Origin of the sequence: Marinomonas profundi, from assembly GCF_020694005.1 — a bacterium.
GTDB classification, from domain to species: Bacteria; Pseudomonadota; Gammaproteobacteria; order Pseudomonadales; family Marinomonadaceae; genus Marinomonas; species Marinomonas profundi.
Map to the genome: position 1 here is coordinate 1038087 of NZ_CP073013.1, position 115343 is coordinate 1153429.

At 46.3% G+C, this 115343-nt stretch carries 106 protein-coding genes and 9 tRNA genes (2 of these 115 cut by a window edge); 26 read left to right on the top strand and 89 right to left on the bottom strand.

Features of this window, described 5'->3' with window-relative positions; translation table 11 throughout:
* From J8N69_RS04795 to J8N69_RS04815, 5 genes are all read right to left on the bottom strand, one after another.
* Positions 1 to 1208, bottom strand: the 5' portion of a protein-coding gene (locus tag J8N69_RS04795) for an HlyD family efflux transporter periplasmic adaptor subunit (protein ID WP_227803980.1). Its footprint begins 67 nt before the window's first position; only the first 1208 of its 1275 coding nucleotides appear in the window; its start codon is at positions 1206 to 1208; its stop codon lies beyond the left edge, outside the window.
* Positions 1198 to 3423 (bottom strand): peptidase domain-containing ABC transporter, encoded by a 2226-nt coding sequence (locus tag J8N69_RS04800; RefSeq protein ID WP_227803981.1) that lies wholly within the window; start codon positions 3421 to 3423, stop codon positions 1198 to 1200. Before J8N69_RS04800 ends, J8N69_RS04795 begins: the two co-directional genes overlap by 11 nt.
* Positions 3424 to 3462: 39 nt before the next feature.
* Positions 3463 to 4767, bottom strand: coding sequence for a TolC family protein (locus J8N69_RS04805; protein WP_168825604.1), 1305 nt, complete (start codon positions 4765 to 4767; stop codon positions 3463 to 3465).
* Positions 4764 to 6899 (bottom strand): sulfotransferase family protein, encoded by a 2136-nt coding sequence (locus J8N69_RS04810; protein WP_168825602.1) that lies wholly within the window; start codon positions 6897 to 6899, stop codon positions 4764 to 4766. The genes J8N69_RS04805 and J8N69_RS04810 overlap by 4 nt, the downstream gene beginning before the upstream one ends.
* 78 nt (positions 6900 to 6977) lie before the next feature.
* Positions 6978 to 15923, bottom strand: coding sequence for a hypothetical protein (locus tag J8N69_RS04815; RefSeq protein WP_168825600.1), 8946 nt, complete (start codon positions 15921 to 15923; stop codon positions 6978 to 6980).
* Between the two features lie 227 nt (positions 15924 to 16150).
* Between J8N69_RS04815 and J8N69_RS04820 the strand changes: the two genes are divergently transcribed.
* Positions 16151 to 17272: a helix-turn-helix transcriptional regulator gene (locus J8N69_RS04820; protein WP_168825598.1), complete on the top strand. Its 1122-nt coding sequence runs from the start codon at positions 16151 to 16153 to the stop codon at positions 17270 to 17272.
* A 33-nt stretch (positions 17273 to 17305) separates the two neighbouring features.
* Here J8N69_RS04820 and lgt read toward each other — a convergent pair whose 3' ends face one another.
* The 3 genes from lgt to J8N69_RS04835 form a co-directional block, all read right to left on the bottom strand.
* The gene (lgt, locus tag J8N69_RS04825; protein ID WP_168825596.1) at positions 17306 to 18196 is read right to left on the bottom strand and encodes a prolipoprotein diacylglyceryl transferase; all 891 of its coding nucleotides are present in this window, start codon (positions 18194 to 18196) and stop codon (positions 17306 to 17308) included.
* Positions 18197 to 18369: 173 nt separating this feature from the next.
* On the bottom strand, positions 18370 to 20658 hold the full coding sequence (gene ptsP, locus J8N69_RS04830; RefSeq protein WP_168825594.1) for a phosphoenolpyruvate--protein phosphotransferase: 2289 nt from the start codon (positions 20656 to 20658) through the stop codon (positions 18370 to 18372).
* A 46-nt stretch (positions 20659 to 20704) separates the two neighbouring features.
* Positions 20705 to 21193: an RNA pyrophosphohydrolase gene (locus J8N69_RS04835; RefSeq protein ID WP_168825593.1), complete on the bottom strand. Its 489-nt coding sequence runs from the start codon at positions 21191 to 21193 to the stop codon at positions 20705 to 20707.
* Positions 21194 to 21327: 134 nt separating this feature from the next.
* Between J8N69_RS04835 and J8N69_RS04840 the strand changes: the two genes are divergently transcribed.
* Positions 21328 to 21984: a histidinol-phosphatase gene (locus J8N69_RS04840; protein WP_168825591.1), complete on the top strand. Its 657-nt coding sequence runs from the start codon at positions 21328 to 21330 to the stop codon at positions 21982 to 21984.
* 96 nt (positions 21985 to 22080) lie between these two features.
* Here J8N69_RS04840 and J8N69_RS04845 read toward each other — a convergent pair whose 3' ends face one another.
* From J8N69_RS04845 to recJ, 9 genes are all read right to left on the bottom strand, one after another.
* Positions 22081 to 23277, bottom strand: coding sequence for a class I SAM-dependent rRNA methyltransferase (locus J8N69_RS04845; protein WP_168825589.1), 1197 nt, complete (start codon positions 23275 to 23277; stop codon positions 22081 to 22083).
* A 90-nt stretch (positions 23278 to 23367) separates the two neighbouring features.
* Complete coding sequence (locus tag J8N69_RS04850; protein ID WP_211085049.1) at positions 23368 to 24438, bottom strand: ABC transporter ATP-binding protein; 1071 nt, start codon at positions 24436 to 24438, stop codon at positions 23368 to 23370.
* A 24-nt stretch (positions 24439 to 24462) separates the two neighbouring features.
* Complete coding sequence (locus J8N69_RS04855; protein ID WP_168825587.1) at positions 24463 to 26142, bottom strand: ABC transporter permease; 1680 nt, start codon at positions 26140 to 26142, stop codon at positions 24463 to 24465.
* A gap of 139 nt (positions 26143 to 26281) precedes the next feature.
* A complete protein-coding gene (locus J8N69_RS04860) occupies positions 26282 to 27109 on the bottom strand; it encodes an HDOD domain-containing protein (protein ID WP_168825584.1) in 828 nt (275 codons plus the stop codon).
* A gap of 171 nt (positions 27110 to 27280) precedes the next feature.
* Positions 27281 to 28486, bottom strand: a complete 1206-nt coding sequence (locus J8N69_RS04865) for a UbiH/UbiF/VisC/COQ6 family ubiquinone biosynthesis hydroxylase (RefSeq protein ID WP_168825582.1) — start codon at positions 28484 to 28486, stop codon at positions 27281 to 27283.
* Between the two features lie 213 nt (positions 28487 to 28699).
* Positions 28700 to 30007, bottom strand: coding sequence for an aminopeptidase P N-terminal domain-containing protein (locus J8N69_RS04870; protein ID WP_168825580.1), 1308 nt, complete (start codon positions 30005 to 30007; stop codon positions 28700 to 28702).
* Between the two features lie 64 nt (positions 30008 to 30071).
* Positions 30072 to 30662 (bottom strand): UPF0149 family protein, encoded by a 591-nt coding sequence (locus tag J8N69_RS04875; protein WP_168825578.1) that lies wholly within the window; start codon positions 30660 to 30662, stop codon positions 30072 to 30074.
* 91 nt (positions 30663 to 30753) lie between these two features.
* Positions 30754 to 31596, bottom strand: a complete 843-nt coding sequence (gene folD, locus J8N69_RS04880; protein ID WP_168825576.1) for a bifunctional methylenetetrahydrofolate dehydrogenase/methenyltetrahydrofolate cyclohydrolase FolD — start codon at positions 31594 to 31596, stop codon at positions 30754 to 30756.
* Between the two features lie 166 nt (positions 31597 to 31762).
* A complete protein-coding gene (gene recJ / locus J8N69_RS04885) occupies positions 31763 to 33487 on the bottom strand; it encodes a single-stranded-DNA-specific exonuclease RecJ (RefSeq protein ID WP_168825574.1) in 1725 nt (574 codons plus the stop codon).
* 343 nt (positions 33488 to 33830) lie between these two features.
* Here recJ and J8N69_RS04890 point away from each other — a divergent pair, with 343 nt between their 5' ends.
* Complete coding sequence (locus J8N69_RS04890; RefSeq protein ID WP_168825572.1) at positions 33831 to 35066, top strand: sugar MFS transporter; 1236 nt, start codon at positions 33831 to 33833, stop codon at positions 35064 to 35066.
* 95 nt (positions 35067 to 35161) lie between these two features.
* Here J8N69_RS04890 and J8N69_RS04895 read toward each other — a convergent pair whose 3' ends face one another.
* The 10 genes from J8N69_RS04895 to ffh form a co-directional block, all read right to left on the bottom strand.
* The gene (locus J8N69_RS04895) at positions 35162 to 36265 is read right to left on the bottom strand and encodes a GGDEF domain-containing protein (protein ID WP_168825570.1); all 1104 of its coding nucleotides are present in this window, start codon (positions 36263 to 36265) and stop codon (positions 35162 to 35164) included.
* A gap of 159 nt (positions 36266 to 36424) precedes the next feature.
* Positions 36425 to 37144, bottom strand: a complete 720-nt coding sequence (locus J8N69_RS04900) for a 16S rRNA (uracil(1498)-N(3))-methyltransferase (protein WP_168825568.1) — start codon at positions 37142 to 37144, stop codon at positions 36425 to 36427.
* Positions 37145 to 37266: 122 nt separating this feature from the next.
* The gene (thrC, locus tag J8N69_RS04905; protein WP_168825566.1) at positions 37267 to 38652 is read right to left on the bottom strand and encodes a threonine synthase; all 1386 of its coding nucleotides are present in this window, start codon (positions 38650 to 38652) and stop codon (positions 37267 to 37269) included.
* A 13-nt stretch (positions 38653 to 38665) separates the two neighbouring features.
* Positions 38666 to 39967 (bottom strand): homoserine dehydrogenase, encoded by a 1302-nt coding sequence (locus J8N69_RS04910; RefSeq protein WP_168825564.1) that lies wholly within the window; start codon positions 39965 to 39967, stop codon positions 38666 to 38668.
* 164 nt (positions 39968 to 40131) lie between these two features.
* Positions 40132 to 40851: a thioredoxin fold domain-containing protein gene (locus J8N69_RS04915; RefSeq protein WP_168825562.1), complete on the bottom strand. Its 720-nt coding sequence runs from the start codon at positions 40849 to 40851 to the stop codon at positions 40132 to 40134.
* A 105-nt stretch (positions 40852 to 40956) separates the two neighbouring features.
* A complete protein-coding gene (gene rplS, locus J8N69_RS04920; RefSeq protein ID WP_012071433.1) occupies positions 40957 to 41319 on the bottom strand; it encodes a 50S ribosomal protein L19 in 363 nt (120 codons plus the stop codon).
* A 69-nt stretch (positions 41320 to 41388) separates the two neighbouring features.
* Positions 41389 to 42141: a tRNA (guanosine(37)-N1)-methyltransferase TrmD gene (gene trmD / locus J8N69_RS04925; protein ID WP_168825560.1), complete on the bottom strand. Its 753-nt coding sequence runs from the start codon at positions 42139 to 42141 to the stop codon at positions 41389 to 41391.
* 22 nt (positions 42142 to 42163) lie between these two features.
* On the bottom strand, positions 42164 to 42709 hold the full coding sequence (rimM, locus tag J8N69_RS04930) for a ribosome maturation factor RimM (RefSeq protein ID WP_168825558.1): 546 nt from the start codon (positions 42707 to 42709) through the stop codon (positions 42164 to 42166).
* Between the two features lie 15 nt (positions 42710 to 42724).
* Complete coding sequence (gene rpsP / locus J8N69_RS04935) at positions 42725 to 42973, bottom strand: 30S ribosomal protein S16 (RefSeq protein ID WP_168825557.1); 249 nt, start codon at positions 42971 to 42973, stop codon at positions 42725 to 42727.
* Positions 42974 to 43167: 194 nt separating this feature from the next.
* A complete protein-coding gene (ffh, locus tag J8N69_RS04940; RefSeq protein WP_168825555.1) occupies positions 43168 to 44532 on the bottom strand; it encodes a signal recognition particle protein in 1365 nt (454 codons plus the stop codon).
* A 129-nt stretch (positions 44533 to 44661) separates the two neighbouring features.
* Between ffh and J8N69_RS04945 the strand changes: the two genes are divergently transcribed.
* From J8N69_RS04945 to J8N69_RS04955, 3 genes are all read left to right on the top strand, one after another.
* The gene (locus J8N69_RS04945; RefSeq protein WP_168825553.1) at positions 44662 to 45429 is read left to right on the top strand and encodes a cytochrome C assembly family protein; all 768 of its coding nucleotides are present in this window, start codon (positions 44662 to 44664) and stop codon (positions 45427 to 45429) included.
* An 82-nt stretch (positions 45430 to 45511) separates the two neighbouring features.
* A complete protein-coding gene (locus J8N69_RS04950) occupies positions 45512 to 46768 on the top strand; it encodes an HlyC/CorC family transporter (RefSeq protein ID WP_168825551.1) in 1257 nt (418 codons plus the stop codon).
* 10 nt (positions 46769 to 46778) lie between these two features.
* A complete protein-coding gene (locus J8N69_RS04955) occupies positions 46779 to 47324 on the top strand; it encodes an NUDIX hydrolase (RefSeq protein ID WP_168825549.1) in 546 nt (181 codons plus the stop codon).
* A gap of 17 nt (positions 47325 to 47341) precedes the next feature.
* Here the strand turns inward: J8N69_RS04955 and J8N69_RS04960 are convergent, their stop codons facing one another.
* The 9 genes from J8N69_RS04960 to dinB form a co-directional block, all read right to left on the bottom strand.
* Positions 47342 to 48202 carry a DUF72 domain-containing protein gene (locus tag J8N69_RS04960; protein ID WP_168825547.1) on the bottom strand — a complete coding sequence of 287 codons (861 nt, stop codon included), beginning with the start codon at positions 48200 to 48202 and terminating at the stop codon, positions 47342 to 47344.
* Entirely contained in the window at positions 48199 to 48711 is a 513-nt protein-coding gene (gene greB, locus J8N69_RS04965; RefSeq protein ID WP_168825544.1) for a transcription elongation factor GreB, read from the bottom strand. The genes J8N69_RS04960 and greB overlap by 4 nt, the downstream gene beginning before the upstream one ends.
* Positions 48712 to 48849: 138 nt before the next feature.
* Positions 48850 to 49680 carry a mechanosensitive ion channel family protein gene (locus J8N69_RS04970; protein WP_168825543.1) on the bottom strand — a complete coding sequence of 277 codons (831 nt, stop codon included), beginning with the start codon at positions 49678 to 49680 and terminating at the stop codon, positions 48850 to 48852.
* Positions 49681 to 49717: 37 nt separating this feature from the next.
* Positions 49718 to 50089 (bottom strand): hypothetical protein, encoded by a 372-nt coding sequence (locus J8N69_RS04975; protein ID WP_168825541.1) that lies wholly within the window; start codon positions 50087 to 50089, stop codon positions 49718 to 49720.
* A complete protein-coding gene (locus J8N69_RS04980; protein WP_168825539.1) occupies positions 50089 to 50547 on the bottom strand; it encodes a DUF2489 domain-containing protein in 459 nt (152 codons plus the stop codon). Before J8N69_RS04980 ends, J8N69_RS04975 begins: the two co-directional genes overlap by 1 nt.
* A 31-nt stretch (positions 50548 to 50578) precedes the next feature.
* Entirely contained in the window at positions 50579 to 51391 is an 813-nt protein-coding gene (locus J8N69_RS04985; RefSeq protein WP_168825537.1) for an inositol monophosphatase family protein, read from the bottom strand.
* Positions 51392 to 51429: 38 nt separating this feature from the next.
* Positions 51430 to 52098: an alpha/beta hydrolase gene (locus tag J8N69_RS04990; RefSeq protein ID WP_168825535.1), complete on the bottom strand. Its 669-nt coding sequence runs from the start codon at positions 52096 to 52098 to the stop codon at positions 51430 to 51432.
* Positions 52099 to 52225: 127 nt separating this feature from the next.
* Positions 52226 to 53206, bottom strand: coding sequence for a hypothetical protein (locus J8N69_RS04995; RefSeq protein ID WP_168825533.1), 981 nt, complete (start codon positions 53204 to 53206; stop codon positions 52226 to 52228).
* Between the two features lie 80 nt (positions 53207 to 53286).
* Complete coding sequence (gene dinB / locus J8N69_RS05000) at positions 53287 to 54351, bottom strand: DNA polymerase IV (RefSeq protein ID WP_168825642.1); 1065 nt, start codon at positions 54349 to 54351, stop codon at positions 53287 to 53289.
* 376 nt (positions 54352 to 54727) lie between these two features.
* On the opposite strand from dinB, the gene J8N69_RS05005 reads away from it, so the two are divergent.
* From J8N69_RS05005 to J8N69_RS05030, 6 genes are all read left to right on the top strand, one after another.
* Positions 54728 to 55357, top strand: coding sequence for an LPP20 family lipoprotein (locus J8N69_RS05005; RefSeq protein ID WP_168825531.1), 630 nt, complete (start codon positions 54728 to 54730; stop codon positions 55355 to 55357).
* Positions 55358 to 55439: 82 nt separating this feature from the next.
* The gene (locus J8N69_RS05010) at positions 55440 to 56636 is read left to right on the top strand and encodes a flagellar assembly protein FlgT (protein WP_168825529.1); all 1197 of its coding nucleotides are present in this window, start codon (positions 55440 to 55442) and stop codon (positions 56634 to 56636) included.
* Positions 56637 to 56696: 60 nt separating this feature from the next.
* A complete protein-coding gene (locus J8N69_RS05015) occupies positions 56697 to 56927 on the top strand; it encodes a cell division protein ZapB (protein WP_168825527.1) in 231 nt (76 codons plus the stop codon).
* Positions 56924 to 57391, top strand: coding sequence for a hypothetical protein (locus tag J8N69_RS05020; protein WP_168825525.1), 468 nt, complete (start codon positions 56924 to 56926; stop codon positions 57389 to 57391). Before J8N69_RS05015 ends, J8N69_RS05020 begins: the two co-directional genes overlap by 4 nt.
* Before the next feature lie 205 nt (positions 57392 to 57596).
* The gene (locus J8N69_RS05025) at positions 57597 to 58577 is read left to right on the top strand and encodes a ProQ/FINO family protein (RefSeq protein ID WP_168825523.1); all 981 of its coding nucleotides are present in this window, start codon (positions 57597 to 57599) and stop codon (positions 58575 to 58577) included.
* Positions 58578 to 58628: 51 nt separating this feature from the next.
* Positions 58629 to 58712, top strand: a tRNA-Tyr gene (locus J8N69_RS05030).
* Between the two features lie 207 nt (positions 58713 to 58919).
* Here J8N69_RS05030 and J8N69_RS05035 read toward each other — a convergent pair.
* Positions 58920 to 61082: a Tex family protein gene (locus tag J8N69_RS05035; protein ID WP_168825521.1), complete on the bottom strand. Its 2163-nt coding sequence runs from the start codon at positions 61080 to 61082 to the stop codon at positions 58920 to 58922.
* Between the two features lie 360 nt (positions 61083 to 61442).
* Here J8N69_RS05035 and J8N69_RS05040 point away from each other — a divergent pair, with 360 nt between their 5' ends.
* Complete coding sequence (locus J8N69_RS05040) at positions 61443 to 61841, top strand: H-NS histone family protein (RefSeq protein ID WP_168825519.1); 399 nt, start codon at positions 61443 to 61445, stop codon at positions 61839 to 61841.
* Positions 61842 to 61997: 156 nt separating this feature from the next.
* Here J8N69_RS05040 and trmB read toward each other — a convergent pair whose 3' ends face one another.
* The 5 genes from trmB to J8N69_RS05065 all read right to left on the bottom strand — a co-directional run bounded on the left by trmB (position 61998) and on the right by J8N69_RS05065 (position 65407).
* Positions 61998 to 62711 (bottom strand): tRNA (guanosine(46)-N7)-methyltransferase TrmB, encoded by a 714-nt coding sequence (gene trmB / locus J8N69_RS05045; RefSeq protein ID WP_168825518.1) that lies wholly within the window; start codon positions 62709 to 62711, stop codon positions 61998 to 62000.
* A 171-nt stretch (positions 62712 to 62882) separates the two neighbouring features.
* Positions 62883 to 63368 (bottom strand): DUF423 domain-containing protein, encoded by a 486-nt coding sequence (locus J8N69_RS05050; RefSeq protein WP_227803982.1) that lies wholly within the window; start codon positions 63366 to 63368, stop codon positions 62883 to 62885.
* A 3-nt stretch (positions 63369 to 63371) separates the two neighbouring features.
* Positions 63372 to 64355, bottom strand: coding sequence for a WD40 repeat domain-containing protein (locus tag J8N69_RS05055; protein ID WP_168825516.1), 984 nt, complete (start codon positions 64353 to 64355; stop codon positions 63372 to 63374).
* On the bottom strand, positions 64327 to 64797 hold the full coding sequence (gene rsd, locus J8N69_RS05060) for a sigma D regulator (RefSeq protein WP_168825514.1): 471 nt from the start codon (positions 64795 to 64797) through the stop codon (positions 64327 to 64329). Before rsd ends, J8N69_RS05055 begins: the two co-directional genes overlap by 29 nt.
* Positions 64798 to 64900: 103 nt before the next feature.
* Positions 64901 to 65407: a disulfide bond formation protein B gene (locus J8N69_RS05065; protein WP_168825512.1), complete on the bottom strand. Its 507-nt coding sequence runs from the start codon at positions 65405 to 65407 to the stop codon at positions 64901 to 64903.
* Between the two features lie 279 nt (positions 65408 to 65686).
* Here J8N69_RS05065 and J8N69_RS05070 point away from each other — a divergent pair, with 279 nt between their 5' ends.
* Entirely contained in the window at positions 65687 to 66112 is a 426-nt protein-coding gene (locus J8N69_RS05070; RefSeq protein WP_168825510.1) for a flagellar basal body-associated FliL family protein, read from the top strand.
* Positions 66113 to 66200: 88 nt separating this feature from the next.
* Here J8N69_RS05070 and J8N69_RS05075 read toward each other — a convergent pair whose 3' ends face one another.
* The 7 genes from J8N69_RS05075 to cbiB form a co-directional block, all read right to left on the bottom strand.
* On the bottom strand, positions 66201 to 66485 hold the full coding sequence (locus J8N69_RS05075; protein WP_168825508.1) for an oxidative damage protection protein: 285 nt from the start codon (positions 66483 to 66485) through the stop codon (positions 66201 to 66203).
* A 128-nt stretch (positions 66486 to 66613) separates the two neighbouring features.
* On the bottom strand, positions 66614 to 66946 hold the full coding sequence (locus tag J8N69_RS05080) for a DUF1904 family protein (protein WP_168825506.1): 333 nt from the start codon (positions 66944 to 66946) through the stop codon (positions 66614 to 66616).
* A gap of 49 nt (positions 66947 to 66995) precedes the next feature.
* Positions 66996 to 67403, bottom strand: coding sequence for a DUF2914 domain-containing protein (locus J8N69_RS05085; protein ID WP_168825504.1), 408 nt, complete (start codon positions 67401 to 67403; stop codon positions 66996 to 66998).
* Positions 67404 to 67698: 295 nt separating this feature from the next.
* A complete protein-coding gene (gene gpt, locus J8N69_RS05090; protein ID WP_168825501.1) occupies positions 67699 to 68196 on the bottom strand; it encodes a xanthine phosphoribosyltransferase in 498 nt (165 codons plus the stop codon).
* A 93-nt stretch (positions 68197 to 68289) separates the two neighbouring features.
* On the bottom strand, positions 68290 to 68802 hold the full coding sequence (gene cobU, locus J8N69_RS05095) for a bifunctional adenosylcobinamide kinase/adenosylcobinamide-phosphate guanylyltransferase (RefSeq protein ID WP_168825499.1): 513 nt from the start codon (positions 68800 to 68802) through the stop codon (positions 68290 to 68292).
* The gene (locus J8N69_RS05100) at positions 68799 to 69905 is read right to left on the bottom strand and encodes an aminotransferase class I/II-fold pyridoxal phosphate-dependent enzyme (RefSeq protein WP_168825497.1); all 1107 of its coding nucleotides are present in this window, start codon (positions 69903 to 69905) and stop codon (positions 68799 to 68801) included. Before J8N69_RS05100 ends, cobU begins: the two co-directional genes overlap by 4 nt.
* Positions 69890 to 70870, bottom strand: a complete 981-nt coding sequence (cbiB, locus tag J8N69_RS05105) for an adenosylcobinamide-phosphate synthase CbiB (protein WP_168825495.1) — start codon at positions 70868 to 70870, stop codon at positions 69890 to 69892. The genes J8N69_RS05100 and cbiB overlap by 16 nt, the downstream gene beginning before the upstream one ends.
* An 80-nt stretch (positions 70871 to 70950) precedes the next feature.
* On the opposite strand from cbiB, the gene J8N69_RS05110 reads away from it, so the two are divergent.
* On the top strand, positions 70951 to 72465 hold the full coding sequence (locus J8N69_RS05110; protein WP_168825493.1) for a cobyric acid synthase: 1515 nt from the start codon (positions 70951 to 70953) through the stop codon (positions 72463 to 72465).
* Positions 72466 to 72604: 139 nt separating this feature from the next.
* Here J8N69_RS05110 and J8N69_RS05115 read toward each other — a convergent pair whose 3' ends face one another.
* From J8N69_RS05115 to J8N69_RS05130, 4 genes are all read right to left on the bottom strand, one after another.
* Positions 72605 to 73975 (bottom strand): MATE family efflux transporter, encoded by a 1371-nt coding sequence (locus tag J8N69_RS05115; protein WP_227803983.1) that lies wholly within the window; start codon positions 73973 to 73975, stop codon positions 72605 to 72607.
* 72 nt (positions 73976 to 74047) lie between these two features.
* Positions 74048 to 75229, bottom strand: coding sequence for a chromate efflux transporter (gene chrA / locus J8N69_RS05120; protein WP_168825491.1), 1182 nt, complete (start codon positions 75227 to 75229; stop codon positions 74048 to 74050).
* 17 nt (positions 75230 to 75246) lie between these two features.
* Positions 75247 to 76296: an A/G-specific adenine glycosylase gene (mutY, locus tag J8N69_RS05125; RefSeq protein WP_168825489.1), complete on the bottom strand. Its 1050-nt coding sequence runs from the start codon at positions 76294 to 76296 to the stop codon at positions 75247 to 75249.
* Positions 76297 to 76308: 12 nt separating this feature from the next.
* Positions 76309 to 78624 carry an AsmA family protein gene (locus J8N69_RS05130; RefSeq protein ID WP_168825487.1) on the bottom strand — a complete coding sequence of 772 codons (2316 nt, stop codon included), beginning with the start codon at positions 78622 to 78624 and terminating at the stop codon, positions 76309 to 76311.
* A 296-nt stretch (positions 78625 to 78920) separates the two neighbouring features.
* Between J8N69_RS05130 and hisB the strand changes: the two genes are divergently transcribed.
* From hisB to hisF, 3 genes are read left to right on the top strand one after another with little or no spacing between them, the layout of a single operon-like run.
* Positions 78921 to 79514, top strand: coding sequence for an imidazoleglycerol-phosphate dehydratase HisB (hisB, locus tag J8N69_RS05135; RefSeq protein ID WP_168825485.1), 594 nt, complete (start codon positions 78921 to 78923; stop codon positions 79512 to 79514).
* Between the two features lie 42 nt (positions 79515 to 79556).
* The gene (gene hisH, locus J8N69_RS05140) at positions 79557 to 80219 is read left to right on the top strand and encodes an imidazole glycerol phosphate synthase subunit HisH (protein ID WP_168825636.1); all 663 of its coding nucleotides are present in this window, start codon (positions 79557 to 79559) and stop codon (positions 80217 to 80219) included.
* A 54-nt stretch (positions 80220 to 80273) separates the two neighbouring features.
* Positions 80274 to 81047, top strand: coding sequence for an imidazole glycerol phosphate synthase subunit HisF (gene hisF / locus J8N69_RS05145; RefSeq protein WP_168825483.1), 774 nt, complete (start codon positions 80274 to 80276; stop codon positions 81045 to 81047).
* A gap of 429 nt (positions 81048 to 81476) precedes the next feature.
* Here hisF and J8N69_RS05150 read toward each other — a convergent pair.
* The 9 genes from J8N69_RS05150 to J8N69_RS05190 form a co-directional block, all read right to left on the bottom strand.
* Positions 81477 to 81552, bottom strand: a tRNA-Lys gene (locus J8N69_RS05150).
* Between the two features lie 28 nt (positions 81553 to 81580).
* Positions 81581 to 81657: transfer RNA gene (locus J8N69_RS05155), tRNA-Pro, on the bottom strand.
* Between the two features lies 1 nt (position 81658).
* Positions 81659 to 81734, bottom strand: a tRNA-Asn gene (locus tag J8N69_RS05160).
* A gap of 33 nt (positions 81735 to 81767) precedes the next feature.
* A tRNA-Lys gene (locus J8N69_RS05165) sits at positions 81768 to 81843 on the bottom strand.
* 15 nt (positions 81844 to 81858) lie between these two features.
* A tRNA-His gene (locus tag J8N69_RS05170) sits at positions 81859 to 81934 on the bottom strand.
* A 26-nt stretch (positions 81935 to 81960) separates the two neighbouring features.
* Positions 81961 to 82037: transfer RNA gene (locus J8N69_RS05175), tRNA-Pro, on the bottom strand.
* Between the two features lies 1 nt (position 82038).
* Positions 82039 to 82114, bottom strand: a tRNA-Asn gene (locus J8N69_RS05180).
* Between the two features lie 41 nt (positions 82115 to 82155).
* Positions 82156 to 82246, bottom strand: a tRNA-Ser gene (locus tag J8N69_RS05185).
* Between the two features lie 63 nt (positions 82247 to 82309).
* Positions 82310 to 83374 (bottom strand): polysaccharide deacetylase family protein, encoded by a 1065-nt coding sequence (locus tag J8N69_RS05190; protein ID WP_168825481.1) that lies wholly within the window; start codon positions 83372 to 83374, stop codon positions 82310 to 82312.
* 259 nt (positions 83375 to 83633) lie between these two features.
* On the opposite strand from J8N69_RS05190, the gene J8N69_RS05195 reads away from it, so the two are divergent.
* The 4 genes from J8N69_RS05195 (at position 83634) to glsB (ending at position 88336) form a co-directional block, all read left to right on the top strand.
* Positions 83634 to 84845, top strand: coding sequence for a glycine C-acetyltransferase (locus J8N69_RS05195; RefSeq protein WP_168825479.1), 1212 nt, complete (start codon positions 83634 to 83636; stop codon positions 84843 to 84845).
* Positions 84842 to 85867 (top strand): L-threonine 3-dehydrogenase, encoded by a 1026-nt coding sequence (gene tdh / locus J8N69_RS05200; protein WP_168825478.1) that lies wholly within the window; start codon positions 84842 to 84844, stop codon positions 85865 to 85867. Before J8N69_RS05195 ends, tdh begins: the two co-directional genes overlap by 4 nt.
* A 519-nt stretch (positions 85868 to 86386) precedes the next feature.
* Entirely contained in the window at positions 86387 to 87202 is an 816-nt protein-coding gene (nudC, locus tag J8N69_RS05205; protein ID WP_168825476.1) for an NAD(+) diphosphatase, read from the top strand.
* A gap of 222 nt (positions 87203 to 87424) precedes the next feature.
* On the top strand, positions 87425 to 88336 hold the full coding sequence (glsB, locus tag J8N69_RS05210) for a glutaminase B (RefSeq protein WP_168825474.1): 912 nt from the start codon (positions 87425 to 87427) through the stop codon (positions 88334 to 88336).
* A 144-nt stretch (positions 88337 to 88480) separates the two neighbouring features.
* Here the strand turns inward: glsB and ppnN are convergent, their stop codons facing one another.
* Both ppnN and zapE read right to left on the bottom strand, forming a co-directional pair.
* Entirely contained in the window at positions 88481 to 89854 is a 1374-nt protein-coding gene (gene ppnN / locus J8N69_RS05215; RefSeq protein ID WP_168825472.1) for a nucleotide 5'-monophosphate nucleosidase PpnN, read from the bottom strand.
* A gap of 155 nt (positions 89855 to 90009) precedes the next feature.
* Positions 90010 to 91158 (bottom strand): cell division protein ZapE, encoded by a 1149-nt coding sequence (gene zapE / locus J8N69_RS05220; RefSeq protein ID WP_168825470.1) that lies wholly within the window; start codon positions 91156 to 91158, stop codon positions 90010 to 90012.
* Positions 91159 to 91370: 212 nt separating this feature from the next.
* On the opposite strand from zapE, the gene J8N69_RS05225 reads away from it, so the two are divergent.
* Positions 91371 to 92513: a helix-turn-helix domain-containing protein gene (locus tag J8N69_RS05225; protein ID WP_168825469.1), complete on the top strand. Its 1143-nt coding sequence runs from the start codon at positions 91371 to 91373 to the stop codon at positions 92511 to 92513.
* Entirely contained in the window at positions 92513 to 93064 is a 552-nt protein-coding gene (locus J8N69_RS05230; protein WP_168825467.1) for a type II toxin-antitoxin system VapC family toxin, read from the top strand. The genes J8N69_RS05225 and J8N69_RS05230 overlap by 1 nt, the downstream gene beginning before the upstream one ends.
* 170 nt (positions 93065 to 93234) lie before the next feature.
* On the opposite strand, the gene J8N69_RS05235 is transcribed toward J8N69_RS05230, so the two are convergent.
* Together J8N69_RS05235 and J8N69_RS05240 are read right to left on the bottom strand one after the other, a co-directional pair.
* Positions 93235 to 94455 carry an MFS transporter gene (locus J8N69_RS05235; protein ID WP_168825465.1) on the bottom strand — a complete coding sequence of 407 codons (1221 nt, stop codon included), beginning with the start codon at positions 94453 to 94455 and terminating at the stop codon, positions 93235 to 93237.
* A gap of 86 nt (positions 94456 to 94541) precedes the next feature.
* A complete protein-coding gene (locus tag J8N69_RS05240) occupies positions 94542 to 95207 on the bottom strand; it encodes a glutathione S-transferase (RefSeq protein ID WP_168825463.1) in 666 nt (221 codons plus the stop codon).
* Positions 95208 to 95409: 202 nt separating this feature from the next.
* Between J8N69_RS05240 and J8N69_RS05245 the strand changes: the two genes are divergently transcribed.
* Positions 95410 to 95985, top strand: coding sequence for an MSMEG_1061 family FMN-dependent PPOX-type flavoprotein (locus J8N69_RS05245; protein ID WP_168825461.1), 576 nt, complete (start codon positions 95410 to 95412; stop codon positions 95983 to 95985).
* Positions 95986 to 96312: 327 nt separating this feature from the next.
* On the opposite strand, the gene J8N69_RS05250 is transcribed toward J8N69_RS05245, so the two are convergent.
* The 15 genes from J8N69_RS05250 to J8N69_RS05320 all read right to left on the bottom strand — a co-directional run bounded on the left by J8N69_RS05250 (position 96313) and on the right by J8N69_RS05320 (position 105838).
* Positions 96313 to 96615, bottom strand: a complete 303-nt coding sequence (locus J8N69_RS05250) for a nucleotidyltransferase domain-containing protein (RefSeq protein WP_168825459.1) — start codon at positions 96613 to 96615, stop codon at positions 96313 to 96315.
* Positions 96612 to 97016: a nucleotidyltransferase substrate binding protein gene (locus J8N69_RS05255; RefSeq protein ID WP_168825457.1), complete on the bottom strand. Its 405-nt coding sequence runs from the start codon at positions 97014 to 97016 to the stop codon at positions 96612 to 96614. Before J8N69_RS05255 ends, J8N69_RS05250 begins: the two co-directional genes overlap by 4 nt.
* Positions 97017 to 97422: 406 nt before the next feature.
* Positions 97423 to 97815, bottom strand: coding sequence for a hypothetical protein (locus tag J8N69_RS05260; RefSeq protein WP_211085239.1), 393 nt, complete (start codon positions 97813 to 97815; stop codon positions 97423 to 97425).
* A 65-nt stretch (positions 97816 to 97880) separates the two neighbouring features.
* Positions 97881 to 98183, bottom strand: a complete 303-nt coding sequence (locus J8N69_RS05265; protein WP_168827657.1) for a nucleotidyltransferase domain-containing protein — start codon at positions 98181 to 98183, stop codon at positions 97881 to 97883.
* A gap of 225 nt (positions 98184 to 98408) precedes the next feature.
* Positions 98409 to 99437 carry a UDP-glucose 4-epimerase GalE gene (gene galE / locus J8N69_RS05270; protein ID WP_168827656.1) on the bottom strand — a complete coding sequence of 343 codons (1029 nt, stop codon included), beginning with the start codon at positions 99435 to 99437 and terminating at the stop codon, positions 98409 to 98411.
* Positions 99438 to 99457: 20 nt separating this feature from the next.
* Positions 99458 to 99973 (bottom strand): REP-associated tyrosine transposase, encoded by a 516-nt coding sequence (locus tag J8N69_RS05275; RefSeq protein WP_168827654.1) that lies wholly within the window; start codon positions 99971 to 99973, stop codon positions 99458 to 99460.
* Between the two features lie 251 nt (positions 99974 to 100224).
* Positions 100225 to 101394, bottom strand: a complete 1170-nt coding sequence (locus J8N69_RS05280; protein ID WP_168827652.1) for a type II toxin-antitoxin system HipA family toxin — start codon at positions 101392 to 101394, stop codon at positions 100225 to 100227.
* Complete coding sequence (locus J8N69_RS05285) at positions 101384 to 101635, bottom strand: helix-turn-helix domain-containing protein (protein WP_168827650.1); 252 nt, start codon at positions 101633 to 101635, stop codon at positions 101384 to 101386. The genes J8N69_RS05280 and J8N69_RS05285 overlap by 11 nt, the downstream gene beginning before the upstream one ends.
* 221 nt (positions 101636 to 101856) lie before the next feature.
* Positions 101857 to 102843 (bottom strand): IS110 family RNA-guided transposase, encoded by a 987-nt coding sequence (locus J8N69_RS05290; protein ID WP_168827684.1) that lies wholly within the window; start codon positions 102841 to 102843, stop codon positions 101857 to 101859.
* Positions 102844 to 103186: 343 nt separating this feature from the next.
* Positions 103187 to 103618, bottom strand: a complete 432-nt coding sequence (locus J8N69_RS05295) for a type II toxin-antitoxin system VapC family toxin (RefSeq protein WP_168827305.1) — start codon at positions 103616 to 103618, stop codon at positions 103187 to 103189.
* Complete coding sequence (locus J8N69_RS05300) at positions 103615 to 103854, bottom strand: type II toxin-antitoxin system Phd/YefM family antitoxin (protein ID WP_168827303.1); 240 nt, start codon at positions 103852 to 103854, stop codon at positions 103615 to 103617. Before J8N69_RS05300 ends, J8N69_RS05295 begins: the two co-directional genes overlap by 4 nt.
* A 369-nt stretch (positions 103855 to 104223) precedes the next feature.
* The gene (locus tag J8N69_RS05305; protein ID WP_168827301.1) at positions 104224 to 104508 is read right to left on the bottom strand and encodes a type II toxin-antitoxin system RelE/ParE family toxin; all 285 of its coding nucleotides are present in this window, start codon (positions 104506 to 104508) and stop codon (positions 104224 to 104226) included.
* Positions 104505 to 104786 (bottom strand): antitoxin of toxin-antitoxin stability system, encoded by a 282-nt coding sequence (locus J8N69_RS05310; protein ID WP_168827299.1) that lies wholly within the window; start codon positions 104784 to 104786, stop codon positions 104505 to 104507. The genes J8N69_RS05305 and J8N69_RS05310 overlap by 4 nt, the downstream gene beginning before the upstream one ends.
* A 279-nt stretch (positions 104787 to 105065) precedes the next feature.
* On the bottom strand, positions 105066 to 105554 hold the full coding sequence (locus tag J8N69_RS05315) for a hypothetical protein (protein ID WP_211085185.1): 489 nt from the start codon (positions 105552 to 105554) through the stop codon (positions 105066 to 105068).
* The gene (locus J8N69_RS05320; RefSeq protein ID WP_168827297.1) at positions 105539 to 105838 is read right to left on the bottom strand and encodes a nucleotidyltransferase domain-containing protein; all 300 of its coding nucleotides are present in this window, start codon (positions 105836 to 105838) and stop codon (positions 105539 to 105541) included. Before J8N69_RS05320 ends, J8N69_RS05315 begins: the two co-directional genes overlap by 16 nt.
* 597 nt (positions 105839 to 106435) lie before the next feature.
* Between J8N69_RS05320 and J8N69_RS05325 the strand changes: the two genes are divergently transcribed.
* Positions 106436 to 106687 carry an acyl carrier protein gene (locus J8N69_RS05325; protein WP_168827295.1) on the top strand — a complete coding sequence of 84 codons (252 nt, stop codon included), beginning with the start codon at positions 106436 to 106438 and terminating at the stop codon, positions 106685 to 106687.
* A gap of 2 nt (positions 106688 to 106689) precedes the next feature.
* Here the strand turns inward: J8N69_RS05325 and J8N69_RS05330 are convergent, their stop codons facing one another.
* The 8 genes from J8N69_RS05330 to J8N69_RS05365 all read right to left on the bottom strand — a co-directional run.
* Positions 106690 to 107739, bottom strand: coding sequence for a hypothetical protein (locus J8N69_RS05330; RefSeq protein ID WP_168827293.1), 1050 nt, complete (start codon positions 107737 to 107739; stop codon positions 106690 to 106692).
* A 5-nt stretch (positions 107740 to 107744) separates the two neighbouring features.
* Positions 107745 to 108785 (bottom strand): MBOAT family O-acyltransferase, encoded by a 1041-nt coding sequence (locus J8N69_RS05335; RefSeq protein WP_168827290.1) that lies wholly within the window; start codon positions 108783 to 108785, stop codon positions 107745 to 107747.
* A gap of 308 nt (positions 108786 to 109093) precedes the next feature.
* The gene (locus J8N69_RS05340; protein ID WP_168827288.1) at positions 109094 to 110854 is read right to left on the bottom strand and encodes a carbamoyltransferase family protein; all 1761 of its coding nucleotides are present in this window, start codon (positions 110852 to 110854) and stop codon (positions 109094 to 109096) included.
* A 19-nt stretch (positions 110855 to 110873) separates the two neighbouring features.
* On the bottom strand, positions 110874 to 111266 hold the full coding sequence (locus J8N69_RS05345) for a hypothetical protein (protein WP_168827286.1): 393 nt from the start codon (positions 111264 to 111266) through the stop codon (positions 110874 to 110876).
* Entirely contained in the window at positions 111259 to 112218 is a 960-nt protein-coding gene (locus J8N69_RS05350) for an SGNH/GDSL hydrolase family protein (RefSeq protein ID WP_168827284.1), read from the bottom strand. The genes J8N69_RS05345 and J8N69_RS05350 overlap by 8 nt, the downstream gene beginning before the upstream one ends.
* Positions 112219 to 112247: 29 nt before the next feature.
* Positions 112248 to 112403: a DUF5989 family protein gene (locus tag J8N69_RS17160; protein WP_227803985.1), complete on the bottom strand. Its 156-nt coding sequence runs from the start codon at positions 112401 to 112403 to the stop codon at positions 112248 to 112250.
* Positions 112404 to 112422: 19 nt separating this feature from the next.
* Positions 112423 to 114393 carry a polysaccharide biosynthesis protein gene (locus tag J8N69_RS05360; RefSeq protein WP_168827282.1) on the bottom strand — a complete coding sequence of 657 codons (1971 nt, stop codon included), beginning with the start codon at positions 114391 to 114393 and terminating at the stop codon, positions 112423 to 112425.
* Positions 114394 to 115127: 734 nt separating this feature from the next.
* On the bottom strand, positions 115128 to 115343 hold the 3' portion of the coding sequence (locus J8N69_RS05365) for a DegT/DnrJ/EryC1/StrS family aminotransferase (RefSeq protein WP_168827280.1). It continues 960 nt past the right edge of the window; only the last 216 of its 1176 coding nucleotides appear in the window; the start codon falls outside the window, past its right edge; the stop codon is at positions 115128 to 115130.

Genomic DNA, 115343 nt, shown 5'->3' on the forward strand with positions numbered 1-115343 from the left:
CGTTTATCCGTCTTAATCGATACTTGCGCGGTCATACCGGGTAGCATCTCCACTTCGCGTCCGATCGTCGTCACGATAGGCAGCTGCAAAGGCACCACGTGAACACGATAGTAAACCTCTTCGCCTTGAGAGGACTCTTCTTTGAGTGTATCGGCACTGACATACACAACTTTCGCTTCTACGCCGCCATAAATAGTGTAATCAAACGGATCTAAGCGAATATTGGCCGCCAAGCCCCGCTGCACTCTAGAAATATCTTCGGGACGAATTTTAGCCTCCACAATCAACTCATCGTCTATGGGGATGATTTGCATGATTTCTTCACCGGCTCTTAACACCCCACCAAGCGTTGTCACGCTGACGTTTTTAATAATGCCAGGCACTTTAGCAATAAAAACGCTGTCTTGAAGCTCTTGTTGTTTTCTGGCGAGAATCTGTTCACTTTGCCCCAGTTCATCTTCAACTTTTGCCAGCTCTGCACTGGCGTCTTCGAGAAATTGGTTTTTACGATTGATCAATTTTGCTTCGGCGGCATTTAATGCTTCTCTGGCCTTCAGCATTTCAGTGCTGCTGACATCGCCCGTTTTATGTAAATTCTTCACAATACCAAGCTCTTCGTTCGCCAAAGAAACCGAAACGGTTAACGTACGTAGCTCTTCTTTTATCCCAGTTCGACGTTGTTCAAACAATGCGGTTTCCACTTGCGCGGTGTCTTGATAGCGCCGTAATAAATCGTCAGAGAACACCAAATTATTGTCACCTAAAATCTCCGCTCTAAGGCGTATCGCCTTGGCTTTTAAGGCAAACACACGAGACTCTGTTTCTCCTACGGACGCTTTCAGTCTCGTTTGGTCCAGTTGACCAAGCCGCTGACCCGCTTCTACTCGATCCCCCTCGCGCACATTCAGCTCCGCAATCACGCCACCATCCACCGATTGAATAAGCTGCACTCGACTGCTCGCGATTACCTCGCCTTGAGCCTGAGCCACTTCATCAATATAAAACTGATCCGCCCACACCACAAAACCAACAAGTGCCACCAACAAAGGCCACACGACCAAGGCGCGCTTTTTTTTATGATAACCAAAGGCCGCATCCGCGGCATGAGCGTCTTTTAAATCGTCACTTTCCATCCCACTTGCTGGCACAACATGAGGCATCATGGGCTTAGATGGAACGGCATTAGGCGGCACAGAATTAGATGGCATTGAAACCTCGCTTGCTACGAGTGGATGTCGCTGTAGAAGAAGCCGTCGCCGAAGAAGCCGAGGCAGAAGAAGTCGCAGCAGCCGAACGAGTTGATGTTGATGTTGATGTTTTACTGCCCATCAGCGCAGGCAACACAGCAGCAGGCGTGCCATCTCGCACCACCTTACCTTGCTGCATCACCAAAACACGATTCGCAATGTGCGCGGCCAACATAGGTCGATGCGTCGACACCACCAAAATATCGGTCGGCTTAATGTACTTTTCTAATACTTCCCACACACGTTTTTCGCTGTCGCCATCTAATGACGCCGTCGGCTCATCCAACAACCAAATCGTCGGTTTGGCGGTGATAGTCCGCGATAACGCCACCAGTTGGCGCTGCCCACCCGACAAACCTTCGCCGCCCTCGGAGACCTCTAGCTCCATACCTTTCGGATTGCCTTGGGCAATTTTATCGACACCCAACGCTTTCACCACGTCCATCATTTCGGTATCACTCACCGTGCCAGATAAAGCCAAATTACTTTTCAGCGTTCCTTTGAAGAGATGCACATTTTGCGGCAGATAACTCACATGCGAGGTAACAAACTGAGGGTCAATTTCCCACAAATCCAACGAGCCTAACATCACTCGCCCTTCGCCGGGTCGATACAAACCCGCCAGCACTTTGAGCAAAGTGGATTTACCACAGCCAATCGGCCCCACTAAAAGCACTCGATCGCCCGCATTAAAAGACAACGACTCTATGTCCAAATGTTTAACAGGCGAATCGGTATAGGCGAAACGCACACTATCAATCGATACCGCATCAATCTGCTGTTCCCCCACCAACAAGTGCTGGTCCGGCTTACGCTCCAGCTCCAAGGACAATAGCTGATCCACCATATCCAACGACTGAGAAACCGATTGCCACTGCACCAAATACTGGACGCCCTGAGCAATCGGATTAATCACCCGTCCACCCAAAATGCTACACGCAATCATACCGCCCATGGTGAGATTTCCCGCTTCTACCTGAAACACCCCCACAACGACAGCCGCGACATAAGCAATGGTCGATAAGCTGCCAGTGGTGGCTGTACTTAGCTGGCTAATCGTCTTTTGGCGCAGCTGATAAGATGCCAACGACTGGGTAATTTGTTCCCATTCATTTGAAAAACGCCATCCAGCGTTATTAGCGCGGATAGACTCCGAACCACGAATTACATCAATCAACAGCCCTTGACGCTCGTTAGAACGCATAATTTGTTTCTTAATCAGACTTTTTAAACGAAACTGCGTCACCAAGCCTAATAAAATCGCAATGGGAAACAGCAAGGCGTACACCCAGCCGACCACCCCACCAATCATGCTAATAAAGCCAATAAACATAATGGCAAATGGCAGATCAATTAGACCAAACACAATCCCCGAGGTAAAAAATTGTCGAACCGATTCAAGTCCATTTACTTGGGCATTTAAGGTGCCTAGGCTATTTGGCTGATTATCTAAACGTAAGTGCAATAAATGATGAAAAACTTGCTTAGACAAGCGCATATCCACATCCGCCGCCAAACTGTCTAATACCTTGGCGCGCGTACGCTTTAAGAGCCAGTCCAGCAAGACGATCCCCATCATGCACACCACCAGCGTTGTCAAGGTAGAATAGGCAAGTGTTGGCACGACACGGTCGTATACTTGCAAGGCAAACAATGAAGTGGCAATAGCCAACACATTCACAATCACCGTTGCCACCATCACATTACCCAACCATGCTTTGTCTTGGAACAACGCACTTAGAATCAACTTTCTGGCGGTTGGAGCGTCGGTTTCAGTCTTTTGCCCTGTACTCATTCGCTTTAACCAAAGCACTGAAACATCAGACAAATCACCGCTCGACACCACTCGATCCGCTTGGCCCTCATCGCTTTGCAGCAAAATGTCATCGCCGTCGTTACTCGCCAACCACCATTGCCCATCAAAGCAAATTAAAGCCGGTAGCTGCCTACGGTCGAAGCGACGCCAAGCCACTGCCCCGCCTTTAATGCCCTTTATGTTAAAACGATTTAACAACCCTTTTAATTGATCTAACGGCGATAAGCCCTGCAGGTCGTGCGCCGTCAACGACGACTCAATATCACCTTTTGAGATACCCAGTCTTAATGCAGTAAATAAGCGATGTACTACCGCGCCACTCAGTGCAATGTGATCTTCGTTGGAATGATGACTGCTCACCAGCGTATCCTTTTGTACATGGGTTTAATCGCGGCTTTATTAGCGTCGAGTCGACTCAATATCGAGACCGCCAGTCAATGCCGCCAAACTTAATAAATTCACCAACAAACTGTTTTCAGCTTTGGCTTGCGCTATTTTCTGTTCGGTAATCTCTCGCTGTATGTTCAACACATCCAGCCACTCTTTACGGCCGCTTTTGTATTGTCTTTGATAAGACGCCAAGGTCGAACTCAACTGCTCAATAGAGGATTGATGAATGTCGATCAAAGACTGCTGTATTTTACGATTTAACAACAGGCTGTTTAAACGATTGGTTAATTCAAATTGCGTTACCTCAACGTCCCGCTGTGCTGCTCTGAGCTGAGAATGGGCGGATTGCTCTTGATATCGCGTAATCATGCCAAGCCCCTCCAGTCCGCCTTCCATCACTAAACTGAGCCGAGAATCGTCCGGATAGGTCGCATTGTCACTGTATTCATGAGAAAACTTTAAATACAAGGTCGGCATAAAGCTAGCGCGTTTTTGGTAAACATCTTGGATCGCCAAACTGACCAACTGCTCCTTGTATTGCACCTCAGCGCTTTGCTTTAGCACCTGTTGCTCTATCGTGTCATCGTCTGGCAAACCGTCATACATGGCAGGAAAAATAGGCGACACCGACGTCATTGGCAACTGTGCAAGCGTTTGTAACGACATGAGCGCATCACGTAAATCGCCCTGCATCTGAATCTGCTGAACTTTAGCCTGCGTTAAACGTGACGCCGCTAACTGGGTATCGGTTTGCGACGCTAAACGGCCCTCTTGACGCCGTTGTATTTGCTCTAAAAACGCTTGATGCTGCGCAATATTGTCTTCAATAATCAGCAACTGATCTTGCACACCAACGACATTCGCATAAGCAATGGCGGTGTCTTCTAACAATTCACGCGTCAATCGCAACTTGTCGATGGTCTCCGCGGATAGATCAATATCAGCATAATCAATGCCGGTATCAATACGACCAAACGCCCACAAAGGCTGCTTAACGATAAACGCCCCTTCTTGGTTGCCGTCTCTGTCTTCGCCATAAGATACATCTAAGCTAGGCAACTTCTCTGCCTTGGCACTTTTCAACAGAGAATCCTTCGATTCAATTTGTGCTTGCTTCCCCATTAACGCAGGATGGCGCTGCAACATCGACATCAGCGCCGTCGGCAAATCCACTTCGCCCCCTTTTTGACTCAAAGACACAGTGGACAATGACACGCTAGACAATGACAGGGTAGACAAAGCCGCCGAGGCAAAAGTCATTGAGGAAAGCATAACGCTTAGGGCCACCAAGAATACAATACTATAATGCCTCATAGGGTTTCCTTTTGAACCGATAAACGCTGGTACGCTTGCGCTAAATTACGCCCCCAGCGCCGTGACTTCCAAGGCGCCAACGCAATCGCCTTCTCAATCGCAGCAATACCCAACTCAAGCAAACCATTGACCAAATACAATTCACCAAGCAAATACTGCGCTGGGGCAAAATCAGGTAAATGATGCAAGAGTACCTTACATTGGTATTCCGCATCGCGATAGCTTTCAAGACGGCCTTGGGCATCACCACCAGCCGCATACAACCGATAGGCTTCAGACAGCATTCCCGCTTTCGGCAAGGTCACCATATCACTTGCCTCTGCGGCGGTTTGTTTGGCTATGGTTTGTTTGGCTATGGTTTGTTTGGTCATAGTTTGTTTGGTCATAGCAGCCTGATTAAACGCCACCAACAAAGCGGTTATGCTGTTCGCCTTCCCCCTACGCGAGGGCTTTTTTTGCTCGGACAGACGAGCACTAGAAACAGACCGAACAGACCGAACAGACCGAACAGACTCGTAATAGTCCGCCAAACAGGCGTCGTCAGTTTGCCCTATATCAACAAAATCGCCTACCGTTTGCAGGGTTTCAGCCGGTGTTTGAGTTAATTGATGAAACGACACCTGCAATATATCGTCGGGGAAAAGGCGTTGCCAATGTGACAACAAGGCTTTATAGCCTGCAAACTGAACACCAAGCCACTCCGCCTTATCCTGCGCGGACGCTACTCCTAGGTGATTAAGCCATTGCTCAACTTGCTTCGACGCGAGCCACTCGTGTGAATTACGGCTCATTGAAATAAATTTCGCTTGCGGGAACAACCACTTAATCAAACCGACATGATGAATATTGTCTGGGTTTTTATCTAAAATAAAGTGGTATTTAGATTGCTTAGCCTGATAAACAGACTGAATACCAAGCGCAAAATGGCGAATTTGCTCTGCCGTTAATACATCAAGATTATCCGGATACGCTCTTAACGTTCCTAAATCGCGCTGTTTTAAGTTAATGCCTTCAATCAACAGCGGGATCGCCGAAGACACGCCTAACGACCCGACCTGCCCCGTTGCCAGCAAGCCCTCTTCCAACAGAGAAACACCAGAAAAAGGCAAACCAAGTATAAAGACAGGACAAAAGCCGGATATTTCTGGCGGGCAATCAGAGTGGGATGACACAACATGGCGCGATCGAACAAAGGCATCACTGAATCTTGCCCGTACTCGAGCGCTCAATACCTTATTTACCACAGGGTGAAGTGAAACATTCTGGCCATTTTCGCGGCCCCATTGCGCCTGTTCTTGATAGAGTGATTCGCTGTTTGGATACTTTTTTAACGCTTGCAATAAAACCGCCTCAGCGACAGCCGCGCGATCATCATCCACAAGGTATTGCGCATAACAAACCACGCCATGTAAATAGCGTGGTGCATCTTCAAGCGTCTCTTTCAACCAAGATTCGGCAAATGCCAACGCGCCTTGCCTTACCCAGCACTCTAAACGAATCGAATCCAGCTGGTCGCGCAACCCCAACCGATACTCAGAAGAGAAACACTCAACACTCTGTCCATCAGACGCCATAATATGATCTTGTTCAGCGTACGTTAAATACTGCTGAACCGTTTCAATACTCGACGCAACAGACAACTCAGCCAACGTCGTATCCGAGCATCTTGCCAAGTGCATAATGCACAAATTGATCACCACCTCAAGCGGCCTTGATGGGCAGTCTAACGCACATAAAAATGCGCGTTCCGCACCCAGCTCATCCCCTTGGATCAATCGGCAATAGCCTTTTTTTGCCCACACAGTGCCCAACACAGCACCCAAGCAAAAAGACTGTTCAAGCAATGCATCAAACAGACTTTCAGCGTCTTCATACAAGGCCAAAGCAGAACACAAAGAGCCCAAATCCAAACGTTCAGATGGCGACAAGCACGCCAGATCAACCTCTTGATGAAACACATTAAGCAAAGACAAGGCTCTGTCTGACTCACCAGTGTTGGCATACGCCAGCATCAGCAAAATCATCACAGCAGAGTCATCGCCCAGCAACAGAGAATCGGCACAGGCCTGTTGCAGCGCCTGATATTCTCTCTGCTCAGCCATCTCACGAAGCAACTCTAATTTAGCGCCCATAGATACATCAAAGGAGAACCCAGCTTAACCCAATACACTCAGCCAAGCTCGATTCCCCTTTATTCTCCTTAAGCTAATTTACACGTCAGACGTTTCAGCACCAACTTGAACCATAATCTCTGGCGAAGAAGCCAAGCTTTCGCTCCACAAATCGACAATCTCAGCCGCAATAGTGAACTCACCCTCTATAGACAGTGTCGCCTCGCCACTATCAAACGCCCAGCTAATATCCGTGTCTGTCGAGAAGCCAGTAACAGCAGCATCGCTCACCAGAATAATCGTATCGTCATCGCCAAGGTTCTCCGCACCGCTCCACTGCTCACCCGTATTGAGCGTCAAGCTTGTGCCATCACCAATATCGATGTAAATATTATAGGTTTCGTTGACATCGAATACCTGACTACCAAGGTCCGTTGACTCGTCTGTGGTTAGGTCAAAGGTAACGGCCTGATTCACCGTAATGCCCACATCACTGACGTAGACATTACCCGCCGTATCCGCCATCAACACATAGTAATCGCCTGCTTCCAGCCCTTCTGCTGAAATAAACGCCTCTTCGCCCCCTGTCACCGCAACACTGTTCCATTGAGTAGAGTTATTACCGGCCTTCAGTTCGTCATAGAAAACATCTTCCCACTGATCGTAGTCTGAGAAGAAACTTTCTAACTCAGTACCAGTAAACAAACTACTGTTTACCAGATAAGCCATACCGTCTTCTTCACTGGCAACCGACACTTCGCCATTAGTATCAACAATAGTGTTATCCACAATGCTGCCATCCGCATTGAATTTTTGCACATAAATATCGGTCAGGGTGTTATCTTGGTGGTAGGTATCGCCCAACCAACTGACGGCAAATTCACCCTTGCCTAAGTCAATAATAGAAGGGCTCCGGTCGAAGGAATGTTCATTCACTTCAAGTAATGTAGATGCACCATTTGGTGTGCCATCTGCATTGTAGAGCTGAACACTGACGCCATAGCCGATTAAGTCTGTTTGGTTCCAAGCGATGACAAACGCGCCATCCCCACCAACAGTAGAAAGTACATATTGATCTTCAGATTCATGAACTCTACTGACCGAACCATCTGAGCTTATATGATCAACAAAGTATAAAGTATTGCTGTAGTAATCCGTCTCACTGTTGGATATATAATACTGACCTGATAACAGGTAACCACCGTCAACACCTAACCCTGTTAATGCCAAATCACTACTAAATACAGCGCCCAGATCACTGGTTAGCAAGGACGTAACGACACTGCCATTTATCGAACCGTCATTATTAAAGGCTTGCAGGTAAGTAACCGATTCTGTGTAGTCTTGGTTATTTTCGCTCCAAGTAACAACATAGCCACCATTACCTAATAATCCAATATTGACGTTGCTAAAATTCGACTGCAAAGCGCTTTGCGCAACCTCAATCGCACTGCCTTGTGATGATCCATCAGCATTAAACGCGTAAACAGCGATATAGTCATAACCGGACGTATCTGTAAAGGCTGCTCCTTTAGTGAGTGCAAGGTAAGAGCCCCCATCAAGCTCAATTACGTCTTCAATAATCGACGTTACCGACGCACTCTCTATTAGATTCCCGACCGAAGAATAGAGAGAAACCGAATTATCATAATAAATAACAAAGTTGCCATTTTCTCCAATTGACTTAACAGAAAGCGTATCAAACGTCTCTATACCGTCTAACAGAGCAATCAGATCTCCATTCAAACCCATCAGTTGCGCACTGCTAACAGTGACACCATCTACATACTCAAGAGTGGTCACAACAAAGTTACCATCATCGCCAACAGCAGAGATAGAAGCATCGTAATAGTTGCCAGCAAGAGATTGCATATCGCCTACCACGCCACTTTCATCCACAATTTGATAGTAGCCTGTATTGAACGAACCATCCTGACCTTGCGAGAAGACAATAAAAGCTCCGCTGTTACCCAAGGACAACACGGTTTCAATATTAGGAGCGTTATTTGCAATACCAGATAAGATAACCTGTGCATCCCCTATAGAATTACCTGCTGCATCAAGGCGCTGCGTTATAATGCTATAGTCTGTGCCAAAATCCGTGTAAGTACTTTCTACCCATACCACGGCGGATTGCCCCGTATTACCTAATACAACAGTGTTATAGGAGTCATGAATATTGCCTCCACTAGACTCTATGTCCACTTTACTGTAATTCGGTGCCACAACTAGGTTATAAGGCGATTCTTCATCGGTAATAATGACCTGTTCGTTCGATGCCACCAAGCTCAATTCACCAGCGGCATTTATTTCTCGTACTTGAATATCGCCAATGGCATATTCTGCGCCATAGTCTAAATCAATAAAGCGGCCAGCCGCGTCGGCCCAAGCCACCTGAGTAAATGGGCCGCCCTCCCCATTAATAGAGTATTCCCAACGAACCGTGTCTTCTGCTAATACAAAACCGATTTCAGGGTCATCAATCACCTCGTCTTCATCGTAAAGTCGATACATATCAGACTTATTGCCCTCTGCATCGTATTCATAGGCGACAAAATCACTGTAAGCAAAAGTGTCGCTAATCTCCACATAAGCGCCCGAGCCGTACTGCCATGTTTCCCCACCGTCCAATGAATATTCGTATGCGACCGCATCACCAGATAGCGTTACGTTCAACGAACCTTCATTAGTCACGCCATCACTGTCGGAGAAACCTGTGTCTTCAAACAGCTCAAAGCTTGGTGCCGCATAGGCCTCCGGTGTTACTACCTCTTGGTTATAGGTAAGCTCCGCTTCGTTGCCCGCAATATCCTCAACATAGACAACAATACTACCCGCTGAATAGGTGGTATTAGGCTCTAATGAAAAACTTTCACCAACGCCTTGAGTCCAATTGTTTTCACCTTCTCCTCCACCGACAAGGGAGTAATACCATTCATTTTGGTCATCATCCAAAGTAACAAAAACGGTGTTCCCAATAATATTAATTTGCGGTTCAGAAACCTCTGAGTCGATAACAACATAGCCGTCGTCGTTGGTCGCTATTTCACTGACATTTCCAGCTTCATCATATTGTCTAATCTGGATGTCGTAATAACCATAGGTGGTATTGTCGGCCAGATCGAAACTCGTACCGACACCGTCTGTCCAAGTGACGCCATGATCTAGTGAGTATTCCCAGCGTGCAGCGACATCGGCTAAAGTGACATTGACCTGTGTATCGTTGGTAACATCATCGTCGTTGTACGTGCCAGTGTCTTCGTTAAGGTTAACCTCTGGCTCGGCCAGCTGCGCCTCTGAAAAAGCAAGGCTGACCACATTGGCATGCGTGGTGATATTGCCAGCGATATCGCTAACATAAACAAGGTAATCACCTTCCGCTAACCCTTCAGTACTCAGCCAATGCTCTGTGTCTGCACCGACTGCAACTTGGCTCCATGTAGTTTCCTCTAATGCAAGAATATCCTGCAAAGTCGTGACGTCCGCATCAGAACGAACCAGATAAGCCATGCCTTCTTCAGCAACCGAGATAGGCAATTCATCACCTGGCTCAATTTCTATCGGATTAATAAGCACGCCATCCGCAGAGAAGGCTTGAACTTTATTAACCGTTTCATTGACCCACTGAAATTCATCGTCTTGATAGCTGATGTTTTCTATCCAAGAGACTAAGAAATCCCCTGAGTCATTTAGCACATCCACATTAAAGCCATTGGCCGTATCGCTAACACTCATTTGTTCTGTTTTTGCAGTGCCATCCGCGTTAAAAATTTGCACCCATGAATCCGCTTCCCAAGTATCTACATCCATACCTTCTTTAAACACCAACACCTCGCCAGCGGCATTCAACACATGAAGATCAAAGTAAGCCCAATCATCGTTTTCGTCATTAAGGGCAATTTCAGTCACTGAATTGCCATCAACAAAATACACGCCGCTCGCAATAGAGTCGCTGCCCTCGCTGGTCTCAAGGCTATAATCCGCTGTAATAAAGTACCCTTCGTCGGTTCCCCCGCTCACCACCTCTATGGATAGGTCATACTCTGTCGCGGCCCCAAATGTAAAGGGTAACGCTTGTGCCGTATTTTGAGCCGTGCCATCCGTAGTAAATGATTGAGTATAAATGAACGGAACACCCTCTCCATCTTCACCCAACCATGTCACAGCAAAATCATTGTCTGCGTTTAACATGGTAATATTGGCTTCTGAGTAAATATAATCAGAGTAATCACCCAGCGGAACTCGAGGGCTTAAACTACCATCAGCATTCACCAACTGTAAGCTCAAGCTCGCGGCACTTTCGTTTACCATAAACGCCGCAAACGCGCCGTCCGAACCGACCAGATCTACTGCATCAGCGTATTCACCGGCTGCTGGGTTAAGAACTATCTCAGAACCAATCGGTGCCCCATTCGCTGAATAAGTTTGCGCCTTCACTATGGTGGAAGCGGCATCGATATCGACTATTTCATTCCACACCACAAGGAAATTACCAGAATCACCAATAGGCCCTGCATAAGACATGAGACTGCCTTCAAAGGTTAACAGTTGGCCCGCGTCACCCGTTGTCGCGTCGAAAAGTTGCAAATAAGACTCAACCCCAACCCCACCGGACACATCTTCCGCCCATACCAAAGCATATTGATTGGAAGACTCAAGCGGCATCACCTCAGAATCCCACATCCATTCCCGCGTGGCCGAGCTTGCCTGTACGTCGCCAACCGGGCGGCCATTTTTGTCAAACAACTGGACGTTCAAGTTACCACGCGTATCTTCATTTTTATTGTCTGAATAACCATAGCCATACCAGGTAACAACAAACTCGCCGTTTCCACCAACCGAAAAAACCTCTTGGATATTGTAGCCACTCAAGTCGTCATCTAGCTCAAACACATAAGGCAAATTCACCTCTTCGCCAGAAACAACATCCAACATTTGTACACTTAGCAACGATTTCCCCATGTCTGAGTTATATACCCAAGCCATGGCAACCTTGCCATCGCTTGTGTCTGCGCCTACTCGATGCATTTCCACCTCGTAATAGCCGCTACCGTCACCGTCCATTGGCACTTCAAGAGCACTTTCGTTCGTCACATAAATGTCTTCCACCAACTGACCAGTAACGTCGGTTATGATGCTGTCGCTATTGCTGAAAACAGCACTTTCGTTATTAGAAGCATCAAATTGTTGAACTTGGATACTACCGGCGGCATACGTTGTGTCGCCTTCTAATACAAAACTTGTAATCGAAATGTCTTGGCTGTCTGACCATGTATTGCCACTATCCAAGCTATAGACCCAACTGGCCGCATTCACATCTAACGTGACATCCATGGTGAGGTTATTGGTGATATTATCGCTATCAGACAGACCTGCATCTTCTGCTAATTGCACTGTTGGGGCAGGCAGAGAATCAGAAACGAACGGCACTTCATTGCTAGCGGCTATGCTCACGTTACCAGCAAGGTCTGTTTGACGAACTTGAATTTGACCAATTACATAGGTCTGCAGCGCGCCCATTTCAAAGCTGGTGCCAGAACCTTCTGTCCACGTATCGCCGCTGTCTAACGAGTATTCCCAGCTGGCCGCGTCTTCGGACAAAGTTACATCAATGGTGGTATCACTGGTAACAAAGTCACTGTCTGAATCACCCGTGTCTTCATGAAGTGCAAAGCTTGGCGCAGCAAGTGGTGTTGTGTCGGTGACAATAATCATCGAATTGGAACCCACCGCACTCACATTACCGGCGGTATCGGTTTGACGTGCTTGGATACTGCCAATGGCGTAAGTTTGGTTTTCATTGAGTTCGAAGCTTGTACCAGAACCTACTGCCCAGTTAGCACCGTTATCAAGGCTGTATTCCCAGCTTTGAATGCTAATCTCGCCATTTAAATCGAAGTTCACTTCCACTTCATTGGTGATGCCATCTGAGTCATCAATGCCTGAATCTACATTCAATGATAGAGTTGGCGTCTGAGCAATAGTGTCTATTTCAATCGCGGCATAGTTACTGGAAACACTGGCATTACCCGCCACATCAAATTGCTGAACTTGGATGTCACCTACGCCATAGGAAGTATTAGCCGCTAACTCAAAGCTCGTTCCAGTGCCAGTTTGCCAAGTTGCGCCAGCGTCCGTGCTATATTGCCAACCGAACTCTTCATCCGATAGCACGACATTCACTATCGGATCATTGGTAATCTTGTCTGTACCGCTCGTTCCAGAATCACTGTTTAAGCTAAACGAAGGTGCATCCAGCGGAAGTGTATCGGTAGTGATAGTGCTGCTATTTTCATAAGCAAGACTTTCATTACCAGCCAAGTCTGTTTGCTTAACTTGAATGTCACCCGCTGCGTAAGATGTATTTGCAGCAAGCACAAAACTTGCACCTTCCCCATCCAACCAAGTTGAGCCGTTGTCTAAACTGTATTGCCAGCTCACCGCATCGTCGGCTAAGGTAACATCTACCGTGGTGTCATTCGTTATGCCATCTTCGTCACTTGCGCCCGTGTCGTTACTCAATGACGCACTTGGCGCATCTGGCGCGATTAAGTCTGTCGTAATCGCAGTGGTATTCGATTTTATCGCACTGACATTGCCCGCCACATCGGTTTGACGTACTTGAATATCGCCAATGGCATAGGTTTGATTTTCGTTAAGTTCGAAACTTGTATCTGATCCTGTCACCCAATTCGCACCGCCATCCGTGCTGTATTCCCAACTATCCACATCGTTGGCTAATTTCACGCGATAGGTGGCGTCATTGGTCATGCCATCACTGGTACTTTGGCCGCTGTCTGTTGCAAGGAAGATAACCGGAGTGGACGCGGTGTCGTCTGTCACAACTTTAGAAGAAAGCGTGGCGATTTCTTCATTGCCTTCTGTATCAGTCTGTTTTACCTGAATACTGTCGGCTTGGTAGGTTTTATTAGCAGCGAGCTCGAATGTTGTGCCTGTTCCATCGCTCCACGTCGAACCAGCATCTAGACTATATTGCCATGATGCTAAATCAACTCCGTTATCAAAGGTCACAGAAACCGTTGTGCTATTGGTAATACCATCGCTGTCACTACTGCCTGTGTCTTCAAAACTTAAATCGGGAGCTAAGGTCTCAAGGGTTTCGATTATTGATGCATTACTGGTAACGCCGCTTTCATTACCCGCTTTATCAATTTGCTTAACCTGTATATCACCAACATTGTAAGTGGTGCTGCCTTTTAGCTCGAAACTCGAACCAGATGTACGAGTGATCCAAGTCGAGCCGCCATCCAAAGAATATTGCCAATGGGTAATGCCTTCAGCCAAAGTCACATCCACCGTGGTATCGCTGGTAACAGTAACACCGTCAGTGTCTGACTCTCCGGTGTCTTGATGCAATGCAAAAGTGGGGGCGTCTGGTGCGGTTGTATCTACTTTAATCGTAGTGGAAGATTCGACCTTATTTACAGTGACAACAACATCATCATAATTACCATCTCCGTCCCCTTGGAACCAGCTAGAAGTAATCGGTACATAGGCATAACCACTGACAACATCACCAGCCAAAACCCTGTAGTTGATAGTGTTTTCTCCAACGGTTAGTGTGACAACCTGATCAGCGGAGACATCTTTGATTTTGACTTCTATTGTGGCGTCAACTGCGTCGGCATTGATGACTTTCAGTACATTACCACCCCCATCGACTAAGACAGGAACACCGCTAAAGGTAAAGGTTGATTCAATTGCCTTATCTCGGCCGATGGGGCCATCGTTAAAGGCTTCAAGACCTTTGGTTAAAATATCAGTCACTTCTGAGGTGAGTTTTAACTCAGCACTGGTATCGGTATTGGCTTCTTTTAATGAGTTAGCAATGGTAGTGATGGTCTCTGCGGCACTTGTGCCCTCGACAGAGTCAGCACCAGATAGGATGGCCAGCGCCTCGCCATATTTATCTGCGCCACTGGTGTCTTCAGTAACAACCGCTGGTTTAGCTAAAATATCGACTAACCCAAACAAGGCAGCGACCTTGCTATTCAATTCGACTTTTTCGGTACTGACAGCACGGTTTTCTGTGGTGACGCCAGCCAATTGGGTGGCAAGTTCGGTTAATGGTGTGACGCTAATGGCTTGGTCGGAGCCGTCTGTGGTGGTCATGGCTCGCAATGTTGTGCCTAAGCTTTTTGCTTCGCCAGTGGTTTCGTCGGTGTAGTCTGTTTCTGCGCCGTTTAAATCCGAAATTTCAACCAACATAGGCCCAGAATAGCTGCCGGTGTAAACGTAATCGCCTGTTGAGTAGTCATGATTTGCCGAGTTAATTAAATTACCGGACACATCATATAAATCGATCTTTACTTCAGAAAAGAAAATACCCGCCGCGGCAGAAATGGTGGTCGATGACGTCGATGTAGAGCCGCCATCGTCAGAACCACCGCCAGAACTAGAGCCACCATCGTCAGAACCACCGCCAGAACTAGAGCCACCAGCAACACCTAAAGCGCCCAAGCCAATCGCACCCGCGTACCAACCCCAACCAATACCCTCAACGCCTGCAACCGTATTTGCCGCATTGCCATCACCCACATCTTGTTCTAGTGGTTCTGCAGAGGCGTCGGTGACCTCTTGAGGACGCAGTTCCGCGGGCACACTAGAATCTATTGTGCCCTGGGCTTGCTGAGTCTTCGGCTGTTCAACGTCAACGGCATCGTCTTCACTTACGGTTATCGTGGTCGATGACTCAGCACTCCAAACGGTTTCGTCTAATGGAGGGTTGCCATCGTCGGTAGCCAGCAAAACATCCGCTAAAATGCCACCGGTTTCATCGAAAGAAGTCTGCTTAATGTCGTCAAAATATTCCGCTATCACCAACAGAACATCGCCGTTCATTATGACCTGCAGATCGCTCCCAACTTGGTGTAACGTGACGCCCTCAGGGTATCGCCCGGTTTCAGCATCAAGCAAGGAATACACGGTATTAGACTCAGCAATAAGACCGCCTTCTTGGCCTAATTCCCATTGTCGAAATTGATTAGTAGAGGATTTTTCAATAACAAAAATTGAGCTAGACATAATAGCCACCCTGTAAATTAAGCACAAAAAGTAAATCAAGCATAAAAACTAAGTAAGAAAATAGCACCAACTATATAATATAGGAACTAAATGGGATTGCGTCATACCTCATATGAGGTATATTTAATGTCAAAGGAGGATTAATTCAAAACAAGAAAACAGAATTACATTAGCTCGAAAATTACATTAGCTCGAAAATTACATTAGCTCGAAAAGGCGGATAACTAATGCGCTCTGCCCCACTAATTGACCTAATAGACAAAATATACGAACGTGGTTTTAATCATCAAGATTGGAATAGCGTTTTAAAATTACTTTGTCAGGCTATCGACGCAAAAAGTGCGGGGCTGTTTTTCATTAACTTTCAACAACAAAGCTTTCGAGTGCTGGGCCAGCACGGCTTACCAGACAGTTTTACTCCGTCTTATCAACTCGAATTAGGGATGCAAGACGCCACCGCCGTCATCATGGAAAAAATTCCGGCAGGCATAGCTCATGGGGCGATTGACCACGAAACCTCAAAAAAAGAACACCCCGACTTCTATCAAAACCTACTGCTTCCAAATAAAATCGGCTATATAAGCGCGCTGAATATACGCAATGACAAACGTTATTTTGTGGGCATTGGTGTACACAGGAGTATGAAGCAAAGCCAATTTAATAAAGAAGAGCTTCGTGTATTAGAAAGGCTTTATCCCCATTTAAAACGGGTGTTTGAATTCTCAGATAGGCTAGAGAGAGTAAAAGAAAAAGAAAGCATGCTCATTTCCGCTTTATCAAGAATCCCCCTTGGCATCATTAGTGTAGACGCTACTCTAAACGTCTATTTTTCCAACGCGCTAGCGGAGACATTACTGAATGGAAAATCGGGAATCCACATTGAAAATGACGTTTTAATAGCACATAAAAGCACGGATCAACGATTGATTCAGGCGAGTATCAACAAAATATTAGCAGGGCAAGCGGTTTTAGGTTCCCTACAAATCCGTCAAAACGAGCTAAAAAAACCACTGACCATCATGTTCAAAAGCATTCATCCAGAAACTGACGTGGTGTCCCCCATTGATAACAATAGAGGCAAAGTCGTTTTATATCTGTCGCACCCTGAGCTTTGCTCTTTTACAACAATAGACACCCTACAAGAAACCTATCATCTTACGACAGCAGAGGCACAGCTCGCGCTTTCTTTGGCTAACGGACTGACTCTGCACGAGGTCGCAGACCATAAAAACACCAGTATTCAGACGGTTCGTAGCCAACTAAAAAGCATTTTCTTAAAAATGAAAATCAACTCCCAAGCCGAGCTCATCCGCTGCATTCTATCCAGCGCCTACAATCTCACGTCCTGATCTAATCTGATCTGATTAGATTAGATCATAAGGTTAGGCTTTCTTTTTAGCACCTGTCTTTTTAGCACCTGTCTTTTTAGCACCTTGTTTTTCTGAATGCTTCTTTTCTGAGCCGCTATTTTCGGGGCTTCTTGGTGGGTATGTCTGCGACTTAAAACCAGCGATTATCAATCCTAGGCCAACAATCACCATAGGCAAAGACAACAGCTGACCTTGTGTTACCCAACCAAAAGCAAGGTAACCAATTTGTGCATCGGGTTCGCGGACAAATTCGACTAAAATACGGAATATTCCGTAGAAAAGTAAAAACATGCCAGAGACGCAGTAACGAGGTTTGGCTTTTTGTGAGAAGAACCACAAAATACAAAACAGTACGACGCCTTCTAAAGCAAATTGGTAAAGCTGCGAAGGATGTCGCGCCAGTTGCAGCAGATCATTGGGGAAAACCATCGCCCAAGACACATCTGTTGGCTTGCCCCACAGTTCGCCACCAATAAAGTTGCCTAAACGCCCAGCCCCTAAACCAATAGGAACAAGAGGTGCTAAAAAGTCAGTCACATCCACAAGATGCTTTTTATAACGACGCGCGAAGAAAAACATCGCCGCAATAACGCCTAAAAGCCCACCGTGGAAAGACATACCGCCTTCCCAAATACGCACCATAATCAGTGGATTATCAAGGAACGCGGGGAACTGATAAAACAAGATGTAACCTACACGGCCACCCAGAATGACACCAAGCGCGCCATAAAAAATCGCGTCGCTGACCATTTCCGGCGTCCAAAGCCCAGCAGAGCGTTTCGCCCGATACATGCCGAAGCAATAGGCACCAGCAAAGCCGATCAGATACATAATGCCGTACCAGTGCACGGCAATGGGTCCTATTGAGACAGCGATGGGGTCAATGTTTGGGTAAGAAATCATAATGAGACCTTTTCAACGACGACTGTGCTCGTCAATACTGGGTTAAAAACACACTCAAAATGCTCATTTATACCCCATAGATTCCGCTTTTTCGCCTGTTTTTGCCTTGTCTTGGCTTCGCTCGTGACGTCGTGTAAATATCTCATAATAAAAAATAAAGCCTCTGCTCAGTGTTACGCCACATTGGTGGTTTTGGATGGTCGTATTAGTCGTTCGATATTGGCTTCACGCATGAGTCGAGACATGGTCTGCGTGACGGCTTCGGCATGAGACAACGCCATCACTTCACTCAACATATACTGGGCTTGAGCCAAGGTAATATTACGAATCACCGCTTTCACTTTAGGTAGGCTGGTGGAGCTCATTGACAACACATCATACCCCATCGCCATCAGCAAAATAGCGCCCATGGGGTCGCCTGCCATTTCACCACACACGCTTAATCCCACGCCTTCGTCTTTGACTTGATCCACAATACTGTACATAGCACGTAGCACAGCAGGATGAAACGAATTGTAGAGATCCGCCACACGAGGGTTATTGCGATCAACCGCCAATAAATACTGAGTTAAATCGTTGCTGCCTACCGATAAAAAATCCACCAGTTCGGCCAATTCTTTGACTTGATAAACCGCCGCAGGAATCTCAATCATCACGCCGACTTGGGGCATTTTAACGTCGTAACCTTCTTCTTTTACTTCCGCATAACCACGACGAATCAACGCCAGCGCCTCTTCCACTTCCGCCACATTCGAAATCATTGGCAACATGATTTTAAGATTATGCAAATCAGCACTGGCTTTTATCATGGCTCGAATTTGCGCCATGAAGATTTCTAAGTGATCCAAGGTGACTCGGATACCGCGCCAACCTAAGAAAGGATTCGCTTCTTTAATCGGAAAATAAGGTAAAGCTTTGTCACCGCCGATGTCTAAGGTGCGAACTGTCACTGGCGCGGGCGCAAAACCTTCTAACTGCTGACGATAAATTGCGACTTGTTCCGCTTCTGTCGGAAAGCGATCACGCACCATAAAAGGCACTTCGGTACGATACAGGCCAATCCCTTCTGCCCCGCGATCCAATGAACGAGCAATGTCAGCTGACAAGCCAGTATTAACAAATAAAGACAAACGTTGCCCATCTAAGGTTTCGCAAGGTAAGTCTTTAAGAACTTCATATTCCTCTTCTAACAAACGCTCTTCATCAACAATTTGTTGATAATTTTCAATCAAGGCGTCAGAAGGATAGGTAAAGATTTTGCCCAGGTAGCCGTCTACGATCAGCTCGACTTTATCCAACTGTGCATAAGGTAAATCTAAGGCACCCATCACCGTGGGTATGCCCATTGCTCGAGCCAAAATGGCGACATGGGAGTTACCCGAGCCCATTACCGATACCAGACCTTTAATCTTATCGATAGGAATTTCACCCAACATCGACGCCGTCAGCTCTTCGCCAATAATAATCGACGGTTCACTAAAGCGCTCAGCGATATTCGGCGCTTTTTCCTGCAAATGAGACAAAATACGCCGACCAAGATCACGAAGATCCGATGCGCGTTCACGCAAATAGGGGTCATCCATGCGGTCAAACTGACGAATATGCGCCTGAATAACCTGTCTTAATGCGCCTTGCGCCCAATTGCCTTCTTTTATTTTTCGAACGATTTCACCAGCAATAGAGTTATCGTCGAGGATTTTCAAGTAGACATCAAAAAGCGCTTTTTCATCTTCGGAAAGATGTTGGCTAATACGATTGCTCGCCCGACGAATATCCTGCCGAACAGCCTCTAATGCTTGGTAAAAGTCCTGAATCTCGTCGTCAAAATCGGTAGTGCGACGGTCTGGAATAACGTCCAAATCGGCTGGTGGGAAAATCACCACGCCTCGGCCAATCGCAACACCAGAGCTACCAGGCACGCCTTTGTAGCGAAAGTCAGAGCCATTCGGCACTGCATTAGCACTTAGGTCCGTTATCGCGCCTGTGGCTTCCGCATGAGCTATAACGCCCGCCAATTGCGCCGACAAGGTAATCAGAAAGGCTTCTTCGCCTTCATCAAAGCGACGTTTGTCTTCGTGCTGTACAACCAGCACCCCTAATACTTGTCGATGATGAATAATAGGCACGCCAAGAAAAGAACGATAGCGCTCTTCTCCTGTGCCTTTTAAGTAATGAAACGAGGGGTGAATTTGTGCGTCTTCAAGGTTGACAGGTTCCGCTCTTCGCCCCACCAAACTGACCAAGCCTTCGTCGGCTTTTAAACTGATACTGCCCGCCACATTGGCATTAAGGCCTCGTGTCGCCATTAATACATATTCTTTGGTGTTTACATCAACCAAATAGATAGAGCAAACTTCTGCGCGCATAGCACGACGCACTCGCCGAACAATAATATCCAGCGCAGCCGGCAAAGACTGCGCTGCTGTGACCTCTTGGGTAATACGCCTTAACAAACTTAGCATAGCTCTCCTATCACGTTATCTACCGTCAACATGTATGTTAATCCCGTTACTCTTTTTCCAGTCGACGATGTGCGCTAGCAATAAGTTCTTTTAACGCGCGTCGGTAAACATCTTTTTTGAACGCCACTACTTGACCCAGTGGGTACCAATAACTCACCCAACGCCAGCCATCAAATTCTGGATTTTCCGTTCCATCCACGCACACAGAAGTATCCGCACAACGAATCGACAGAAGAAACCACTTCTGCTTTTGTCCGATACATAAAGGCTTACTATTGTGTCTTAACATGCGCTTAGGAAGGCGGTAACGCAGCCAACCTCGGGTTTTGGCTACGATTTCAACTTGATGAGGGTCTAAACCCACTTCTTCTTTTAACTCTCGAAATAAAGCGTCTTCAGGGGTTTCATCCGGTTTAATGCCACCTTGAGGAAACTGCCAAGCATTCTGCCCAACTCGCCTCGCCCAAAGAAGCTGGCCACGCTCGTTCATCAGTATGATGCCCACATTCGGTCTGTATCCGTCTGCATCAATCACGAACTATCACCTTTTAATATAAAAATAAATTAATTCATTGTTCCATAATTCGCCCATTCGCACAATTAAGACGGCTGTTATTTATTGCCTGCAAGGCTATACTCTGCGCACTTTAGACGAATTGAGGACAAACCGTGACACTCGCAATATTTGATTTAGACGGCACCTTATTAAACGGTGACAGTGATTACACCTGGGGACAATTTCTGGTTGAAAAAGGCCTAGTTGATACGCAAGTTTATAAGGCCGCCAACGACAAGTTCTTTCTGCAGTATCAATCCGGCACCTTAGATATTTATGAATATCTGGCTTTTAGCTTAGCGCCGCTGAGCCAATTTTCCAACGCTGAGCTGGCTGACCTTCACCACACTTTTATGCAAGAAAAAATCCAGCCAATGATGCAAGCAAAAGCCAACGCCTTGGTAAAACACCATAAAGATCAAGGGCACTTCTTGTTGATGATCACCGCCACCAACCAATTTGTAACCGGCCCTATTGCTGACGCTTTGGGCATGGATCATATTATTGCGCCAGTGCCAGAGATCATTGATCAGCACTACACCGGCAAAATTGTGGGCATTCCTAGTTTTCAAGCTGGCAAAGTCACACGCTTAAATGAGTGGCTCGCTGAAACCGGACATTCTATGCAAGACAGCTATTTTTACAGTGACTCTCGCAATGACCTGCCACTGTTGGAATTAGTGACCCACCCCATTGCCGTTGATGCCGATGAGACCCTAACAAGAATCGCCAAAGACAGAGGCTGGCAACATATTTCTTTAAGAGATTAATTAACGAAACAATAAGAAAAAACGCGTCCAGATCTGATCTGGCCGCGTTTTTTATTGTTAGCTTATTTGCGCTTGAATGGTATCAACAACGTGAGCTTATAAGCCCATATTGTTATGAATACGATAAAACAAGGCTTTTAGGTATTCCGTTTCTTCAATCGCTGGGTGCACTGGGTGATCTGGCGCTTGTGTGCCACGATAAATTAGCTGCGAAAAACGCTCTAATTGGCGGCTGTTACTGCGAACAATATCGTGTAAACGCGCTGTTTCAAGGTGCATAGAACAAGAACCCGACACCAAGATACCGCCTTTGGCCACTAAGCGCATGGCTAGCTGATTGGCACGATGATAAGCGCCTTCACCGGCTTTTATGTCTTTTCGACGGGCAATAAACGCAGGCGGATCCATGACCACCACATCAAAGCGCTCTTTGTCTTCGATTAAAGATTGCATCGCCTCAAACGCATCACCATGCATTAAATTAGAGCCACCTTCGTATTGGTTTAACTTAAGGTTTTCACCCACATGGCTCAGAGCACTTTCAGACGCGTCAATAAAAGTCACCTCCGTCGCGCCAGCAGAAGCGGCTTGAACCCCCCATCCGCCAATGTAAGAGAATACGTCTAATACCCGTTTGCCATCACAAAAGCCTTGCATGGTTTTGCGGTTTTCGCGGTGATCGTAGAACCAACCGGTCTTTTGCCCATCCCACACAGGCGCTTGGAACAAGACACCGTTTTCTTGTAAGAAAACCAATTCTGGTACCGTACCAAAAGCCTCTTCAACATAAGTTTCAAGCCCTTCGATTTGACGCATTTTACCGTCATTTTTCATCAAAATGGCCGATGGCTTCACCACATCTTGCAGCGCCTCAACTATTTCGTTTTTTACGCGTTCCATGCCCGCTGTCGATATTTGCACCACTAAAATATCTGCGAAACGATCGACAACCAAACCGGACAAGCCATCAGAATCGCCAAATACTAGGCGATAATAAGGCGCAGGATAGGTTAATTCACGCAACGACAAGGCAATCTTTAAGCGATGCACGAGCGTCGATTTATTCAGAAACGTATCGGTACTGCGGCTCATAAGGCGTCCGCAGATCAAGGTATTAGGGTTAATTGTCGCAATCCCAAGAGGCTTGCCTTGCGCTGTTTCGACAACAACCTGATCCCCTGGCGTAAATTGCTTTAATGGCGTCGCAGCGGTATCCACTTCATTGCTGTAAATCCATTGATGTCCAGCTCTTAGACGGCGATCAGCTTGACCTTTTAGTCGAATAACACTCAAAATCTTCACCCAGTATATTGTAAAAAAACGCTATTATAGAGACTCTAGATTCAATTGCTACGAATTACGTCATGGTAAAGTTAAAGTCACTTATTGCCGTGAAAACATCACCAAATGATCGAGGTGAACACTTAATCCAATCTCCTGACCGACGGCGTGATTGTGATGAGACGAGGCAAAACAATAGACCACTTTGCCGGACGACAACGCCACTCGGTATAAAAAGTGCGATCCACGGAACCATTTACTCACAATCACCCCAACAAACTCACTGTCATCATCGTGCAAAATATCATCCGGGCGCACCAACAAATCCACTTGCGTGGCGTCAGCAAAACCATGATCCAGCTCACTGCGTATATTTCCCAAGTCAGAATGCACACAATCTGGGCCGCAAACAGTGGCCGCCAGAAAATCACCATGACCAATAAAACTCGCCACAAATCGGGTCTCAGGTCGATGATAAATTTGATAAGGAGATCCCGTTTGGTGAACCTCACCCGCCGCCATAACCGAGACTTGATCGGCCATCGCAAAGGCTTCCATTTGATCATGAGTCACCAGCAAGGCACTCATTTTTTCATGCTGCAATATTGCTCTGATATCGGGCACCAGCTCTTCCCTTAACTTGGCGTCAAGCCCCGAAAAAGGCTCATCCATCAATAATAATTTCGGCTTTGGCGCAATGGCGCGAGCCAAGGCAACGCGCTGCTGCTGACCGCCTGACAACGAATGCGGATAACGCGACTGAAACCCCGCCAAACCAACCAGATCCAGCAAATAAGTTACCCGCTGCTGAGCAACGTCTTTGGGCCAAGCCGACAAACCAAAGGCAATATTTTGCGCAATCGTCAGATGAGGAAACAAGGCAATGTCTTGAAACACCATACCAATGTGTCGATGTTCTGGGTTCACACTGATCGATTGACTCGAAATCACCTGACCATCGATGCGTATCTCGCCCGTCATCAAGGATTCAAAACCAGCAATCGCACGCAACAAAGTCGACTTACCACAACCACTGGGGCCAAGCAGACAACCAATTTGCCCTTCCAACAACTGAAAAGAGGCACTTTTGACCACCGCCTCACCATCGTAGCCCACCGAGACATTGCTCAGGGTCATTTCTTTTAATGTGGTGTGAGGAGCTAACAATGTCATATACAGTCCTGTTGCAAGTATTCGCTATTTCGAGCGCCCGAGATGCGCTGAAGTGGAACGAGAAGAAATAGAACGACTCAATAAAATAACCGGCACCAAACCGACCAGAACGATCATCAATGACGCCGGAGCGGCATCAATAAGCCGTTCATCGGACGCCAACTCAAATGCTCTAACCGCCAAGGTATTAAAGTTAAACGGCCGCAACACCAAGGTGGCCGGCAATTCTTTTAGTACGTCGACAAAGACAATCAGCAGAGCCGTTAACACCGACCCTTTTAGCAACGGAATATGGATGCGACTTAATACCTTAAAAGGCGACAGGCCCAGCGAGCGTCCCGCCATGTCCATACTGGGTTTGATTTTTCCAAGGCCATTTTGCACCGCCCCCAAAGACACCGCCATAAAACGCACCGTATAAGCGAACAACAGCGCCACCAGCGTACCAGAGAACATTAGCCCGATATTTTCGCCGGTATAATGGCGTACAAGTTCAATGATTCTATGATCTAACCAAGCCAGCGGCACAATCGTCCCAATCGCAATAATAGTGCCAGGCAAGGCATAACCTAAACCAGCGATACCAACCGATGCCCTAACGCTACGACTGGCATTCAGGCGGATGGCATAACTTAACACCAACGCCAAACTCACCACGATTAAAGACGCCAAGGCCGCAAGATAAAAAGAATTCCACGCCAATTGGACAAAGTTTGCCCCTGGCATTTCCGCCTTAAAAGCAGCCCAATACGCCAAAATACTAACGGGGATAATAAACCCAATCAAAATAGGCAAGAGACAAAACACACACGCCAAGACGCCACGTCCACCTTTTAACACCATGCGGCGCTGACTGGCTTTCTTCAAGCCAGATGAATGATAGCGAATACGATGGCGAGAATAGCGCTCCAATAAAATCAGCATGGTAACAAACAGCAACAGCACGCCCGCTAACTGCGACGCCGCCGCCACGTCACCAAAGCCGTAAAAAGTCCGTAAAATGCCCGTCGTGAAGGTATTAACACTAAAATATTGCACCGTGCCGTAATCGGCCAAGGTCTCCATCAGCGCCAAGGTAAGACCCGTAACGATAGCAGGACGAGCAAGCGGAAGCGCCAATTTGAAGAACACCTTACGACCGGAATAGCCCAACGTCCGGCTCACTTCCAAGGTGTTTTCAGACTGTTCTAAAAAAGCCGCTCGGCTCATTAAATACACATAGGGATACAGCACCAAGGTCAACATCACCATAGCACCGCCAAGGGAGCGTATTTCAAAAAACCAATAGTCACCGTAGCGCCAGCCTGTGACATCACGAATAAAAGTTTGCACAGGACCGGCAAAATCCAACACGCCAGTATAGGTGTAAGCAATAATATAAGCAGGCACCGCCATGGGCAAAAGCAGCGTCCACGACAGCAATCCCCGCCCGGGGAAGTCACACATGCTGGTTAGCCAAGCGCACGGTACACCAATGACCAACACGCCGACACCCACCCCCAGCATCAGCAGCAGCGAATTCGAAATGTACTCAGCCAATACGGTGTGATAAAGATGTTGCCAGACCTCGCCATCGCCCATTAATACATTCACGAGCACGACTAAAATAGGCACAGCCAAAATGACCGCAATCAAGATTGCCGCCATTTTTAAACCATTCCACTTGGCTTTACCAACGAGGGGGGAGTGAGTTACATCGGACATGAAAAATAAAAAGCCACAATCAAAAAATCTTGTTTGAACACAGGTAAAAAGTGAGACAAGAAATTAGCACAACACTATGGTCAACACTAGCGATTCTCATTTATTAGAGGCGAGATTGCCTCGAATACCAGCCAATAACTTAATGCAGCAACTGACTCAAGCCATCATCAATAACAAGAGCGTCGTCTAACTCATAAACGATACCGTCAGACAAACCGGCCATTTGTGCCACGGCCTTGGGAAAGCCTTCTCGCACTAAGTCATAATCTCTATCACTACGAATGCATGCGTTCAAATAACAGGCCAAATTCAACACACAAGCCAAAGGCTTTGGTTCATCATTGGCAAAAGGGCGCTTGTGATGCTGCACGGCATAGCCTAAACCAGCTGGAAACTTCCATAAATCCATCAGCGCCCGGCCCGCATCCTGAGAGGTAAAGCCTAATAAATCTTGTTCGGCTTTCACCCTTCCCGCCTTACGATTCGCCACTAGGGTGTGAATGTCTTGGGCAATGTCAGGGGCGGTAAGATGCAACAACAAACGGCCAATATTGTGCACAATGCCAGCGGTAAACGCTTCGCCCTCATCAACCAATGGCGTACGCTTAGCGAACCACTGCGCCAACTCGGCAACGCGAAAAGAATCCGCCCAAAAATCCGCTAACGACAAGCCCTCCACTTTGGTCACCGAATTTGCAAAGCCCGAGGCAATCACCAAGGTTTTTAGCCGATCCATGCCAAGCAACACGGTTGCGTCATCGATGGAGGATATTTTTCTCGATAGGCCAAAATACGCGGAATTAACCACGCGTAAAATTTTTAGAGAAATGGTTTGGTCATGGGACACCCTTGCGCTGATATCGGAGTATTTCGCATTAGGGTCATTCAGCAGCTGTATCAATTCGCGGACAATATCAGGAACATTAGGGAGTTTATCGGTTTGCTTCAAAAGATCTTGGATCTGCATGCCACTCTGCCTTTTTATTGCTTCTATTGATCATAAATAAGATACACACAGAATATGGCAGCCAAGGTTTTTTGCAACCACTTGTTTGTAACTACTTGTTTATAAGAACTTGTTTATAAGCACTCGTTTACAAGCTCGTGGTTTAACCTGCTTTCTTAGCCATCAAACGAATTAAGAAAAAGACGAGATCCCTGCCGCACGGGCAATGAGTTTTTGCTTTAACCATGTATCTCGATGAAACTGCATCATGCCTCTATTTCTTAGCTGCACAATAAGCGGCTGCTGAGTCGAAAACAGACGTTTAAAGACTTCCATTCCCGCCGCCATGGCAATATTGTCCAGCATGCGAGCACGCTGATAACGGCGCAATACTTTACTCGCGCCAAGGTGCTCACCGCGGCGATGCGCTTTTTCCAGTACTTCCACTAGCGCCTTCACATCCGCAAAACCTAGATTAGCCCCTTGCCCAGCGAGAGGGTGAATGGTGTGTGCCGCATCGCCAATCAATGCCAGCCCAGCGGTGACATAGTGTTTGGCGTGACGTTGGCGCAGTGGAATCGCTTGGCGCTCTTGCGTGATGCCCAACACATCGAAACGCCGGTTCATTGCATAATGCAAACGACGACAAAATGCCGCCTCGTCAAGCGCCATCAAAGACTCGGCTTCTTTGGGCGGCACAGACCACACAATGGAAACAAAATGGCGGTGATCAACCGACGGTAGCGGAAGAAAGGCCAAAATGCCTTCCTCGCCAAAGCTTTGCCAAGCAGTATTTTCATGGGTTTGAGCAATTTCTAAGGTGGTGACAATCGCATGATGACCATAATCCCACTCAACCGTTTCAAAGGCATTTTCCGTACGAAGTTTGGACAGGGCGCCATCGGCGGCAATAATGGCCTGAGCCTGTAACAGCTGCCCAGAAGCCAGCTCAACATTGACACCAGACTCACTTAATTGATGAGAATCTAAGGTATCGCCTAAATACAGATCAATGTGTTTTAACCGTCGAACTTGTGTCATCAATTGCTGATTAAGCACAGCGTTTTCAACCAGATGACCAAGTTCAGGCATGGCGGTTGCTTGAGCGTTAAAATCGATAAAACCCTCCCCCAAACCATCCCACACCACCATGTTGTCATAGGGCGCGATACGATCATGGGGAATTCCCTGCCAAACACCTACACTTTCCAGCAAGCGTTTAGATTGGCTGGAAAGTGCACTGACTCTAGCGTCGTAGGCGGGCGGCGTAGACAATCGATAGTCACCATCATGCTTATCAACAAGGGCGATTCGCAACGAAGATTTAGCCAATAATATCGCCGACAAAGCGCCCACCATACCCGCGCCCACTATTATTAAATCGTACGATTTAGCCATTTTTTTACTCCGCTTTATCACTCTGGTGATTAATGAATAACCCCGCCCCAAGGGGCGAGGTATCAGCGTGTCATTCGAACAATGCTAAACGTTGTTCATACATCATTTTCGAACTCCCCGTCATTCCCGCGAAGGCGGGAATGACAAAGCTGGATTTTTGCTATTTACGCAGCAAGCTGCGGGGAATGAAACCCGAAGAGATTAAACTCAGTCTTACCGACTTTCCGCCATTAAGGCCTCAATATCAGCAATCTCTTTTGCTAAGCCATGGGTCAGAACATAAGGGCCGTCGGCACGAATCAGCACATCGTCTTCAATACGAATACCAATGCCGCGCCATTTTTCGTCCACCGATTCATTGTCAGCCGAAACATACAATCCAGGTTCAATAGTGAGTACCATGCCTTCTTCTAACAAACGCGATTCGCCAGCAATTTTATAGGCGCCACAATCATGCACGTCCAACCCCAACCAATGCCCGGTATTGTGCATGTAAAAATCTCGATAGGCTTTGCTCTCAATCAGTAGATCTACATCGCCCGTTAGCAATCCATGATCAACCAAGCCTTGCGTCAAGGTTTGCACCGCCGCATGATGGCAAGCCTCATAGGGCGTCCCGACTGTCAGCTCTTTCATCCCTGCGTGATAAGCGTCTAACACCACTTGATACAAGGCCGCTTGTGGCACACTGAATTTACCATTGGCCGGAAAAGTGCGCGTAATGTCCGCCGCATAACAACCTAATTCCGCGCCCGCATCAATTAAAATAAGATCCCCGTCTTCGATCTCTTCGTCATTTTTAATGTAATGCAACACACAAGCATTGCTGCCTGAGGCCACAATATTGTTATACGCTGGTTGGCGCGCACCGGATGTCATAAAGACGTAATTCAATTCGGCTTCCAGTTGGTATTCTTTCATTCCCGGACGCACTGAACGCATCGCCTGCTTATGAGCTTCGACACTGATTTGCGCCGCCGCTTCCATAATGGCGATTTCTTCGCTGTCTTTACGCAAACGCATTTCAGACACAACAGGCGACAAATCTAGGTAGCTAGTCGGCGCTGTTGCGCCCATTCTGGCTTTGGCCGCAATCGCTTCACGCCAACCAGCAATTGTCTCGCGAAGCCCATTGTCATTGAATAAATACACCACCTGAGCGGCGCCATCTAAAGCGGCAAATGCCACATTGTCTAATTCCGCCAACGCGGCGGCGTCATTCGCGCCAAAATCTGTGATCGCGCCTGCCGAGCCAAAGCGAAAACCATCCCACTGTTCGCGCTCTGGGTCTTTTGGCAAAGTAACAAGGGTCAATTCACCTTGGCCATGAATCAGCGCATAGGCACTTGGTTCTGGAAATCCCGTTAAATAGAAAAAACTGCTATGGGGACGAAACTCGTACTCACAATCATTATTGCGCGTCGCCAACTCACCGGTGCGCAACACAACCACGCTGTTTTCAGGCAGGGATTGCATCAGGCGTTCACGGCGAGCTTGGTAAGTTTGAGTGTCAATCTTCATAAAGGTCTCACTTATTTAGTGTCATTCCATTCCATAGTCGTGATCAAATAGTGCTTTGATCACTCTAGTGTAAAGCGTTCTGTTTGGTGTGGTCGACATCAGGGTTAATATCATGATGTTCCGTGTACAGCATCATGGCGGATAATCGTACGTATTCCACCAGTTCGGTTAAATCGGCTTCGTTGTCATTGTTGTCTTCTAAGGCGCGCATTTCCGCTTGCATGCCAGAGATATTGGCAAAGTCGCGCAGAATTTGCTTGGTCTCATCGGAAAGATCGTTTTTTTGACCAGACAAGCCATAACCCGCCAAAAAGCCATGCGCCCACTGCGCTAAAGTCACGCCTCTTTCGCATAACTCCGCGTCGTCATCAGAAATACTGGGCACAAGGGCAAACTCGCCATTTTGTAACAACGTCAGCGTGGCCGTATACAGCTCAACAAGCACCGCTCGACTGGCTTCTTCTTTCCAGCCTTCGATATCGCAAAATTCCACCACCATGGTCAGCCAATCTTCCAATGGCAAGGTCACACCAGAAGCCAGATAGCCACACAGCTGACCATGCAATTCTGATGGTGAGGCGGTAATCGATTCGCTGACAAAAACATCAGCGATCAAATCGAAGTCCAATGCGTCTTTTAACATTTCTGTGGACATAGTGTGTCACCCTATTACTCTTCTATGCTTAAAAAAAGAAACCGCACCGAATGGCGCGGTTTTTACAGTCACCTTGTGGTGTCCAAACACTCTAGCCTAACTGTTTCAGGCCAGACTCTAGCGTTTGCAGAATCAAGGTATTAATGGTCATGGGGCCTACGCCACCCGGCACCGGCGTATAAGCGGCGACACGATCAACCAAAGGTGCCAATTCAATGTCACCCACGCCCCCCGGATGATAGCCCGCATCCACCACAACCGCGCCGTCTTTGATCCATTCGGCTTTGATAAATTCTGGTTTGCCTACGGCTCCAACGATCACGTCAGCTTGTTTTACAAACGCCGATAAATTCTGTGTACGAGAGTGACAAATCGTCACCGTCGCGTTGGCGTTCAGCATCATCATCGCCATGGGTTTACCCAGAATCGGACTACGACCCACGACCACAACGTGCTTACCTTCTAGTTTTACATCGTATGCCTCAAGCAAGCGCATGATGCCCGCTGGGGTTGCCGCGCCGTAGGCAGGCTCTTGCATTGCCATACGACCAAAACCAAGGCAAGTCACACCGTCCACGTCTTTGTGTGCGGCGATGGCGTCAAAACACAAACGCTCATCCACTTGCTCTGGCACGGGGTGTTGCAACAAGATTCCGTGCACATCTGGATTATTGTTCAATTCGCTAATTTTTGCTAACAGCTGCTCTGTGGTGGTGGTTTCTGGCAGCTCAATGGCCATAGAGTCCATACCGACACGACGACAAGCATTGCCTTTCATTTTGACATAAGTCGCCGAGGCTGGATCGGCACCCACCAAGATAGTCGCTAAAATTGGGGTACAACCAGTACGCTCTTTAAGCTCGGTAACTTGAGCCTGTAGGCGGTTTTCAGTTTCTTTGGCGCAACGTTTGCCATCAAGAACCAGTGCAGTCATGAAAGAGCTCCAGTAAATATAGGGTGATGTATGAGGGAGGCGCATTATACCTCAACTTTTGCGTCGATACGCAGTGACAACGCAATTTGTTCAGCAAAATTCCCCGCTTCGCTTTCGTACGGCCATCTACTATCCAGTGTTCAATCAGACGAGTAGAGCGGTTCAATCAGGCTGGCTCTAAATAGTCTACCAACAACTGCAGATTACGCTGGCCACGAAATTCATTGATGTCCAGCTTATAGACCAAACGTGCTTGCGCGGCGTTGTCGTTAGGCCATTGCTCCAAATCAACAAAAAAGCTAATCGCATCCAGCAAAAGCCCACTGTTCGGCTCGCGCACCATGAGTTTAAGATGTTTTTCACCAACAATACGCTGCTGCAAAATATCAAACACACCATCAAAACACGGTTCAGGAAACATCTGTCCCCAAGGGCCAGACAAGCGAACCTGCTCAGCAAAACTCAAACTAAAATCTTCCGGTGCCAGTGGCCCATCGGTGAACAATGTCGCTTCTAATTGTGCGGGTGTGACCCATTCGGTAATGATGGCATCAAACGCTAACCGAAAAGCATCATAGTGAGACTCTTTGATCGACATGCCCGCCGCCATGGCGTGGCCACCGAACTTGCTAAGCAACATAGGATAACGTTTTGCCAATAAGTCCAACGCATCGCGGATATGAACACCGGGGATGGAACGAGCTGAGCCTTTTAGCTCACCTTCACCCACGCGGGCAAACGCAATCACCGGACGATGGCATTTATCCTTCATCCGGGACGCCAAAATCCCAATCACGCCCTGATGCCAATCGGCGTCGTAAAAACACATGCCATTGGGTATTTCTTGCTCTTCGTCTAGCAAAGACACCAGAGCCAATTCGGCCTGCTCCTTCATGTCCGATTCAATGGCTTTGCGCTCACGATTGAATTGATCCAATTGCTGAGCATAATCACGCGCCTGATGGGGATGCACCGCCAGTAGGCACTCAATGCCGACCGACATATCGTCTAAGCGCCCTGCTGCATTCAACCTTGGGCCAACCACAAAGCCTAAATCTGACGCTTTTAACTGAGTATGATCCCGGCGCCCGACTTCCAATAAAGCCAAAATACCCGGACGTGCTAAGCCTGCTTGAATGCGCTTAATACCTTGCTGCACTAAAATGCGATTATTGGCGTCCAAGGGGACAACGTCCGCCACGGTTCCAAGCGCCACTAAATCCAAAAAATCCGCCATTTTGGGCTCAGGAATATGCTGTTCAGCAAACCAATTACGCCGCTTCAGCTCGGCTCTTAACGCTGACATTACGTAAAAAATCACCCCCACGCCGGCCAAGTTTTTACTTGGAAAACCGCAGTCTGGGTGATTCGGATTGACAATGGCATCGGCGTTAGGAAGACTGTCTCCTGGTAAATGGTGGTCGGTCACCACCACTTTCATGCCGTAATGCTTGGCGGCTAAGACACCATCAATACTGGCAATACCGTTATCCACCGTCACCAAGACATCTGGTGCGCTTTGTTGTGCGACCTCGACAATCTCGGGTGTCAGGCCATAACCAAATTCAAAGCGGTTGGGCACCAAATACTCTGGGGCGATCGCGCCCATGGCTTCTAACGCAAGAATGCCCAAACTGGTGCTGGTCGCGCCATCGGCGTCAAAATCCCCAACAATAAGAATTTTTTCTCCTGCCACAATGGCGTCCGCCAAAATGCGTGCCGCGTTAGACAAATCAAATAAAGAATCCGGCCTTAGTAAATGCGGTAAGCGGTAATCAAGCTGCGCCACAGACACCACATCGCGCGCCATAAAAACCCGCTGCAAGGTCGCAGACATAGTATTCGGAAAGTCATTGGATTCAGTCGGTACAACTCGACGCTCAATACGCATAAAAATTTCAAGCCAGACAAAAGATAAGTAAAAACAGGATAACACGAAAACGCTTACGCTTATCCTACGGCGCTAGATAAGCCATAAACACATAAGACTGAAAAAAATAGGTTATAAATCAGCCACCTAGCGATTAGAGTTTGTTACATAAGCGATAAATCAATAAGACTTTCTTACAAAACTGGCGCAAAAAAGGATCTTTTTAGGACTATCACGCCATCCGCTCTATTCAGACCATAACGTTAAGATTTTCGATGCTATGATGCCGCACTTTTTTGATTTGGATAAACCCCTTCTAAAGATAAAAACTGAGAGCACTCGTTTTAACTTATCGGAAAAAAATATGAACAATCATTCTTCTGCCACCGCTGACAAGCCACAATCAAACCAACGGTTTGCTTTGATCGCTTTAACATCACTCTTTTTTATGTGGGGCTTTATTACCTCACTTAACGACATTTTAATACCACACTTAAAAGGCGTATTCGACCTTAGTTACACACAAGCGATGATGATTCAAATGTGCTTCTTCGGCGCATACTTCATCGTCTCAATACCGGCTGGCACCCTAGTGAAAAAAGTGGGTTTCCAACGAGGCATTGGCATTGGCCTAATGATCGCCGCTGCGGGCTGTTTGCTGTTTATCGCCGCTGCCAAGGCGCAAAAGTACGGTATTTTTTTAACCGCACTTTTCGTTTTAGCCGCCGGCATTACCATTTTGCAGGTCGCTGCCAACCCGCTAGTCACCGTTATGGGGCCCGCCAAAACCGCCTCAAGTCGCTTAACATTGTCTCAAGCGTTTAACGCACTAGGTACAACCGTTGCCCCTATTGTCGGCGGAGCGCTCTTGTTTACCGTTGCTGGGCAATACGCCACCAAAGCTCAAGAAGCTGAAAGTGTTATTGTCCCTTATATTGGGTTGGCCATTTTGCTGGTGGTTTTAGCGGCTATCTTTACTCGCATTAGCCTCCCAACCCCCTCAAACATAGAAGAAGAGACCAGCGACGCGCCAAGCGCTAGCATTCTACAGCATCGCCATTTGGTGCTGGGGGCGGTCGCTATCTTTATGTATGTGGGTGCTGAAGTGGCTATTGGGAGCTTACTCGTTAACTTCTTTGGCCTAGAAAATATTGCCGGTCTTGCCGAAGCTGACGCGGCGCATTATGTTGCCTATTATTGGGGTGGCGCCATGGTAGGACGCTTTATTGGTGCGGCGTTAATGCAACGCATCTCCGCCAGTCTATTGCTTGCAATTAACGCCTTGGCCGTCATCGCATTGATTGCCAGCGCTATTGTCAATGATGGGCTTGTTGCCATGTGGTCTATCTTGTTAGTCGGTCTATTTAACTCGATTATGTTCCCCACTATTTTCAGCCTTGCCTTGAAAGATCTAGGACCACAAACCAGCCGTGGCTCTGGCTTCCTTTGCCTTGCCATTGTCGGCGGTGCGATACTGCCCGTTCTTCAGGGTTACATGGCCGATTCTATTGGCTTGCAAATATCCTTTATCCTACCGGCACTGTGCTACCTGTATATTGCTTACTATGGCGTTTTAGGCTCTAAAACAAAAGCGCTCTAAGCCAAAAACGGCCTAAGGGTAACGACAAAATGCAAAAAGCCCTTTGAAACATCAAAGGGCTTTTTAACAAAAATGACTTTTAAAAGACTGACTTATTAACCTCTTTGGGTCCGATTTCGTCCTGCACGTTTTGCCTGATACAAGCGCCCATCTGCGAGTGTGATCGCCTCTCGCAACGACGTCGATTCATTCATCGTCGCCACTCCAAAGCTGAGCGTCATACGAAACTTATGATCCAAATAAACAAACTCATGTTCTTGCACCCGCTGCCGTATTAATTCAGCCAATGCATAAGCATCAGACTCACTGCAGTCACACACAGCAATTAAAAACTCTTCCCCGCCCCAACGCGAAGCCACGCCTTTTTCCGGCAATGATGCTTGAATAAGATTCGCCAATTCGACCAGCGCATAATCTCCGACATCATGACCGTATTCATCATTGATACTTTTAAAAAAATCCACATCCGCCAGCAGCAAGTGAAATCGACTATAAGCGCTAGATTCTAATCGCTGCAGCATGCCTCTACGGTTTAATAAATCCGTCACCGCGTCTTTATAAGCAACCAATTTAAGCTTAGCGGAGGTTTCTGTTAGTTCTTGGTTAAATCGTGACATAGAATATTCATAAATACCCGACAGAAAAACCACCACAATAAAGGAAAATAAAATTCTCGATTTTAACGCCGGATCATAGCCAAATTCATCAAAATGGCTAGCGGTGAAAAACAAGGTAATGATCAACGCCAGTGTAAAAAAGCCCAGTTCAATCAGGCCTCGTTTCATTCCATGCAAAAACAAAGACACCGCTGGAATACAATAAATCCAGACATGCCCTGTCCCTTTTACCCCTCCAGTATAGACAAGATAAATCATCAAAATATAAAGCGGATAAATAACAAAATTTCCTGACAACGCATGATTATGAGTGCGACGTAAATAAACATGATTCATCGCATACAAAAACGCGATCAAGAGCAAAGAATAGCCTAATACAAGCTGGCCATTCACTAACGACACGATTCCTAACGGAAAAGTAAAAAGCACACCAACAGAGGTAAAAAGATTAATGATGAAGACTCGACGAGTGCTTTCAGAAAACACATTGTCTGTTTTGCCAACGTATAAAAAAGTCAGCCAAGAAAAACCAACGGGCGTTTTCAGCTTTTTCTTCCGCTTTGTTGAATCGAATATACTCATTGGGTTTGAACTCCGGCCTAGCAACGCAAACCGACTATTACTGTAGGTTTAATCCTACAACAAAGCAAACCATAGCACCCCTGTTAATGCTCCTAAGTTACAAATAACAACATTCCACCGATGACATTTAAAAGCCCCTTATGGCGTCCTGAACAAACGCTAAGCGGGGTATAAACGGGATAATAAAACAGGCACCACGGTCTCCACTTTCAAGATACGATCCCCTAAATGCACCGATTGCATGCCCGCTTCGTGCCATTTACTCACTTCAAATTCGTTCCATCCACCTTCTGGCCCAAGCGCCAGTACACAAGGTTGCTGTATATCGACAGGACAACGCTCAGCCAAATACGGATGCGCCAACAAGCCAACTTTGTCTTGTAAAATCGCGGGCAACTGATCCTCGACAAAAGGACGAAATCTGGGAATCAAAGACCAATTTGGCATCAGGGTGTCTTTGGCTTGTTCCAGCCCTTCGAGCAAACATTGCTGAATCGATTCCGTTTGCAAAACAGGGCTTTGCCAATAACTTTTTTCCACTTTGGCAGAATGAATCAGATATAAATCTTTAACACCCATTGCCGATATGTTTTGCAAAGTACGCTTCAACATATTCGGACGAGGCAGCGCCATCACCAATACCATAGGCAAAGGTTCAGGCGGAGAAGAAAATAACGCTAACGAATGAATATAACCCGCTTTGTCGTGGCTAGGCGGTTGATAAACCCCCTCTCCGATTTTCCCATTCAATAGCCCAACTCGCAGAACATCACCCTGCTGGGCTTTGATGACGGTTGAAATATGGGTTTGTTGACGAAGAGTCAGCCCATAAAGGCCATCATCAAGGGTGTTTTTAGCATCGAGTAAAATGATATTCATATGAAAGGCGCAAACATTAAAAGTAAAAAGGAAAAAGAAACGGCCAATCTAGGATTGGCCGTTATTGGTCTTGCTAAACAGGTTAACGCTGACTACCGCTAAAATAGAGTGTGTTTATTTAACTAAATTTTTTCAGCAACAAAAGCCTGCACATCGCTCAAGCTATTGTCTAACACGGTATAAGATTCTTCACGTTCAAAAAGATCTTTCATGTGCTCTGGTAAGGTAGGTGTTTCACAACCGGCTTTTTCGACCGCTTCTGGAAACTTCACTGGGTGCGCCGTTGCCAAGGTGATCATAGGGACGGATGTATCTTTCCAGCAATGACGCGCCGCTTCAAGACCTATCGCCGTATGAGGATCTAAAAGGTATTGTGTTTTAGCAAACACATCGGCAATCACCTCACAGGTTGTTGCGTCGTCCACTTTATAGCTGTCAAAGTTATCTTTTACAAAAGACCAAGCTTGATCATTCAACGACACATCGCCTTTATTGAAGCGCGCCATCAAATCGTCAATCGCCGCGCCGTCACGACCATGCGCATCAAACAATAAACGCTCAAAGTTGCTCGACACCATGATATCCATACTGGGTGACAAGGTGACATTCAAAGACTGACGGCTCATATCGTTTTCTGCGATCACCCGATGCAAAATATCGTTCTGGTTAGTCGCCACCACAAGCTGATCGATTGGCAAGCCCATTTTTTTCGCCAAATAGCCGGCAAAAATGTCACCAAAGTTGCCCGTTGGCACAGAGAAAGACACCTTACGATGCGGCGCGCCAACAGACAATGCAGAAGAGAAGTAGTAAACGATCTGCGCCATGATACGCGCCCAGTTAATCGAGTTAACCGCGCCTAACTTAGCGCCTTTCAAGAAAGACTGATCGGCAAAGCTGGATTTCACCATGCCTTGGCAATCATCAAAATTGCCCTTCACCGCGATGTTAAATACGTTATCGTCGATCACCGTGGTCATTTGACGACGCTGTACTTCGGATACACGCTGATAAGGGTGCAAAATAAAGATATTCAAATGCTCAGAATGACGACAACCTTCAATCGCGGCCGAACCCGTATCGCCGGATGTCGCCCCCAGAATCACCAACTTCTCTTTGCGCTCAGACAGAACATAGTCCATTAAGCGACCAAGCAGTTGCAAGGCAAAATCTTTAAACGCCAAGGTTGGGCCACGGAATAATTCAAGTATCCATTCGTTATTGCCTACTTGTACCATGGGCGCAATAGAAGCGTGATTGAAGCCAGCATAAGCGTCATCAATCATGCTTTTAAACGCGTCAGCCGGAATATCGCCTTCCACAAAAGGCCACATCACTTTAAAGGCCAGCTCTTGGTAACTTAAATTCGCCCAAGACGCGATTTCTGCTTTGCTGTAATGCGGTAAGGTTTCTGGCACATACAAGCCGCCATCATTCGCCAAACCAGCCAATAAGACATCAGCAAAAGACAGTGCTGGCGCCTTACCACGAGTAGAAATATATTTCATCGTTTGCTCTCTCTTACGCTAAATTCTCAACACGGATTCGTTGCACAGTGCCAGCAACATCCGGCAAAGCTTCAATCGCCGCAATGGCCGCGTTCATGTTGCGCTCTTTCACATCATGCGTCATCACCACTAAAGGCACTAATTCACTGCCTTCGCGCTCGCGCTGAATCAATGACTCGATACTGATGTCATTCATCGACAAGATTTGCGTAATATTCGCCAGCACACCAGCACGATCTTTAATCGTCATATTAAGGAAAAAGCCACACTCGATATCTTCCACAGGCAATACCTGCATGCTTGACAAAGCGTTGGCCTGGAACGCCAAATGCGGCACTCTGTTAGTTGGATCCGCCGTTAAAGTACGAGCCACATCGATCACATCCGCAATTACCGACGAGCCAGTTGGCAATGCGCCAGCACCCGCTCCGTAAGTCAACGTTGGACCGACCACATCGCCTTGCACCATAATAGCGTTCATCACACCATTCACATTGGCCAACAGTTGCTTATGGGAAATTAACGTCGGGTGAACTCGCAATTCAATACCCGCTTTAGAACGACGAGCAATGCCCAAATGCTTGATGGCATAACCAAGATCATCGGCAAAGGCCACATCTTCAGCGGTAATACGGCTAATGCCTTCGGTATAGGTTTTTTCAAATTGCAGAGGAATACCAAAAGCGATAGACGCAAGAATCGTCAACTTATGCGCGGCATCAATGCCTTCAATATCAAAAGTTGGGTCCGCTTCTGCGTAACCAAGTGCTTGAGCCTCAGCCAAGACATCTTCAAATCCACGACCCTTTTGACTCATTTCAGTCAAAATGAAATTGCCTGTGCCATTGATGATACCCGCCAACCACTCAATACGGTTGGCCGACAGACCTTCTCGAATTTGCTTAATAATAGGAATGCCGCCAGCAACCGCCGCTTCAAACGCAACAATAACGCCTTTTTCTTGCGCTCTAGCAAAAATTTCATTGCCATGTTCAGCAATCAGCGCCTTATTGGCTGTCACCACATGCTTGCCATTTTTGATGGCGGTAAGGACCAGCTCTTTCGCAACCGACGTTCCGCCAATTAACTCAAGTACAATGTCTATCTCTGGATTATTGACGACATCAAAAATATCACGGGTAACATTAATACCGGAGGTATCACAAGCGTCGTTATCACGACGGGCACCTACTTGCTCAATAACAATACTGCGACCCACACGTCGTGTAATCTCTTCCGCATTATTACGAAGAATGTTAAAACTACCGGACCCCACTGTCCCCAGCCCACAAATTCCGACTTTTACCGGTTTCAAAACAATACCCCACAGAGATAATTTAATTTTTATAAGCAGCCTAACCTTTTCATAAGGTTTTTAACTAAGCCGCAAGTTGCTTCATTATAACGCCAGCACCATTCAAACCCAACGTAGAAACAGCTGAAGAAGGCGCATGTTTAGTGGAATATTTCGCGATAAGACTATAACCCAAGGTGTTTTACCAACTCAGCCGCTGGTAAATATCCCGGTAGAAAAGCACCATTATCCAGCACGATACTTGGCGTACCTCGCACTCCAACTTCATTGCCTAGTTTATACTGATCTGCGACCGGGTTAACACATTTGTTTTCAGGAATTTCAGCGCCCAACTTGACCTTGGTAAGCCAGTCTTGCGGATCAGCCGAACACCAAACACTGACCATTTTACGATACGCCTCAGATCCTATCCCGGCTCTTGGATACGCCAAGTAGCGAACCGTCACCCCAGCATCATTCAGCTTGGGTACTTCTTTATGCAGCATTCGACAGTAGCCACAGTCAACATCGGTAAATACAGTGATATGTGCCTTTTCATTTTTTGCTTTATAAACAATCATTTGTGACTCTGGCAGGGCTTCTACTTTGGCCAGTTTCGCTTTCTCTGTTTCGTTCTCAAGCGCCGTATTGTCTATTCGGTATAGATCGCCCGCAACAAAGTATTTCCCATCTTGGGTAACATGCAAAGTCGGGCCGTCTTTCAACACAACGACATACAAGCCCGCGCCATCATGTAGCTCAGTACTTTCTACTTCATATTGAGGCAACGCCGCTTGAACGGCAGACAACACCGCCGATTGATCGGCAAAAACCGTGTTTGACAGGGGAAGGAGCAACAAACTCACCATAGCAGGACGCGACAGAGAGCGGAAAAAATTCGTCATGGAGAACCTCAAAGACATCATAAATAGTCTCTATTAGGCCATACCAAGGTGGGTAAGTTCCATAAAAAAAGGCGACTCGCGTCGCCTTTTTTAAAGAAAGAGAAATTAACGTTTAGCCAATTTTTCTTTGATACGTGCAGATTTACCAGAACGCTCGCGTAGGTAGTAGATCTTAGCTTGACGCACGTCACCGCGGCGTTTAACTTCGATGCTTTCAACCAAAGGGCTGTACGTTTGGAAAGCACGCTCAACACCAATACCGCTAGAAATTTTACGCACGGTAAATGCTGAGTTAAGACCACGGTTACGCTTAGAGATTACAATGCCTTCATAGGCCTGTAGACGCTCGCGTGAACCTTCTTTAACTTTAACTTGAACAACAATAGTGTCACCAGGACCGAAGGCTGGGACTTCTTTTGTCATTTGTTCAGCTTCTATCTGCTGAATCAGTTTAGTTTTATTACTCATGGATGTGACTCCTAATGATATGGTTTCTTATCAGCATGAAGGTTCTTCTTTCTGATAAGCTCGCAATTCCTACTCTGCCGAGGTTGAATCTTCAGTTTCGCGAATAAACTCTTCTAACAGCAACTGCTGTTCCTTGTCCAACTCAAGGTTCTGCAGAAGGTCTGGCCGGCGTTGAAAAGTTCTTGCGAGCTTTTGCTTCAAACGCCAGCGTCTAATCTCCTCGTGGTTGCCACTAAGCAGTACCGATGGCACAGATTCACCATTTAGTACTTCTGGGCGAGTGTAATGCGGGCAATCCAACAAACCATCAGAGAATGAATCTTCATCCGCAGAAGCTTGTTTTCCCAATACTCCTGGCACCATACGAAATACAGCATCCATGAGCACCATAGCCGGCAACTCGCCACCGCTTAGGACAAAGTCGCCAATTGACCATTCTTCATCAACCTGTGATTGAATCAAACGCTCATCAACGCCTTCATAACGACCTGCTACCAGAATAAATTCTGCTTGTTTAGCAAGCTGTTGCACGCCTTCTTGCGTCAGCGTACGCCCTTGAGGGGATAGATAAATAACTTTTGCATTGGGCACCGATAATTTGGCACTCGCAATGGCATCTTTGAGAGGCTGCACTTTCATCAGCATCCCTGGACCACCACCATAAGGTCGATCATCCACAGTCTTATGTTTGTCATGAGTAAAATCACGGGGATTATAAAAATCCACCTCAACCAACCCAGACTTAATGGCTCTGCCTGTTACACCATATTGGGTAATGGCCTGAAACATTTCCGGAAAGAGCGATATCACGCTAACCTTCACGTTATGACCTCAGCTTATCTGTTTAAAATTCTGGATCCCAATCAACCACCATTTCCTGCTGTTCTAAATCGATGTTTAAAACATAGGTTCCTGGGGCATAAGGAATCAATCGCTCTTCACGATCAAAGCTACCTTCACACGCACGGACAACAATCACATCATTCGCACCGGTTTCCATAAGTTGAGAAACCTTCCCTAAGAGGACACCCTCTTTGGTCATAACCCTCAGTCCTTCCAGTTGGCTCCAGTAATAATCACCTTCTTCCAAATCTGGTAGTTCTGCTGCATCTATGTAAACGTCCATACCGCAGATATCTTTTACTTGATCTCTGTCGCTATAACCTTTTACCGATGCAACCAAACCTCGTCCTTGCAGACGGCCTTGGCTTAATTCAACGGTCTTCCACCCACTAGGAGTTTTCAACCACCAATGCTTGTAATCAAAGATCCCTTGCATTGGATCGGTGTGTGAATATAACTTCACCCACCCTTTAACACCATATACCGATGTAATGCGTCCAACCACAAGCGCTTGCTCAGGAGCGGCCGCTTGTTTTAACTCAGACATAGCACTACCTCAGTATTAAGCGTTTTTGCTAGCATCTTTTATAAGCTGCGCAGCACGGTCAGAAAGTTGAGCGCCTTGGCTAACCCAATGGTTTACGCGATCTAAATCGATGCGTAGACGTTCTTCTTGACCACGAGCAACAGGGTTAAAGAAACCCAAACGCTCGATATAACGACCATCACGTGCACGACGGCTATCAGCCACGTTCAAATGATAGAATGGGCGCTTTTTAGAGCCACCACGAGAAAGACGAATAGTTACCATATGATTGGTTCCTTATTGCTTAACGAAACACCCCTTGCCGAGTCGAATTTTTGACTCATACTACAAGAAGGCGGCATATTCTAGTCGATAAACTAGAAAAACGAAAGGGCGATTTACTCGCCCTTCTATTTAAATTAGAAGTTTTTTTACAACTCCTAATAAAAACAACCAGATAGCAGCATTATTAGCGGCCATTAACGCCCAGGGAAACCACCGCCAGGCATCATTCCGCCTAGCCCACGCATCATTTTTTGCATGCCACCCTTAGCGCTAAATTTCTTCATCATCTTTTGCATCTGCTTATGCTGCTTCAACAAACGATTTAAATCTTGGATTTGCAACCCTGCCCCCGTCGAAATACGTTTTTTACGAGAACCATTAATCACGTCAGGGTTACGACGCTCGGCTGGCGTCATGGAGTTAATAAGCGCCTCCATTTGAACGAACATCTTGTCGTTCACCTTGTCTTGAATATTGCCCAACTGTCCCATACCAGGCAGCTTATCCAACATGGAACTCATGCCGCCCATGTTTTTCATTTGCTGCAGTTGTTCTTTGAAATCTTCTAAATCAAAGCCTTTGCCTTTTTTCAGCTTACCGGCCAGCTTTTCCGCTTTGTCTTTGTCTATCTGCTGCTCGGCTTGCTCAATCAGAGAAAGCATATCGCCCATACCAAGAATACGGGACGCCAAACGATCTGGATGGAAAGGTTCTAGCGCGTCGGTTTTTTCCCCCACGCCTAAAAACTTAATTGGCTTACCAGTGATATGACGCACAGACAAGGCGGCACCGCCACGAGCATCACCATCCGTCTTGGTTAAAATAACACCAGTGAGCGGTAATACATCCCCAAAGGCTTTGGCGGTATTTGCCGCATCTTGCCCTGTCATGGCATCCACAACGAACAAGGTTTCAATGGGGTTAACCGCCGCATGCAAGGCTTTGATCTCTGCCATCATGTCGTCATCTATGGCAAGACGACCGGCAGTATCAATAATCAAAACATCTTTATGCGCTTTTTTGGCGTAATCAATAGCGTTATTAACAATATCAATCGGCTTTTGCGACAAATCACTGGGGATAAAATCAACCCCCACTTCACCCGCCAGTGTTTCAAGCTGCTTAATCGCCGCGGGGCGATACACGTCGGCACTGACCATCGAGACGGATTTTTTCTCGCGCTCTTTTAAGTATTTTGCCAACTTTGCCGCGGACGTGGTTTTACCTGCCCCTTGCAAACCCGCCAGCAAAATAATGGCCGGACGCGCCGCACGAAGGTTAAGACCGTCGTTGGCTTGCCCCATGACATTTTCAAGTTCCTGTTTAACGATTTTCAGGAACACCTGCCCAGGGCTCAAACTTTTTGAGACTTCCGCCCCTATTGCACGCTCTTTAACCGCGGCAATAAAATCTTTAACGACCGGCAAGGCGACGTCAGCTTCAAGCAGCGCCATGCGCACTTCACGCAACACTTCTTGTATGTTGTCTTCGGTTAATTTCGCTCGACCTCGAATACGATCAAGCGAGGAAGTTAAGCGATTCGATAAATTGTCGAACATATTACCCTCAAATTTTGGCTCTGAATGGAAAAAACCTACGGTTTCAGTTTATCCAAGGTGAAATTGCCTCTATTATAACGGATAAATGATTATCACCCTATACCTTTACCCTGCGGAACCTTTAGTTTCATGACTCAATTATCGCTTTGGCTTGCTTGTATCGCTTGTTTGATTGCTGGCACAGCGTATTATCTGTGTCCAAAAAATCGCGCCACCCAGTATGTTGGCGCGACAGCAATCGCAATACACGCTTTTTCACTCTCGCAGTTATTTCTTAATCGCGACGGCTTTGACTTTCTTACCATTGGCCTGCTGATTGCTTTAATTGGCAACAGCCTACTGTGGCTCAGCAACCACAACAAAGACCTGTCCTTGTTGCTTGGCACGGCGTTTACTCTCGGCGCCATCATTATTGCGTTAAATGCGCTTGAACCATGGAACCTGACCCAACTGCATAGCAGCTCTTGGGGTACGAGCGCGCACATTCTCATTGCCTCGGTGGCCTACAGTTTATTCACTGCAGCCTGTGGCGTCGGCATATTGCTTGCTATGCAAGAATACCAACTCAAACACCACAAACTAAAACAACTGCTTAGAGTGCCGCCACTACAAGTATTAGAAGGCTTGATGTTTGAGTTCATCTGGGCCGCTTTTATTTTACTCACGGTTACGATTGCGACAGGCTTTTACTTCATTGACGATATGTTTGCTCAGCACCTTGTCCATAAAACATTTTTCACCATCGCCTCATGGTTTGTTTTTGCCGGACTGTTACTAGGAAGACACATAGTCGGCTGGCGTGGGCAATTGGCGGTAAAGCTGACGTTAAGCGGCTTCTTTCTACTGATGCTGGCCTATTTTGGCAGCAAAATAGCCTTGCAAATATTGTTGCCTTAATCAACAAAGGCACAAAGTCGTTTGACACTCTGATCTTAAAAACGAATAATCCATTTATCTAAATAATTGAGGCGATCCCTTTTTGAACGATATTCCCATAAGTGTTCTTGGTGGAACACTTTTCTGTCTAATAATACTGTCCGCTTTCTTTTCAAGTTCTGAAACAGGGATGCTGTCGCTAAACAAGTATCGCCTTAAACACCTTGTAAAAAGCAAGCATCGCTCCGCCATTAAAGTAAGCTCCTTACTAGAGCGCCCCGATAGACTGATTGGCGTTATTTTAATTGGCAACAACTTTGTAAACATCCTGTCTTCTGCTATTGCGACTATTATTGCCGTACGCCTTTGGGGCGACGCTGGCGTTGCCATAGCAACAGGCGCCCTAACGATGGTGATCTTGATTTTTGCCGAAGTCACCCCCAAAACCTTAGCGGCAATACACCCGGAAAGGATCGCTTTCCCAGCCTCATGGGTGCTGGCTATTTTACTAAAAGTCCTATACCCACTCGTATTTGTGGTGAACACCTTATCGAATGGTCTGTTACGCCTAATTGGTGTTAATGCGTCCCAAAATAACCACGACACATTGGATTCGGAAGAATTAAGAACCGTGGTCAATGAAGCAAGCGGCTTAATACCGGCGGCTCACCAAGAAATGCTACTGTCCATTTTAGACCTAGAAAAAGTCTCTGTTGAAGACATTATGGTGCCTAAAAACGAAGTCATCGGTATCGATCTTGAAGACTCAATAGAAGAGATCATTGAGCAAATTTGCCAAAGTCGACACACTCGCATGCCGGTTTACAATGGCGAGATAAACAAAATCATTGGCATATTACACGCGCGACACGCGGCGGTGTTTTTACGTGACCCAACCCCTTCCAAAGCAGCGCTACTAAAAGCCACTGTTGAGCCTTATTTTATCCCCGAAAGCACTTCATTAAACACGGTCCTGCTTAACTTCCAAAAAGATCATCAGCAAATGGGCATCGTGGTCGATGAATACGGTGATGTGCAAGGTATCGCCGCACTAGAAGACGTACTGGAAGAAATCGTGGGTGAATTCACCCCACCCACTCAAGACGAAGAAGAAGAAATCCAAACACTCGATGATGGCGCCTTTAGAATAGAAGGCTCCACGCATATTCGAGAAATCAACAAAACCCTTAATTGGCATTTACCAACCGATGGCCCCAAAACGCTAAACGGCCTCATCATTGAAACATTGGAATTCATCCCTGAACACCCGATTAGTTTGCGGGTTGGACATTACCTAATTGAAATCCAAGAAATCGAAGATAAAGTCGTTAAATATGCCAAACTTCAATTAAAGCGTTAAGGAAAGACTGATGAGATACTGCCCGCAATGTGGTCACGCCGTTAACATGATTGTCCCAGCAGATGACAATCGCATTAGAGCAGTGTGTCCCAGTTGCGAGTATATCGACTACGACAATCCACGGCTCATTACCGGCACCGTACCACTCTACCAAGGCAAGGTATTATTGTGCCGGAGAAACATTGAGCCACGCTTTGGCTTCTGGACACTCCCTGCAGGCTTCATGGAAAACCAAGAAACCACCAGCGAAGGCGCTTTGCGAGAAACACTAGAAGAAAGTGGCTCCACAGCCATTTGCAAACAAGCGTTTAGCATGATTAGCATTCCGAGAATCAACCAAGTCCATCTCTTCTACCTAGCTGAGTTAGAAAAAGCAGATTTTCATGCCACAGCAGAAAGCTCTGAAGTGACATTATTTGATCTAGATGACATCCCTTGGGATGAGTTGGCTTTTAGCAGCGTCAGTAAGACACTCGAATTTTTTATTGCTGATCACAAAACAGGCCAGTACGGTTTTCACGAAGACACGATCCATTTCAATACCGTCTCGGAATAAAGCAAGCAATCGCACGATCACCAAAGGCTCGCTTGCTCCTGACTTTGTGGCAGAGCCAAAGCGCTCTGATCATTAGGCGTTAACGCACGAACCTTTTCATCCAATTGCCCTGCTAAAGTTGGCGCAGCGATATTATCTGACGAATGCACAAAAACACTCGGCAGCAGCCCTTCAGACAACCATTGCGATAATTTAGCCGCCCACTGATCTAACCACACCTCATTACGCGGCAAATCTGGATGACCAATAAAACGCACCACGGGATGACCAGCCGTCGCAACGGGATGACAAGGCACCCTTGGCTTTTTCTTTTGCGCATCCACCAAACTTTCGCAATAAGCATCAGTAGAAAAAACAGGGCGTGAATCCATCACCACACGATTTACACCACGCACGGATAAAGCAGATAGAAAACGACTCTCCACCTCACTTTTATCAAAATACGCCAAATTACGCACTTCGACCGACAAAGGCGCAGAGAGCGTCCACATGTCGCATAAAGCCAAAATACGCGCTAAAGCACGCTCGTCACATATTGCGGGGAACTGCAGCATTATTGGCCCAAGCTTCGTCTGTAATGGCTGCAAAGAGAGCATAAAAGCCAACCAATCTTGCTGAACGTCACGCCAAGGGCGCTCTAATAATCGATGAGTCACTGTTTGTGGCGCTTTAAAACTAAACTTAAAATCCTCGCCAACAGACTCATACCAGCGCAATAGCTGAGCATCATCCACCTTGGTATAAAAAGTGCTGCCCACCTCGACCGTTGAGAACACTTGCGAATAGCGACCAATTCGCTCCGCAGCAGGCAGTGAGGCAGGGTAAAGCCAATTCACCCACGCCGGATGCTGCCATTGCGCCATGCCATAACGGATCATAGCGGCACAATTTGGCGATATTCAATCGCCTCAATAAAGTAAGTTTTCTCCCCCCCTGCAAGACGAATCGTCACCTCATCCCCTTGTTGTTTTTTCAACAAAGCGCGAGCAACTGGGGAATCTATACTAATATAAGCACCATGATGATCTAACTCATCCGGCCCGACAATGCGGTACTCTTTGGTTTCGCCCTCTTCCTCTTCTAACGTCACCCAAGCACCAAAAAACACACGCGTTTGATCACTGGGAAAGCGATCAACCACAGTACAAGCATCCAAACGTTTCTCTAGATAACGCACTCGGCTATCTATTTCACGCAGCTGTTTTTTGCCATAAATGTATTCCGCATTCTCGGAACGATCGCCCTGAGCGGCGGCTTCACGCACTGTTTCTGTTACCGCAGGGCGTTTTTCCTTCCACAGATATTTCAATTCAGACAACAAGGCCTGAGCGCCTTCTTGAGTAATGTAGGCAGACTTAGGGGGAGATGGAGGACGATATCGACTCATGCACGGCAGCCTATTTTAAAAGATAAAAACCAACATAAAAAAAACAAAAATGCCGCCAGCGGTTACTTGGCGGCATTTTACTCATCACAGCAATAAGAAACGAAAGTTATGCTTATGATTCTTGTTTATGGCTCTTGTTTATGACTCTTGTTTATGAACATGGACATCCATCTGTGGATAAGGAATACCAACGCCGCGCTCATCAAATGTGTATTTAATCTTCTCTAAAAGGTCCGCTCGCACGGCCCAATAATCCCCAGAGGCGACCCAAGGGCGCAAGAAGAAGTTGACCGAACTGTCAGCCAACTCAGACACCGCGATCAAACAAGCAGGGTCTTTTAGTATACGTTCATCGGCATTAACAATTTCTTCCATGATCTGTTTTGCCAAGCGGATGTCGGCATCGTAACTAATACCAACCACCAAATCTAAACGGCGTGTCGATTCGCGAGAGAAGTTCACGATAGACCCATCCATCACAGCTGAGTTTGGCATAATAATTACACGGTTGTCTGGTGTTTTCAGGTAGGTATGAAAAAGCTCTATACGATCGACCGTTCCCATTTGACCCGCCGCGTCAATAAAGTCACCGGAACGAAATGGACGCAGAAGAATAATGAGCACGCCCGAAGCGAAATTCGACAAAGAACCTTGCAAAGCAAGACCAACAGCCAAACCTGCCGCACCCAAAATAGCAATAAAGGACGTGGTTTCAACGCCAATTTGCCCAAGTGCCATTAAGGCAATACCAGCAAACATCAAGGCATACATAATGCTCGATGCAAATCCAGCGACAGCCTTATCAACAGACGCTTTAAGCAGTCGCTTCTCACACCAACTAGACACCTTGGAGGCAATAAACTTACCGACAAAGAAAATAACAAGACCAGCAACCAAATTAGTAAGACTGTCTGTTAACCAGGGCATCCACTCAGCCCCTTGCTCAAATAACGCCTCTATTTCATTCATAATTTTTAACCCTCACGCTCTTCTATTTTAAAATAAATCAAACTGTGTAATTTGATTTATGCTGCCACTCATCTAACAATATTTCCAACTGCGAAAGGCCTTGTTTATTAAAACACATACAAAGCCGCCCATTTATTAATTGCGTCCCTTTCACACCATACTCATCGATCAGCAAACACTGCTCTCTTAACTCATCCAGCACATCATCATCTCTTACCGTCATACCAATAAAAGCATGCCATTCATATTCAGGCAAAATCCCTTGAAGCGCCCTTTTCAGCAAGGTCACACACTGATCTTGTGTCAACCTATAATAAGGTACTTTAGATTGATGACGAATAAAAAACAGCACCAGCAAAACTAACAGCAAGAACAAAAAACTGATAGAAACCAACAGCTGAATCAGCATTACTTGAAATCATAAGCCATTAACGATGACTTAGCTCGCTGTAAATGCTCAGTATACTCAACTTCGTAAGCATCCATTTCCAGTCGAAACTTCACTTTCGCGAGCTTGGGTAAGTCGCCCCACTGTTCGTGGGTTGGAATATGCTGAGTTTTCTCGGTAATAATATAAAAGGCTGAAATATCGTCGTCTTCAGACAAGTCTTCACTCAACTGATCCAACAAGTGCTTAATCCGAATACTCGCTTCAATCCAATTCAATTCATCGGTTCCAGCAACACTCAATAGCACTCGGATACTGTCGATCCTTTTTTGACGCTCTTCAAGAAAGCGATTTTCTCCTGCCTGAACCCTTTCTTCTCGGACTTTATTCAATGCAAGCTGGCGTCGAATAAACCAGAGCGAAGCCACAATAACCACCAGCGAGAACAGCAGCACAATCATAAAAGCAGTAAAAGACATAAAAAAACCCAATAAATAGAAAGTGGAAAAACTATATAGTCGTATTAACAAGCGCCAAAATATCGTCGTATAAATCAGGCGTAGACACCAATAAGCCTTCACCATTTACCACTTCAGGCCAAACCAAGGTTTGCGGTAAATAGTACCCCACGGTTGCCCCCGCTTCCTCAGCAATTAGAGCGCCTGCCGCCATATCCCAAGGCTTTACACTTTCAAAATAGACATCCAGACGCCCCGCGGCCACCCAGCACAAATCCAGCGCGGCGGAGCCATTACGGCGAACATCTTGGCAATGATGCAAAATACGCGATACACGCTCAACAATAGGAGCTAACGCTGTTTTTTGATAGGGAAAACCCGTCGCCACCAGCGCGCTTCTTAACTCTTGCGCACCAGAAACCGCCAAACGCTTACCATTACAGAAAGCACCGCTGCCTTTTAATGCCCAAAAGCACTCCCCTAAAAAAGGCGCATTCACCACACCTAAAATACGTTTATCGCCAATATAAAGGCCAATAGAAACCGCCACATGATGATGTCCATGGGCAAAATTCACCGTACCATCAATAGGGTCGATCACCCAAACAGGCACATCTGTAGCAAGCGCACTCAGATCCATATGAGGCGATGACTCTTCTGACAAAATAGCGTGCGAAGGGTAGCGGGCAATAATACCGCGACAAATGAATTGATCAACCGCAATATCCGTCGACGTAACCAGCTCATGATCCATTTTGTAATCACGCACAAAGGTCGAATTTTCTCGGGCTTCAAGCATTATCTCGCCCGCTTTCATCGCTAACGTTTTGGCAAACTCTAGCCACTCTATGTCGTTATTAGACACTAAAAAAACCCCTTAAAACCGATACTGGACAGCACAAACTAAGCCAATCGAGCATTTAACCAATGAGAAATATCTTGCACCTGCTCAGAGCAAACAGAGTGCGGCATATCATATGATTGATAGGAGACAGAAAAACCTTTCGATAACAAAAGGTCCCTCGCCTGCGTCGCCAACACCGGCGCCACAACAGGGTCTTGCGAGCCATGATGAATAAGAATAGGCGTTTGACCATTGGCACAAACATCCGCCTGCGGCGCATCATCGCCACTGACCAGATAGGTTGATAACCCAAGTATCCCAGCCAAACTATGCTTGGTTCGCAAAGCCGTATGATACGCGATCACGCCACCTTGCGAAAAACCCGCCAAAACAATACGGTTTGGGGCAATACCTTTATCAATTTGATCTTGTATGAGACGCTCAACGTGGCCACAAGACTCATCAATATTATCCATGTCCACTTTACGTGCCAACGTCATTTCATAGATATCATACCAAGCACGCATCTCCATACCGCCATTGATCGTCACTGGGCGGCGTGGTGCATGAGGAAACACAAAACGTAACTTTAACGTAGGCAGTAGAGACAAGGCCGGCACTAAAGATTCAAAATCATGCCCATCTGACCCAAGGCCATGCAGCCAAATAACAGCGGCATCAGGTTGCTGGTTTGTTTCTACTAAAACAGATGGCAGTAATTCAGTCATTTTTAACACTCCAAAAAAATAGGCTATCGCAATTCGCCATAGCCTATCATATTGCCATTTTTCGCTCGACAGCCATCTTAGGCTAATGAACCGAAAGGTTAGTCACTTAATCTTCTAAGCACAGACTCTAATGCTCAACAGGAAGGCGCATTTCCGCCACACTCTGATCTCTATTTAATTGAAATAACACATCAGCCCGCTCTGGCATTACGCTCAACATATGTCGAGTCAAGCGCTCATAATACTGCATAAAACGTTTAAGCTCGCCAGAAGACATGACTTTTAAATCAATGGTATCCAACAAAACACCATGTATATCATGAAGATGGCTCTCCAACATTCGCTCTTGCTTATTGCGCCAGTGGTAAACAACATCATAATCGGGCGCTTGCATCCAAGCCATGAGGTTAATATTGGAAAATAGCTTTTTATAGTCCTCTTTAAGCAGCTGATTCACGGTATTCCGCCATACACCACTTGCGTCCATCTCAGCTTCAAGCGCATTAATGGGACGATGCAAACCACCATTCACCGGCGGCACCCCAACACACCAACCCTCAAACAACACCACATCAACGGGCCCTTGAACCTCTTGCCACAAATGAACCGCCTTGCGGTCATCAATGGATTTATCAAAGCGAGGCAACTTCATAACCTCGCCTTCTTTAAGGTTTTTAAGTCGTTCAAACAACAGCAAGGCCAAGTCCGTATCGTGGGTCCCTGGCACGCCACGAACCTCAAACATCGCCGTGGTTTGGTGGGCAAATTTCAGCCGATCCTGCCGTGTCCGATACAAGTCATCCAGACTAAGCACAATACAGTTTAGGTCAAAGCCTTTGTGTAATATTCGACTAATAACATTACAAAACGTAGTTTTACCGCACCCTTGAGCACCGCCGACACCAACCACTAACGTGCTCTTAGCGGCTCCGGATTTTTGACTTAGCCAGCTGGCAAATGGCAGATAAAGGCCGTCTAACTGCTCTACCAAGTTAGGGTCAGCGTACAAGGACGACAAAACCTGCTCAACATCAAACCGCAATCGTTTAGACAAGGGGTCTGGCATGCTTAGGTCTTGATAGTGGAACGTATTCTGTTGCTTCAACATAATAATCACCTCCGTACCATTCATCGCCTAAGTATAGTAAGCCAACGGCCGAATAATCAAAGTTTACACATCAATTTCAATCACGACTCAAACACCAAAGCCAATTGATGTGGCTTTGGTGGTGACAAACGATAACCCACGCCAATCAAACGCACAGGACGACGAAACCGAGCATAAGCCTGCGCCAGCAAAACCGAAAATACGTCATCCGATAACTTGTGCCTTATGGGGCGCTCTATGGTGGTTTGCTTAAAATCATCGAACTTGACTTTAAGGTAATATTTACTCAGTTGGGTATCGAAATTCCGCCCCGCCATACGCGTTTTCAAATCCGCTAACAACATTGGCAGCACGGCTTGGCACGCCCGTAAATCAGACAAGTCTTTTGCAAAAGTATGCTCCACTGAAAGACTTTTTCTCTCCCTAGAAACCGTCACCGGACGATCATCAATGCCAAGCGCAAATTGCGACAAACGGAACGCCATACTGCCAAAATGCTTTTGCAATAGGGCAAAGTCCAGTTGCTGTAAATCCGCACAGCTAAACACGCCCAACAAGGCTAGCTTGTCTTGAGCAACACGCCCTATCCCCGCAATAAATTTGACCGGCACCGCAGACACAAACGCAAACTGTTTTTCCGGCGTCACAACTGTTAAGCCATCGGGCTTATCCCAATCGCTTGCTACTTTTGCGATAAACTTATTCGTCGCCACTCCAGCCGATACCGTAATGCCAATCTCGCTTAAAATTCGGGCGCGAATTTCCTCAGCCATGCGCGTTGCACTGCCTTGAAAACAAGCAGAATCAGTGACATCCAAATAAGCCTCATCCAATGACAACGGCTCAATTATGTCGGTAAATTCCCGGAAAATAGCCTGCATTTGCTTCGACGCCTCTCGGTATTTATCCATCCTTCCAGGTAACACCAACAAAGACGGACACAAGCGCTTTGCAACCGACGTCGGCATAGCAGAACGTACCCCAAATTCACGAGCCGCGTAATTGGCGGTTGATAACACGCCGCGACGGCTAGCAGACCCACCAATAGCAATAGGAATACCCCGCAAACGAGGATTGTCCCGCATTTCAATGGCCGCATAAAAGCAATCAGCATCAATATGGATTATTTTACGATCAACACTCATAGCCAATGGAAACTCACCGCAAAAACACTGTATAAAAAACCAGTCTAGCGTATTTTTCATACCGATTCATTAGCTGCTTAAAAAAGATAGCGGTCGACCTTACACCAACGCAATGACCATAAAATCACGAGAAAAAGCCATAGAAATACAGAAAAACAACAGATTTACGATAAAAAACAAAGAAAAAGCGCATTTTTAAGCAACCAAACATGGACGCTAACGCGTAAAATGGTTTACATTTTGTCCATTAAGAAAAACACGTTCAGAAACAACAGCAAGGCTCATCTATTTGAGTGCTTACTGTATGTTGCTGCAACAATAGTTTATTCTCCATGTCAGGCATAAAAAGCGCAGGTTTTCACACAAAGGGCACACCATGAGATCATCAATTCAACTATTATTCATCGCCATTGGTGCAATGACCCTAGCCGGTTGTCAAAACTTCAATCAGAACCCAGACGGTACCGTATGCAGCTCCGTGGCACCCTGTAATGGCAACTCAATTGGGTCGTCAAGCGGCGCATATTATCCGCAGCAAACAGGCGCTTTGAATGCCAACAACACCATCGCCGTGATTAAACAAGAGCCGATTATCGTCACCGCTACCGGGTACGCGGCCATGATGACGAACAAACGCCTCACCAAATCACAAGCTCGAATCATGTCGCTACGAAGCTCTATGCTGGACGCCTACAGAAATCTATCAGAACGAGTCTATGGTTTGAAAATAGATGGCTCCAGCTCACTCAGCAATATGGTGATGCAAAATGACGAGCTAAGAACTTATGTGGACGCCTATCTAGTCGGCGCTAAAGTGGTTTCGCAACGAGAGCATGAAGACGGCACATTTGAAACCGTTGTCGAAATGGCGCTGCAAGAAAACTTTCGTCAGTGCTTAAGCTCAAACAATGTACAAGCAGACCCGAATTGTAAAATCCAACCCGGCTATCGCTCGATAAACGTTGAAAACGCCACCCCAACGACCAACTTTTATAGTATTGAATAACCATGAATAGTATTGATTAACCATGAACAGCATCAAACAACCATGAACAGCATCAAACAACCATGAACAGCATCGGATTTCTATGTTGACCCGTCACTATGCATTCGTCACCTTACTCCTCACCGCATTCCTTTCTGCGACCTCTTCGGCCGAAAGTATCGATGCCGTAGGAGAGGCCATCATTTATAATAACGACATTGCTGATGCACGCTACAGAGCCACACAGCAAGCCATCAAGCAAGCCGTGCTAGAGTCGGGTTCAAGAGTCAATGTGAGAGACGAACTCAGCAATGGCAAACTAGAATCAAGCCTAGATATACGCAGCTCAGGTTACGTCCAAAAAGCCAGAATTTTATCCGAACAACAAAACGGTGATTTCTTAACGGTGGTGGCACGTATTGACGTTACCCCAGACTCTCAATGCAGCACAGGGGCAACCAGCTACTATAAAAAAACCGTCGGAGTAACAGGCTTTGAACTGCAAGTACCGCAACAGGCTAGGCTCGGAGAACTGAGTAATATCGCCCGCGAACTCCCCAAAAATTTGGCCGATGAAATCAACAAACAAGGCTATGTTAAAGCGCTCACCGCCACCAATATTGCCATTTACCCCGACCTGATCAACGCCCCTTCTTCAACCAACGTCGACGGATCGCTCACTAATGTCACCCGCATCAGCGAACAACTCGGCGTGCAATACATTATCAGTGGCGTAATAAGAGACATTGGAGAAATTTACCTAAGACGCCCCAACGACAAAAATGCCAAAGACCTGCTTGACGAAGAAATAGATAAAGAAAGAAATTTCGTGGTCGATATATACATTTATGATGGTTTTAGCGGCGCCCTGTTGTTTGAGCACAGATACAATGAAATTGGCAACTGGGATATTACGGACCATGCTAGAGTCGGCTTTGGCAGCGCCAAATTCTGGACAGTTCACTACGGAAAAGTAGTGAAGCAAGCATTAAAAGAAAGCGCCCTAGACACAAGCGAACAACTGCGCTGCCAACCTTTTATTGCCAATATTTTTCGTACAGAAGGAAATAGGATTCACATATCGGCCGGCTCCCTAGCAGGCATTAAGCCAGGAGATAAATTCAATGTTTATCGACGATATGAGGTGTTTAATCAGCTACAATCGACACAAACCCAGCTGAACAATGCCAATATCAGTGTTACAATCAAGCAAGTTCAACCTAACTTTTCAGTCGGTGAACTTGTCGTTGATTCGCATATACTCAACGTACAACAACAGGATGTTGTTATTGCTTGGTAATTTTTACACAACAGCGCCCACACTAATGATGGCGATTTTTATTTTTTAGGATAGAGAACAATGAATAACGAACTATTACACCACCTAGAACAACGCATCAACGAAGCCGTAGAAGAAATAGGTTCATTACGCAAGCGTATCGCAGAACTCGAAATGCAAAATTACGAACTGAGCGAAGAAAAAAGCGACATGCAAAACACGCTAAACGAAACAAAAGAGCAGCAATCAAACTGGGAATCGTCACTTTCTCAAATGCTAAACCGCCTCAATCAGATGGACAACAAACAATGAAATCATTTTTACTTGCCGCTTTAGTCCTCGTGAGTGCTCATGCATCAGCTGAGAGTCAGATTGCGAGTCTAGTAAATTTTGAATCAACAGCCGCTCGCCCCAATACAGAACAGGAGAATATCACCTCTATTCTGAGCGGCTCGCTGGAACACATCACACCATCCAATATTTCTATCTACGGTGGCTTCTCTTTCATTTTGGGAGAAACCTTTGAAACAGGCGTTAATATAGGCGCTCGCTTTTACAGCGCAGCGCCTGCTTTTCAGTTTTTCCCGGGGATTCCGATCTGGACATTTGTCGGTGGTGGGGTGTCATTTTATGATGAAACCACCTATTACCCAGAAGTAGGTTTTCGCATAGCAACGTCTGACGTTTCACGCATCGACGTGTTTGCTAGAATCCTAAACAGCAGTAGCGATATATACGACAGACACATAATGGTTGGCGCCGGGCTGACATTTTAAGCAACAGACAAGAATTTGAGCAAAATGAAACGAGTCCCTTTTTTGGTCACAAGCTGCATTATCGCTGTGGCCTATATGTGGTGGAATAATGACAACACTATCGCCATTACATTACCGAGCGACGACCAGCGGAAAGAAATGATAGGCACAAGCAAGACACCCAACATTCCGCTAACTCCAATACATCATTGAGCCTTGTGTCTTTATGGAACAACTTATTGCCAAACTCGACGCTAAAATTAATTGGCTAACAACACAGCTAGAAAATGCCAATAGAGAAATACAACAGCTAAAAGCAAACACCAACGACTCCATTGAACACAGTGCATCAATGGATCTATTGCAACACATGGCAGGTCGCTCAACAGAAGATCAATTGCAGCTTTATATAGAAGACTCTCTTGACCTTTTAGAGACCGAATCGCCCCCTAAGCAAGTAACAAAGCCAAAACCTGTTGAATATCAACTCGACTTTGACTTATTGCACGAGCATGCTGGTAACAGCAGCACCACAACCACGACAACAGAACAGATTGATTACATGACAACACAAAACTCTGAGCTTAACGGCTTGCAAGAAGACGACAAACTAGTCGATAACGACACTAGCGTGCAAGAAGCAAGTGACAGCACCATAGAGACAGCGACATTGACGCCAGAACAAAAAAAGCGCCAAAAAAACCAGAAAAATAATCGCCGTCTAATCAAAATGCTTGAAGACCGTTATCCCAAAGCGTTTGACTGGAATCAACCTAAGCCTTTAAAAGTCGGCATAGACAAAGACATGGTTCTAGACGACGACTTCAATGCCAGCAAACAAAAGCGCGCATTAGCGGCCTACACACGCTCCGACAGATACAAAAAGTGTCTATTGTCAGGCCAATCAAGAATCGACTTAGAGGGTGTTGCGGTCAATAACGAACCCGCTCTACCAGACTCTATGATGCCGGTAAAAGCCAAAAAGGCTACTGTCGATAGACCTGACAGAGCACCAAAAGACAGACAAACCAAGGAAAGAGCCGCGCAACCTGCAAGAAGCCAGCAAAAGCCTCGCGCTAAAAATACGCCTCAGGCAAAACCTAAAACGGCGAATAAACCCACACCTCAACAAGAAGATATATATGGCGACTTATCCCCAGAAGAGCGCATGAAAGCGAAACTGGAAAAACTGCTAAATAAATCTTAAAAAACAGTTTACATCATAATGCGCGGCATATATTATGTGCCGCGCTGCTGTGGAGGGGTTCCCGAGTGGCCAAAGGGAGCAGATTGTAAATCTGCCACGAAAGTTTCGGTGGTTCGAATCCACCTCCCTCCACCACTTATTTTCTAAAGGCAACATTTCAGCCTTGATCCAGAGAATAAGCCAAACACGCTATCCAACGACTTCAAGCACACTATTAAAATACACTCTCCAACGACTTAAAATATTCCCTCTAATGGACTTAGTAACACACCAAGTCACACTATCGTGTACTCGCTACAACCGTCTCAAATTGAAACGGTCAGCCCCTTAAAAATCATCGGCTCAAAGACCGTTAGCCTTCAATGCGATCCGCTTACGTGACACATCAACTTCTAACACCGTCACGGTCACCACCTGACCGACTCGAACAAAATCTCTTGGGTCTTTCACAAAGCGGTCAGCTAACTGAGAAATATGAATCAAGCCGTCTTGGTGTACGCCCAAATCAACAAACGCGCCAAACGCCGCAACATTGGTCACCACCCCTTCTAACGTCATACCTTCATGCACATCCTCTAGCGTTTGCACCCTTTGATCGAATGACGCATAACGAAATTCCGGCCGTGGGTCGCGCCCCGGCTTAGCCAATTCAGCTAATATATCCGAGTAGGTAAAATCCCCCGCCTGCCCAAACGTCGGTGCTAATTGTTTTAATTGCTGCAAAGCAGCGCCATTATTAAGCAATTGGTGCGCTTTTACCGCCAACTGAGCGGCCATTTGATGCACCAATGCATAAGACTCAGGGTGCACACCAGACTGATCTAACGGCTCCTTTCCATTTAAGACACGCAAAAATCCCGCACATTGCTCAAAGCACTTATCACCAACACCTTTAATTTTTAACAACTCAGCACGGGATTCAATACGCCCTTTTTGTTGACGATAATCGACGATATTCTGCGCCAAACGGCCAGTCAAACCAGACACATAGGACAATAAAGACACAGAGGCCAGGTTAATATCCACACCAACTCGGTTCACGCAATCCTCGACAATAACAGCAAGCGATTTAGACAGCTGAGCGGCTTTTACATCATGCTGATACTGACCAACCCCAATAGCTTGAGGGTCAATTTTCACCAACTCAGCCAGAGGGTCTTGAAAGCGTCGAGCAATGGACACCGCCCCCCGGATGGTCACGTCTAAATCAGGAAACTCCTGTATCGCAATAGGAGAGGCTGAATACACAGACGCACCCGCCTCACTTACCACCACAGCACGACACTCTAGATTAGAAGCCGCAATCAATGCGCGTACCAACAGCTCCGTTTCTCGCGATGCGGTACCATTTCCAATCGCCACCCAAGTAATTCGATATTGCTTGATGTGCTTTAATAGCAGCGCATTCGCCTCTTGAATGCGATTCTGAGGCCCATGAGGGTAAATCACACCGTGATCCAACAATTCCCCTTGCTCACCAATAACCGCTAATTTAACCCCATTACGAAAGCCAGGATCCAACCCTAATACACGGTGTGCCCCTGCTGGAGCCGCCATTAATAAATCCTGCAGGTTATTAGCAAAAACCTGAATAGCCCCTTCTTCGGCTCGCTCTTTTAGCTGAGCAAGAACATCGGTTTCGAGTTTAGATAATAACTTCTTTTCCCATGCTGTATTTAAATAACGTCGCTGCAAAGGCGTCACTGACCGAGACAACACTGCCGCCACATTAAACAGCTGACCAAAATGAGAGAAAATTAACGCCTCTGGGTAGTTCTCTTCATTTAGCAGTAAGGTATTCAACTTTAATATTGATTCTTTCTTACCTCTAAAAAGCGCAAGTAATCGATGAGCTGGAATGTTATTTATACGCTCTTGATAATCAAAATAGTCCCTGAACTTTTCTCCTTGTTGCTTTTTCCCTCGTAGAACACGGCTAATTAAAACCCCCTCTTTCAACAATAGTGCACGCCCTCTCTTTAATACCTCGCTGTCATTTGAAATAACCTCGCTGACAATATCAACCACCCCTTCCAAAGCTTGCTCAGCAGAAAGTGAGATCCTATTTTGCCGACACCATGCGTCCACCGCCGTCAGCGAGTCAGAACGCTGACCAGACCATATCTGCTCAGCAAGAACGTCAAGCCCGTTATCTCTTGCCTCATCCGCTTTACTTTTACGTGTCTTCTTGAAAGGCGCGTACAAATCTTCCAGCTCACTTTTAGACGTGGCCTGCCGAATTTTATCAAGAATCAAGTTTGAGACATTCGATTCCTGCATTAATAAAGCAAGAATACTTTCTTTACGTTTTTTAAACTCAACAAGATATTGCCACCGCTCATAGAAGGTGCGTAAATCAACATCACTCATCCCTCCAGTACTTTCTTTGCGATATCTCGCCACGAAAGGAACCGTCGCACCGTCTTGAAATAATTGAATAATATTATCGCTGTGTGTTTTTAAAATAGAGAACTCTAAGCTCAAGTCATCTGATATGGAATTCATTTATTATCCTATTGTTTACACTTTTTTAACGATTAAAACACATAATTTAATTAGCATATTAGAGTATTTTTTATTAGAATCCACGCACAAACTTGAAATAGTATAAAATTGCGTCACAATATACTAACCCCATTCAATGTTTATTGAACCGTGATTGACTATTATGCTGACGATTCTAGATAAAATATTGTAATTCTCTAATATAGATTCATAATCGATCCAGAGAATGCTTATTTTTTTCCATTCGTGGAAGCCTCGAATTCATAAATATAAGCACATATCACTGAGCATAAAAGATGGATCTCTTTTCAGTGCAGGACAAAATCAGCCCCGCTCTTAACAGATAAATAGGAGACACCAATGAGTTTATTACTAGAATTAGCAAGCAATAAAGCCAAAGCACGCGCCGCCGCAAAAGAATTGACAGTCGCACAATTAGAAAACCTAATTGCCGGCTTTAATAACGCACTTGAGAAAGTCAAAGAAGAAGAAGAAGCCCGTAAAGCAGAACAAGCCATGAAATCGGTTCGTGCTGAAGAGATTGCGGACTTGATCGCGAAAAGTGGCCTCACCATAGAGGAAATCACACAGCTCACTATGCCAAAGGCAGGCGCGACAAAAGGCAAAACCGTAGACCCTAAATATCGCCTTACGATTGATGGCGAAGTATACGAATGGACAGGTCGTGGCCGCACACCAAAAGTATTCCAAGAATATTTTGATGCGGGCAACAGCCGTGAAAGTGTTGAAATTAAATAGTTTCAACTTTTACACCGCTTTTCACAGACGGTAGAAATAATAAAAAAGCGAGTCATTTAAAATGACTCGCTTTTTTATTATCTTAATCTTTTATTTACCTAGCTTTTGAGTGCCGCTTCTACTGCATCACTTTACTCTATAAGCTAAGTCGCTACGCTAATTGGATTTCTTGCTGTAAATCAAATCCCAAACACCATGCCCTAAACGCTCGCCACGCTGTTCAAACTTAGTCAACGGACGCCATTCTGGACGAGGATGATACAAACCTTTGCCAGCTGCATTATCGTACTGGGTTTGGCTTTCCATCACCTCCATCATATGTTCAGCGTAAGGCTGCCAATCCGTAGCCATATGAAAATGCCCCCCCGCTTTCAGAACCGCTGCCACTTGTTGAGCAAACAAAGGCTGAACAATACGACGTTTATTGTGCTTCTTCTTGTGCCAAGGGTCGGGGAAAAACAACTGGAACGCACTGGCCGCACTTTGAGGTAGGCACTGAGCCATCACTTCAATGGCATCATCGCAGTACACTCGCAGATTAGAGAGGTTGGCGTCTTTCGCCAACATCATTAGTTTGGCCACGCCAGGCGGATGCACCTCAATACCAATAAAGTCTTTCTCAGGAGCATTTTTCGCCATCTCCACCAAAGAGGCCCCCATGCCAAATCCGACTTCAAGCACCACATCGGATTGACGGCCAAATACCGTCGCATAATCAATTCGGCCATCCGCTAACGCCAAACCGTATATGGCCCAATTGTTGTCATAATGCTTTTGTTGGCCTTCTGTCATGCGGCCGCCTCGCACCACAAAGCTGCGAATAGTGCGTTTTATAATGGAGTCTGGAATGTCTTTGTTTTGCTCTGGCATGATGTTGTAATCGCTTAATATCTTCTATTTGACGGGCTAATATCAGCCACTTTTAGACCTAGGTCGGCCATTAATTTGGCACGCATAGCCATTAATTTGGCACGCATACTACCGGAAAAACGACATTATGTCCTGCCTTGGCGAGGATTTTATGATGCCTTGAGGCGAATTTTAGGTGTCTTCAGACAATCGTTGCCATAGCTGCCAGACAAGCCAACCCCAAGCAAGTAAATAACACAAACCGCCCAAAGGTGTCATCATTCCTAGCAAGGTATAGCCCGTTAACGCCATCACATACAAGCTGCCCGCGAACAACAAATTACCAACAAAAAACAGCACCAAAATACACTTTGAAGCTGGCAAATAGGCAAACAGCGCCGCGACAATAAGCCCACCAAGCGCATGATACATAAGGTACTGACTGGCTGTTTGCCACCACGCCAAGGCATTTAAACCAAGCACATCAACAAGAGCATGAGCACCAAACGCACCAGCGGCAACTGAAATAAACGCCTGCGCCGCAAATACCGCCGCCCATCTTGGTGATGATTTTTTAGCGCTAGAAGAGCATGACAAAGGAGATGAGGGCTGTGAAGAAGAAAAAGAAGAAGGCTTTTTCGCCATCGTATCCGAAGGTGTAGCGTGATCTTGAGACATGAATTATTCCAGTACGTTTAAATAACCATTACTGCCAATGGCGTAAAAACGATTGCCAGGACTAAATGCTAAAGACAATACACTCGACCCTGCAGGCCGCCCCGTTGGCATATAAAGATCCCATTCTTTCTGGGTGTCGCCCGTACTCACTTGAAGCAAAGCCACTCGACCATTAACCCCACCAATCAAAAGTGATCGATTATCCGCTGAAAAGACGGCTTGGCTGATCGTCATTTTTCGATGTTGCAAGCCCCCCGTATCAATATCAGTCAGTTCTTTTCCATCTCGGGTAGACCAAATTTTTGCATTACCCAACTGTGCGGCAGCAAAGGCATATCGACCATCGGCAGACAAAGCCACACTGGCAATATTGTTGCTTAACGTCCACTGCTGTATTTTTTCACCCGATTGCATATTCCACAAAATCACCTTGGATAAATCATCGCCAGTAATGCCCAACGCACCATCTGATGACACATCCACCGCACGAACCGTCGCCCCCGTGCGTAAAGTGTGCTTTATACCGCCATTTTTAACATCAAAAAAACGGGCAGTTTGATCATTCAACCCCACCAAAGCGTGGTCGCCATTTTGGGTGAGCTTTAGCGATTGGATATCCCCCGGCGTCGTCCAAAAACCTTCAGCGCTCCCGGTTAAGGTACTCCACAAGACCAAGGTTCGAGCACCACCAGTCGCGGCAAATTGTCCACTAGGGTCGATATCTACGCCGATAATAGAAGAATATTCACCCGGCGCATGATTCCAATTAAAACGGCGCTCATTAATGGCATTGACCCAATAGCTGCCACCATGCTGAATAGACCCAACCAAGGCCGTCGCACCATCGTCACTTAGCGCCGCCGAATAAAATCCCTGCTCGGCGTATTTTGCCGTACGAACAGGGGACTCAGCAGAACAAGACAGCAACGCGACGCAACAGACAGCGATTAAACCCAGTTCACGCGCTTTTTTCACTGTGCGCTTCATGTAATTCCTTAATCAACTGATCTTCATACTGAAATCGCTCAGCCATCACAAGAATCAGCGCCTTAAGGGAAAATGGCAAAGCTTCAAGCTGAGAATTGCAATGTTCCTTGGTATCGTACTTATCGTTGAACTCGACACTCACTTCCGTTGTAGCCTCAATTTTAGGTAACAGCTTGCGCAACAAAATCAACGCACTGTCGTCATGAAACTCCTTGGCTTCCAATGCAAGCTGCTCATAAACGGAAAAATGCCCCACCGACACATAGTCCACCAGCATCTCACACAGAGATTGAATTTTGAGTGTATCTGTCGGCGTAAACTCGCCACGATCACGCAAATAAATACACAACTCAATGAGTTGGCGACGTTGCTCAAGCCAACGATCAATCATCTCGTGGACTCCACCCCATCGCTCTTGGGCTGTTTTACAACCTTCTAACATATCTAGACTCCATCGCGCGTTTATTATAATTGGCTTTTTTCAAGCATATTCCGATCTGTTACCCCCTGCAAGACAAACGCTTGAGAGGATTTGTAACCTTTTATTAGAAAATTGTTCTTTTCGTCGGCTGCAGCCCAATCACGATATTAACAAGCGCCATACCAACAAACGCCATCAGGGTCCAACCGGGAATGCTAATGCCAAACAGCGTCCAAGACACCTCACCACACTCCCCAGTCCCCATCACCATTGCCTGCATGATTTCTTGCCATGGAAAAACCTCAAACATATAACTTAGCCCAGGCAAACAAGCCGGTAACTGATCCGCCGGAAGAGACTGCAAATACAAATGTCGAAGCGCCAACGCAGCCCCCATAAACGACAACATCACCACAACCCAAGCGCACACTTTTCGGGCTTTTTTACTGGCAGTCAAAAAAGAAACCAGCGACACCACACCCACAGAGAAAAAGACAATGCGCTGGAACATACAAAGTGGACAAGGTTCCAACCCCATTTGATATTCCATATAAAAAGCCACAGCCAACAACGCAAATGCAGCAAAAGCAACCAAACCATGAAAGCGACGAGCAGTTAAAAACGCAAACATATACAACAATCCTTACATTGACGACATTATAACGTTGACTCTTATTTGAGTAGAATTTATTAAAGTAGACTTTATTTGAATAGACTCACTTTGAATAGACAATATTTCAGTTAGCACCCATTAGCTTGAGAAGGCGCGAAAAACAGACGTAAAGGGCTAGAAATCTGGGACACAAAAATATCAGACAGTGGAAAAATCAGAAAGTGCGAAATTACTACTGACAGCACGCTTTAATGACAGTTAGTATACTGTCTATTAGATCGAATACGAGAATCCAACATGTCATTAAAAATATCAAGCAACAACAAGCCGCTAGCACGCTCGTTGTTACTGCTCGGCCTGTTTATCGGCTTCCCCCTTCACGCCGAAGAGGAAGCCTCCGCAATACCAGCTTACATTGAGCTCAAACCCGACTTTGTCGTCAATCATCAAGCCAATGACACAAGTCTAAAATACATTAAAACCAGCATTAGTATTCGAACCCAAGAGAGCCAAAAAGCGCTCATTGAAGCCAACATCCCTCTGGTAAGGGACGCGTTAGTGATGTTTCTTAGCGCGCGAACAAAAGAACAAGTAAGTGGCGCAATAGCACGCGAGAAGACTCGTGAGGAAGCCGCCGCAGCGGTGAATAGCGCATTAGAGGAAGAGACTGGGAGAGCCCCAGTACAAGATATTTTATTTACCAGCTTCGTCACCCAACAATAGACAGCGTGACAAACAGATGAAGGGGCGACATAAATGCCGCCCCTTCAATCAAGATGTTAAAGAATCAAGACGTTAAAGAATAAAGGCGTTAAAGCTCGGTAATATCGTCAGGACTCACATAGCCTGACACTTTATCCGTGGCTTCGTTGTTGAAAAACTTATCCATTTGCCCCATCACATATTGACGAGACTCTGGTTGCATCAGGTTCAACTGTTTCTCATTGATAATCATAGTTTGCAATAGCTGCCACTCTTGCCAAGCCTGCTTAGACACATTTTGTAAAATTTCTTGGCCTTTCGCCCCTGGCAATGGTGCGCGATCTAATGCTTCCATCTCTTGCTGATATTTTTTACAAAAAACCGTATTTGCCATAACAACCACTCATCATCAAAAAAGGACAACATTCATCATGGCGCCCACACACCAAAAATCAAGGGCAAACCCATCACAAACTCAACTCACAGCTGGCTAAATTTACAGCCAACTCAACTTATAACCGACTAAAAATGCTCGCCGTTTTCATAATAGTCTTTCCCTTGTAGATCATGAAACAGCACGGTAATGTCTTGCCCGCTATCAACCAATGGCCGAACTAGCTCTTCGATAGCCAAGGCGACTTTGCGTTTTACCTCGTCACCTCGATCAAACCACAGCACATCAAAAAACGGATACGCAGGCGATGCCCCGCCCACCGCCAAATAGGTTGTTGCTTGATACTCAAGCGTAAAATGTGAATTAGGGGTATCGGTTATTTCCGCTAAATTTTCGACTAAAATATCCGCAATGGACTCTAATTCATCAAACGCTAAACCACGTACACGTAAATGAGGCATAAAAAACCTTACTCAGATAAAACAATAGAATAGAGAATCAGCCAACTTTTTATTCACTGTCGACATAATCAAAAGAGCGCGTTTCTATCACCATACCGTCCTGCACCACGTCCACACGCCATTTGCCATCAAACCCTGGCATTAAGCGTTTACTGGACCAAACTCGCCAACGATCACCACCAATATCGAAGCCAACTTCTGCCTGCTCTTCACCGTCCAAACTCCAGCGGTGGACCACTTGGCTGCCTTGCATATCACGCAAATCCGTAAAGAAGTACACTCGTTGAATCTCGCCATATTCCACTTTCACCGCTGCACCAATATCATCAATTGGTTCACGATCTACCACATCGGTTGAAAACTGCGCACGGGCGACCGTGCCTTCTGCCCATGCTGGCAATATCGTTGCAAACGATAAAATGCCCGCTAAAACCACTTTCGTTAACGTTTGCCACATAATGAAATCCTATTGTTGTGTTGTTGATAGGTTTTGCTGTTGATCACATAAAAAACTTTCGACGCTTTATTTTGTGCCTGTTCAATTGCATGTCTGTTTATTTTACACCTGTTTATTTTACACCTGTTTATTTTACACCTGTTTATTTTATAAAAAGGTCACTAATAACGTTAGCTCAAAATACGGTAAAAACGCTCGTTCTGTGTCATTTTACATGACAAAGGTCTTTTTGTTTATAAGACCTTTGTACGGGGTTCCCCACAACATGGGCTGGACCACACCGCTGACAATGGCGTTATTTTCCTTGACGATCGGCCAAAGGCGTAGAGAAAGTGTATTCCATATCCCAAGGAAAACGAATCCAAGTATCTTGACTCACTTCCGTGATAAAAGTGTCGACTAATGGTTTACCAGCGGGTTTGGCATAAATCGTAGCAAAGTGAGCTTTTGGTAGCATTTCACGCACTTTCGCGGCCGTTCGCCCCGTATCAACAAGGTCATCCACCAGAATAAACCCCTCGCCGTCACCTTCTACGCCTTTTAATACAGTCAGCTCGCCTTGCTTCATCGCCGCGTCACCTTGTTCGTCGGCGCCGTAACTGACGACGCAAATGGTGTCGATCAAACGAATGTCCATTTCACGACACAAGATCGCCGCCGGTACCAAACCACCACGGGTAATGGCAATAATACCTTTCCATGGGCCTTGCTCAAGCAAGCGCCAAGATAACGCACGAGCATTTCTGTGTAATTCTTCCCAAGACACGGGAAAATCTTTTGAATAAGGGATCATCTTCAAGGCTCCTACACTTTCACTTTTCCCTAATGGCTTGATGCCATCAGATAAAGATAAAAGACAAAACAAAATGGGTTGGAATAGGCAAGATTAGGATTTTAGCGGTAGAGGTAGCCCGGCCGCAACAAAAGTTACCCGATCGGTCAATTTTGCTAACGCTTGATTCATCTCGCCGGCTTCATCAGCAAAACGCCTCGCCAGCGCATTCATCGGCATAATCCCCAACCCCACTTCACTGGACACCAACACCAAATCTCCTTCAAATCGCTCAACCGCCCTCAATAAGGCGAGTTTTTCTGCTGTCAATCGAGCCTCGTCTTCTAAGCACAATACATTCGTCAACCACAACGTAAAGCATTCGACGATCACCGCTTGCTCAGGCGAATTAAGAGAATCCAATACCCTGGCCAACGCCAAGGGTTCTTCGATGAGTTGCCAGTCACTCGGCCGATTGTCTTTGTGTCGGCGCACACGATCCGCCATTTCGTCATCCCACACCTGAGACGTCGCCACATAACAGACGGATTTTCCGCTGGCCGCGATCTGCTCTTGGGCAAACGCACTTTTGCCACTTCGAACCCCACCTAGCACAAGATGCTTCATGCCAGCTCACCTCTTGAATAGCCACTTCCTGCTGCGCCCTTCAACAAGCGAATCAACGCACTATTCAGAGCATCCATTTCATCCAAAGCGGGTAACGCCACCCGAATCCAGCCTTCGCCTAAACGGGTGTGAACACCCACCTGATGCAGCATTTCAAATACCTCTGCGGCGTCCTCATGACGGTCGAGGAACCAAGTGATAAACAAGGGATTCAGCACACTGTCTTGGGAATCAAAAATCGTATTCAATTTCGGCATAACCCGTTCAACAAATGCCGCTTGTCGTACTTTCAAGTCTTGCAAAGCATGAGACTGCCACGCTTGATCCGCAAACGCCAAGCACACCAAATGCAAGCTTGGCGTGGCAACAGGCCATGGCCCCAGTAAATTTTTCAGCGCTGCCTGCCATTTTGGCGCACAAAAAACGAACCCCACTCTTGCGCCCGCCAAACCAAAAAATTTTCCCACCGAGCGCATGACAAACAGGGATTCACTCAAGTCTGCCGCCTTTTGCTGGTGTAACACACTCAACTCAGGACTGGCATCAATAAAGGCTTCATCCACCACTAAACTAGCGCCCTGTTGTTCTGCATGGGCAATCAGCTGAGACAAAATCTTAGCAGGAGCAATCTCTCCAGTCGGATTGTTCGGCTGAATCACCACCGCCACCACCCATTGCTGCGTCAGTAATTCCTCTAACGCGTCGTAATAAGCAATGTCATAGCCCCATTTTTGCCAAGCAAAAGCATGTTCCTGATAACCAATACGCGGCACAAGCACCGTTTGACCCGTTAAATAACCCGATTCCCGCAACAGCGCTGGCAGAGATTCGATAATATGCTGCGAACCTGCTCCAATCGCAGTGGGGCGACGACCAAAATAACGCTCAGCCTCATCCAACAAGTCCGTTTGATCCGGCAAGTCCATCCACAAAGAGGCAGGGATCTCAGGGATCGGCCAAGGCTCTCGATTACAGGCGGAGGACAGATCCAACCAATTTAACGCGTCATTACCTACTTTACGCTGCCAATAGGCTAAATCCCCGCCATGCTTAGGTGCTGTGAGCTCAAGATTCACAAAGGGACGCTTTAAATTAACAGGCATATTACCAATCCCCATAAATACACGCTTTTATCCACTAACCAAATCGCCTCTTTTAGATGCTTAGATGACGGTGGCTCTCCTTCTCCTAGAGTCGGTCGAGTTTCTATTTTACCAAAATACGGCGCCTCACCGCCTAATTGAACCCCCAAGGCACCCGCACCAGCGGCCATAACAGGGCCGGCATTCGGGCTTTTCCAACGCGCTGAAGGACGACGAGCGCTACGAATAGCCGCCCGCCAATGACCACATGCTGCGTAGGTGTAAACTACCAATCGCACCGGCAAATAATTCAGCACATCATCAAATCGCGCGGCAAACCAGCCAAAATGCAACAAAGACTCGGTTTTGTAGCCCCACATAGCGTCTAGGGTATTGGCCAAACGGTATAACAAAGCCCCTGGAGCGCCCAACAGGACAAACCAAAAAATCGGCGCAAACACCGCATCGCTGCCATTTTCCAATACCGACTCGATGCCCGCCTTCGCAACGGCAGACTCGTCTAAATTTTGTGTATCACGACTGACGATATAACTCACCGCAAGACGCGCCTCGTCGAGTTTTTCAGCCGTCTTTTCAGCCGTCATTCCAGACGATAGTGGCACGGCGGATAATGGCGTATAAATCGCCAACGCGTGCTCCCGCAAACTCTGCCAACCAATGGCAAAATACAACACCACAATAGACAGAATCACATCCAGCAGATTGGGCAATAACCAAAATAAAGCGAACAAGATCAATAACCAAGGCAGTACGGCGATCAACCACGCCAAGACGCCAACCATACGTTGACGAGCATAAGACGTGTCTAGAGGCAATTGAATGTGCTGGCGACACAAATCCACCCAGCGACCAAACCAGATCAACGGATGCCAGCCTTTGGGTTCGCCTAACCAGCGATCCAACACCAAGGCCGCCAACACCATCAGGCTGTTCGCAGATAAAAAGTCAAAAATTGAAGTCATCATGAATATAGGTCGTTTTTCACATAACAGAACAATGAGGTAGAATTCTATCACCTTATTGATTTAAAGCGTGATGACTCTACATGCCAGCTTTTAGTTTAATGGTCCAAGGGACCACGTCCGATGCCGGAAAAAGCACCCTAGTAACGGCTTTATGCCGTTTATTTGCCCGTCGAGGCATTCAGGTCGCGCCTTTTAAACCACAAAACATGGCATTAAACAGCGCCGTCACGCAAGACGGCCATGAAATAGGCCGCGCCCAAGCGGTACAAGCCTATGCCGCAGGGCTCGAACCCCATGTGGACATGAACCCCATCTTACTCAAACCCAATACCGACGTCGGTGCTCAAGTCATCATCCAAGGCAAAGCCGTAGGAAACATGGACGCCGTGGGTTATCACCAATATAAAAGCATCGCCAAAATCGCGGCGTTAGATTCTTACTATCGCCTTGCCGATCAATACCAAGCCGTGCTGATTGAAGGCGCAGGCAGCCCGGCAGAGATCAACCTACGCGCCCGCGACATTGCCAACATGGGTTTTGCCGAGAGTATCGATTGCCCGGTTATTATTATTGCCGACATCGACAAAGGCGGCGTTTTTGCGCATCTGGTTGGCACCTTAGCGTTACTCAGTCCCAGCGAGCAGGATCGTGTTATTGGCTTTGTTATCAACCGTTTTCGGGGCGATATTAGCTTGTTGCAATCTGGCTTGGATTGGCTCGAAGAACGCACCGGCAAGCCCGTTATTGGCGTCTTACCTTATTTAAAAGGTTTTCACCTAGAGTCCGAAGACGCCGTCGCCCACAGCCCAGTAAAAACCGACGCCAACACCAAACTCAACGTCGTTATACCCATCATGCCACGCACCAGCAACCATACGGACTGGGACGCGTTACGCCTTCACCCCAATGTACAAGTCACCTTGGTTGGCGCAAACCAAACCATTCCTCCTGCCGATCTGGTTATCTTACCGGGCAGCAAAAGTGTGCAAAGTGATTTGGCATTTTTACGTCAAGAAGGCTGGGAAGCGTATTTAAATAAGCACCTGAGATACGGCGGAAAAGTCATGGGTATTTGCGGTGGCTTCCAAATGTTAGGGGAAAGCTTACTCGACCCCTATGGTTTAGAAAACCAACACGCCAACACGCAAGCGGCGGGCCTAGGTTTTATCCCCATGAGCACGGTTCTAGAAAAAGAAAAACAGCTCAAGCAACGCCAAGGTTATCTACAAATCGAAGCAAAACAAGCTCAACTCACGGGGTACGAAATTCACTCCGGCGTATCAAGCTTTTCGGCCGACACACAAATCAAGCATTTTGCGGTCTTGGAAAACGGCGAAACAGAAGGCTTTATTTCCGCAGATGGCAACATCATAGGCACCTATTTACATGGCATATTCGACCACCCAGACGCCCTACAAGCCTTGCTAAACTGGGCTGGCATCGACCAAGCCACCGCATTCGACTACGACCAATACCGCAACGCCGAAATCAACCGCCTCGCCGACAGCGTCGAACAACACATCAACATCGACACCCTGATCCAACAATGCAAAGCCTTCCCCGCAGGTCAGATGAATCGAGAAACGCAAATATAATCTGACGGTAAAAAATGAAACTTCGTGGTGGTGTTTTCGTCGGCCGGATGAGGGCGGCACGACCGTTATCCGACGTTGAACGCCGCTTTTTTTCAAGTAAGCATCTTCGTTCCTCGATTCATCCGGCCTACGGGTTGGCCTACGCCACTTCCCGTGGCGAGGCAATGCGTTTGCCTTCATAACGACGTAAAACAATCTGGAAGCGGACGATTAGAATCGCGGCTAACAAGGTTAATCCAGCGCCTAAACCAATGTAAAAACCCCGCAATGATAAGGTCTCGGCCCAAGGGCTGTAATGGGACAACCAAAAGCCAAACGGGATACTTAAGCCAAACAAAGACACAGCAAAGGCGATCATGGTTGAGCGCGTATCACGGAAGCCTCGTAGCGCTCCGGTGAACACGGTTTGCAACATATCGGGAAATTGGTAACAAGACGAGATCAATAAAATACTCGCCGCCAACGCCACGACTTCAGCATTGTTGCTGTAAATGTACGGGATCTGATCATGAAACAGCTGTGTAATGGTAAAACAGATGCCCACGTATAAAAGCCCCAGCCAGACAATCACTCGAATACGCTTTCTAACGCCATCAACGCCTTCTTTCGACATGGCTTTTGCCACTACAATCGCCGTCACTGCGCTCATTGCCATCATGGGCGTAAACAAGAAAGACGTGTAAGACATCACAATCTGGCCGCCGCCTAACGCCAAATCGCCAAACGACGAAATCAGCCAAGTCATCGACGAAAACAGCCCCACTTCAAACGCAAAAGCAAAGCCCGCTGGCGCGCCAACGTTCAACAAAATGCCAAACTTACGCGTATAGCGCCACACCAAGCGGGTAAATAAGGGCGCTTTATTAATAAAACGGTCATACACAAAAAACAAGGTCACCGCCAAATACAAAGACAAGGCAGACGCCAGCGCCGCGCCTTTAGCGCCCATTTCAGGAAAGCCGAAATGGCCAAAAATCAACACATAGTTGAATAACACATTCAACACTATCCCCAAGCTGGCGACAAACAACGGAAAGCCTGGGCGCCCCGCCGCTTCAAATAAATTCTTGTACGCCGTCATCAGTGCCAACATAGGTAACGCTGGCGCAAAAATATACAAATACGCAATAGAAACCTGTCTTGTTTCCTCTTCTGTTGCCATAAGTCCAGCAAAATACGGCAAGAGAGTAACCGCGACCAAACTTGCCAACACCCCAAGCACAACCGACAAGCCAATGGCTTGTGACATATAAAGATTCACCAGTTTAGGTTGTCGACCATGTAAATGCCGCGTTACCAAGGGCGTAATACCAAACGTCAGTCCAATCAAAAAACACCCTACTGGCAACCATAAACTCGACGCCAAACCCACCGCGGCCAAATGCAAGGCACTGTAATGCCCCAACATAATGGTATCCACCACGCTAATCGACAACTCCAGTGTCATCGTCAACACCATAGGAAACAACAAATGCAACACTTCTTTCAACACAGGAAAACGCTTAATCACACATCACCACCGACTATCCATAGAAAAACGCGCCATGCCTTTTATTAGCAAGCACTCGCACCATCACGGCCGTTACCAATAACCTTGCACCAGCCCAATAAAAACAAACACGCCAATCACCTTAAAAATCGACGGTCGTTTGTATTTCAGCCACACAAAACCGGCCACAACAAAAATAACATCCCCTATACTGACCAAACTTGATGTCGCAATGGGATGATACAAGGCCGCTATCAATATACCGACCACGGCGGCATTTAAGCTGCCAACGACACCGCGGCATCGTACATTGCTCGACAAACGCTGCCAGACATTCTGCGCACCTAACATCAACAATAAGCCGGACAAAAACACCGCCACCGTAGCCACGCCAGCCCAAAGCCAGATGTTTCCACCTTGTGGTGCCGCCGAAGCTCCCAGAAAACTGGCCATGGTGAACATAGGACCGGGCACCGCTTGTGCCGCCGCGTAGCCGACCAGCAAGTTGGCATCCGACACACGATCGGAAACAAAAGCCGACAGCATAGGCAACACCACATGCCCACCGCCAAACACTAAAGCCCCCGCTTGATAAAATTCAGCAAACAAACCACTAAGCCCAGTATCCAATACAAAACTGAGCAAAAACAAAGCCCCCGCAAGCAGCACAAAGAACCCGGCAAATCTCACCTTAGGCAAAGGATCATCGTGACTCGTTGTCGAAGCGGATAGAAAAAAGCCCACACAAGCCGCAATGCACAACACCACTAAACTGGCAAAAGCCAATGGAAAAACAATCAGAAAAGCCGCACTCAATAGCGCCATCAACGCCATTGTTTTGCGCTGGCAAAACGACCGCCACATGCTGACACACGCATCCGCTACCACCACCACAGCGAGTAATTTTAACGCCTGTACCACGCCATCAAAAACGCCATTGCCTTGCCAGTAATGCCCAAATTGCACCAATAACACCATGACCACAAAAGACGGCAAGGTAAAACCAACAAACGCGGCCAGACCGCCCATCCATCCTGCACGATGATAACCCAACGCAAAACCCACTTGGCTCGAACCAGGCCCTGGTACAATCTGGCTCAACGCTACCCATTGCGCATATTGAGCGTCACTCGCCCATTGTTTGCGCTTAATAAAAGTCTGATTAAAGTAACCAAGATGGGCGGCAGGCCCACCAAAGCTGGTAAAACCCAACAGGAAAAAGGCGATAAACACCTCAAAGACACGATTGAAGTAGGGGCGTTGTTGGTCTGACATAAAACAAAAGTCTCAAATTAATTAATCTGTTCTAAGATACTTCTGACAGGCGCGGGTAAGCCTAGCGCCATCGCATCTTGCGGGCTAAACCACTGGTATTTATCGCCTTCCATCACGCCATTCACTGCAGCGACCTGAATCTGGCTGGGCACAATATCCAAATGATAATGGCTAAAAGTATGTCGAAAAGGTGACAGGGGAATGACGCGTTTTACTTGGGTCGCAAAACGCTGCTCGGTGTGAAGCACGATGGATTCGTCCAATGCCAGTTCCGGTAGGCTCCATAATCCCCCCCAAATCCCCGTCGACGGGCGTTTCTCCAACAACAGCTGCCCTTGGAGATTCACCAACACCAACAGCTGAATACTCTTCTCTGGCTTGGCGGCTTTTTTGGGCTTTCGAATAGGAAACTGAGTTGGATCTTGCGTACGTCGAGCTTGGCAATCTGCCTGTAAAGGACACAATAAACATTGCGGTTTGGAACGAGTACACAGCGTGGCGCCCAAATCCATCATGGCTTGAGTATAATCGCCACAGCGCTCGCTCGGCATATAATATTCGGCTAAGTCCCACATGGCCTGTTCGGTTTTTTTATCACCGGGCCACGTTGGCACCGCATGAAAGCGCGCCAACACCCGCTTCACGTTGCCATCTAGAATCGCGGCTTGCACACCGCGCGAAATCGATAAAATCGCCGCCGCGGTTGAACGCCCAATCCCTGATAATTCACACACACCTTCAACGGTTTGCGGAAACTCACTGTCGAATTCATCCACCAGCCGTTGCGCCGCTTTGTGCATATTACGCGCCCGAGCGTAATAGCCTAAGCCACTCCAATGCGCCAACACCTCATCCTGATCTGCCGCCGCTAACGCCTCAACGCTTGGAAACGACGCCATAAATTTATGATAATAAGGAATCACTGTCGTCACTTGCGTTTGCTGCAGCATGATTTCCGAAATCCAAACACGATAAGGCGTTTTATCGTCTTGCCAAGGCAAACTTTTACGCCCGTGCTCATCAAACCACGCTAAAACACGGGGCGCAAAATTCTCAACTGGTTGCATGTATCTCTCACATTAAAACAAGCTTTTTAGCTTATCTTTCAACTTCTCTTTTAGTCGTTCTTCCTCTGCTTGACGCTTCTCTTCCAGCTCTGCTTTTAATCGAGCTTTTTCGGCCTCAGCTTTGGTTTTTAGACGCGCTTTTTCGGCCTCTAGTTTTTCGGTAAGACGGGCTTTTTCTTCGGCCGCTTTTTGCGCCAACTCATCTTTCGCCAAATCGGCAAACAACTGCCCAAAGCCTTTTATGTCTGGGCGACACAGCCCCGCTGGGTCATCGCTAAACTGCCCTTTACAAACAATAGGAAACGCCAACTTAATCACTTTTTCATTCACTCGACAGGCATTATCCAATGCGCTGCCCGCAATACCGACATTGGCTTGATAATCCAAAGAAGAGTCTGGCAATGACACCACGCCATTACCTGTTACCTGAATGCCCGCGGAGTTGATTTGCAAACCCGGTGTCGACACTTGGCCATTGACGATATAAGCCGGAAAGCGCAAGGTCTCAAACGGTGTATCAGGGCCAAATTGCTTTTCATCGATGCTCTCCTTACGAATCGCAGCAATGCCTTCGCAGACGGTTTTTGTCAGGTTGGTCCCCACTAAAGCGCCATTTTTTACTTCAATTAACAAGTCGCCTTGCAATCCTGACATAAGATCGTCAATTCGATTGCCACTGGTTTTGAGTTCGCCGTTTAGAAACGTTGCCCCAGCCACTTTATCCATGTCCATAAAATCCACCAATAAAGGCTGGATTTGTAGCGCACTAACTGTCGGCGTTAGGCTCAACACTGGCGTTTTACCCCGAACATCTAAACGCACATTCGATGACACCGTGCCCTTGTACAATTCTGCCTGCAAAGGTGAAACCAAAACCAAACCATTCGCCTGCGTGGAATCAAATTCTACTTTGTCAATTTTTAATTTTTTAACGATGATATTTTCAAACAGTATGCCCACATGGCCATTCAAACTGCGAATCAATTCGACGGGGATTAACTCACCCGCAGCGGTCTCAGCGGTCTCAGCTCCCTCAACGCCCCCTTCTTGCGGCGCACTCGACACGGCCTCGCCCTGATTATCGACAGGCTCAACGGGCGTCGGCAGGTAGCGATCTAGGTTTAAATTCGCCCCCGCCACATTGACATCCCAACGCAGCGGCGATAACGCCACCTCGGCATTCGCTTCGATGCTGGTATCATCCAAAATAATCGATATAGGCTGCGCCGTAATCGAATTCAAACTGCCTTCAAGGGTGACATTGGCCATCAGCTTAGTCAGTGCCGTGTCGTCAGACATATCGGGCAGCGGCAGCTTTAAGCGTGTCATTAAGTAACGTGGATTAAATTCGCCTAGCGACACTACGGCAGAAAACTGTGGCTCGCTCAACACCTGATAAGCCTGAATTTTGGCGTCTATGTTCACCCCAAGCACACTTAACGCCAAGCCTTCTATCAAGACATTTTCTTGTGGTAAATCAACATCAAGCGTCATCGCGCTCAACTTCGCGCTGAGTGGACTGGTTGGCAAGGCCTCACCTTCAAGCTCTGTTGATACAACCAGCGAATCCAGCGATAAAGATTCTCGCTCCGGAAATACCGTCAGGTTGGCATTCAATGTGGCTTTCGCACTCATAGGCGACTGACCTTGCAAATCGCTCTGGGTCACAGCGATGTCCATCACCATAGGCCAGGCTTTATCCCATTGCACATCGTTTAGTTGTACATTTAGCGTGGCGTTAATAAGCTGTTTGGCTTGCTCATCGCGGTATTGCACTTGGGCGTTTTCAATGCGTAATTCGTCTAACTGAATATCGGGTAATTTGACTTTTCCAGTCGCGTTATTGGTGGCCGTATCAGCAACCGCGCTGGCGGTCGTATCTGAAGTGGCTGCAGGAGCACTTGGCGCATTGGCCGAACCGGCTTCAGACGTCTCGCTAGGCAAGTCGAGCTGCCAATTGCCTTGGCCTTGGGCATCTTTATTTAAGCTGGCTTTTAAATTCACCAAATTGACTTTATTGACCTGAATTTTCTGTTCCAACAATGGCAAGATCGCCAGACCAAATTCAGCGCGATCAAATTGCACTATTTCAGCGTCGGTACCGAGCGCCACGCCAATATTTTCTAGGCTAAGACCTAACCAAGGAAAAAACGACCAGCTAATATCGCCGTCTAAACGCAAACTAACATTGGCTTTTTCTAGCGCCACGCTTTTTAGTTCGTCTTTAAAATCATTAGGGTTGACGAACAACATAACGTACGCCAACAAAAGAACAACAATGGCCAACAAGCCCGCCACCAACAATGAAAGTCGCTTTACCCAAACCATGACAGACTCCTTAATAAATTGACGCCACCCATCTCCCCCGTTAGCAGGAAAGAACATCAAGTTCTCCCCTTTAGCAGGGAAGAGCTAGAGTGGGGTTACTATTCCAAAAATATCACCCTATCATAGCATTCGAAGTAAGCATTTATCGACGCAATAGCAACAACTCATCAAAAAACACCCAGACAAAGCATAGAAGCAAAAGAGCCGACGTTCTATAATGGGCAACTTATGTCATGCTCTTAATTATACAAAAAAGTGGCGACCCTTCGTCACAATCACGGTGGAGAAACCAATCAATGTCCGATCGCATTGCCAGTGTCGAGCGCAATACACTTGAAACTCAGATCAAGGTGTCGATTAACTTAGACGGTACCGGTAAATTCAACTGCGTCACAGGCGTCCCTTTTCTTGACCACATGCTTGAGCAAGTCGCCCGCCATGGACTAATTGACTTAGACATCCATGCCGTTGGCGATCTGCACATTGACGCTCACCATACCGTCGAAGATTTGGGCATCACCCTAGGTCAAGCGTTTGAAATTGCCGTAGGCGATAAAAAAGGCATCAAACGTTACGGTCATGCTTATGTTCCGTTAGACGAAGCCTTGTCGCGTGTGGTTATCGATTTTTCAGGCCGCCCAGGCCTAGAAATGCACGTACCTTTTACCCGTGCTTCCGTGGGCGGCTTTGATGTGGATTTATTCTCCGAGTTCTTCCACGGTTTTATCAATCACGCCAAAGTCACCCTGCACCTAGACAACCTGCGTGGTAAAAACACCCACCACCAAGCGGAAACCATTTTCAAAGCCTTCGGTCGTGCATTGCGCATGGCATTAGAAGCTGACGAACGCATGGCGGGGCAAATGCCTTCCACTAAAGGCTCTTTGTAGGATTCTCTTAGCATGAACAATAAGAGTGTGGACAATAAGAGTATGAGTGAGATGAAAAAATCCACCGTCGCTGTGATCGACTATGGCATGGGCAACCTTCACTCGGTTGCCAAAGCCCTTGAACACGTGGCGGATGAAAACACCTCAGTGGTGGTAACCAGCGATCCCGCGGTGATTGAAGCAGCGGATCGAGTATTGCTGCCCGGCGTTGGCGCGATTCGTGATTGCATCGGCGAAATGCACAATGCAGGACTGGTTCCGAGTATTCGTAAAGCCATGGCGGAAAAACCTTTTCTGGCCATTTGCGTGGGCATTCAATCTTTGATGTCCCACAGCGAAGAAAACGGCGGTGTCGATTGTTTAAATCATTTTCAAGGCAACGCCCTGTTCTTTGGCGAAACCCACACAGACCATGACGGCAGCAAGCTAAAAGTGCCACACATGGGCTGGAATCAGGTTACACAAACGATCAACCACCCGCTTTGGGCGGGCATTCCAGACAACGCGCGCTTTTACTTTGTGCACAGCTTTTATGTGGTGCCTGAAAACAAAAGTGAAGTCGCGGGCACCTGTGACTATGGTCTGGAGTTCTGTGTTGCCCTTGCTCGAAACAATGTCTTCGCGGTGCAGTTTCACCCAGAAAAAAGCCATAAAGACGGCCTTCAGCTTTATAAAAACTTCCTTCACTGGGATGGCAAGCCATAACAGCGTACATGCAAACAATAGCCATGCTAAAAAACAGACATTAGGAGCCATTTCATGGGCTTAGCAAAACGTATTATTCCTTGCCTTGATGTAGACAATGGCCGCGTAGTCAAAGGCGTTCAATTCGTCGACATTCGTGACGCCGGCGACCCAGTGGAAGTGGCCAAACGCTACAACGAACAAGGCGCGGATGAGATTACCTTTCTCGACATCACCGCCAGTTCTGATGACCGCGCAACCACCGTTCACATGGTTGAAGCCATTGCCAGCCAAGTGTTTATTCCTCTGACCGTTGGCGGCGGCATTCGCACCTGCGAAGACATTCGTCGCATGCTCAACGCCGGTGCAGACAAAGTCGGCATCAACACCGCCGCGGTATTCAATCCAGAATTTGTTCGTGAAGCCGCACAACGCTTTGGCTCGCAATGTATCGTTGTCGCCATTGATGCGAAAAAAGTCAGCGCCGCAGGCGAGCCAGACAAGTGGGAAATATTCACCCATGGCGGCCGCAAACCAACCGGGCTAGACGCGGTGGAATGGGCGAAAAAAATGGTCGCATACGGCGCAGGGGAAATTCTCCTCACCAGCATGGACAGAGACGGCACGAAAAATGGCTTTGATCTGGGCGTAACGCGTGCCATCAGTGAAGCGGTTCACGTTCCAGTCATCGCCTCTGGCGGCGTTGGCAACCTAGATCACCTTGTTGATGGCGTTATCAAAGGCAAAGCCGATGCGGTGCTAGCAGCGAGTATTTTCCATTTTGGCGAATACAGCATTCAACAAGCCAAACAACGCATGATCGATGCAGGCATAGAAATGCGCTTGTAGGCGCTGTCAGCGAAAGTTGGATAAGCCTTGTAGGCCTGATGAGGGAGGTACGACCGTTATCAGGCGTTGAAGCACGCGGAAGGCAGGCGTGTGACGTTATTTAGCCGACAATGGGTTGATTACATTGTTTTTGTAGGTCGCGGCTTTAGCCCGACAATGGGTTGATTTACATTGTTTTTGTAGGTCGCGGCTTTAGCCCGACAATGGGTTGATTTACATTGTTTTTGTAGGTCGCGGCTTTAGCCCGACAAGGCGTAATTTGTCGGCATACTCTTTTTAAGGGCAAAACAGGACAGAATTCATCTCACGATCAATCAAAATCGACGCAGCAAAATACACTAGCGAATTTAGAAAAGACATTTAGTCACATAAAGACAATGCAGATTGAACATTTTGAATGGGTAATCGAAAAGAAACCAGAAGAGAAAATGGTGGGTCGTACTGGATTCGAACCAGTGACCAATTGATTAAAAGTCAACTGCTCTACCAACTGAGCTAACGACCCGCTCATAATTTTTTGCTTAGCAACCTAATGGTCGGAGTAGAGAGATTCGAACTCCCGACATCCTGCTCCCAAAGCAGGCGCGCTACCAGACTGCGCTATACTCCGATGGCTCCTCGAACTGGACTCGAACCAGTGACCCAATGATTAACAGTCATTTGCTCTACCAACTGAGCTATCGAGGAATGAATCAGGCTGTGCAGAATTTATGTGATAGTTGGTGGGTCGTACTGGATTCGAACCAGTGACCAATTGATTAAAAGTCAACTGCTCTACCAACTGAGCTAACGACCCAACTATCAGAAGTAATGGGGTGGACGATGGGGCTCGAACCCACGACCGATGGAATCACAATCCATAGCTCTACCGACTGAGCTACGCCCACCATTACAAAAGAGGCGATAAAATTAATGGTCGGAGTAGAGGGATTCGAACCCCCGACATCCTGCTCCCAAAGCAGGCGCGCTACCAGACTGCGCTATACTCCGATGGCTCCTCGAACTGGACTCGAACCAGTGACCCAATGATTAACAGTCATTTGCTCTACCAACTGAGCTATCGAGGAACTAATTTTATCTTTGCTGCAACACACTTCCCGAAGGAAGATGGCGGAGGAGGAGAGATTCGAACTCTCGGTAGGCTATTAACCTACGCCAGTTTTCAAGACTGGTGCATTAAACCGCTCTGCCACCCCTCCGTTGCGAGCGAGGTGTATAATACTGATTTGAAATTTCAGTGCAACATTTTTTTAAAAAAAACGTTAACTTTTTTCACTTACATAGCCTTGATCGGGGGAAGAGCGGATCCACACATGGGAATACCAGTAATACTGCGCACCGGTATTGTCTGGCATAGTGCAGTTAATTCGCCCTCGGCCCACATTGAAAGGCTTCTCTGCCATCGCCACCACCTCAGTGTCCGAAACCCAGTCCAGCTTAGCTTTGCCTTGGCCTGCCACATAACACGCCAAGTCTTTAAAGCGATACTTGCCTTCCTTAAACGTTAGACGCACAGAGACAGGTTGATCGCCAGCATAGTCACCACCGTTCTTTTCTTTTAGCAACGGCATGGGTTTGGCGTTCAACTTGGTTTTTAAGGTCGACAAATTGGCGTAGACACCAGAAGCGGGAAAACGAGGCAGATTTTCAAAGTCAGAATCCGCGCTCACCACGCCAGATTGTTGGCCAAACGCCATAATCCCTCGGTCTTTCATCATGGTACGAATTTGGCGATCGGACTCGCCATAGGGGTAAGCCAGCATTTTTGGCGATTCCCCAAGGTGTTTGATCAAGAGCGCTTCTACTGTATCCACTTCCTGCACCATTCGCGCGAACCAAACCTCGTCCGTTTCGCCCGCTTCCTTGCGCAGCATATAAGGATGATTAATTGTATGGTTGGCAAACACACCACCAGCGGCTTGCATCTCTTGCATTTGCTCCCAGGTTAAAAAGCTCCGACTTTTACGCTCAACTGGATAAGTATTAATAAACACGGTAAAAGGAAAATCACGTGCCTTTAAGATAGGAAACCCGGCTTGATAGATATTGCGGTAGGCGTCATCGAAGGTAATCGCGACGGCTTTTTCAGGCAGCGCCTTATTGGCCTTTAAATCGTCTAACGCCGATTTAAGATCAACCACCTGAAAACCTGCGCTGACTAAATAATCCATGTGTTCAGTAAATTGCGCTGGCGTCACGGAGGTGGACTTTGGCGAGCTTTCACTCACATGGTGATATTGCAAAATAGGTAAATAATCTTGCGCCTGTAACGCCATGCTAGCGCTTAATGCGCCTAACAAAAGACTAGAACGAACCGTTGATAACATGTCTTTTCCTCTTTTCATCATCAGTGTACTCAATCCATACATAGGATTTGAGCACGCAATATTTGCACTCATTCTACGGCCGAACGCCGATGATGACCAGCCGCGCAAAAAGCAAAACTGTTATGCCCATTTTACTATGTCACTGCATCTACTCATATTCTGGCCACCCTCCTACACTCAATCTATAGAAAAGAATCACAGCACAGAGAGAACCAAAACATAACAAGAACACCAAACAAAACACCACAGAGGAAGCATCATGAGCAAATCGGCTTTTTACAACCGTCTACAACACCAACTCGACAGCCTCAAACAAGAAGGCCTTTACAAACAAGAGCGCCCTCTTATTACGCCGCAAGCCAGCCAAATTCGCACCGCCGACAACAGCCCGCTCATCAACCTGTGTGCTAATAATTACCTTGGCCTCGCCAACGACAAGCACGTCACTCAAGCCGCCCATGACGCTCTGGACAAATACGGCTACGGCATGGCCTCGGTACGATTTATTTGTGGCACCCAAAGCATCCACACCGAACTCGAAAAAAGCCTCAGCGCGTTTTTACAAATGGAAGACACCATCTTGTATTCCTCCTGCTTCGACGCCAATGGCGGTTTATTCGAAACCCTACTAGACAAAGACGACGCGGTGATCAGTGACGCCTTAAACCACGCCAGCATTATTGACGGCATCCGTTTGTGCAAAGCCAAACGCTATCGCTATGCCAACAACGACATGCAAGCGCTAGAAGCCTGCCTCCAACAAGCCGACAAAGATGGCGCAAAAACCAAACTGATTGTCACCGATGGCGTGTTTTCCATGGATGGCATTATTGCTGACCTAGCATCCATTTGTGACCTTGCCGATCAATACGATGCACTGGTCATGGTAGACGATTCCCACGCCGTCGGATTTCTCGGCGAACAGGGCCGTGGTAGCCACGAATATTGCGGCGTACTAGGCCGCATCGACATTATCACCGGCACCTTGGGTAAAGCGCTTGGCGGCGCGTCCGGTGGCTACACCAGCGCGTCTAAAAGCATTGTCGATTGGTTACGCCAACGCTCCCGCCCTTACTTATTTTCCAACTCACTCGCGCCAGTGATTGTCGCCACCAGCTTGAGCATTATCGAATCGCTCAAAACCGGCGCTGCGGCGCGCCAGCAGCTAAAAGCCAACAGTCAGTATTTTCGCACCAAGATGAGTGCCTTAGGCTTTCATCTTGTCGCTGGCGATCACCCCATCATTGCTGTTATTTTAGGTGACGCCAAACTCGCACAAGAGATGGCAAACAGGCTCTACAAAGAAGGCATTTTTGTGACCGGCTTTGCTTACCCTGTGGTACCAATGGGGAAAGCCCGAATTCGCACCCAAATGTCCGCATCACTGACCACAGAACAGCTTGATCACGCCATTGCCGCGTTCGCAAAAACGGGCCGTGAACTGGGCATCATCAAAGGAGAGGGACAATGAAAACACTGTCAAAGTTGCACGCTAAAACAGGCATTTGGATGACCGACATTGACCACCCAGAATGCGGCCATAACGACGTGATTATCAAAATTCGCAAAACCGCCATTTGCGGCACCGACATGCACATCTATCAATGGGACGATTGGGCGCAAAACACCATTCCGGTTCCCATGACAGTGGGGCATGAATTTGTTGGCGAAATAGTCGAAATCGGCCCTGAAGTCAGCGGCTTTAATATTGGCGATCGGGTGTCAGGAGAAGGCCACATTACCTGTGGGCACTGCCGAAACTGCCGCGCTGGACGTCGCCATTTATGTCGAACCACTCAAGGCGTTGGCGTGAACCGCAGTGGCGCATTTGCAGAATACTTGGTGATTCCCGCCAGCAACGCCTTCAAAATCCCAGACAATATTAGCGACGACATGGCCGCCATCATGGACCCATTTGGCAATGCCACCCACACCGCCCTATCGTTTGATTTAATCGGCGAAGATGTCTTGATCACTGGCGCAGGCCCGATTGGCGCCATGGCCGCCGCGATTGCCAAACACGTCGGCGCACGCAATGTGGTGATTACCGATGTCAACGACTTCCGTCTCGATCTGGCGAAAAAAATGGGCGCCACCCGAACCGTCAATGTCAGCCGAGAATCGTTAAAAGACGTCATGGCAGAACTCGACATGCATGAAGGGTTTGATGTCGGCTTAGAAATGTCTGGCAACGACATGGCTTTCCGCTCCATGTTGGAATGCATGAACCATGGCGGGAAAATCGCCTTACTCGGTATTCCTAGCAAAAACACGCTGATAGATTGGAACCAAGTGATCTTTAAAGGCCTAATCATCAAAGGCATTTATGGCCGTGAAATGTACGAAACTTGGTACAAAATGGTCGCTATGCTGCAATCAGGCTTAGACATCAGCCCAATTATTACCCACCATTTTCATATTGACGACTTCCAACAGGGGTTTGACACCATGGGCTCGGGTAAATCGGGCAAAGTCATTCTGGATTGGCAATGAATAACCCCGCCCCAAGGGGCGAGGTATCAGCGTGTCATTCGAACAATGCTAAACGTTGTTCATACATCATTTTCGAACTCCCCGTCATTCCCTCGAAGGAGGGTGTCGTTAAAGGCTGTCAGCGAAGATTGGGTAAGTTTTGTAGGCCTGATAAGGGAGGTACGACCGTAATCAGGCGTGTAACGTTATTCAGCCTGCAAATGGTTGATTTATATAGGGTTTTGTAGGTCGTGGCTTTAGCCCGACAAGACGAGATTTGTCGTGGCGAGTTTTTTGTCGGCATAAATGCGCGACCAAGATCGACGTAAGTCGTTTTGCGACAGCCTCGAAGGCGGGAATGACAAAGCTGAATTTTAGCTATTTACGCAGCAAGCTGCGGGGAATTTACCCTAAGAAATTAAATTCCTCTACGTTCTTGCGTCTAGTTCTTGCGTCTACTCTACGTTCTTGCGTCTAGTTCTTGCGTCTAGAGAGTGATCGCGTTAGCGTCATTCTTTTAGACGTAAACAGAGCCGCAACATGTTAGAAATTGGCACCCAAACTCATCCTCGCCCACATCAAGCAGCGCTATACATTTTGCTGTACCGCAACCAAGTCTTGATTGAAGCGGACAATCAGTTCCTCATTCCTTTTACCCACTTCCAACCGAACGCCAACATGAGCGCCGTCTATTGCGGCCAATGGCACGGTCAGGATATTTTCGTCTGTCGTTTTGAAGCCATCCCCAAAGGCTTTACCGAAACCGGCTTACGCGAGTTACTCTTCTTACAAGACCAAGATCACTACCTCCTATTAAGCCGCGCCCACCAGCTAGCAACGTGGGACAGAGACCATCAATTCTGCGGCCGCTGCGGCACCCCAATGGAAGGAAAACACGCCAAAGAACACGCCAAAATGTGCTCATCTTGCAACCTACGCCATTACCCCCGCATATCGCCTTGTATTATCGTCTCCATTCGTAAAGGCGAGCAGATTTTATTAGCACGTGGCCCACAAGCCCCAAAAGGCCGCTACAGTAATCTGGCCGGATTTGTTGAAGCAGGCGAAACTCTCGAACAAGCCGTTGCCCGCGAAGTAAGAGAAGAAGTTGGCATCGAAATCACCAACATCCGCTACGTCAGCAGCCAGCCTTGGTCGTTTCCTCACCAACTCATGACCGGCTTTTTTGCCGATTATCTCAGTGGCGACATCACCCCAGCTCCAGGTGAAATAGAAGAAGCCGCGTGGTGGCCAATCGACGCCTTACCCTCGATTCCAAACGCCGCCACTATTTCTGGGCAAATCATCCTGCAACATGTGGAGCATATTAAACAATCGCAATCGCGTAGCACCTAAACAGTCCAAGCAGCCCTAAACAGTCAAGCAGCCCTAAACACACTGACACTCTTAAACACAGTGGCTTTCTAACCAAATCGTCAACAATGACTCGAAAGCCACTTTCGTCCGCCTTTCTCAGATATAGGCTAGAAATCCTGCGTCAAATACCTATACTAGCCATCGAATTGCAACCAGCACCATCGCCATTTATCCCCCCTAAAAAAAAGAAATGAGAACCCTGTGGACGCATTATTACGCTCAATCGAAGAAAAAGTTCGCCCTCTAATTGGCTTAGGCAAAGTCGCCGATTACATTCCGGCATTGGCCAGTGTCGACCCCAATCAATTTGGTATCGCGATCTACAGCAATAACGGCGAGCTTTACCATGCGGGAGAAGCCTATAACGATTTTTCCATTCAGAGTATCTCAAAGGTGTTTAGCTTAACGCTGGCCATCAAACACTATGGCGAAGACATGTGGCAACGGGTTGGCCGTGAGCCTTCTGGCAATCCGTTTAATTCTCTCGTGCAGCTGGAATACGAGGCGGGCGTGCCGCGCAACCCCTTCATCAACGCTGGCGCACTGGTGATCAGCGACATGAACCAATCACGCTTTGCATCGCCTCATTACGCTATGCGAGAGTTCATTCGCCGTTTGGCCGACAACCCATCGTTGCGTTCCGATAAGGTGGTGGCGGATTCCGAGTACGAATTTCGCTCCCGTAACGCGTCAATGGCGTATCTGATGAAAGCATTTGGCAACTTCAACAACGACGTCGAAGCCGTGTTGCACAGCTACTTTAATAACTGCGCCATGCGGATGAACTGCGTCGACCTTGCCAAAGCCTTTAGCTTTTTGGCCAATAAAGGCTTCTGTCGACATACTGGTGAACAAATACTAACGCCCAGAGAAACCACTCAAGTCAATGGCTTACTCGCCACCAGCGGCCTCTATGACGAAGCTGGCAACTTTGCTTACCATGTTGGTTTACCAGGGAAAAGTGGTGTTGGCGGCGGCATTGTTGCGATTGTGCCAAATCGTTTTTCCGTGTGTGTCTGGTCGCCAGAATTGAATAAATCCGGCAATTCGCTCGCCGGTATGACCGCACTAGAAGCCTTATCCGAAAGTATTGGCTGGTCCGTGTTTGGCTAGAGGTTTGGCTAGATGCTTCAGCCATTAAGCAGACTAAAAACAGAAAAGGGCTTCACGAGAAGCCCTTTTTTATTATCGCTGTTTTAAACACAGTATTGGCAAGCGCAGTAGCCATAATCGCTTAGTTGATTATCACCTTATTAATTAGTCGGTGATCACTTTATAACAAGGCACATACGCACTGCCCGGCAATTTCATGCGCTGCTGACGCACAAACGCTTGCAAGAGTGAATCCAACTTCGCCAACAAGGCTTTGTCACCGTGAATTTCAAACGGCCCAAATTCCTTGATATACGCCACGCCCTGCGCTTTCACATTCCCCGCCACAATAGACGAAAAAGCACGACGCAAATCTGCCGCCAGCAAATGTGTGTCTTGATTAAAATGCAGGTTTAACCCACGCACATTGTCATGGGTTGGCTCGAACGGGTGTTGAAACTCTTCTGGAATGTGCAATTTCCAATTGTAATAAAACGCATCTTGATGAGTCTTACGGTATTGGCGCACTTCTTCCATACCTTGCTTAATCGTACGCGCCACTTCCACTTCATCTTCAATAATAATGCGATACTTATTTTGCGCTTCACTTCCTAACACATCACCAATAAAAGCGTGAATTTGCTCAAAATACTCCGCACTCTCTTTTGGCCCAGTAAACACCAAAGGAAACGGCACATCGGCATTTTTCGGGTGCAATAAAATCCCTAAAATATAAAGAATTTCTTCAGCGGTTCCGGCGCCACCAGGAAACACCACAATGCCATGACCAGCACGCACAAACGCCTCGAGGCGCTTTTCGATGTCCGGCATAATGACCAGCTGATTAACGATCGGATTAGGCGATTCAGCGGCAATAATGCCCGGTTCGGTCAAACCTAAATACACACCATTTTTAATCCGTTGCTTAGCATGAGCAATGGCAGCGCCTTTCATTGGCCCTTTCATCGCGCCGGGCCCACAACCCGTACAAATATTCAACTCACGCAAGCCCAACTCATGCCCCACGCGTTTGGTATAATCGTACTCATGACGCGCAATCGAATGGCCACCCCAACACACCACCACGTCTGGACTTTGGGCACGGCGAAACACATTGGCATTACGCAACAATTCAAACACCACATTGGTCAATTTGTCTGAACTGGCGTTTTCCAAACCACGTGCAAGCAGGTATTCGTGCTGGGTAAAAATAATGTCACGCAATACACTAAACAACATCTCCCGCACACTGCTAATCATCTTGCCATCTACAAAGGCACTGCTTGGAGCATTTTTCAACTGCAACTTCACACCGCGCTCTTGTTGCACGATGCGAATTTCAAAATCTTTAAACTCTTCCATGGCCGCCTGTGGATCATCAGAATCACTGCCACAGTTCAAAATTGCCAACGCACAACGATGAAATAAGTCATGCAGTGGACCAGATTCTTCTGACAGACGAGAAATCTCATCTTGAGATAACATCTCTAACGAACCTTTCGGTGCGACTAACGCATCAACGCGATCTTCATACCGCATGATCGCCCTCCTTACTACTGGGTGATTGTCTTTTAATACAGCGCAACAGACACTGCGACTAAAAACATAGTGGTCTTGCAGGCTGCTTTTATCAAGCTTTTACGACAAACTTATTAAAAATAGTCAGAAGAAAATCAACTATTTAGCCTCGTATTTCAAAGGCCCGACTTAGCGACAACGCTGGCGCGTAATGACTGATAATAATGGGATTTCATTTCAATTAAACGACTGTAAGTGCGACGAAATTCAAACAGCAAAGCACCATTTACATACAAATTGTCCAAAGGCACGTCAGCGCTCAATAACAAAACCACCTGATGGTCATAACATTCGTCCACCAGACTAATAAAACGCCGCACCGCATCATCGTTCAGTCCCAACGAAACCGCACGCTCGCCCGTTTGCCCAGAGCCAATCGCGCCGTCTTCTGTGCCACGCGCCTTAATATGCTCAAATGGCTCGCTGCTCAGCTCAGGAATGCCCGTTACCATGATAAAGGGATAAGTTTGTGCCAACTCAATGTAATCCAAGGAAGACCTAGGCCCGTCACACAAGGCATAAAAATCAAACCAAGCAATATTGTCCGCCGACGCAATCACCTTAATCGCACGACGACAAACCTGTAGCGGCCGCTGATGTTTATCGCCTTGTGCAAGCTGCGTAAACAACACCAACATAGCCTGCTCCTGCGTCACAAAATAAATCGCCGAGCCGCCCGTATGGCGCAATCTATGGTCTTCCTCTCCCGCAAGATGAACACAGGCCAAATGCGCTTCTAACAGCGCAATCGTCGGCGCAAAACGGGCTTTTTGTAATTGATTTTGAAAAAGATTTTCCACCGCAATGTTTGACGTTGCCACCAGCACCACACCTTCCTCAAACAAGGCTTCAACCAAGCCGCCCAACAACATAGCATCGCCAATGTCTGAGACAAAAAACTCATCAAAACACAACACACGACACTCCGCCGCCAAACGTTTCGCAATGCCTTTTAACGGATTTTTTTGACCAAAGGCAAGGTTCAACTCGCGATGCAAACGCGCCATAAAATGATGAAAATGCAACCGCAACCCCATACCAGCAGGCAAACAGTCATAAAACAAATCCATCAAAAACGTCTTACCACGTCCCACATCCCCCCAAAGATACACCCCTTGGATTGGTGACGACTGAGGCAATAACGATGGAAACAATAACGACTGATGAACCCGCTCCAATTCCACTAACGCAGGTTGCTGACAGGCGTCGAACGACACCTCCTGTCGATCTAATCGAGCTTGATACACTTGTAAAGGAGAGATCATAGATACAGAACCATTTTTAAAATAAAGGTGTTATTAAGTAAGAATCTTTAAATCAACATTATTGAGACTCGCTTATCATAAACCCTGCCTGCCAGCAAAATAGCGTTAAGCTTCAACCACCTCTCGTCAATGAGCATGAATCAAGGCATAGTGTAAACCCAAAAGCCCTCTTCTTACTTGACAAAACTTGACTTGGCAATATACTTCACGCCATGCAAAAAACACTTAATATCAAAAAAGCCAATTTGGCAATGGAACGAGCTGGACTGACACAAACCGCAGTGGCAGAAAGTCTTGCTGTCTCAAGAGAGGCCGTCTCACAATGGCTAAGTTCTAAATCGTTTCCACGTCCAAATAAACTTCTTCAACTGGGAAAGTTGCTGGGACTTTCTTTCGATGATCTGGTCATTAAAGAGGAACCTTTTGCCCCTAAGGTTGCTTTTCGAAAAAAGGCTGGCACCAAGACAAAAGATCACCATATTGAAAAAGCCCAAGAAATCGGACGTTTTTTACGTCACCTAGTACCCTACTTGCCTTTTGATACTATAGAGATGCCACCTGTACTAAAATCGCCCAGTTGTGACTATGAGTATTTACGCAAAGTAACGGCCAAAGTGAGGAAAAATGTTAATCTTGGGCCTGTCGAATGTGTTGATTTTTCACATCTTATCCGCCGTTTTTCTGAGTTGCAGGCAGTTGTAGTCCCCGTTATCTGGGGATCAAAACAGCGCCATGAAAATGCCATCCACATTCATTTACCGGATTCTCAAAGTACTTGGGTTTATCTGAATTTAGACACTAACGTCCATGACTTTAAGTTTTGGATGGCACATGAGCTCGGACATTGCCTGTCTCCCAGCTTAGAAAGTGAAGCGGCCGAAGATTTTGCGGATGCCTTTGCAGCGAGCCTGCTCTACCCCCATGATTTAGCGGAGAAAGCGTATGCCACCATCAACTATCAAACAACTTCAGCGGCTAAAATTGCTCATGTCATTGACCTAGCTGATCAATTTACTATTTCACCTTATACTGTACTTGGCCAAGCAAATAAATATGCGCTTTCAACTGGACAGAATGAAATTGAATTAAATAAAACATTTCATGGTGCAGTGACTAACTTTAATAAGCGCCATAAAAAATTAAGTGACGCTTTGTTTGGTGATGCTGAACTTGATGAGCACAAAAAGCCAAGCGCTAAAGAATATATAGATAAAGCTGAAACAGTATTTGATACACCATTTTTTGAGTTACTCAGAAAGTACCTCAAAGAACACAGCAAAGGCTCTGGTTTTGTTCAAACTGTACTGGATATGCCACTTCTTGATGCGCGAAGTATCCATACAGAGCTAACCTAATGCCACAATCGAAAATATTAGTTGATACTAACACCTACCTAAGATTGGCAAAAACAATAAAGCCACTATTATTTTTGTCTTTTGGGGCTGACGAGTATTGCTTATATATCTTGCCTGAGTTGAATCAAGAGCTTGGCAATCGAAAGCTGCAAAGCAAATTCCCTTGGGTAGAAGAAGACGAATATTCAGAAAACCGTAAACATTTTCCGAATATTAGCAGGAAGCAAAAAAAATCCATTGAGCAAGCTTTTGGCTATATATGGGAACATGTTCAAACAGAATTGCCAGGACCTTCGAAAGTGGACGCTTTGTATATTGCCTACGCTTTGGAGCTCGGCGCCCCTTTAATTACTGATGATCAAGATATGGCCGAGCTTGCTAACACTTTTGAAGTGCAAGTCATGCCAACACTCGAACTCCTTAAAATCATGTTAGATTGCGGCCATACCGATATGAAAACAATTGATGGGTTATGTGACTATTGGCGTTATATCTCGGATATGCCGGCTCTATTTCACTCTGATTACAAACGACTATTTGGCGCCAAGTAGCTAAAAAACACATTCCTTCCTGTACCCTTCCCAAACAAGAGGGTGTCGCAGAAGGGAGTCAGTGAAGGTTGGATAAGTTTTGTAGGCCTGATGAGGGAGGTACGACCGTGATCAGGCGTGAGAGGCTATTCAACCTACAATTGGTTGATTTATATTGGTTTATTTGGCTCTCAAGCCATGACTGCGCGCAGGCGCGCCACCGGACGTTCGTCTATTAGGAGATGAATCAAGGCTGTGATCAAGGCAATGATACACGCCGCCCACCAGACCACATCATAAGAACCGGTTTTATCGTATAAATACCCGCCCAACCAAACACCGCTAAACGAGCCAAGTTGATGGCCTAAAAACACAATACCGTAGAGCAACCCCATGTAGCGCAAACCAAACATTTGCGCGACCAAACCCGACGTGGGTGGCACGGTCGCTAACCAAAGCAATCCGGTGACAATCGAAAACACATAGACGGATGTATCCGTCATCGGCAAGCTCATAAACACGGCAATCGACAACGCTCTTAGCGCATAGATAAGGGTTAATAATTTTTTCTTCGAATACTTACCCGCCCAACTGCCAGACAACAAACAGCCAAAAATATTAAACAAGCCAATCAGAGCCAAGCTGGCCACCGCCATATCCGATGAAAAGCCTTGATCAGATAAAAACGCCGGCATGTGCACGGTGATAAACGCCAATTGAAAACCACAAACAAAAAAGCCCACCACTAAAAGCCAGTAATGAGAGTAAGCACTCGCTTCGCGTAATGCTTCTTTCATAGTTTGCGTCACTTCTATTGTTGCAGAATTCGCGTTCATGGCGTCTTTTTCTTGGCGAAAAGGACTGGATAACAACACCATCATCAAGGCACACAATGCCATCAGAAGCAGCGCATTACTCCAACCATACGCCGCGATAAACTCTTGCGCTATGGGGATGACCAACAACTGCCCAGCCGACCCCGCCGCACTGCCCAAGCCCAACGCAAAGGAACGTTTTTCAGGCGACACCATACGCGCCATCGCAGGCAACACCACACCAAACCCAGTGGCCGCAATACCCATGCCCATCAACACGCCAGCGCCCATGTTAAGCCCCAACACCCCATCGGCACCGGCCGTCACATACAAGCCAAGCGCATACAACGCCGCGCCAATAAACAGCGTTTTCAAAGTGCCATAGCGATCAGCAAAAGCACCCGCAATGGGCTGAAACAACCCCCAACACAAATTTTGCAACGCCAACGCAAACGCAAACACCTCACGCCCGTAGCCAAACTCTTGCGAAATAGGCGTCATAAAAAAGCCCATTGAAGAACGCAAACCAAAGTTTAGCGCCAACAAAAGGCAAATCAGAACAATAGAAACACTGAGTAATTTCACCGGACGTGACATGAACCTTCCCTTTCCTTTTTTCTACTTAACTAACACCACTTTTTTCGTCTTAACCAAGATCACAAAGCCAAGCAGACAATAGCACACTACAAAGTCGTAAACGCGCCGCCTTTACTCAACGCCCGTTGATAAGCCGCCTCGCCTTCAATCTGCTTTATAAAACGAGCAATATTAGGAAACGCAGCCAAATTCATACGCGTACTGGACGCCTGCAATGGAAAACTCATCTGAATATCCGCCGCACTCAAAGCATCACCAACAAACCACTTATGCTCTCCTAACGTCTTTTCAATAAACGCCATTTGCGGCTCAATACGTGGCCGAATAAATTTGTCTTGAATCTTACCCGTTAACGCCTTCGCAATAGGTTTAATAAAAAAGGGCATCGGACTGCTTGGCACCTTCATCATCACCAGCTTCATCACCAACAACGGCATCAAAGAGCCTTCCGCAAAATGCAACCAATAACGATAATCCAACAACGCCTGACCATCGGTGGGTCTCAAACGCTTTTCGACATCGTATTTATCCAATAAATACTCAATAATCGCACCCGACTCCGCAACCGTTAACTCGCCATCGGTAATCACCGGAGACTTCCCCAACGGATGTACTTTTTTCAACGTCTCAGGAGCTTCCGCCGTGTCAGGGTGACGTTTGTACTCGATAATCTCATACCCCAACGCCAGCTCCTCCAGCAACCATAAAATACGCTGCGAACGAGAACTGTCTAAATGATGAACCTGAATCATATTACCTCCGTCGTACATTAAAATTCAGCCTTGGGCGCTTAACACAAGCTTACCACGGCGACCTTAATGTCATACGCACCAAACCAACAATAAGATGACCGCCAAGACAAAATAGCCAATCCGACTCCTCCTTAGCGCATCACTGATGTAGAATAGCAAAACCTTCTACCATTAAAACAACCGAAAAAACAACAGGATTCACATGAGCCAAATAACGTCGCTAGAACAACTAAATGAACTCTATGACAAACCACACCCTTTGGCACTAGATAAAGAAATCAACCAACTAGAACAACACGCCATACGCTTTATCGAACACAGCCCTTTTGCCCTAATCTCCACCACAGACCCACGTGGGTTTGCGGATATTTCTCCACGAGGAGGAAACCCAGACTTCATTAAAGTACTCGACAACAACACCATCGCATTTGCAGACGCCGGCGGCAACAACCGCCTCGACAGCCTAAAAAACATCATCGCCAATGCAGAAATTGGCGTACTACTGATGATCCCCGGCATAGGAGAAGTACTGCGCCTAAAAGGCACCGCAACACTACACACAGACAACGCACTACTTGAACAATTTACCGACAACAAAACCCCAAAACTCGTCGTAAAAATCCACGTCAACACACTCTACTTCCACTGCCCAAGAGCCATCGCCCTCGCCAAAATCTGGCACCAAGACAGCCACATCGACCGCGCCTTTCTACCATCCTTACTGCGCATCATCCAAGACCAAAGCAACGACACACAAACCCAACCCATAACAGGATGAACCGAGGAACGAAAGCGTTATCCGGCGTATGACGTTATTTAGCCTACAACTGTTTGATTTATATTGTTTTTTTGTAGATCGTGGCTTTAGCCCGACAAGGCGTGATTTATCGTGGTGAGTTTTTTGTCGGCATGCTATTTTTTCAGGATAAATCGCGACCTACAAAATCGGCGGACGTTGTTTAGCGACACCCTCTTCCAAGGAGGAGCAAACCCAAATGGTCACAACCAACGACCTTACCTTCGAACAAAAGCCGCTCCGCTAATGATGCCCTACAAAACATAACGCCCAATCACCTGTCGGCCTTCAGGCCTTCAAAATACATGATCAACGTTGATAAAACACTTTACCAAAGGCAAAAATATGGTGTTTTAATTCTTCGGATTGGATCTGATGAAATAAAGAAACATCCATCAAATAAGGAGTGTTTAATTCATCTAGCGCCTGCATCACTTGACGTAGTGTCCTATCATCTAAAGCGTCGCCCTTTAATGTAAGATCAATATCCGACCCAGGACGATAATTCCCCTTAGCGCGTGAACCATACAAGACCACTTGCTCAATATCTGAATAACAAGCAAACACACTTTGTATCTTCAAAAAGGTAGACTCTGGCAAACCAAAATTCATAAAAATACTCGCATACGCATCGCAAAAGCACTCAACGCTGGCGCATAAGCCCGCTGAACCTTCGCAAACTCCTGCTCTAATATCTGCGCATCGTAAGTATGAACAATACGATTGCGACTTTCGATCATATCCATCCATACCTGACCATCATCCACCAATCCTAACGAAAAGAACAAACGACTGGCCGACCGCGAACCGGTAATTCCCTGCTGCCCCTCGTATTCAAGATAATCCTTCATCACCTTCCAAGCCAACTCATGAGTAAACTCAAAACGTTGCAGAATACCTTCTTTTATCAACGCCTCAGCGTGCTCATCATACTGCACTAACGCAGATTCCAACTGTCCCAACGCTTTCAAATAGTTCTGAAAACGCTGCTGCCAACGAACTTCTTCACTCATAACAAATCCTTATTTATTGAAGAAAAAACACACCACAATCCCATCCCCGTGGGCCGGATGAGCCGAGGCACGAAGTCCCTTCCCCTTATCACTTCCAAGGGGAAGGTTAGGATGGGGTCTCACTGTCCCTTCCCCTTATCACTTCCAAGGGGAAGGTTAGGATGGGGTCTCACTGTCCCTTCCCCTTATCACTTCCAAGGGGTAGGTTAGGATGGGGTCTCACTGTCCCTTCCCCTTATCACTTCCAAGGGGAAGGTTAGGATGGGGTCTCACTGTCCCTTCCCCTTATCTGAAAACAATAGCGGCGATGAAAGATTAGCCGAGGCACGAGGCGTAATCAGACGCACTAGGTGCTTACCTACAAAAAAACGTGACGATTAAAACTAGCAAGCATAACTAAACTTACTCACTGATACTTAACAGCAAAGCGAACCACATGATCAAGACATTGCAGCAACTGACTCGCCATACCAAACGCTTTATTCAATAACGCCGATTGTATTTCAGGATCATCTGGGTACTCATGGGCAAATTGGTTACGCATTTCCCGCAACTTCAGCCATTGTTCAACAGAATCAAGAGCGCCTATCTTTTCAAGCCGATTCAATTTATCAATGAATGTAGTAAGCTCACCTTCTTCATGTGTCAGCTCAATCACAGCAGGTAACAACTTTGCCCCCATCACATCCTGTAATTTTGAAAACCGCACAATAAACTGATCAAATACGGCAAGTTCAATTTCCGTAAGTTCAGACAAGCTAGCCGCAGTATAGGGTTGTTTATCTGCCAAGTGCTGCATAGACCAACGCAAACGCTCTGCATGGGTCAGACAAATGTCAACGATCCCCTAAAATACATCCTTATTCATAAGCGAATACCGCTCTCTTTTGCGATTTGGTAAATAGGCAAAACCGTTCCAGCCTTACGATTAATCACCAAATCAATTTTCTGATCACCAAGCAGCAAATGAAGCTCAACCAAAGCATTTAATTTAGCCTCAACAATATCGTCAGCCGAATGTAAGTCCGGCTCTATATACAAATCAATATCCCCACCACGCGCGTTATCATCAGCCCTTGAACCAAAAACTAACAAATCAGATCCTTCGCCAAAATGTTTCAACAACACATTTTTAATAGTCTCTTGCTGGTATTTAGTCAAACGCATACGGACTCCTTAAACTATCAAAAAACCACACAACCAACCCACTCGTAAGCCGAATGAATCGAGGAACGAAGATGTCAAGGTCGCGCCTTTAGGCCGACAAAAACCTAGCAACACCAAACCAAAATCTTTGTCGCGATAAATCACGACCTACAAAAACCATCCGGCATCAACCACTCGTAAGCCGAATGAATCGAGGCACGAGGCGTTATCTGACGCCTTTTATACTCATGCATCAAACCCATTCGGATTATTCGATTGCCAACGCCACGTGTCTTCACACATACGCGCCAAATCAAACTCCGCCTGCCAACCTAAAAATGTCTTCGCCAAACTCGGGTCTGCATAACACACCGCAATATCGCCAGGACGACGCTCTACCACTTTATAAGCAATGGCTTTATTGGAAACCGCTTCAAACGCTTTCACCATTTCCAACACAGAATAACCATTGCCCGTGCCCAAATTCACCACAAAATGCCCAGCATTCGCCAACACTTTCTCTAATGCACAAACATGACCACGTGCCAAATCCACTACATGAATATAATCACGAACACCGGTACCATCGACCGTATCGTAATCATCACCAAACACGCTCAGACACGCCAATTTCCCCACCGCCACTTGGCTCACAAAGGGCATCAAATTATTCGGGATACCTTTTGGGTCTTCACCGATCAAACCCGACTCATGGGCACCAATCGGATTAAAATAGCGCAAGGTCGCAATATTCCACTCACAGCCGGGCTTATCAACATTCGCCTTCGCCACATCGGCCAGAATACCCTCAACCATCAACTTACTCGCGCCATAAGGATTCGACGTCGACGTCGCAAAATCTTCACGAATAGGCACCGACTTAGGCAAACCATAAACCGTCGCAGACGAACTAAAAATCAGATTACGCAAACCTGCCCGCTCCATCGCCTTAATCAAATTCAGCGTACCCGAGACATTATTTTCATAATACCAAAGCGGCTTCTGAACCGACTCCCCCACCGCCTTCAACCCCGCAAAATGCATCACCGCCGCAAAACTAAACTGCTCAAACACACTATCCAAAAACGCCGAATCTAAAATATCGCCCTCCATAAACAAAGGACGCTTACCGGTAATCGTCTCGATACGGTCCAACACCACCAGCTTACTATTCGACAAATTGTCAATGATAACCGGCTCAAAACCCGCCTTAATCAACTCAACACACGTATGCGAACCAATATAACCTGCACCGCCCGTTACCAAAATCAACATTCTATACTCCAAAAAATCCGTTAAACCAAAAAAAACCAACCACCCCGTGGGCCGGTGTGTAACACCCCGTTCCAATCAATATCAAACAACCCTAATTTGACATCGCGATGAAAACTCGAATACAGCCAATCACGTACTGATGAAACGTAACCATGCTTAACGGGGTTAAAATAACAATAATGGATATGATTTTTTAAATCATCATCGGACCTGATCTCATGCTCCCAAAAACGCTCTTGCCAAACACTCGATTTATAACGAGTTTTCTCTTTTAATGTTTTGGTAAACAATATCTTAATTAACTGCCACCGACGCGAGAAATCATTATCACCTGCTGGCATCTTCCAAATAACGTGCATATGATCAGGCAAAACCACCCACGCAACAATCTCAAACGGGCGTTTGGATTTAACGTTACGAACGCACTCACGCAAAAGATCAACATGCTCAACCAACACACAAGACCCGCGATCCTTCAACGTAACCGTAAAGAAAAACGTACCACCAAAACACTTACTTCTAATATATCGGGACATCCTTATCCACCTAATCAAATAACATCACAACCCAACGCCGGATAACGGTCGTACCTCCCTCATCCGGCCTACAAAACCATAATTTACACCAACCCGCAATCCGGCATCACAACCCCCACACAACCACCCGTGGGCCGGATGAATCGAGGCACGAAGATGTCAAGGTCGCGCCTTTAGGCCGACAAAAACCTAGCAACACCAAACCAAAATCTTTGTCGCGATAAATCACGACCTACAAAAACCATCCGGCATCATTCCCCCACATAACCCAATACCTTCTCTGCTAACCCAGCAAAGTGATCCAACAAACGACCTCTAGAATCCTTACCCGTTGTCTGCTTCTGTAATAATTTAACCTCATATTGCAACCAAACCATGCCAGCTAAACACTCTGCTACGGCACTTCGGGCTTGTTTCAGCGTTAATCCACAATGTGCAACGGCAAATCGTTCCAAATGTGCCACGCTACGCCAACGCTTACTCCCCAAAAGCGTTAACGCCTGGATATCTTGTGAAATATACACCGTTGTTGACACCACATCATAAATTGGCGCCAAACGGATATCCTCAATAGATGAGTACAACACACCAAAATTCTTCAAATGCGCATCACCATTTTGCAACCATTGATTCAACACAATGGCCTTAAAGTAATCTAACAACGCCTTATTGCGATATCTTGGGCTGACAAAAGTTGCAATACTCTTCGCCAACTGCTCGTAACTCCCCACATATTTATCGTCACGAGACCTAGCCTGCAAAACACAAAAATCCTCAAACCCTAAATAACCACTATCCGTCACATCAAAGCGCTTCATCACAAAACAACGCTCATCGTCCGACAGATAAAACTCAGGCACGTCAAGACCCGCCTTGCTCAGTGCCGTCATACAAAGCCATTCATTCAACGCCAAGTCAGGGTAATCGTCCCCCCAAGACTTCACAATATAATGACCCATCCGCAAAGTGGCTTTATCTTTTAAAAGCGCCAACACTTTAGGCTGCACACCACTGACAGGCGAAGACAAAGCAAAACGCCCCACCAACTGAGCGAACAAATCCGGCTGGGAAGATTGCAACACCTCATCCAGCGAAAAAAACTCGCCATCACCTAAATTTGCCCCATAAGACAAACGGCCCTGCACCTTCCCCGCCAGCAAAGCCAACAAACCAAAATCATCCGTCGCCGTCAGCTTTGAAAAATGCTTTTTTAACACCGACAGCAAATAGCCCTCTGGCAAATGCATTTCAAAAATAGGAAAGAGCCGATTAGAAACATAACTTTTAGCCCGGACAGGCATAGTCAAAGAAACAAAAGAAAGGGAATCATCACAGGCGTAGTTCAATAAAAACTCATCAGACTCTTTCGTCAAACAAGCAACAGATTGCGCACCAACATAAACATCTAACTCAGACATCATCACGCTCGGCTAACAAAGACTCAAAAGTGGGCAACCGGCTTACCGCTTGAGGTGTCACCTCATAATGCAGATATTCTAACATCTTCAACACCTTACGGAGACCAATATCCGCCGTACGACCACTCTCGAATCCACTTAACGTCGCACGCGCCAACCCCAAATCATCCGCCATCTGCTGCTGACGAACACCTCGCGCCTTACGCGCGTGTTTAACGAACTGCCCCAGCTCCAAAAAATCCATATTGCTTAAAATACCTTACATGAAAATATAATTTAAATAATAGTATAATATATTAAACAAATAAACTCATTATCCAACCACCCCGTAGGCCGGATGAGCCGAGGCACGAGGCGTTATCCGGCGTTTAGCCCGATGCAACCAACCCACCCGTAAACCAGATGAATCGAGGAACGAAGATGTCATGTAGATACCATCTCTCCTAACCAGCCTCAAGTTTTTATTTAACTAACTTGAGGCTGATATTCTGCTTGATTCTTAACAACACCAAAACATATTTGTGACAACTTTCTCATCGCTGCACCTAGCGCCTGCATTTTTGTTTTGCCTTGTGCTAGTAATCTCGTTTTTTGAGCTTTTATATCAGGATTATGTTGTCCTGCCGCGACTGCAGCCATATACAATTTCGCTCTGATATAACCAGGTCCTTCCTTACTCAAGGATGTTTTTCCTGCCCGTTTGCCAGATTCGTTGTGCTTGGGGATCAGGCCTAAATAAGAAGCTAATTGTTTCGCGCTCTTAAACCGCTTACACGCCAGTAAGCAAACCATTATTCGGGATGTTACTTCACCAACACCGTTTATACTTTCAAGTAATTGGCGGTTCTTTTTTAATTGAGGGTGCCTGTCAATATGCTCATCAATTTCATTCTTGAGTTTATCAATTTCAGCCTTTAATACCGCTATCATATCTTTGAGTGATTGAGCGACTCGAGCTGATGCGTCTGAAAACTCTGCTGCTTCATAACGGTTTTCTTCACGCTGCAAATCTTTTTCTAACGCTTCAAGTCTACGCACCATTGCCTTTAACTCTCTTGCTTCTACAGGCTCTGGCTGCCAACTTGAAAGTGAATATTGTTGGTCATGACCATAGCGAGCGAGCATTGTGGCGTCTGATTTATCAGTCTTATGAACTAGCCCTAATGAGTTTGCATATTGTTTTGCTTTTCCTGGATTTACATGTAAAAGAGTAAATCCTTGTTCATATAAAAAATACATTAAAGGTTCGCTATAAATGCCAGTAGGCTCTGTCGTAATAACAATATTCTGAGCTTCTAACCCCGTATTCTTTACTAACCAATTAACTAATTCTTGATAGCCTTGTGTTGTGTTCTTTAATACCTTAGTTTTTAGCTTATTTTTGACCACATCGCGTAGAAAGCTAACATCTAACTTTTCTTTACCTATATCAATGCCAATAAAAGCTTTCATCTCTATCTACTCCCCTTGTACATGCAGCATCACCCTTACTTGGGGTGCTAGGATACCATTCAGTTTAATGGAGGTTAGGAAATCAGGGCTCAATCTACAAAATAGCATCTTTGTGCTCAGGTCGCGCACGAGCTCACCGATTTCCCGATGTGATAAGTGTTAGCTAAACACTCATCAAGAAGAGATACAAGGTCGCGCCTTTAGGCCGACAAAAACCTAGCAACACCAAACCAAAATCTTTGTCGCGATAAATCACGACCTACAAAAGCCACACAATACCACCCCGTAATTCGGCGGCGAAGGACAAGCCGAGCCACAAGGCGTAACGAATATTTTTAAGATGTCAGCCATCTCTCAAATAAAGCTTAACATCGGACTTCTTGGCAGCTTTGATCAGTTCCTTATCTAGGGTAGCAAGAGGAAGACCTTCTCGAATAGCAAGTTCTAAATAAGCAGCATCATAGCTAGAAAGCTTATGCACCCTTGCAAGATTAAGCGTTCGATTAAATGACTTCAGTGCGGTCATAGAGTCAGCGAAAATGGGTAGATTTTCGAGTTGGGAAATAAAACGCTCTACTTCACTGCCTGTCAGTTCTTTACGCTTCTCCGCCGCCAACAAAACATTGCACGCTTCCAAATGCCAGAGATTTGGCACAACCACCTCAGCCTCAACCAATGTATGTAACACAGACTCAGCGTAAAGCTGATCCGCCTGCTTTGGGCTTTCCAAGATCCATCGCATAGCCACCGAATTATCCAAAACAAAGCGACTCACTTTCTTCCCTCTTCTTTGAGTTCAAGCAAGTCTTTGTCTGACATTATGTGCTTTTTTGCTGCCAAAATATTGTTAATGGTAGCCAGTATTTTATTATGATTATGCACTTTACTCGGGACGATATCGGCAACAGCTCTTCCTCTATTAGTAATCGTAAAAGTATCACCCGCCTCGACCCGTCTCAACACCTCAGGCAGCCGTGTCTTCGCCTCATAAGAACCTATCTCTTCACGCATATTAACCTTCCTCGGACAAACCTATTAGACCAGATCAATAGACCAGACTAATAGACCAGTCTTTCGATGATCAATATACATGCTTTTAAAAAACCGTACAACCTGATGGGTCCTGAACTCTCACTGTCCCTTCCCATTATCTGAAAACAATAGCGGCGATGAAAGATGAGCCGAGGTACGAGACGCTTTACTTGAGAATGAAAGTGACGGTAGAAGATGAACGTGACGTAAACGAAACCACCAAACGGCACATTACGCTCCACTAATGATGCCCTACAAAACGGAACAGCCCCTCCCCCTTATCCCATCCAAGGAGAAGGTTAGGATGGGGTTCGGCTCTTGAACTCGCCATTTTAATTGCCATGCCTGTTACTCCTCCACTGGCGGCCACTGACGGACGGTATGCATCAGGGCCAGTATCCAAACCGTGCCCCCATCGATCTCGTACACCAAACGATAGCTTTCATGCGGGATGAGTTCGTGGGTGCCTGAAACCTTGCCAGCCTTGCCCATCTTCGGATATGCGGCCAACCTAGCGGCCGCATCGCTGAAAAGCTCATCCATGCGAACGGCAGCGCTGGGATTGTCGACCGCGATGTAGTCCCAAATGTCAGCGCGGTCTTGCTCCGCCTCTGGCGTCCAGACGACGATCACGCCCGCCCTGCTACTACCTGATTGCGCCTGGCAGCAAACGCGGCTTCAACTTCATCATTCGACCGACCAAGGCCGACACGCATCGAGGCGCGCCCAGCTTCAACTTTTTGCCGCAGGTAGTCGTCATATTCGCGGGCTTGGCGGCGTTGCTCAATGTAGCCGCGCATAAGCTCGCGCATGACCTGAGACGCAGGCCGATCTTCACCGGCCACTTCGGCCATGAAATCAGCCCGCAGCTCCGGTTCCAGCTTCATCGTAAAAACGGCTTCTTTAGACATAATGCACTCCTTCATAAACATACTAACAAAGTATATACGTTATCAGTACCTTTTCCAGACCAGACAGCACATTGAGGCCGAGGATTTGCACTTATGAACCATCAACCACCCGTAACCGCATAAACCAAGCCACGACCATTACCCAACCACCGTAGGCCGGATGAGCCTAGGCGTTATCCGGCGATGAAGGATGAGCCTAGGCGTTATCCGGCGATAAAGGATGAATCGAGGAACGAAGATGTAATCCGGCAATGAAGAATGAGCCCAGCAGCGAGACGCTTACTTGAAAACAACAGCGACGGAATCCCATCTTAAAGCAAGCTTTTGTTCTGCAAAATGTTTAATTTTTTGATACAGATTTCGCATCAATACAAAACCATTTAACGCTAACTCAATATTATCAATACGCTCAGCGATATCTTGGGGATATTCATGGGTGATACTATTACGAATTTCTCGCAACCTATCCCAATCTTTCACATCATCAATAATACGTAATTTTTCCAATCGATTAAGAATGTCGATCATTGTTGTAGCAGGGTCATCAATTTCACGTAGCTCAATCAACAAATGACGAAACAACTTAGCACCAAGCTTGTCTTGTATTTTTATATAGTTAAACAAAAAACTGTTTACTACCCTTTGATTCGCATAATCTTCAAACCACACCGCTGTTTTTTCTTGCTGGCGCAATATGGCAAAATCTATCTCACATCCTTTAAACAACTGATCAATGGATTGAAAAACATCAACTAATGAAGGTCGCATAATAAAAACCCCGATTCTCTTGCTATACGGTCAATCAAACGAGGCGTCCCTCGGTGAATGACCAAATCTATCTTTTGATCACCAATATCACGCTTCAACCCTGTCAGAAAAGTGATCTTTTTTTCAGCAAGATCATCAAAAGAAGAGGGAATGATATACAAATCGATATCTCCACCTTTTTGCGTATCATCAACTCGACTACCAAATAGAAACAACTTCCCTTGGCGAAAAACCGTCGTGAAATGTTGGATAATAGCTTGCTGTTGCTGTTCGGTCAGACGCATAAACGTACCTTCTAGATAAAAAGAACATACCGATTATAGCAAATAAAGCAAAAACTCTATCGCACTTGATCACATATTATCAACCCACCCGTAGGCCGGATGAGCCTAGGCGTTATCCGGCGATGAAGGATGAGCCCAGGCGTTATCCGGCGATAAAGGATGAGCCTAGGCGTTATCCGGCACAAACCCATATGACACAAACCCAACGCCGGATAACGGTCGTACCTCCCTCATCCGGCCTACAAAACCATAACTTACGCACAAACCCGCAATCCGCCATCAACCACCCGTAACCGCATAAACCAAGCCACGACCATTACCCAACCACCGTAGGCCGGATGAGCCTAGGCGTTATCCGGCACAAACCCACATAACACAAACCCAACGCCGGATAACGGTCGTTCCTCCCTCATCCGGCCTACAAAACCATAACTTACGCACAAACCCGCAATCCGCCGTCAACCCACCCGTAGGCTGGATAAGCCGAGGCATGAGGCGTAATCTGACATTACTAGCATCGAATGACCATGCTTTTCTTTACCTTTTAAGCAAAAATACCTAACCTACATAACATAAATGTAAATAAGAGAAAAAAGCATGAAAAATATCACGCGCAATGAAATTCGAGCGCTTATCCGTGAGATATTAGAAAAAAACAACGATACAAACCACATTGGTGACGATGATGCACTTATATCATCAGGCAGACTCGACTCGTTGGACATTGCCGAATTAATGATTTATTTACAAGACGAATATGGTATCAATACGGCTAACTCGGACCCCGACTTTTACAATAAGCTGGATTCTATAGAGTCAATTACCCAGTATATTAACCAGCATAATTAATTTCATTCTAATGCTTTATTATCTAAATCCTGGATATGTTTGGCTATTTTCCTAGCTAATAAAGCATTACCTTCCGGTGTGAAGTGACTACCTGTATCAAGAAAATATTGCCTTCCATCATCAAAAGCATGGGTTAAATTGATAATCGCGCTGTTGTCTATTTGTGAATAAATCTTATTGTTAATAGCGGAATATATCGCTCTGTGCTTTTCATTTAGGAATGACTGCAAGTTTTCAACGTTAGCGTTTTCACTCCATACGGATGGCGGTATAAAAATAAGCGTTTTAGAACCTTGTTCTTTACCAAACGCAAGCAACTGATTCCAACGATCATCCACTCTTCTCGCTGCTATATCTTGATACTCTGGTTGCTCGCAAAGGCTGTTTGTAGTGGTAACTTTATCTTTTAAAGAGCGAACAATCGATACTAAAGCGGGTAAACGATACTTCTCTATAACAGCTTCTATTTCAGAGTGACTAACATTTTTAGTGCATTCCACATAGTGACTAAAAAAACCATTGACGATAACGACCAAATCGTAACGTTTCTTTTCTATAGCTGCCATTCTATACCAATCAACAAAATTACCGTCTAAATTAATACCCAACATGGAATAGTTATCGATTTTATAATCAGGCAATAAACCCTGCATCTGCGCAGATAAAGCATCTTTAGCTTCAATATGATAACCAAAGCTCTGTGACGATCCTAATAGCAGCATCGTTTTTTTCTGGACCTGAGAAATGGATGTATCGGCAGGAAAAGCTCGATGACCGTAATCATCAATTTTGTAGATACCATACTCTCCTGGCTCAATAATACGATCCAAAAATGGCGCATTATAAAATGTTAACTTCTGTGAGTCAGAAAAATTTCTCTCATAAATTGCTCGATCTGTATTGTCAGGCAAATGATCAAGAAAGACACTATCCTTATTAAACTGAGCGACTTTATGCCTAGCATACAAAGCAAAGTCACCAAAACCATCAAAAAACAAAACTATGCAACCAAAAAGGGAAACAATAGCAAAAGTGTATTTAATTTTTTTCATAATCATCAAAAGTCAAAATAATAAAAGCTTTCAGGATGCTGTGCAGCCACTAAAGAGCAACCAACGATCACCGAGATTAAAACGGGCACAGAAAGCAAAGCTGGAACTTTAGCTGCTTGCTCACGAATAAAATTAACATTATCAAAATAATGTACACTCAAAGTGATCAAAACAAGAAACAGCACAAACATATTGTCTGGAGAAAAAGCCTCTATATTAAAAGACAACATAGACTGATAGTAGTCCCATGCCGAAGACGCAGACGCGCTGCGAAACAAAATGGCTAAAAACGACCAAACAAAAAAGTTAATGACAATAAAAAACACTTTAGTATACGCGTATTTTTTAACAAATTTACCAAAGCCTATATAGTTATCAATCACCATAATAATGCCTTGCAAGCCGCCCCATATAATGAAGTTCCAGTTAGCACCATGCCAAAGACCAGAAACTAACATAGTGATCAATATCGGCAAATACACTAACCCCTTACCAAAGTAACGCACCAGGGGCACAAACAAATAGTCTCTTAGCCAAAAGCTAAGCGTCATGTGCCAACGCTTCCACATTTCAGAAAGTGAAAAGGACAAATAAGGCGAGCGAAAATTTTCAGGGAAGCAAACGCCAAACATACCCGCAATAGCAATAGCCATATCGGAATAAGCACTGAAATCACAATAAATCTGAATAGAAAAACCAAGTGACGAAATAAACAGATCCCAAAAACCATGACTCAGTGGATCACTAAAGACTGGCGCTATGTACCCACCTATCGGGTCTGCGATTAACACCTTTTTCACCATCCCAACCGCAAACAAAGGAAGGTTATAAACAAAGTTCCCCCACGAAACATGGATAGACTTAAACTGAGGCACCACTTCTCTAGTACGTAATATTGGCCCTGCAATCAAGTGAGGGAAAAAGGAAATATACAAACCAATATCAGAATGATTAATATTTTTAACAGAGGAGCGAGAAAAGTCCACCATCATACTGATTAAACTAAAGGTAATAAAAGATATCCCCAAAGGAAGGGCAATCCCCATCCCACTGATCCCAATAGTTCTTAAAAAAAAATCTGTATATTTATAAAAAATCAAAGGAAGCAATGAGAAAACAATCAAAAAAGGTAGATATCGCCTATTCCGCGCTAATAAATGACAGGCCACCACCCCAAGTACAATATAAAAAATTAAAATGAAAAAATAACCAACATCCCAGTAAGAATAGAAAACAATACTGAGTAAAATCAAAGCAAAAATACGAAACGAAGGCTTAGAAACCTTTATGATAAAAAGCGCAACGAGAAGAAACAGTAAAAAACTTGGTAATTGAAAGTACATAGTAGGTATGTCTAATCCAAAGCATAGTTATTTTTTGAGTATATTGGACTATCTTGATCGGTCTTATTCAAAAGAACATTTCCAATAACAAGTAGATCAATACCAGTATTCATAAAGCAGTTGAACGCATCTTCAGGGGACAACACCATGGGCTCACCGCGCACATTTAAACTGGTATTCACCAACACAGGGCACGCTGTTTTCGCCTTAAAGCGGCTCAATAAGGGATAAAAACGCGCATTATTTAATACGGACACAGTTTGTATACGCGCTGTATTGTCCAAATGAATAACCGATGGAATCTTCTCTTTCACGCCGTCTCGCGCAGTGCAAATAAAATTCATAAAAGGAGAAGAAGACTGAATATCAAACCACGCCTGCGCATCCTCCTCTAAAATAACCGGCGCAAAAGGACGGAATGACTCTCGAAACTTGATTTTGAGATTCAACTCACGTTTCAGCTCAACACCCCGTGGATCAGCCAGTATTGAACGATTGCAAAGCGCACGAGGACTAAACTCAGCTCGCCCTTGTACCCAAGCAACCACCTTCCCCTCGGCCAAGGAGGTTGAAACGGTATCGTATAAAACATCGTCCGATACGACCGAATAATGGGCACCAACGGAATCAAGATAGGCCACAGCCTCATGCTGAACAGTATCTGGACCTAAATAAGGGTTATAATGAGCAAGAGGCACTCGTGCATTATTCAGGTACAAATGCCAGCAAACCAAAGCGGCACCGAGAGCACTTCCAGCATCCCCTGCCGCAGGTTGAACCCACACAGCATCAAATATGCCGCTTTTTTGTACCTTACCAGTAGCAACACAATTAAGCGCAACGCCACCTGCAAGGCACAAATGACGCTCACCTGTTAGCTCACGTGCATAACGTGCCAACTTAATAAACAGCTCATCAATAACAACCTGCAAAGAAGCCGCAATATCCATATGCACCTGATCAAGCGGGCCTTCTGGTAAGCGAGCGGGCGTACCAAACAACTGCGCCATTTCGGGACCAAACATTCTTAATTCGGTAGCAAAACGGAAATAGTGCATGTTTAAGCGAAAGCTACCATCGTCTTTTATGTCAATTAAATGGGCTTTCATCAAATCAGCGTAAATAGGTTTACCATAGGGCGCTAGCCCCATGACTTTATACTCACCAGAGTTTACTTTGAACCCTAAAAAAGCCGTAATGGCAGAATAAAGCATGCCAAATGAATGTGGAAATTTTAGCTCTTTTAAATGTTCAATGGTGTTATTTCTACCAACAGAAATCGTTGTAGTGGCCCACTCTCCAACCCCATCAATAGTAATAATCGCAGCCGATTGAAAAGGCGAAGGATAAAAGGCCGCCGCAGAATGGGACAAATGATGATCGGAAAACAGCAACACGTTATTCCATTTATCGCCATCTGGCAAAGCGCACAACGCCTTCTTTAAATCGACTTTCTGAAAAAGTTTGTCTTTTAACCAAAGCGGAATGGCTTCTTTGAAAAGAGAATAGCCTTTAGGCGAAAAACGAATGCAGGTTTCAATAATGCGCTCAAATTTATTAAATGGCTTTTCGTAAAAAATAACATAATCAATGTCTGCCATCGTGATCTGGTTATCTTTTAACAACCATTGAACCGCATTAACGGGGAAGGATTCATCGTTTTTTATTCTTGAAAAACGCTCTTCTTGGGCAGCGGATACAACAACACCATTGTGCAATAAAGCGGCGGCACTATCATGGTAATAGGCCGAGATACCTAAAATATAAGACACAAAAACGCCCTTCTAGTACTTAATACTGCTTAGTAAAATCATCCACTGAAAACGTCTTTTTTTCAGCCTCCCCCCAGTAAGACACTGTTTTTTTATTGGTTCCTAACGTAATGATAGATGGCCTAACCAACCTCAAAAGCCAACATGAGGGAACCACAAAAAAATGGAACAAACACCACATCAATACTTTTCTAAAACGAGAATGAAAACGATCCATCCCACGAATCACAAACAGCAACCGCAGCGGCGCAAACACAGCAAACACAAAAAGCACCAGCGCCAAAGGTAACAACCAAGGCCACAACGTCCCTAAAGCCAAGCTAATAATGGTGCTAAATATCAATAAACCGGCACACAAAGACAATAACTTAATGCGAGTTGGCTTAACCTCAGAGTCAATCACATTATTCATCTGCTTTCTCACTGATTTTTGCCACCACCAAATCAGAAATAATCGCAAACGCTTTGCCATTCAAATGAATATCTCGGCTAGAGACCCAAAAGGCTTGCGTATCTGGCCCTTTTAACGACGGCAGGGCATCAATGTACTCCAAGCCATATTTCCCTGCCATTTCACGAGCAGCGTCTCCCATAAAAGCAAACTGATAGGCATTAAGATCATGCATCTCTGGTATAGATACCACAATAATCTCGGCACCGTCCTGCACCGCAATGTCTTTTAACATAGCAAACGCATTATCAAGAGTTTTATTTCCTTCTGGGCTACGCCACTGATCCTCATAACCCTTTACTAATGCCTCTTCACCGTATTCACCACTACTAAGCTGATTAACAAAGGTCATCATCAGGGCAAATAACTGGCTATTTTCTACCAACCAACTGGGCTTTTCCGTCACCACTTGAGCCGTAGCCCTTGGCGTGACCAACACAACAATAATATCGGCCGGAACACTAGAACGTAAGCTCTGCCACATACGAACAGCTTGCTCAACATTCATATTGCCCACACCGGAATTCACCACATCATAGCCAGCCGGTAGCTTCTGGGAAAGTTGACCGCGTAAATTTTGCTCATCAGAGACGCCCCACCCCAAAGCCACAGAATCGCCCACCACGGCCACTCTATGCTTAGCAGAAAAATCTGGCTGTGGTCCTCTCATGCCATATTCATTGATAGCAATGGACACATTTTGCAACTGAGCAGAGCGGCTAGGTACATGCTGGTGACCTATTCGCGAATCCGGGCTTTCTTCTTTTAACTCCTTCGCATAACGCCACATTTCAATAACGTAATTTTCTTGGTTTAACGTCGCCAAACGAACAACGCCCTCCCCTACCAGGACAGCAAAAAACACACCTAATGACGCAAAAGCAATATTCTTAATAAGAGAGAAAGGCTTCATTCTTTATCCAGCAAACAACAAGATTAAAATTAAAATATCGCGTAAACAAACGGTGCCCACGTCGCATTACCTGATAGTACGAAGAACACTGAAAAAATCAATAAAACCAATAAAAAGGGAATCAAAAAGATCCGTGACTTTTTTGAAAAAAAGAACCCAAGCAACTCTAAAAAAATCTCTTTCATATGCACAATACCTGTAAATTCAATCTATTTTTCTTAACAACACAACATTCGAATCACTTTCTTCTTGCTGAGCTTTTCTTGCATTCCACACCAAATCGCCAATACCATCCGTCGGCTGAAAATCGGTTGGCGCGTTGATCAATATGTCACGTACTTTTTCGTGGTCAAAATCGTGACACGCTTTGTCTAATGCTTCCATGGTGCTGGCATAATCTGCCAAAGACAAAAAGCGTTCATGAGCAGTCATAATGCGTTTGTGCTGGGTTTTAGCCACGTTATCGCCAATCAACAACTCTTCAAACAGCTTTTCACCAGGTCGCAACCCGGTGAACTGAATTTCAATATCCCCATTTGGATTTTCGGGGGATTTCACTTCCAATCCGGACAAGCGAATCAGATTAGTCGCTAAATCCACGATCTTCACCGGTTCCCCCATGTCCAACACAAAGACATCGCCACCTTTCCCCATGGCACCCGCTTGAATCACCAACTGAGCGGCTTCTGGAATGGTCATAAAATAACGAATAATATCTGGATGAGTCACGGTAATCGGCTGATTTTCCTGTATTTGTTTTTTAAACACAGGAATCACCGAACCAGACGAACCAAGCACATTACCAAAACGCACCATGCAAAAACGGGTAAACTTTTCTTTCCTCGCTTCTTTTTTAGCTTCTTCTTCGGCCAAGGCTTGCAAACCCAATTCGGCCATACGCTTAGTAGCGCCCATCACATTCGTTGGCCGTACCGCTTTATCCGTGGAAATCAACACAAAAGACGCCACACCGCTTTCAATCGCTGCTTTGGCGCAATAATAAGTACCAAAGGCGTTATTACGCACGCCTTCGACCACATTGTATTCCACCAAAGGCACGTGTTTATAAGCCGCTGCATGGTAAACCGTCTGCACACCAAACGCCTTCATGGTCGACGCCAAACGATTAATACGCTGCACCGAACCGATCAAAGGCACAATATTCACGTTAAAAGGCAGACCAACCAGCAGCTCATTCAACTCTTGATCTATGTTATAAACCGCAAACTCAGACACATCGAACAACACCAAAGTCGATGGCTGCTGAGCGAGAATCTGCCGGCACAGTTCCGAACCGATTGATCCACCAGCGCCAGTGACCATGACCACCTTGCCAGCAATATTCGCCTGCATCAATGACGCCACAGGCGCCACCACATCACGACCTAATAAATCGTCTACCGCCACATCTTGCAGCTCACTCACCTTGGCTTTACCAGTGACAATATCGTCAAAATCCGGCACGGTTAACACTTCCACCGCATAAGGCAGCAACTGGTCAATCACCTTTTTACGGTCAGAACGGCTGGCTTTCGGAATCGCCAGTAACACTTTTTCGATTTGATACTTCTCGATCAACTCCTCTAACTTAGTAACATCATAAACAGGAATCCCCTGAATAATGGTATTCGCCAAAGATTTATCGTGATCTATAAAACCCTTTACCCGATAACAAGACGCTTGGCGCAATGCCAAGGTTAACTGCCGCCCCGTAGACCCCGCACCAAACACCAAAACAGATTCATAACCTTTACGCGGCGATTGCGTGATCAAACCACGGATCAACAAACGCGACCCACCACACAACATCACCAAAAAAGGAAAATAAATAATCGGCACAGTACGCGGAATAGACGCTTCAAAGAAATAAGCAAAGGTAGTGATGCTCAGTGCAGACACCGCCGCACCACACAAAATCGCAGTAAACGCATGAAAAGTTAAATAACGCAAAATCGCCCGATACAAGCCTAACTTGACATTGACCAACAGGGTCACCGCCGCCGTACCGACCAACACATACCAAATCGCATGACTGGCAAAACCCGTAAACTCACCCAAACGCGCCCAATAAGCAAACGTAAAAGCCAAACACACAAAAGACGCATCGACAGCCAAACTGATCAACCGCTTATAAAACCGCGGCAAAGACCAAAGAAAATCCAATTTTTTTACCATCTAATACACCCAGTATGCGCAAACCAAAAAAACAAAACACAACCCGTTCTTGAACTGTCCCTTCCCCTTATCACTTCCAAGGGGAAGGTTAGGATGGGGTTAAAACTACCCACCCCGTAGGCCGGATGAGCCGAGGCACGAGGCGTTATCTGACAACCCCCCATATCACCCCCAAGGGAAAGACGAACTGTTTTTATCCCCTCCCCTTATCTCTTCCAAGGGGAAGGTTAGGATGGGGGTTGTCTCTTATTCCCTCCCCTTATCTCTTCCAAGGAGAAGGTTAGGATGGGGGTTGTCTCTTATTCCCTCCCCTTATCTCTTCCAAGGAGAAGGTTAGGATGGGGGTTGTCTCTTATTCCCTCCCCTTATCTCTTCCAAGGGGAGGGCTAGGGAGGGGTTCTGAAGTAAACCATTTTACGCCAAGTTGGCAAACAATACGTAGGTAAAATTCACGAAAATCTACAAAAATAAAGCAGAAAAACGCGCCTTGTAAACCGCGGCACGTCCTTAAAAACAAGACCCAAGGCAAATCAATCAGTTAAACAAAGTTAGCCCTTAACTCTGTCCCCAGACCCACTGCCCGTTACCGTCTTAATGATATAAGAAAAATAACTCGCTAACGACAAACTCTGAATCATCTTAGCATCGGTTTCCGCCAGCAACTCAGGGGTCGACATATCGATTATCGAAGCGCTAAAACATGTTTGATTAAACCAAACCCAGTAATAAAGAAATCAACAAGACGCCATAGAAAACACGGTCTGAATGACTTGAACCGTCTTATCCATTTCTTCTTCCGTTAAAGTTGGGTGAACTAAAAACATTATACTGGTATCACCAAGTTGAACAGCGTTAGGAAGACGTTTTTCAGGTCGCCAAGGGGTATTATCAAAGGCTTTTTCAAGATACACCTCTGAACAACTGCCTTGAAAGCACGGCACACCAAGCTT

Coding starts and splice junctions, on each gene's coding strand:
- J8N69_RS04820 (WP_168825598.1), top strand. CDS start 16,151: ATGCGCTCTGCCCCACTAATTGACCTAATAGACAAAATATACGAACGT.
- J8N69_RS04850 (WP_211085049.1), bottom strand. CDS start 24,438: ATGACATTGTTAGCTCCTCACACCACATTAAAAGAAATGACCCTGAGC.
- J8N69_RS05330 (WP_168827293.1), bottom strand. CDS start 107,739: ATGAAAAAAATTAAATACACTTTTGCTATTGTTTCCCTTTTTGGTTGC.
- J8N69_RS05190 (WP_168825481.1), bottom strand. CDS start 83,374: ATGTTATCAACGGTTCGTTCTAGTCTTTTGTTAGGCGCATTAAGCGCT.
- J8N69_RS05195 (WP_168825479.1), top strand. CDS start 83,634: ATGAGCAAATCGGCTTTTTACAACCGTCTACAACACCAACTCGACAGC.
- gpt (WP_168825501.1), bottom strand. CDS start 68,196: ATGATCCCTTATTCAAAAGATTTTCCCGTGTCTTGGGAAGAATTACAC.
- J8N69_RS05020 (WP_168825525.1), top strand. CDS start 56,924: ATGAAATCATTTTTACTTGCCGCTTTAGTCCTCGTGAGTGCTCATGCA.
- hisH (WP_168825636.1), top strand. CDS start 79,557: ATGAGTGAGATGAAAAAATCCACCGTCGCTGTGATCGACTATGGCATG.
- J8N69_RS04900 (WP_168825568.1), bottom strand. CDS start 37,144: ATGAATATCATTTTACTCGATGCTAAAAACACCCTTGATGATGGCCTT.
- J8N69_RS05315 (WP_211085185.1), bottom strand. CDS start 105,554: ATGCGACCTTCATTAGTTGATGTTTTTCAATCCATTGATCAGTTGTTT.
- J8N69_RS05290 (WP_168827684.1), bottom strand. CDS start 102,843: ATGAAAGCTTTTATTGGCATTGATATAGGTAAAGAAAAGTTAGATGTT.
- J8N69_RS05250 (WP_168825459.1), bottom strand. CDS start 96,615: ATGAATTTTGGTTTGCCAGAGTCTACCTTTTTGAAGATACAAAGTGTG.
- J8N69_RS04860 (WP_168825584.1), bottom strand. CDS start 27,109: ATGCAGATCCAAGATCTTTTGAAGCAAACCGATAAACTCCCTAATGTT.
- hisF (WP_168825483.1), top strand. CDS start 80,274: ATGGGCTTAGCAAAACGTATTATTCCTTGCCTTGATGTAGACAATGGC.
- J8N69_RS05050 (WP_227803982.1), bottom strand. CDS start 63,368: ATGTCTCAAGATCACGCTACACCTTCGGATACGATGGCGAAAAAGCCT.
- J8N69_RS05260 (WP_211085239.1), bottom strand. CDS start 97,815: ATGCAGCACTTGGCAGATAAACAACCCTATACTGCGGCTAGCTTGTCT.
- J8N69_RS05255 (WP_168825457.1), bottom strand. CDS start 97,016: ATGAGTGAAGAAGTTCGTTGGCAGCAGCGTTTTCAGAACTATTTGAAA.
- J8N69_RS04955 (WP_168825549.1), top strand. CDS start 46,779: ATGAGATACTGCCCGCAATGTGGTCACGCCGTTAACATGATTGTCCCA.
- recJ (WP_168825574.1), bottom strand. CDS start 33,487: ATGCGTATTGAGCGTCGAGTTGTACCGACTGAATCCAATGACTTTCCG.
- lgt (WP_168825596.1), bottom strand. CDS start 18,196: ATGATTTCTTACCCAAACATTGACCCCATCGCTGTCTCAATAGGACCC.
- J8N69_RS04970 (WP_168825543.1), bottom strand. CDS start 49,680: ATGAATGAAATAGAGGCGTTATTTGAGCAAGGGGCTGAGTGGATGCCC.
- tdh (WP_168825478.1), top strand. CDS start 84,842: ATGAAAACACTGTCAAAGTTGCACGCTAAAACAGGCATTTGGATGACC.
- J8N69_RS05235 (WP_168825465.1), bottom strand. CDS start 94,455: ATGTCACGTCCGGTGAAATTACTCAGTGTTTCTATTGTTCTGATTTGC.
- rsd (WP_168825514.1), bottom strand. CDS start 64,797: ATGTTAGAAGGTTGTAAAACAGCCCAAGAGCGATGGGGTGGAGTCCAC.
- J8N69_RS05240 (WP_168825463.1), bottom strand. CDS start 95,207: ATGATTCAGGTTCATCATTTAGACAGTTCTCGTTCGCAGCGTATTTTA.
- J8N69_RS05015 (WP_168825527.1), top strand. CDS start 56,697: ATGAATAACGAACTATTACACCACCTAGAACAACGCATCAACGAAGCC.
- J8N69_RS04915 (WP_168825562.1), bottom strand. CDS start 40,851: ATGACGAATTTTTTCCGCTCTCTGTCGCGTCCTGCTATGGTGAGTTTG.
- J8N69_RS04890 (WP_168825572.1), top strand. CDS start 33,831: ATGAACAATCATTCTTCTGCCACCGCTGACAAGCCACAATCAAACCAA.
- J8N69_RS04865 (WP_168825582.1), bottom strand. CDS start 28,486: ATGGCTAAATCGTACGATTTAATAATAGTGGGCGCGGGTATGGTGGGC.
- J8N69_RS05345 (WP_168827286.1), bottom strand. CDS start 111,266: ATGAATAATGTGATTGACTCTGAGGTTAAGCCAACTCGCATTAAGTTA.
- J8N69_RS05085 (WP_168825504.1), bottom strand. CDS start 67,403: ATGTGGCAAACGTTAACGAAAGTGGTTTTAGCGGGCATTTTATCGTTT.
- J8N69_RS05265 (WP_168827657.1), bottom strand. CDS start 98,183: ATGCGTTTGACTAAATACCAGCAAGAGACTATTAAAAATGTGTTGTTG.
- J8N69_RS04815 (WP_168825600.1), bottom strand. CDS start 15,923: ATGTCTAGCTCAATTTTTGTTATTGAAAAATCCTCTACTAATCAATTT.
- J8N69_RS04960 (WP_168825547.1), bottom strand. CDS start 48,202: ATGATCCGTTATGGCATGGCGCAATGGCAGCATCCGGCGTGGGTGAAT.
- J8N69_RS05230 (WP_168825467.1), top strand. CDS start 92,513: ATGCCACAATCGAAAATATTAGTTGATACTAACACCTACCTAAGATTG.
- thrC (WP_168825566.1), bottom strand. CDS start 38,652: ATGAAATATATTTCTACTCGTGGTAAGGCGCCAGCACTGTCTTTTGCT.
- rimM (WP_168825558.1), bottom strand. CDS start 42,709: ATGTCTGAGTTAAAACAAGCGGCCGCTCCTGAGCAAGCGCTTGTGGTT.
- J8N69_RS05070 (WP_168825510.1), top strand. CDS start 65,687: ATGTCATTAAAAATATCAAGCAACAACAAGCCGCTAGCACGCTCGTTG.
- J8N69_RS04975 (WP_168825541.1), bottom strand. CDS start 50,089: ATGCTGATTCAGCTGTTGGTTTCTATCAGTTTTTTGTTCTTGCTGTTA.
- mutY (WP_168825489.1), bottom strand. CDS start 76,296: ATGCAACCAGTTGAGAATTTTGCGCCCCGTGTTTTAGCGTGGTTTGAT.
- J8N69_RS17160 (WP_227803985.1), bottom strand. CDS start 112,403: ATGAAAGAGATTTTTTTAGAGTTGCTTGGGTTCTTTTTTTCAAAAAAG.
- J8N69_RS04945 (WP_168825553.1), top strand. CDS start 44,662: ATGACTCAATTATCGCTTTGGCTTGCTTGTATCGCTTGTTTGATTGCT.
- J8N69_RS05035 (WP_168825521.1), bottom strand. CDS start 61,082: ATGAATTCCATATCAGATGACTTGAGCTTAGAGTTCTCTATTTTAAAA.
- J8N69_RS05350 (WP_168827284.1), bottom strand. CDS start 112,218: ATGAAGCCTTTCTCTCTTATTAAGAATATTGCTTTTGCGTCATTAGGT.
- J8N69_RS05055 (WP_168825516.1), bottom strand. CDS start 64,355: ATGAAGCGCACAGTGAAAAAAGCGCGTGAACTGGGTTTAATCGCTGTC.
- J8N69_RS05005 (WP_168825531.1), top strand. CDS start 54,728: ATGAGATCATCAATTCAACTATTATTCATCGCCATTGGTGCAATGACC.
- J8N69_RS05360 (WP_168827282.1), bottom strand. CDS start 114,393: ATGGTAAAAAAATTGGATTTTCTTTGGTCTTTGCCGCGGTTTTATAAG.
- rpsP (WP_168825557.1), bottom strand. CDS start 42,973: ATGGTAACTATTCGTCTTTCTCGTGGTGGCTCTAAAAAGCGCCCATTC.
- J8N69_RS05285 (WP_168827650.1), bottom strand. CDS start 101,635: ATGGATTTTTTGGAGCTGGGGCAGTTCGTTAAACACGCGCGTAAGGCG.
- ptsP (WP_168825594.1), bottom strand. CDS start 20,658: ATGCTAAGTTTGTTAAGGCGTATTACCCAAGAGGTCACAGCAGCGCAG.
- J8N69_RS04995 (WP_168825533.1), bottom strand. CDS start 53,206: ATGTTGAAGCAACAGAATACGTTCCACTATCAAGACCTAAGCATGCCA.
- J8N69_RS05110 (WP_168825493.1), top strand. CDS start 70,951: ATGCCAGCTTTTAGTTTAATGGTCCAAGGGACCACGTCCGATGCCGGA.
- J8N69_RS04805 (WP_168825604.1), bottom strand. CDS start 4,767: ATGAGGCATTATAGTATTGTATTCTTGGTGGCCCTAAGCGTTATGCTT.
- zapE (WP_168825470.1), bottom strand. CDS start 91,158: ATGATCTCTCCTTTACAAGTGTATCAAGCTCGATTAGATCGACAGGAG.
- J8N69_RS04875 (WP_168825578.1), bottom strand. CDS start 30,662: ATGTCCACAGAAATGTTAAAAGACGCATTGGACTTCGATTTGATCGCT.
- folD (WP_168825576.1), bottom strand. CDS start 31,596: ATGACTGCACTGGTTCTTGATGGCAAACGTTGCGCCAAAGAAACTGAA.
- ffh (WP_168825555.1), bottom strand. CDS start 44,532: ATGTTCGACAATTTATCGAATCGCTTAACTTCCTCGCTTGATCGTATT.
- hisB (WP_168825485.1), top strand. CDS start 78,921: ATGTCCGATCGCATTGCCAGTGTCGAGCGCAATACACTTGAAACTCAG.
- J8N69_RS04855 (WP_168825587.1), bottom strand. CDS start 26,142: ATGTCCGATGTAACTCACTCCCCCCTCGTTGGTAAAGCCAAGTGGAAT.
- J8N69_RS05245 (WP_168825461.1), top strand. CDS start 95,410: ATGAGCCAAATAACGTCGCTAGAACAACTAAATGAACTCTATGACAAA.
- J8N69_RS05130 (WP_168825487.1), bottom strand. CDS start 78,624: ATGGTTTGGGTAAAGCGACTTTCATTGTTGGTGGCGGGCTTGTTGGCC.
- J8N69_RS05040 (WP_168825519.1), top strand. CDS start 61,443: ATGAGTTTATTACTAGAATTAGCAAGCAATAAAGCCAAAGCACGCGCC.
- cobU (WP_168825499.1), bottom strand. CDS start 68,802: ATGAAGCATCTTGTGCTAGGTGGGGTTCGAAGTGGCAAAAGTGCGTTT.
- J8N69_RS05075 (WP_168825508.1), bottom strand. CDS start 66,485: ATGGCAAATACGGTTTTTTGTAAAAAATATCAGCAAGAGATGGAAGCA.
- chrA (WP_168825491.1), bottom strand. CDS start 75,229: ATGTCAGACCAACAACGCCCCTACTTCAATCGTGTCTTTGAGGTGTTT.
- J8N69_RS04870 (WP_168825580.1), bottom strand. CDS start 30,007: ATGAAGATTGACACTCAAACTTACCAAGCTCGCCGTGAACGCCTGATG.
- greB (WP_168825544.1), bottom strand. CDS start 48,711: ATGAGTCGATATCGTCCTCCATCTCCCCCTAAGTCTGCCTACATTACT.
- J8N69_RS04990 (WP_168825535.1), bottom strand. CDS start 52,098: ATGACTGAATTACTGCCATCTGTTTTAGTAGAAACAAACCAGCAACCT.
- J8N69_RS05310 (WP_168827299.1), bottom strand. CDS start 104,786: ATGTCTAAAGAAGCCGTTTTTACGATGAAGCTGGAACCGGAGCTGCGG.
- dinB (WP_168825642.1), bottom strand. CDS start 54,351: ATGAGTGTTGATCGTAAAATAATCCATATTGATGCTGATTGCTTTTAT.
- J8N69_RS05010 (WP_168825529.1), top strand. CDS start 55,440: ATGTTGACCCGTCACTATGCATTCGTCACCTTACTCCTCACCGCATTC.
- nudC (WP_168825476.1), top strand. CDS start 86,387: ATGTTAGAAATTGGCACCCAAACTCATCCTCGCCCACATCAAGCAGCG.
- trmB (WP_168825518.1), bottom strand. CDS start 62,711: ATGCCAGAGCAAAACAAAGACATTCCAGACTCCATTATAAAACGCACT.
- J8N69_RS04810 (WP_168825602.1), bottom strand. CDS start 6,899: ATGGGCGCTAAATTAGAGTTGCTTCGTGAGATGGCTGAGCAGAGAGAA.
- J8N69_RS04980 (WP_168825539.1), bottom strand. CDS start 50,547: ATGTCTTTTACTGCTTTTATGATTGTGCTGCTGTTCTCGCTGGTGGTT.
- J8N69_RS05100 (WP_168825497.1), bottom strand. CDS start 69,905: ATGCCTGTTAATTTAAAGCGTCCCTTTGTGAATCTTGAGCTCACAGCA.
- galE (WP_168827656.1), bottom strand. CDS start 99,437: ATGTTGATTTTGGTAACGGGCGGTGCAGGTTATATTGGTTCGCATACG.
- J8N69_RS05280 (WP_168827652.1), bottom strand. CDS start 101,394: ATGATGTCTGAGTTAGATGTTTATGTTGGTGCGCAATCTGTTGCTTGT.
- J8N69_RS05320 (WP_168827297.1), bottom strand. CDS start 105,838: ATGCGTCTGACCGAACAGCAACAGCAAGCTATTATCCAACATTTCACG.
- J8N69_RS05325 (WP_168827295.1), top strand. CDS start 106,436: ATGAAAAATATCACGCGCAATGAAATTCGAGCGCTTATCCGTGAGATA.
- J8N69_RS05335 (WP_168827290.1), bottom strand. CDS start 108,785: ATGGGGATTGCCCTTCCTTTGGGGATATCTTTTATTACCTTTAGTTTA.
- rplS (WP_012071433.1), bottom strand. CDS start 41,319: ATGAGTAATAAAACTAAACTGATTCAGCAGATAGAAGCTGAACAAATG.
- ppnN (WP_168825472.1), bottom strand. CDS start 89,854: ATGCGGTATGAAGATCGCGTTGATGCGTTAGTCGCACCGAAAGGTTCG.
- J8N69_RS05065 (WP_168825512.1), bottom strand. CDS start 65,407: ATGTTTGCGTTTTTAACTGCTCGTCGCTTTCATGGTTTGGTTGCTTTT.
- cbiB (WP_168825495.1), bottom strand. CDS start 70,870: ATGATGACTTCAATTTTTGACTTTTTATCTGCGAACAGCCTGATGGTG.
- J8N69_RS05275 (WP_168827654.1), bottom strand. CDS start 99,973: ATGTCCCGATATATTAGAAGTAAGTGTTTTGGTGGTACGTTTTTCTTT.
- J8N69_RS05300 (WP_168827303.1), bottom strand. CDS start 103,854: ATGCGTGAAGAGATAGGTTCTTATGAGGCGAAGACACGGCTGCCTGAG.
- J8N69_RS05080 (WP_168825506.1), bottom strand. CDS start 66,946: ATGCCTCATTTACGTGTACGTGGTTTAGCGTTTGATGAATTAGAGTCC.
- J8N69_RS05025 (WP_168825523.1), top strand. CDS start 57,597: ATGGAACAACTTATTGCCAAACTCGACGCTAAAATTAATTGGCTAACA.
- J8N69_RS04895 (WP_168825570.1), bottom strand. CDS start 36,265: ATGAGTATATTCGATTCAACAAAGCGGAAGAAAAAGCTGAAAACGCCC.
- J8N69_RS05225 (WP_168825469.1), top strand. CDS start 91,371: ATGCAAAAAACACTTAATATCAAAAAAGCCAATTTGGCAATGGAACGA.